At 57.6% G+C, this 81,333-nt stretch carries 82 protein-coding genes, 6 tRNA genes and 3 rRNA genes (1 of these 91 only partly in view); 13 read left to right on the top strand and 78 right to left on the bottom strand.

The window, feature by feature from the left end; genetic code table 11:
* A partial coding sequence (locus tag M8Q45_RS28255; protein ID WP_249877243.1) for an MFS transporter occupies nucleotides 1-848 on the bottom strand: 848 nt, incomplete at its 3' end.
* Nucleotides 849-1,016: 168 nt separating this feature from the next.
* Here M8Q45_RS28255 and uvrA point away from each other — a divergent pair.
* Nucleotides 1,017-3,851, top strand: coding sequence for an excinuclease ABC subunit UvrA (gene uvrA / locus M8Q45_RS28250; RefSeq protein WP_249873127.1), 2,835 nt, complete (start codon nucleotides 1,017-1,019; stop codon nucleotides 3,849-3,851).
* 113 nt (nucleotides 3,852-3,964) lie between these two features.
* Here the strand turns inward: uvrA and bfr are convergent, their stop codons facing one another.
* From bfr to tyrS, 56 genes are all read right to left on the bottom strand, one after another.
* Nucleotides 3,965-4,429 carry a bacterioferritin gene (bfr, locus tag M8Q45_RS28245; protein WP_003186005.1) on the bottom strand — a complete coding sequence of 155 codons (465 nt, stop codon included), beginning with the start codon at nucleotides 4,427-4,429 and terminating at the stop codon, nucleotides 3,965-3,967.
* Between the two features lie 158 nt (nucleotides 4,430-4,587).
* Complete coding sequence (locus M8Q45_RS28240) at nucleotides 4,588-6,036, bottom strand: catalase (RefSeq protein WP_249873126.1); 1,449 nt, start codon at nucleotides 6,034-6,036, stop codon at nucleotides 4,588-4,590.
* A 240-nt stretch (nucleotides 6,037-6,276) separates the two neighbouring features.
* Nucleotides 6,277-6,663: a 50S ribosomal protein L17 gene (gene rplQ, locus M8Q45_RS28235; RefSeq protein ID WP_003176402.1), complete on the bottom strand. Its 387-nt coding sequence runs from the start codon at nucleotides 6,661-6,663 to the stop codon at nucleotides 6,277-6,279.
* Between the two features lie 42 nt (nucleotides 6,664-6,705).
* A complete protein-coding gene (locus M8Q45_RS28230; protein WP_003186012.1) occupies nucleotides 6,706-7,707 on the bottom strand; it encodes a DNA-directed RNA polymerase subunit alpha in 1,002 nt (333 codons plus the stop codon).
* 22 nt (nucleotides 7,708-7,729) lie between these two features.
* Nucleotides 7,730-8,350: a 30S ribosomal protein S4 gene (gene rpsD / locus M8Q45_RS28225; RefSeq protein WP_003176404.1), complete on the bottom strand. Its 621-nt coding sequence runs from the start codon at nucleotides 8,348-8,350 to the stop codon at nucleotides 7,730-7,732.
* Between the two features lie 18 nt (nucleotides 8,351-8,368).
* Entirely contained in the window at nucleotides 8,369-8,758 is a 390-nt protein-coding gene (gene rpsK / locus M8Q45_RS28220) for a 30S ribosomal protein S11 (RefSeq protein ID WP_002555466.1), read from the bottom strand.
* A gap of 30 nt (nucleotides 8,759-8,788) precedes the next feature.
* The gene (gene rpsM / locus M8Q45_RS28215; protein ID WP_003186020.1) at nucleotides 8,789-9,145 is read right to left on the bottom strand and encodes a 30S ribosomal protein S13; all 357 of its coding nucleotides are present in this window, start codon (nucleotides 9,143-9,145) and stop codon (nucleotides 8,789-8,791) included.
* Nucleotides 9,146-9,275: 130 nt separating this feature from the next.
* Nucleotides 9,276-9,392, bottom strand: a complete 117-nt coding sequence (gene rpmJ, locus M8Q45_RS28210; protein ID WP_002555468.1) for a 50S ribosomal protein L36 — start codon at nucleotides 9,390-9,392, stop codon at nucleotides 9,276-9,278.
* A 30-nt stretch (nucleotides 9,393-9,422) separates the two neighbouring features.
* Nucleotides 9,423-10,751: a preprotein translocase subunit SecY gene (gene secY, locus M8Q45_RS28205; protein ID WP_030140491.1), complete on the bottom strand. Its 1,329-nt coding sequence runs from the start codon at nucleotides 10,749-10,751 to the stop codon at nucleotides 9,423-9,425.
* Complete coding sequence (gene rplO / locus M8Q45_RS28200) at nucleotides 10,752-11,189, bottom strand: 50S ribosomal protein L15 (protein ID WP_042729623.1); 438 nt, start codon at nucleotides 11,187-11,189, stop codon at nucleotides 10,752-10,754.
* A gap of 3 nt (nucleotides 11,190-11,192) precedes the next feature.
* Nucleotides 11,193-11,369 carry a 50S ribosomal protein L30 gene (rpmD, locus tag M8Q45_RS28195; protein WP_003186033.1) on the bottom strand — a complete coding sequence of 59 codons (177 nt, stop codon included), beginning with the start codon at nucleotides 11,367-11,369 and terminating at the stop codon, nucleotides 11,193-11,195.
* 2 nt (nucleotides 11,370-11,371) lie between these two features.
* Nucleotides 11,372-11,872, bottom strand: a complete 501-nt coding sequence (rpsE, locus tag M8Q45_RS28190) for a 30S ribosomal protein S5 (RefSeq protein ID WP_003186035.1) — start codon at nucleotides 11,870-11,872, stop codon at nucleotides 11,372-11,374.
* 3 nt (nucleotides 11,873-11,875) lie between these two features.
* Complete coding sequence (gene rplR / locus M8Q45_RS28185; RefSeq protein WP_003186037.1) at nucleotides 11,876-12,226, bottom strand: 50S ribosomal protein L18; 351 nt, start codon at nucleotides 12,224-12,226, stop codon at nucleotides 11,876-11,878.
* A gap of 10 nt (nucleotides 12,227-12,236) precedes the next feature.
* Nucleotides 12,237-12,770 carry a 50S ribosomal protein L6 gene (gene rplF / locus M8Q45_RS28180; protein ID WP_003186039.1) on the bottom strand — a complete coding sequence of 178 codons (534 nt, stop codon included), beginning with the start codon at nucleotides 12,768-12,770 and terminating at the stop codon, nucleotides 12,237-12,239.
* A gap of 12 nt (nucleotides 12,771-12,782) precedes the next feature.
* Complete coding sequence (rpsH, locus tag M8Q45_RS28175; RefSeq protein ID WP_017848802.1) at nucleotides 12,783-13,175, bottom strand: 30S ribosomal protein S8; 393 nt, start codon at nucleotides 13,173-13,175, stop codon at nucleotides 12,783-12,785.
* A gap of 210 nt (nucleotides 13,176-13,385) precedes the next feature.
* A complete protein-coding gene (gene rpsN, locus M8Q45_RS28170) occupies nucleotides 13,386-13,691 on the bottom strand; it encodes a 30S ribosomal protein S14 (RefSeq protein WP_003186042.1) in 306 nt (101 codons plus the stop codon).
* Nucleotides 13,692-13,704: 13 nt separating this feature from the next.
* The gene (rplE, locus tag M8Q45_RS28165; protein WP_030140492.1) at nucleotides 13,705-14,244 is read right to left on the bottom strand and encodes a 50S ribosomal protein L5; all 540 of its coding nucleotides are present in this window, start codon (nucleotides 14,242-14,244) and stop codon (nucleotides 13,705-13,707) included.
* A 20-nt stretch (nucleotides 14,245-14,264) separates the two neighbouring features.
* Nucleotides 14,265-14,579 (bottom strand): 50S ribosomal protein L24, encoded by a 315-nt coding sequence (gene rplX, locus M8Q45_RS28160; protein WP_003186046.1) that lies wholly within the window; start codon nucleotides 14,577-14,579, stop codon nucleotides 14,265-14,267.
* 11 nt (nucleotides 14,580-14,590) lie between these two features.
* A complete protein-coding gene (rplN, locus tag M8Q45_RS28155) occupies nucleotides 14,591-14,959 on the bottom strand; it encodes a 50S ribosomal protein L14 (RefSeq protein ID WP_002555479.1) in 369 nt (122 codons plus the stop codon).
* A 23-nt stretch (nucleotides 14,960-14,982) separates the two neighbouring features.
* Nucleotides 14,983-15,249 (bottom strand): 30S ribosomal protein S17, encoded by a 267-nt coding sequence (gene rpsQ / locus M8Q45_RS28150; RefSeq protein WP_003176419.1) that lies wholly within the window; start codon nucleotides 15,247-15,249, stop codon nucleotides 14,983-14,985.
* 2 nt (nucleotides 15,250-15,251) lie between these two features.
* Nucleotides 15,252-15,443 (bottom strand): 50S ribosomal protein L29, encoded by a 192-nt coding sequence (gene rpmC, locus M8Q45_RS28145; RefSeq protein WP_002555481.1) that lies wholly within the window; start codon nucleotides 15,441-15,443, stop codon nucleotides 15,252-15,254.
* Nucleotides 15,443-15,856: a 50S ribosomal protein L16 gene (gene rplP, locus M8Q45_RS28140; protein WP_003186052.1), complete on the bottom strand. Its 414-nt coding sequence runs from the start codon at nucleotides 15,854-15,856 to the stop codon at nucleotides 15,443-15,445. Before rplP ends, rpmC begins: the two co-directional genes overlap by 1 nt.
* A gap of 12 nt (nucleotides 15,857-15,868) precedes the next feature.
* Nucleotides 15,869-16,555 (bottom strand): 30S ribosomal protein S3, encoded by a 687-nt coding sequence (gene rpsC / locus M8Q45_RS28135; protein ID WP_003176422.1) that lies wholly within the window; start codon nucleotides 16,553-16,555, stop codon nucleotides 15,869-15,871.
* Nucleotides 16,556-16,568: 13 nt separating this feature from the next.
* Complete coding sequence (gene rplV, locus M8Q45_RS28130; protein WP_003103908.1) at nucleotides 16,569-16,901, bottom strand: 50S ribosomal protein L22; 333 nt, start codon at nucleotides 16,899-16,901, stop codon at nucleotides 16,569-16,571.
* Nucleotides 16,902-16,912: 11 nt separating this feature from the next.
* Nucleotides 16,913-17,188 (bottom strand): 30S ribosomal protein S19, encoded by a 276-nt coding sequence (gene rpsS / locus M8Q45_RS28125; protein WP_002555486.1) that lies wholly within the window; start codon nucleotides 17,186-17,188, stop codon nucleotides 16,913-16,915.
* A gap of 16 nt (nucleotides 17,189-17,204) precedes the next feature.
* Nucleotides 17,205-18,029, bottom strand: coding sequence for a 50S ribosomal protein L2 (gene rplB, locus M8Q45_RS28120; RefSeq protein WP_003186055.1), 825 nt, complete (start codon nucleotides 18,027-18,029; stop codon nucleotides 17,205-17,207).
* Nucleotides 18,030-18,043: 14 nt separating this feature from the next.
* On the bottom strand, nucleotides 18,044-18,343 hold the full coding sequence (rplW, locus tag M8Q45_RS28115) for a 50S ribosomal protein L23 (protein ID WP_002555488.1): 300 nt from the start codon (nucleotides 18,341-18,343) through the stop codon (nucleotides 18,044-18,046).
* On the bottom strand, nucleotides 18,340-18,942 hold the full coding sequence (gene rplD, locus M8Q45_RS28110; RefSeq protein ID WP_003186057.1) for a 50S ribosomal protein L4: 603 nt from the start codon (nucleotides 18,940-18,942) through the stop codon (nucleotides 18,340-18,342). The genes rplW and rplD overlap by 4 nt, the downstream gene beginning before the upstream one ends.
* 12 nt (nucleotides 18,943-18,954) lie before the next feature.
* Nucleotides 18,955-19,590 carry a 50S ribosomal protein L3 gene (gene rplC / locus M8Q45_RS28105; protein WP_003186059.1) on the bottom strand — a complete coding sequence of 212 codons (636 nt, stop codon included), beginning with the start codon at nucleotides 19,588-19,590 and terminating at the stop codon, nucleotides 18,955-18,957.
* Nucleotides 19,591-19,670: 80 nt separating this feature from the next.
* Nucleotides 19,671-19,982, bottom strand: coding sequence for a 30S ribosomal protein S10 (rpsJ, locus tag M8Q45_RS28100; protein WP_003186070.1), 312 nt, complete (start codon nucleotides 19,980-19,982; stop codon nucleotides 19,671-19,673).
* A 155-nt stretch (nucleotides 19,983-20,137) separates the two neighbouring features.
* Nucleotides 20,138-21,331, bottom strand: coding sequence for an elongation factor Tu (gene tuf, locus M8Q45_RS28095; protein WP_003186103.1), 1,194 nt, complete (start codon nucleotides 21,329-21,331; stop codon nucleotides 20,138-20,140).
* Between the two features lie 31 nt (nucleotides 21,332-21,362).
* Nucleotides 21,363-23,468, bottom strand: a complete 2,106-nt coding sequence (gene fusA / locus M8Q45_RS28090) for an elongation factor G (RefSeq protein WP_030138516.1) — start codon at nucleotides 23,466-23,468, stop codon at nucleotides 21,363-21,365.
* Between the two features lie 30 nt (nucleotides 23,469-23,498).
* On the bottom strand, nucleotides 23,499-23,969 hold the full coding sequence (rpsG, locus tag M8Q45_RS28085) for a 30S ribosomal protein S7 (RefSeq protein WP_003186074.1): 471 nt from the start codon (nucleotides 23,967-23,969) through the stop codon (nucleotides 23,499-23,501).
* Between the two features lie 102 nt (nucleotides 23,970-24,071).
* Nucleotides 24,072-24,443, bottom strand: a complete 372-nt coding sequence (gene rpsL / locus M8Q45_RS28080; RefSeq protein WP_003186084.1) for a 30S ribosomal protein S12 — start codon at nucleotides 24,441-24,443, stop codon at nucleotides 24,072-24,074.
* A 216-nt stretch (nucleotides 24,444-24,659) separates the two neighbouring features.
* Entirely contained in the window at nucleotides 24,660-28,859 is a 4,200-nt protein-coding gene (gene rpoC, locus M8Q45_RS28075; RefSeq protein WP_217860466.1) for a DNA-directed RNA polymerase subunit beta', read from the bottom strand.
* Between the two features lie 64 nt (nucleotides 28,860-28,923).
* The gene (rpoB, locus tag M8Q45_RS28070) at nucleotides 28,924-32,997 is read right to left on the bottom strand and encodes a DNA-directed RNA polymerase subunit beta (protein ID WP_249877242.1); all 4,074 of its coding nucleotides are present in this window, start codon (nucleotides 32,995-32,997) and stop codon (nucleotides 28,924-28,926) included.
* A 220-nt stretch (nucleotides 32,998-33,217) separates the two neighbouring features.
* Nucleotides 33,218-33,583: a 50S ribosomal protein L7/L12 gene (gene rplL / locus M8Q45_RS28065; protein WP_030138519.1), complete on the bottom strand. Its 366-nt coding sequence runs from the start codon at nucleotides 33,581-33,583 to the stop codon at nucleotides 33,218-33,220.
* A gap of 78 nt (nucleotides 33,584-33,661) precedes the next feature.
* Nucleotides 33,662-34,162, bottom strand: a complete 501-nt coding sequence (gene rplJ, locus M8Q45_RS28060) for a 50S ribosomal protein L10 (protein ID WP_030138520.1) — start codon at nucleotides 34,160-34,162, stop codon at nucleotides 33,662-33,664.
* A gap of 198 nt (nucleotides 34,163-34,360) precedes the next feature.
* Nucleotides 34,361-35,056 (bottom strand): 50S ribosomal protein L1, encoded by a 696-nt coding sequence (rplA, locus tag M8Q45_RS28055; RefSeq protein ID WP_030138521.1) that lies wholly within the window; start codon nucleotides 35,054-35,056, stop codon nucleotides 34,361-34,363.
* Nucleotides 35,056-35,487 carry a 50S ribosomal protein L11 gene (gene rplK / locus M8Q45_RS28050; RefSeq protein ID WP_003176435.1) on the bottom strand — a complete coding sequence of 144 codons (432 nt, stop codon included), beginning with the start codon at nucleotides 35,485-35,487 and terminating at the stop codon, nucleotides 35,056-35,058. The genes rplA and rplK overlap by 1 nt, the downstream gene beginning before the upstream one ends.
* 117 nt (nucleotides 35,488-35,604) lie before the next feature.
* Nucleotides 35,605-36,138 carry a transcription termination/antitermination protein NusG gene (gene nusG / locus M8Q45_RS28045; RefSeq protein WP_010443972.1) on the bottom strand — a complete coding sequence of 178 codons (534 nt, stop codon included), beginning with the start codon at nucleotides 36,136-36,138 and terminating at the stop codon, nucleotides 35,605-35,607.
* Between the two features lie 9 nt (nucleotides 36,139-36,147).
* On the bottom strand, nucleotides 36,148-36,516 hold the full coding sequence (gene secE / locus M8Q45_RS28040; protein ID WP_024776457.1) for a preprotein translocase subunit SecE: 369 nt from the start codon (nucleotides 36,514-36,516) through the stop codon (nucleotides 36,148-36,150).
* Nucleotides 36,517-36,561: 45 nt separating this feature from the next.
* Nucleotides 36,562-36,637: transfer RNA gene (locus M8Q45_RS28035), tRNA-Trp, on the bottom strand.
* A 53-nt stretch (nucleotides 36,638-36,690) separates the two neighbouring features.
* Nucleotides 36,691-37,884, bottom strand: coding sequence for an elongation factor Tu (tuf, locus tag M8Q45_RS28030; RefSeq protein ID WP_003186103.1), 1,194 nt, complete (start codon nucleotides 37,882-37,884; stop codon nucleotides 36,691-36,693).
* A gap of 84 nt (nucleotides 37,885-37,968) precedes the next feature.
* Nucleotides 37,969-38,044 (bottom strand) — tRNA-Thr (locus M8Q45_RS28025).
* Nucleotides 38,045-38,070: 26 nt separating this feature from the next.
* Nucleotides 38,071-38,144 (bottom strand) — tRNA-Gly (locus M8Q45_RS28020).
* 24 nt (nucleotides 38,145-38,168) lie between these two features.
* Nucleotides 38,169-38,253, bottom strand: a tRNA-Tyr gene (locus M8Q45_RS28015).
* Between the two features lie 143 nt (nucleotides 38,254-38,396).
* Entirely contained in the window at nucleotides 38,397-38,852 is a 456-nt protein-coding gene (locus M8Q45_RS28010) for a hypothetical protein (RefSeq protein WP_249877241.1), read from the bottom strand.
* A 7-nt stretch (nucleotides 38,853-38,859) separates the two neighbouring features.
* Nucleotides 38,860-39,609 carry a pantothenate kinase gene (locus M8Q45_RS28005; RefSeq protein WP_249877240.1) on the bottom strand — a complete coding sequence of 250 codons (750 nt, stop codon included), beginning with the start codon at nucleotides 39,607-39,609 and terminating at the stop codon, nucleotides 38,860-38,862.
* On the bottom strand, nucleotides 39,599-40,555 hold the full coding sequence (gene birA, locus M8Q45_RS28000; protein WP_249877239.1) for a bifunctional biotin--[acetyl-CoA-carboxylase] ligase/biotin operon repressor BirA: 957 nt from the start codon (nucleotides 40,553-40,555) through the stop codon (nucleotides 39,599-39,601). The genes M8Q45_RS28005 and birA overlap by 11 nt, the downstream gene beginning before the upstream one ends.
* A 133-nt stretch (nucleotides 40,556-40,688) precedes the next feature.
* A 5S ribosomal RNA gene (rrf, locus tag M8Q45_RS27995) occupies nucleotides 40,689-40,804 on the bottom strand.
* A gap of 149 nt (nucleotides 40,805-40,953) precedes the next feature.
* Nucleotides 40,954-43,845: ribosomal RNA gene (locus M8Q45_RS27990) — 23S ribosomal RNA — on the bottom strand.
* 242 nt (nucleotides 43,846-44,087) lie between these two features.
* Nucleotides 44,088-44,163: transfer RNA gene (locus M8Q45_RS27985), tRNA-Ala, on the bottom strand.
* Nucleotides 44,164-44,173: 10 nt separating this feature from the next.
* Nucleotides 44,174-44,250 (bottom strand) — tRNA-Ile (locus M8Q45_RS27980).
* A 123-nt stretch (nucleotides 44,251-44,373) separates the two neighbouring features.
* A 16S ribosomal RNA gene (locus tag M8Q45_RS27975) occupies nucleotides 44,374-45,910 on the bottom strand.
* The 16S, 23S and 5S rRNA genes sit together here with 2 tRNA genes alongside, the layout of an rRNA operon.
* 562 nt (nucleotides 45,911-46,472) lie before the next feature.
* Nucleotides 46,473-47,672: a tyrosine--tRNA ligase gene (gene tyrS, locus M8Q45_RS27970; RefSeq protein WP_249877238.1), complete on the bottom strand. Its 1,200-nt coding sequence runs from the start codon at nucleotides 47,670-47,672 to the stop codon at nucleotides 46,473-46,475.
* 212 nt (nucleotides 47,673-47,884) lie between these two features.
* On the opposite strand from tyrS, the gene M8Q45_RS27965 reads away from it, so the two are divergent.
* Together M8Q45_RS27965 and M8Q45_RS27960 are read left to right on the top strand one after the other, a co-directional pair.
* Complete coding sequence (locus tag M8Q45_RS27965) at nucleotides 47,885-49,306, top strand: peptidoglycan DD-metalloendopeptidase family protein (RefSeq protein WP_249877404.1); 1,422 nt, start codon at nucleotides 47,885-47,887, stop codon at nucleotides 49,304-49,306.
* A gap of 3 nt (nucleotides 49,307-49,309) precedes the next feature.
* Nucleotides 49,310-50,401: an anhydro-N-acetylmuramic acid kinase gene (locus M8Q45_RS27960; protein WP_249877237.1), complete on the top strand. Its 1,092-nt coding sequence runs from the start codon at nucleotides 49,310-49,312 to the stop codon at nucleotides 50,399-50,401.
* 70 nt (nucleotides 50,402-50,471) lie between these two features.
* Here the strand turns inward: M8Q45_RS27960 and erpA are convergent, their stop codons facing one another.
* Nucleotides 50,472-50,822 (bottom strand): iron-sulfur cluster insertion protein ErpA, encoded by a 351-nt coding sequence (gene erpA, locus M8Q45_RS27955; protein WP_003177727.1) that lies wholly within the window; start codon nucleotides 50,820-50,822, stop codon nucleotides 50,472-50,474.
* A 141-nt stretch (nucleotides 50,823-50,963) separates the two neighbouring features.
* Nucleotides 50,964-51,998, bottom strand: coding sequence for an N-acetyl-gamma-glutamyl-phosphate reductase (gene argC, locus M8Q45_RS27950; protein ID WP_249877236.1), 1,035 nt, complete (start codon nucleotides 51,996-51,998; stop codon nucleotides 50,964-50,966).
* A gap of 133 nt (nucleotides 51,999-52,131) precedes the next feature.
* Here argC and hemJ point away from each other — a divergent pair, with 133 nt between their 5' ends.
* The 6 genes from hemJ to coq7 all read left to right on the top strand — a co-directional run bounded on the left by hemJ (nucleotide 52,132) and on the right by coq7 (nucleotide 56,565).
* Nucleotides 52,132-52,563: a protoporphyrinogen oxidase HemJ gene (gene hemJ, locus M8Q45_RS27945; protein WP_249877235.1), complete on the top strand. Its 432-nt coding sequence runs from the start codon at nucleotides 52,132-52,134 to the stop codon at nucleotides 52,561-52,563.
* Nucleotides 52,564-52,598: 35 nt separating this feature from the next.
* Nucleotides 52,599-53,567, top strand: coding sequence for an NAD(P)H-dependent flavin oxidoreductase (locus tag M8Q45_RS27940; protein WP_249877234.1), 969 nt, complete (start codon nucleotides 52,599-52,601; stop codon nucleotides 53,565-53,567).
* A gap of 44 nt (nucleotides 53,568-53,611) precedes the next feature.
* The gene (locus tag M8Q45_RS27935) at nucleotides 53,612-54,574 is read left to right on the top strand and encodes a DUF805 domain-containing protein (RefSeq protein WP_249877233.1); all 963 of its coding nucleotides are present in this window, start codon (nucleotides 53,612-53,614) and stop codon (nucleotides 54,572-54,574) included.
* A gap of 61 nt (nucleotides 54,575-54,635) precedes the next feature.
* Nucleotides 54,636-55,424 (top strand): SDR family NAD(P)-dependent oxidoreductase, encoded by a 789-nt coding sequence (locus tag M8Q45_RS27930; RefSeq protein WP_249877232.1) that lies wholly within the window; start codon nucleotides 54,636-54,638, stop codon nucleotides 55,422-55,424.
* 81 nt (nucleotides 55,425-55,505) lie between these two features.
* Nucleotides 55,506-55,844 (top strand): histidine triad nucleotide-binding protein, encoded by a 339-nt coding sequence (locus tag M8Q45_RS27925; protein WP_249877231.1) that lies wholly within the window; start codon nucleotides 55,506-55,508, stop codon nucleotides 55,842-55,844.
* Between the two features lie 73 nt (nucleotides 55,845-55,917).
* Nucleotides 55,918-56,565 carry a 2-polyprenyl-3-methyl-6-methoxy-1,4-benzoquinone monooxygenase gene (gene coq7, locus M8Q45_RS27920; protein ID WP_030139203.1) on the top strand — a complete coding sequence of 216 codons (648 nt, stop codon included), beginning with the start codon at nucleotides 55,918-55,920 and terminating at the stop codon, nucleotides 56,563-56,565.
* 80 nt (nucleotides 56,566-56,645) lie between these two features.
* On the opposite strand, the gene speD is transcribed toward coq7, so the two are convergent.
* On the bottom strand, nucleotides 56,646-57,440 hold the full coding sequence (gene speD, locus M8Q45_RS27915; RefSeq protein WP_181287400.1) for an adenosylmethionine decarboxylase: 795 nt from the start codon (nucleotides 57,438-57,440) through the stop codon (nucleotides 56,646-56,648).
* A 238-nt stretch (nucleotides 57,441-57,678) separates the two neighbouring features.
* Entirely contained in the window at nucleotides 57,679-58,101 is a 423-nt protein-coding gene (locus M8Q45_RS27910; RefSeq protein ID WP_008061600.1) for an OsmC family protein, read from the bottom strand.
* 233 nt (nucleotides 58,102-58,334) lie between these two features.
* Here M8Q45_RS27910 and crp point away from each other — a divergent pair, with 233 nt between their 5' ends.
* Nucleotides 58,335-58,979 (top strand): cAMP-activated global transcriptional regulator CRP, encoded by a 645-nt coding sequence (crp, locus tag M8Q45_RS27905; protein WP_249877230.1) that lies wholly within the window; start codon nucleotides 58,335-58,337, stop codon nucleotides 58,977-58,979.
* Here the strand turns inward: crp and M8Q45_RS27900 are convergent.
* From M8Q45_RS27900 to M8Q45_RS27835, 14 genes are all read right to left on the bottom strand, one after another.
* Nucleotides 58,976-59,668, bottom strand: a complete 693-nt coding sequence (locus tag M8Q45_RS27900; RefSeq protein WP_249877229.1) for a lipoate--protein ligase family protein — start codon at nucleotides 59,666-59,668, stop codon at nucleotides 58,976-58,978. The genes crp and M8Q45_RS27900 overlap by 4 nt on opposite strands.
* Before the next feature lie 4 nt (nucleotides 59,669-59,672).
* Nucleotides 59,673-60,509 carry an indole-3-glycerol phosphate synthase TrpC gene (gene trpC / locus M8Q45_RS27895; protein ID WP_249877228.1) on the bottom strand — a complete coding sequence of 279 codons (837 nt, stop codon included), beginning with the start codon at nucleotides 60,507-60,509 and terminating at the stop codon, nucleotides 59,673-59,675.
* Nucleotides 60,506-61,555 carry an anthranilate phosphoribosyltransferase gene (gene trpD / locus M8Q45_RS27890; RefSeq protein WP_249877227.1) on the bottom strand — a complete coding sequence of 350 codons (1,050 nt, stop codon included), beginning with the start codon at nucleotides 61,553-61,555 and terminating at the stop codon, nucleotides 60,506-60,508. The genes trpC and trpD overlap by 4 nt, the downstream gene beginning before the upstream one ends.
* 9 nt (nucleotides 61,556-61,564) lie before the next feature.
* Nucleotides 61,565-62,158, bottom strand: a complete 594-nt coding sequence (locus tag M8Q45_RS27885) for an aminodeoxychorismate/anthranilate synthase component II (RefSeq protein WP_249877226.1) — start codon at nucleotides 62,156-62,158, stop codon at nucleotides 61,565-61,567.
* 84 nt (nucleotides 62,159-62,242) lie between these two features.
* Nucleotides 62,243-63,724, bottom strand: coding sequence for an anthranilate synthase component I (trpE, locus tag M8Q45_RS27880; protein ID WP_249877225.1), 1,482 nt, complete (start codon nucleotides 63,722-63,724; stop codon nucleotides 62,243-62,245).
* A gap of 70 nt (nucleotides 63,725-63,794) precedes the next feature.
* Complete coding sequence (locus tag M8Q45_RS27875) at nucleotides 63,795-64,613, bottom strand: phosphoglycolate phosphatase (protein ID WP_249877224.1); 819 nt, start codon at nucleotides 64,611-64,613, stop codon at nucleotides 63,795-63,797.
* The gene (gene rpe, locus M8Q45_RS27870; protein WP_202334998.1) at nucleotides 64,610-65,284 is read right to left on the bottom strand and encodes a ribulose-phosphate 3-epimerase; all 675 of its coding nucleotides are present in this window, start codon (nucleotides 65,282-65,284) and stop codon (nucleotides 64,610-64,612) included. The genes M8Q45_RS27875 and rpe overlap by 4 nt, the downstream gene beginning before the upstream one ends.
* A gap of 78 nt (nucleotides 65,285-65,362) precedes the next feature.
* A complete protein-coding gene (locus M8Q45_RS27865; protein ID WP_249877223.1) occupies nucleotides 65,363-66,511 on the bottom strand; it encodes an iron-containing alcohol dehydrogenase in 1,149 nt (382 codons plus the stop codon).
* A 205-nt stretch (nucleotides 66,512-66,716) separates the two neighbouring features.
* Nucleotides 66,717-67,541: an ABC transporter permease gene (locus M8Q45_RS27860; RefSeq protein WP_249877222.1), complete on the bottom strand. Its 825-nt coding sequence runs from the start codon at nucleotides 67,539-67,541 to the stop codon at nucleotides 66,717-66,719.
* A 13-nt stretch (nucleotides 67,542-67,554) separates the two neighbouring features.
* Nucleotides 67,555-68,802, bottom strand: a complete 1,248-nt coding sequence (locus M8Q45_RS27855) for an ABC transporter permease (protein ID WP_249877221.1) — start codon at nucleotides 68,800-68,802, stop codon at nucleotides 67,555-67,557.
* A 153-nt stretch (nucleotides 68,803-68,955) separates the two neighbouring features.
* Complete coding sequence (locus M8Q45_RS27850) at nucleotides 68,956-69,999, bottom strand: ABC transporter substrate-binding protein (RefSeq protein WP_249877220.1); 1,044 nt, start codon at nucleotides 69,997-69,999, stop codon at nucleotides 68,956-68,958.
* Between the two features lie 49 nt (nucleotides 70,000-70,048).
* Nucleotides 70,049-71,173 carry an ABC transporter ATP-binding protein gene (locus M8Q45_RS27845; RefSeq protein ID WP_181287203.1) on the bottom strand — a complete coding sequence of 375 codons (1,125 nt, stop codon included), beginning with the start codon at nucleotides 71,171-71,173 and terminating at the stop codon, nucleotides 70,049-70,051.
* Nucleotides 71,174-71,518: 345 nt separating this feature from the next.
* Nucleotides 71,519-72,148, bottom strand: a complete 630-nt coding sequence (locus M8Q45_RS27840) for a response regulator (RefSeq protein ID WP_047702279.1) — start codon at nucleotides 72,146-72,148, stop codon at nucleotides 71,519-71,521.
* 62 nt (nucleotides 72,149-72,210) lie between these two features.
* Nucleotides 72,211-74,607, bottom strand: coding sequence for a PAS domain-containing sensor histidine kinase (locus M8Q45_RS27835; RefSeq protein WP_249877219.1), 2,397 nt, complete (start codon nucleotides 74,605-74,607; stop codon nucleotides 72,211-72,213).
* A gap of 74 nt (nucleotides 74,608-74,681) precedes the next feature.
* Between M8Q45_RS27835 and M8Q45_RS27830 the strand changes: the two genes are divergently transcribed.
* Nucleotides 74,682-75,677 (top strand): alpha/beta hydrolase family protein, encoded by a 996-nt coding sequence (locus tag M8Q45_RS27830; protein ID WP_249877218.1) that lies wholly within the window; start codon nucleotides 74,682-74,684, stop codon nucleotides 75,675-75,677.
* A gap of 231 nt (nucleotides 75,678-75,908) precedes the next feature.
* Here the strand turns inward: M8Q45_RS27830 and M8Q45_RS27825 are convergent, their stop codons facing one another.
* The 3 genes from M8Q45_RS27825 to M8Q45_RS27815 are packed head-to-tail and all read right to left on the bottom strand — an operon-like array spanning nucleotide 75,909 to nucleotide 78,371.
* Nucleotides 75,909-76,676 carry a TerB family tellurite resistance protein gene (locus M8Q45_RS27825; protein ID WP_249877217.1) on the bottom strand — a complete coding sequence of 256 codons (768 nt, stop codon included), beginning with the start codon at nucleotides 76,674-76,676 and terminating at the stop codon, nucleotides 75,909-75,911.
* A gap of 1 nt (nucleotide 76,677) precedes the next feature.
* Nucleotides 76,678-77,349 (bottom strand): N-acetylmuramate alpha-1-phosphate uridylyltransferase MurU, encoded by a 672-nt coding sequence (gene murU / locus M8Q45_RS27820; protein ID WP_249877216.1) that lies wholly within the window; start codon nucleotides 77,347-77,349, stop codon nucleotides 76,678-76,680.
* Entirely contained in the window at nucleotides 77,346-78,371 is a 1,026-nt protein-coding gene (locus M8Q45_RS27815) for an aminoglycoside phosphotransferase family protein (RefSeq protein ID WP_249877215.1), read from the bottom strand. Before M8Q45_RS27815 ends, murU begins: the two co-directional genes overlap by 4 nt.
* Before the next feature lie 130 nt (nucleotides 78,372-78,501).
* Here M8Q45_RS27815 and M8Q45_RS27810 point away from each other — a divergent pair, with 130 nt between their 5' ends.
* Both M8Q45_RS27810 and surA read left to right on the top strand, forming a co-directional pair.
* The gene (locus M8Q45_RS27810) at nucleotides 78,502-81,300 is read left to right on the top strand and encodes an LPS-assembly protein LptD (protein ID WP_249877214.1); all 2,799 of its coding nucleotides are present in this window, start codon (nucleotides 78,502-78,504) and stop codon (nucleotides 81,298-81,300) included.
* A protein-coding gene (gene surA / locus M8Q45_RS27805) for a peptidylprolyl isomerase SurA (RefSeq protein ID WP_249877213.1) crosses the window boundary here: on the top strand, nucleotides 81,281-81,333 show its 5' end (the start). 1,264 nt of this gene lie beyond the right edge of the window; 53 of the gene's 1,317 nt are visible here — the first part of the coding sequence; it begins with the start codon at nucleotides 81,281-81,283; its stop codon lies off the right edge, out of view. Before M8Q45_RS27810 ends, surA begins: the two co-directional genes overlap by 20 nt.

Here is an 81,333-nt window from a genome sequence, read left to right as displayed (position 1 = left end):
CGTTTCATTTTGCGTCGCTTCTCGCCATAGATGATGAACGGGATCATGGCGAAGAACGAAATCAGCAATGCCGTCAGGTAGACCCACCAGTGTTGCTCTTTGGGCAGGCCGGCCTTTTGCACCAGCGCCAGCGGCAGGGCCACGAAACTGGACATCAGCATGGCATGGAGCACGAAGATGCCCAGGTCCAGGCGCAGCAGGTCAGGATGCTTGAGCGTCGGCACCAGCGCCTGGCGGGCGACCCCGGATTCGCGATGCTGCAACGGCCCGGTGGAACGTGGCACGATGAACGCGACGATCAGCACACCCACCAGCGCCATGGCCCCGGTCGCGAGGAACAGGCCCGACAAACCGAAAGCCCGCGTCAACAACGGTCCTACAACCATGGCGACAGCGAACGACAGACCAATCGTCATGCCGATCATCGCCATCGCTTTTGTCCGATGCTGTTCGCGGGTCAGGTCTGACAGTAATGCCATGACGGCAGCAGAAATAGCACCCGCACCCTGTAGGATCCGTCCGGCGATCACGCCCCAGATCGAATCTGCGTTGGCCGCCAGCAGACTGCCGAGGGCGAACACGATAAGCCCCAGGTAAATGACGGGCCGTCGACCGATCCGGTCGGAAATGATCCCGAATGGGATCTGGAAAATCGCCTGGGTCAGGCCGTAGGCGCCGATCGCCAGCCCGATGAGGGCCGGGGTCGCGCCCGCCAGGTCCATGCCATAGGTCGCCAGTACCGGCAACACCATGAACATGCCCAGCATGCGAAAGGCGAACACCAGGGCCAGGCCGCTTGCCGCGCGGGCCTCGCCGCTACTCATGCGTTCGCTGTGGGGATCGTGCATGGAAAAACCTCGTGTGAACCGGCGGGGATTCTACCAGTCCCATCGATTGAGGGGGTATATGGCGACCGTTTGCCGCGCAGTCTTCATGTATGACACTTGATAGTGTGTATCCATCCAGTATTTACCCGTATACTCCTACGTTTTCGACGCCCGCCGAGCGAGGCCACTTTGGACAAGATCCTGATTCGTGGGGCCCGTACCCACAACCTGAAGAACATCGACCTGACCCTGCCACGGGACAAGCTGATCGTCATCACCGGCCTGTCCGGATCCGGCAAATCATCGCTGGCTTTCGACACCCTGTACGCCGAAGGCCAGCGACGCTATGTCGAATCGCTGTCGGCCTACGCCCGGCAGTTCCTGTCGATGATGGAAAAACCCGACGTCGACACCATCGAAGGCCTGTCGCCGGCGATCTCCATCGAACAGAAGTCGACCTCCCACAACCCACGGTCGACAGTCGGCACGATCACCGAAATCTACGACTACCTTCGCCTGCTCTATGCGCGCGTCGGTGTTCCCCGCTGCCCCGATCATGACATTCCACTTGAAGCCCAGACCGTCAGCCAGATGGTCGACCTGGTGCTGGCCCAGCCCGAAGGCAGCAAGCTGATGCTCCTGGCGCCGGTCATCCGCGAGCGCAAGGGCGAGCACTTGATGGTCTTCGAAGAACTGCGCGCCCAGGGCTTCGTTCGCGCGCGGGTCAACGGCAAGCTGTGCGAGCTCGACGAGCTGCCGAAGCTGGATAAACAGAAGAAGCATTCCATCGATGTGGTGGTGGACCGCTTCAAGGTCCGCGCCGATCTCCAGCAACGCCTGGCCGAATCCTTCGAGACCGCGTTGAAGCTGGCCGACGGCATCGCCCTGGTGGCGCCGATGGACGACGAGCCTGGCGAGGAGATAATCTTTTCCGCACGCTTCGCCTGCCCGATCTGCGGCCATGCGATCAGCGAGCTGGAGCCCAAGCTGTTCTCCTTCAACAACCCGGCCGGCGCCTGCCCGACCTGCGACGGCCTGGGGGTCAAGCAGTTCTTCGACACCAAGCGACTGGTCAATGGCGAACTGACCCTGGCCGAAGGCGCGATTCGAGGCTGGGACAGGCGCAACGTCTACTACTTCCAGATGCTTGGGTCGCTGGCAGCCCACTACAAGTTCAGCCTGGACAAGCCATTCAGCGAGCTGCCCGCCGACCAGCAGAAATTCATCCTGCACGGCAGCGGCTCGCAGAATGTCGACTTCAAATACCTGAACGACCGTGGCGATATCGTCAAGCGCTCGCACCCGTTCGAAGGCATCGTGCCGAACCTGGAGCGACGCTACCGCGAGACCGAGTCGGCCAGCGTGCGCGAAGAACTGGCCAAGTTCCTCAGCACTCAGCCCTGCCCTGATTGCCGCGGCACCCGCTTGCGCCGCGAAGCGCGGCATGTGTGGGTCGGTGAGAAGACGCTGCCAGCTGTCACCAACTTGCCGATTGGCGATGCCACCGATTATTTCGGCGGTTTGAAGCTCACCGGTCGTCGTGGCGAAATCGCCGACAAGATCCTCAAGGAAATCCGCGAACGCCTGCAGTTCCTGGTGAACGTCGGCCTTAATTACCTGACCCTCGATCGCAGTGCCGACACCTTGTCCGGCGGCGAAGCCCAGCGTATCCGCCTTGCCAGCCAGATCGGCGCCGGCCTGGTGGGCGTCATGTACATCCTCGACGAACCGTCCATTGGCCTGCACCAGCGGGATAACGACCGCCTGCTCGGGACCTTGAAGCACCTGCGGGATATCGGCAACACCGTCATCGTCGTAGAGCATGACGAAGACGCGATTCGCCTGGCGGATTACGTGGTGGACATCGGCCCAGGCGCGGGCGTCCACGGTGGGCATATTGTCGCCCAGGGCACTGCCGCCGAGGTCATGGCGCATCCCGACTCGCTGACCGGCAAATACCTGTCGGGCCGGGTGAAGATCAAGGTTCCGGCCAAGCGCACGCCACGCAACAAGAAACTGTCGCTGACCCTCAAGGGTGCCCGCGGCAACAACCTGCGCAACGTCGACCTGGAAATCCCGATTGGCCTGCTCACGTGTGTCACCGGCGTGTCAGGTTCCGGCAAGTCGACGCTGATCAACAACACGCTGTTCCCCCTCAGCGCCACTGCCCTGAACGGCGCCACCACTTTGGAAGCCGCCGCTCACGACAGCATCAAGGGCCTGGAGCATCTGGACAAGGTCGTCGACATCGACCAAAGCCCGATCGGTCGTACGCCGCGCTCCAACCCGGCGACCTACACCGGGCTGTTCACCCCGATCCGCGAACTGTTCGCCGGCGTACCGGAGTCCCGCTCACGGGGTTACGGCCCAGGGCGTTTCTCGTTCAACGTCAAGGGTGGGCGCTGCGAGGCCTGCCAGGGCGATGGCCTGATCAAGGTGGAAATGCACTTCCTGCCTGACATCTACGTGCCATGCGATGTGTGCAAGAGCAAGCGTTACAACCGCGAGACCCTGGAGATCAAGTACAAGGGCAAGAACATCCACGAGACCCTGGAGATGACCATCGAAGAGGCCCGGGTGTTCTTCGACGCGGTACCGGCTTTGGCGCGCAAACTCCAGACGTTGATGGATGTAGGGCTGTCGTACATCAAGCTCGGTCAGTCGGCGACCACCTTGTCCGGCGGCGAGGCGCAGCGGGTCAAGCTATCCCGCGAGCTGTCCAAGCGCGATACCGGCAAGACCCTTTATATCCTCGATGAGCCGACCACTGGTCTGCATTTCGCAGATATCCAGCAATTGCTCGACGTACTGCATCGTCTCCGCGATCACGGCAACACCGTGGTGGTCATTGAACACAACCTGGACGTGATCAAGACCGCTGACTGGCTGGTGGACCTGGGCCCGGAAGGCGGTTCCAAGGGCGGCCAGATCATTGCCGTAGGGACGCCGGAGCAGGTGGCGGAGATGAAGCAGTCCCATACTGGGTATTACCTCAAGCCACTGCTGGAGCGTGATCGGGACTGATTCTTCCTGGCACAAAAAAGCCCCTGTCATCTCATCGATGGCAGGGGCTTGATCGTTCCCACGCTTTGCGGGGGAATGCATCTCGGAACGCTCTGCGTTCCCCTCTTCAGCAATCAGAACTGCGATTGCAGGTAATTTTCCAACCCGATCAGCTTGATCAGGCCCAACTGCTTCTCCAGCCAGTAGGTATGATCCTCTTCGGTATCGTTGAGCTGGATACGCAGGATCTCGCGGGTCACGTAGTCGTTGTGCTGCTCGCACAACTCAATGCCTTTGCACAGCGCGGCGCGAACCTTGTATTCCAGGCGAAGGTCGGCGGCGAGCATGTCGGGGACGGTGGTACCGACGTCCAGGTCGTCCGGGCGCATGCGCGGCGTGCCTTCGAGCATCAGGATCCGGCGCATCAACGCATCAGCGTGCTGTGCCTCTTCTTCCATCTCATGGTTGATACGTTCGTAGAGCTCGGTAAACCCCCAATCCTCGTACATCCGCGAATGGATGAAATATTGATCACGGGCTGCCAGCTCGCCGGTCAGCAACGTGTTGAGGTAATCGATTACGTCTGGGTGACCTTGCATCGCCCTACATCTCCACAAGCTTTGAAAGGCTCTAGTTTGAACCAACCTGACTGCAAGGTCACTCGTCTAGCGCAACAAAAGTGAAGAAAATCCAAGAAAAGCAGGCTAAATAACGCAAAAACCGCCCTAATGAGGGCGGTTCTGCTTCTCGTTTAGACTTAGTTAAGCTGTACGCCCAGCGCCTTTGCGATACCTTCTCCGTAAGCAGCGTCTGCCTTGAAGAAATGCTGCAGTTGGCGATCAACCACATCCGCCGAAACGCCGCCCATCGCGCCGGCAATGTTGCTGATCAGCAGCGCTTTCTGCTCGTCGCTCATCAAGCGGAACAGCGCGCCAGCGTGGCTGTAGTAGTCAGTGTCTTCGCGATGATCATAACGATCCGCCGCACCGCTGAGGGCCAATGCCGGCTCCGCATAATGCGGTGCCTGCTTCGGCGCTTCGACATAGCTGTTAGGCTCGTAGTTGGGAGCCGCGCCACCATTGCTGCCGAACGCCATCGCGCCGTCACGTTGGTAGGTATTGACCGGGCTACGCGGCGCATTCACTGGCAATTGCTGGTGATTGGTACCCACGCGGTAGCGGTGTGCATCGGCGTAGGCAAATACGCGGCCCTGCAGCATGCGATCAGGCGAAAGACCCACACCCGGCACCATGTTGCTCGGCCCGAATGCCACTTGTTCCACCTCGGCAAAGTAGTTCAGCGGATTGCGATTGAGTTCAAGTTCACCGACCTCGATCAGCGGGAATTCCTTCTGCGACCAAGTCTTGGTCACATCGAACGGGTTCTCGTAATGAGCCGCAGCCTGAGCTTCGGTCATGATCTGGATGCAGACGCTCCATTTCGGGAATTCACCGCGCTCGATCGCATTGAACAAGTCGCGCTGGGCATAATCCGGGTCGGTACCCGCCAGGCGAGCGGCCTCGGCCGGTGCCAGGTTCTTGATCCCTTGCTTGGTCTTGTAGTGCCATTTCACCCAGTGACGCTCGCCTTGGGCATTGATCAGGCTATAGGTATGGCTGCCGAAGCCATGCATGTGGCGGTAGCCGTCAGGAATGCCGCGGTCAGAGAACAGGATGGTGATCTGGTGCAGCGCCTCGGGAGAATGCGACCAGAAATCCCACATCATCTGCGCGCTTTTGAGATTGCTTTGCGGCAAGCGTTTTTGCGTGTGGATGAAATCTGGAAATTTCAGCGGATCACGAATGAAGAATACAGGCGTGTTGTTGCCAACGATGTCCCAGTTACCTTCTTCCGTGTAGAACTTCAGGGCGAAACCGCGGGGGTCACGCTCAGTGTCAGCGGAGCCGCGCTCACCGCCAACGGTGGAGAAGCGGAGGAAAGTCGGCGTCTGCTTGCCCACGGAATCGAACAGCTTCGCGCTGGTGTATTGGGTGATATCACGAGTTACGGTAAAGGTACCGTATGCACCTGACCCTTTCGCGTGCACGCGGCGCTCGGGAATGTTTTCGCGGTTGAAATGAGCAAGCTTCTCGATCAGGTGGAAATCATCGAGCAGCAGCGGGCCACGTGGGCCGGCGGAGCGAGAGTTCTGGTTATCGGCAACAGGAGCGCCACTGGCGGTCGTAAGCGTTTTGATCTGGCTCATGCTCAATTCTTCCTAGGTCGGTCTTCGGACTGCCGGCTAATCGGCTGGAGAGGAGTATTGATCAACAATGTGACGGCTACAAATTTATTAAATTGTGCGCATCAATAGAAAATCTCTAACAACAACCCCAACGCCAATAGTGACGCCTTGGCCTTATGGAAGCTTGTACGAATAAGCTGTTTTTCTTACGCGCACAAAAAACCGGGCACTAGGCCCGGTTCTTCGTTGCAGACTGTCGTCTTACTCGGCGCTTACAGCTTCGCCGGCAGTAGCACGATCAACCAACTCGACGTACGCCATAGGCGCGTTGTCGCCAGCGCGGAAACCGCACTTGAGGATGCGCAGGTAGCCACCCTCACGGGTAGCGTAACGCTTGCCCAGGTCGTTGAAGAGCTTACCAACGATAGCTTTCGAACGAGTACGGTCGAAAGCCAGGCGGCGGTTAGCCAGGCTGTCTGTCTTGGCCAGAGTGATCAGCGGCTCGGCAACGCGGCGCAGTTCTTTGGCTTTCGGCAGTGTAGTTTTGATCAGCTCGTGCTCGAACAGCGACACCGCCATGTTTTGAAACATGGCCTTGCGGTGCGAGCTGGTGCGGCTCAGGTGACGACCACTTTTACGATGACGCATGGTTCATTCCTTACCAAACACAACGTTCGGTGATTACGACGATCAGGCAGTCGCCTTGTCGTCCTTCTTAAGACTTGCAGGCGGCCAGTTGTCGAGGCGCATGCCGAGGGACAGACCGCGGGAGGCCAGAACGTCCTTGATTTCAGTCAAGGATTTCTTGCCAAGGTTCGGAGTCTTCAACAGCTCTACTTCGGTACGCTGAATCAGGTCGCCGATGTAGTAGATGTTTTCCGCCTTAAGGCAGTTAGCCGAACGTACAGTCAGTTCCAGATCGTCAACCGGGCGAAGCAGGATCGGATCGATCTCGTCTTCCTGCTCGACAACCACTGGCTCACTGTCACCCTTGAGGTCGACGAACGCAGCCAACTGCTGTTGCAGGATGGTTGCTGCACGACGGATAGCCTCTTCAGGATCCAGGGTACCGTTGGTTTCCAGATCAATAACCAGCTTGTCCAGGTTGGTACGCTGTTCGACACGGGCGTTTTCCACCACGTATGCGATACGGCGAACCGGGCTGAACGAAGAGTCAAGCTGCAAGCGACCGATGCTGCGGCTTTCGTCTTCATCGCTCTGACGCGAGTCTGCCGGTTCATAACCACGACCACGAGCTACGGTGAGCTTCATGTTCAGGGCGCCGTTAGACGCCAGGTTAGCGATTACGTGATCGGGGTTAACGATCTCGACATCATGATCCAGCTGAATATCGGCAGCGGTAACCACCCCCGAACCCTTCTTCGACAAGGTCAGCGTAACTTCGTCACGACCGTGCAGCTTGATAGCCAGACCTTTAAGGTTCAACAGGATTTCAATTACGTCTTCCTGTACACCTTCGATGGCGCTGTACTCGTGGAGCACACCGTCAATCTCGGCCTCGACTACTGCACAGCCGGGCATTGAGGACAACAGGATGCGGCGCAGCGCGTTGCCCAGGGTGTGGCCGAAACCACGCTCGAGAGGCTCGAGTGTGATCTTGGCGCGGGTTGGACTGACAACCTGCACATCAATATGGCGGGGTGTCAGGAACTCATTTACCGAAATCTGCATGGATGCACCTATTTTCTAGCCCTTACTTGGAGTAGAGCTCGACAATCAGGCTTTCGTTGATGTCGGCGGACAGATCACTGCGAGCAGGAACGTTCTTGAAAACGCCCGACTTCTTCTCAGTGTCTACTTCTACCCATTCTACGCGGCCACGTTGGGCACACAGATCGAGAGCTTGGACAATGCGAAGTTGGTTCTTTGCTTTCTCGCGAACAGCAACCACGTCACCAGCACGAACCTGGTAGGACGGAACGTTTACGGTCTGGCCGTTAACGCTGATCGACTTGTGCGATACCAGCTGACGGGATTCGGCACGAGTAGAACCGAAACCCATACGGTATACAACGTTGTCCAGGCGGCATTCGAGCAGCTGCAACAGGTTTTCGCCGGTTGCGCCTTTCTTGCCAGCAGCTTCTTTGTAGTAGCCGCTGAATTGACGCTCGAGAACGCCATAGATACGACGGACCTTCTGCTTTTCACGCAGTTGGGTGCCGTAGTCGGACTGGCGACCGCGGCGTTGGCCGTGGATACCAGGTGCTGCTTCAATGTTGCACTTCGATTCGATCGCGCGCACGCCGCTCTTCAGGAAGAGATCGGTGCCTTCGCGACGAGCGAGTTTGCATTTTGGACCAATGTAACGAGCCATTCTTTACAATCTCCTGGATTACACGCGGCGCTTCTTCGGCGGACGGCACCCGTTGTGCGGGATTGGCGTCACGTCGGTGATGCTGGCGATCTTGTAGCCACAGCCGTTCAAAGCGCGGACTGCGGATTCACGACCTGGACCTGGACCTTTGACGTTGACGTCGAGGTTTTTCAGGCCGTATTCCAGCGCAGCTTGACCAGCACGCTCGGCAGCTACTTGAGCAGCGAACGGGGTGGACTTGCGGGAACCGCGGAAACCCGAACCACCGGAGGTAGCCCAGGAAAGAGCGTTACCTTGACGGTCGGTAATGGTCACGATGGTGTTGTTAAAAGAAGCATGGATGTGGGCGATGCCATCAACCACTGTCTTTTTAACTTTTTTACGAGGACGAGCAGCAGGTTTTGCCATGATTAAATTCCTGTCGATTCGCTGGGGCGATTACTTGCGGATCGGCTTACGCGGACCTTTACGGGTACGCGCGTTGGTCTTGGTACGCTGACCGCGTACTGGCAGACCACGACGATGACGCAGACCGCGATAGCAACCGAGGTCCATCAAGCGCTTGATTTTCATGTTGATTTCGCGACGCAGGTCACCTTCAGTGGTGAACTTCGCCACTTCGCCACGCAGCTGTTCAATTTGCTCGTCGCTCAGATCCTTGATCTTTGCCGCTGGGTTAACCCCAGTCACTGCACAAATTTTCTGTGCAGTAGTGCGACCAACACCATAGATGTAGGTCAGCGAGATAACAGTATGCTTGTTATCTGGAATGTTGACGCCTGCAATACGGGCCATTCAGTGGGACTCCAATTGACAGCTACCTACGCCCCGGAAGCCAAGAAATAGGGCGCGAGATAATATCGCTGTAATAACAAATAATCAACCCGGCAGCGCACTAGCTGCCGGGCTTAAAGCACAATCACACTCAGCCTTGGCGCTGTTTGTGACGCGGTTCCGCGCTGCAAATTACCCGAACAACACCTTCGCGGCGAATAATCTTGCAGTTACGGCACAGCTTTTTCACCGATGCACGAACTTTCATCACCAACTCCTCGAACCTTATGGACGCTACTCAGCGCAACATGCCGCTGCCGTAGCCCTTCAGGTTGGCTTTCTTCATCAGGGATTCGTACTGGTGCGAAACGAGGTGCGATTGTACTTGGGACATGAAGTCCATCACAACCACGACCACGATCAGCAACGAGGTCCCGCCAAGGTAGAACGGTACGTTTGCCGCAACCACCAGAAACTGGGGAAGCAGGCAGACGGCCGTCATGTAAAGAGCACCGAACATGGTCAAGCGAGTCAGAACGCCATCAATGTAGCGCGCAGACTGCTCACCAGGACGGATGCCCGGAATAAAGGCACCGGACTTCTTCAGGTTTTCCGCTACGTCTTTCGGATTGAACATCAACGCCGTATAGAAGAAGCAGAAGAAAATAATCCCTGCACTAAACAGCAGAATATTCAACGGCTGACCAGGAGCGATCGACTGCGAGATGTCCTGCAACCAGCCCATACCTTCAGACTGGCCGAACCAGGCACCCAACGAAGCCGGGAACAGCAGGATGCTGCTCGCGAAAATGGCCGGGATAACGCCGGCCATGTTCACCTTCAACGGCAAGTGGCTGGTCTGCGCAGCAAACACCTTGCGGCCCTGCTGACGCTTGGCGTAGTGAACAGCAATACGACGCTGGCCACGCTCAATGAACACCACGAAACCGATAATCGCTACTGCCAGCAAACCGATGGCAACCAAGGCAAAAATGTTGATATCGCCCTGACGCGCAGACTCGAAAGACTGCCCGATTGCTCTCGGAAGACCGGCGACGATACCTGCGAAAATCAACATCGAGATACCGTTGCCAACACCACGCTCAGTAATCTGCTCACCCAGCCACATCATGAACATTGCGCCTGCCACAAAGGTGGTTACCGCAACGAAATGGAAGCTAAAGTCACCAGTGAACGATACGCCCTGCCCTGCCAGGCCAATGGACATGCCAATGGCTTGAACGAGAGCGAGGACGACAGTGCCGTAGCGGGTGTACTGGCTAATCTTGCGACGGCCAGCTTCACCTTCCTTCTTCAACTGCTCCAGCTGCGGGCTGACGGCGGTCATCAACTGCATGATGATCGATGCCGAGATGTACGGCATGATCCCCAGTGCAAAAATGCTCATCCGTTCCAGCGCGCCGCCGGAAAACATGTTGAACAAGCTAAGAATGGTCCCCTCATTCTGTCGAAACAGGTCCGCGAGTCGGTCCGGGTTGATACCTGGAACCGGGATGTGTGCGCCTATTCGGTAGACGATAATCGCCAGGAACAGAAAACGCAGACGAGCCCAGAGTTCAGACATACCGCCTTTGCCGAGCGCAGAGAGAGCACCTTGCTTAGCCATTTATTCCTCGAACTTGCCGCCAGCTGCTTCGATAGCCGCACGCGCACCTTTGGTGGCGCCGATTCCCTTTCCGATGGTGACAGCACGAGCAACTTCGCCCGACAGCATGATTTTCACACGCTGAACGTTCTGGTTGATCACGTTGGCATCCTTCAGGGACTGCACGGTGACGACGTCGCCGTCCACTTTGGCCAGCTCGGACAGACGCACTTCTGCGCGGTCCATGGCTTTCAGGGAAACGAAGCCGAACTTCGGCAGGCGACGATGCAGCGGCTGTTGACCGCCTTCAAAGCCTGGAGCAATAGTGCCACCGGAGCGGGAGGTTTGACCTTTGTGGCCACGGCCACCGGTCTTGCCCAAACCACTACCGATACCACGGCCCGGACGATGCTTTTCGCGACGGGAACCCGGCGCTGGACTCAGATCATTGAGTTTCATCGATTAACCCTCGACACGCAGCATGTAGTAAGCCTTGTTGATCATCCCGCGATTCTCGGGAGTATCCAGGACTTCTACAGTGTGACCGATGCGACGCAGACCCAGACCCTTAACGCACAGTTTGTGGTTAGGGATGCGGCCGGTCATGCTTTTGATCAGCGTAACTTTTACGGTAGCCATGATCAGAAGATCTCCTTGACGCTTTTGCCACGCTTGGCGGCAATGGATTCAGGAGACTGCATTGCTTTCAAACCCTTGAAAGTGGCGTGAACCACGTTTACTGGGTTAGTCGAGCCGTAGCACTTGGCCAGAACGTTCTGAACGCCAGCAACTTCGAGGACAGCACGCATAGCGCCGCCAGCGATGATACCGGTACCTTCAGAAGCAGGCTGCATGTACACCTTGGAAGCGCCATGGGCAGACTTCATTGCGTACTGCAGAGTGGTGCCGTTCAGATCAACCTGGATCATGTTGCGGCGAGCAGCTTCCATTGCCTTCTGGATCGCAGCAGGCACTTCACGCGACTTGCCACGGCCGAAGCCAACACGGCCCTTACCATCACCAACCACGGTCAACGCGGTGAAAGTGAAGATACGGCCGCCTTTAACGGTTTTGGCTACGCGGTTAACTTGAACCAGCTTCTCGATGTAGCCTTCGTCGCGCTTTTGGTCGTTATTTGACATAACTTAGAACTCCAGCCCAGCTTCACGAGCAGCATCAGCCAGCGCCTTGACGCGGCCGTGGTACTTGAAGCCAGAGCGGTCGAAAGCCACCTGCGAGACGCCAGCGGCTTTAGCACGCGTAGCGACCAGCTGGCCAACCTTAGTGGCCGCGTCGATGTTGCCAGTGGCACCATCACGCAGTTCTTTATCCAAAGTCGAGGCACTTGCCAGGACTTTGTTGCCGTCGGCCGAAATGACCTGGGCGTAGATGTGCTGCGACGAGCGGAACACGCAGAGACGCACGACTTCGAGTTCGTGCATTTTCAGGCGTGCTTTGCGAGCGCGACGCAGTCGAGTAACTTTTTTGTCGGTCATTTGCTATGCCCTACTTCTTCTTGGCTTCTTTACGACGGACGACTTCGTCCGCGTAGCGCACACCTTTGCCTTTGTACGGCTCTGGTGGACGGAAGTCGCGGATCTCGGCGGCCACTTGACCTACCAGCTGCTTGTCGATGCCCTTGATCAGGATATCGGTCTGGCTAGGAGTCTCAGCGGTGATGCCTTCCGGCAGTTCATAATCCACTGGGTGCGAGAAGCCAAGAGCCAGGTTCAGCACTGTGCCTTTTGCTTGCGCTTTGTAACCAACACCGACCAGTTGGAGCTTGCGCTCGAAGCCTTGGCTTACGCCTTGGACCATGTTGTTTACCAACGCACGAGTGGTACCAGCCATTGCGCGAGTCTGTTGATCGCCATTGCGAGCAGCGAAACGCAGCTCACCAGCTTCTTCAACGATCTCAACGGACGAATGGATGTTCAGTTGCAGAGTGCCCTTGGCACCCTTCACCGAAAGCTGTTGGCCTGCGAATTTGACTTCGACACCGGCTGGCAGCTTAACGGGGTTCTTAGCGACGCGTGACATGCTTATCCCCCCTTAGAACACAGTGCAAAGAACTTCGCCGCCGACACCGGCAGCGCGCGCAGCACGATCCGTCATCACACCTTTGTTGGTGGAGACGATAGACACGCCCAGGCCGCCACGAACTTTCGGCAGATCCTCAACGGACTTGTACTGACGCAGGCCAGGACGGCTAACGCGCTTCACTTCCTCGATGACCGGACGGCCTTCGAAGTACTTCAGCTCGATGGACAGCAGAGGCTTGATTTCGCTGCTGATCTGATAACCCGCAATGTAACCTTCGTCCTTCAGGACTTTGGCAACAGCTACCTTCAAAGTAGAAGATGGCATGCTTACGACGGACTTTTCAGCCATCTGGGCATTACGGATACGAGTTAGCATGTCCGCTAACGGGTCCTGCATACTCATGGGCTAGACGCTCCTAATACACAAAAAATTAGCCTTTCGGCTAGTACGTGTCGCCGAGCGCATCCGCGCAATAAAAACACGGGCTCAGGCGAGCCGGGTATTCTAGACACACCCCAGAAATGAATCAAGCCCCAAAAGGGGCTTGATTCAAGTTCAAGGCCACCGACGGTCAGGATCTTGCGACCCCGAGCATCATGGCTTTGACAGTGCTTACCAGCTGGCTTTAACCAGACCTGGAACGTCACCACGCATAGCAGCTTGACGCAGCATGTTACGGCCGAGGCCGAACTTGCGGTACACGCCGTGCGGACGACCAGTCAGGCGGCAGCGGTTACGCATGCGCGAAGCGCTCGCGTCACGTGGCTGCTTCTGCAGTGCTACGGTAGCTTCCCAACGCGCTTCTGGACTTGCGTTCAGATCGACGATGATAGCTTTCAGCGCTGCACGCTTGGTGGCGTACTTGGCAACGGTGAGCTGACGCTTCAGCTCACGGTTCTTCATGCTCTTCTTGGCCATTGTCCTACTCCAATCAGTTGCGGAACGGGAATTTGAAAGCACGCAGCAATGCGCGACCTTCTTCATCCGTCCGAGCAGTGGTGGTCAGGGTAATGTCCAGACCGCGGAGAGCATCGATCTTGTCGTAATCGATTTCCGGGAAAATGATCTGCTCTTTTACGCCCATGCTGTAGTTGCCACGACCATCGAAGGACTTGGCATTCAGGCCGCGGAAGTCGCGAACCCGAGGCAGGGAGATCGACAGCAGACGATCCAGGAACTCGTACATACGCTCACGGCGCAGGGTCACTTTGACGCCGATCGGCCAACCTTCACGGACTTTAAAGCCAGCGATGGATTTCCGAGCGTAGGTCACGACGACTTTCTGGCCGGTGATCTTTTCCAGGTCGGCAACTGCGTGCTCGATGACTTTTTTGTCGCCGATCGCTTCGCCCAGACCCATGTTCAGGGTGATTTTGGTAACGCGCGGAACTTCCATCACGTTCGAAAGCTTAAGTTCTTCCTTAAGTTTCGGTGCGATTTCCTTCCGGTAAATCTCTTTTAGTCGTGCCATGGTCTTCTACCTAGCAGTGTTCAAGCATCAACCGCTTTTTGGGTCGACTTGAAGACACGAATTTTCTTACCGTCTTCTACTTTGAAACCAACGCGGTCAGCCTTGTTGGTTTCGCCGTTGAAAATGGCGACGTTGGAAGCGTGCAGTGGCGCTTCTTTCTCGACGATACCGCCCTGTACGCCCGACATCGGGTTAGGCTTGGTATGACGCTTGACCAGGTTCAGACCACCAACAACCAGACGGTTGTCAGCAAGAACCTTCAGCACCTTACCGCGCTTACCCTTGTCTTTGCCGGCGATCACGATGATCTCGTCGTCACGACGAATCTTTTGCATGTCGGATCTCCTTACAGCACTTCTGGGGCGAGCGAGACGATCTTCATGAACTTCTCAGTACGAAGTTCACGGGTCACTGGCCCAAAGATACGGGTGCCGATTGGCTCTTGCTTGTTGTTCAACAGAACAGCAGCGTTGCCATCAAAGCGGATGATGGAGCCGTCAGCACGACGAACACCGTGGCGAGTGCGGACTACAACAGCAGTCATCACTTGACCTTTCTTCACCTTACCGCGAGGAATTGCTTCCTTGACGGTAACTTTGATGATGTCACCGATACCAGCGTAACGACGATGGGAGCCACCCAGCACCTTGATGCACATAACGCGGCGAGCGCCGCTGTTATCGGCCACATCGAGCATGGATTGAGTCTGAATCATATAATTTCTCCGACCCCTAGCCCTTAGACTTCCACAGCGCGTTCGAGAACATCAACCAGCGCCCAAGACTTGGTCTTGGCCAGCGGACGAGTTTCACGAATAGTGACCTTGTCGCCGATGTGGCACTGATTGGTTTCGTCGTGCGCGTGCAGCTTAGTCGAACGCTTAACGTATTTACCGTAGATCGGGTGCTTAACGCGACGCTCGATCAGAACGGTGATGGTTTTGTCCATCTTGTCGCTGACAACACGGCCAGTCAGCGTACGGACAGTTTTTTCGGCTTCAGCCATGATCACTTACCTGCCTGCTGGTTGAGCACAGTTTTCACGCGAGCGATGTCACGCTTAACTTGCGAGAGCAGATGAGACTGCCCCAACTGGCCAGTTGCTTTCTGCATGCGCAGATTGAACTGGTCGCGCAGCAGGCCGAGCAGTTGCTCGTTCAGCTGCTGTGCGGATTTTTCACGAAGTTCATTCGCTTTCATCACATCACCGTCCGTTTAACAAAGGAGGTGGCGAGCGGCAGCTTTGCAGCAGCCAGGGCGAAAGCCTCACGCGCCAGCTCTTCAGAAACACCCTCGATTTCATACAGGACTTTGCCTGGCTGAATCTGGGCAACCCAGTACTCCACGTTACCCTTACCTTTACCCATCCGAACTTCGAGTGGCTTCTTGGTGACAGGCTTGTCCGGGAATACACGGATCCAGATCTTGCCGCCACGTTTTACGTGACGGGTCAGAGCACGACGCGCTGACTCGATCTGACGAGCGGTGAGACGACCACGAGCAACAGACTTCAGCGCGAACTCGCCGAAGCTGACTTTGCTACCGCGCAATGCCAGGCCACGGTTGTGACCGGTCATCTGCTTGCGGAACTTCGTACGCTTTGGTTGCAACATTTGGCGTACCCCTTACTTAGCAGCTTTTTTACGAGGCGCTGGTGCTTGTGGCTTCAGTTCTTCTTGGCGACCACCAATTACTTCGCCTTTGAAGATCCAAACCTTTACACCGATCACACCGTAGGTGGTGTGAGCTTCGTAGTTGGCATAGTCGATGTCGGCACGCAGGGTGTGCAGTGGCACACGACCTTCGCGATACCATTCAGTACGTGCGATTTCAGCACCGCCGAGACGACCGCTCACTTGGATTTTGATGCCTTTGGCACCAATGCGCATTGCGTTCTGTACAGCGCGCTTCATAGCGCGACGGAACATTACACGGCGCTCCAGCTGCTGAGCTACGCTCTGCGCAACCAGCATACCGTCGAGTTCCGGCTTGCGGATCTCTTCGATATTGATGTGCACAGGCACACCCATTTGCTTGGTCAGGTCCTGACGCAGTTTCTCAACATCTTCACCTTTCTTCCCGATAACGATACCTGGGCGAGCGGTGTGGATGGTGATACGTGCAGTCTGAGCCGGACGATGGATATCGATACGGCTGACGGACGCGCTTTTTAGTTTGTCTTGGAGATACTCACGCACCTTCAGATCAGCGAACAAGTAGTCCGCATAAGTCCGACCGTCTGCGTACCAGACGGAGGTGTGCTCCTTGACGATTCCCAGGCGAATGCCAATGGGATGTACTTTCTGACCCATCTCTTCGACTCCGTTACTTGTCAGCAACCTTGACAGTGATATGGCAAGACCGCTTGACGATGCGATCAGCACGGCCTTTGGCACGTGGCATGATGCGCTTCAGCGAACGCCCTTCGTTGACGAAAACGGTGCTGACTTTCAGGTCATCAACGTCTGCGCCTTCGTTATGCTCGGCGTTGGCTACGGCCGACTCCAGCACTTTTTTCATGATCTCGGCGGCTTTCTTACTGCTGAAAGCCAACAGGTTGAGCGCTTCGCCCACCTTCTTCCCGCGGATCTGGTCGGCGACCAAGCGGGCTTTCTGGGCGGAGATTCGAGCGCCCGACAACTTAGCGGCTACTTCCATTTCCTAACCCCTTAACGCTTGGCTTTCTTGTCTGCCACGTGCCCGCGATAAGTGCGGGTACCGGCGAACTCGCCCAGTTTGTGGCCGACCATGTCTTCGTTAACGAGAACTGGGACGTGTTGACGACCGTTGTGTACAGCAATGGTCAGACCGACCATTTGTGGCAGGATCATCGAACGGCGCGACCAGGTCTTAACTGGTTTGCGATCGTTCTTTTCCGCCGCCACTTCGATCTTCTTCAGTAGGTGAAGATCAATAAAAGGACCTTTTTTCAGAGAACGTGGCACTGTCGTATCCCTCTATTTACTTGCGACGACGGACGATCATTTTGTCGGTACGCTTATTACCACGAGTCTTCGCGCCCTTAGTCGGGAAGCCCCATGGCGATACCGGATGACGACCACCAGAGGTACGACCTTCACCACCACCATGTGGGTGGTCAACCGGGTTCATGGCAACACCACGAACGGTTGGGCGAACGCCACGCCAGCGCTTGGCACCAGCTTTACCCAACGAACGCAGGCTGTGCTCGGAGTTCGAGACTTCGCCCAGGGTCGCACGGCATTCAGCCAGTACTTTACGCATCTCACCAGAACGCAGACGCAGGGTCACGTAGACACCTTCACGAGCGATCAGCTGAGCCGAAGCACCAGCGGAACGAGCGATTTGCGCGCCTTTACCTGGCTTCAATTCGATGCCGTGTACGGTGCTACCAACTGGAATGTTGCGCAGTTGCAGAGCGTTGCCCGGCTTGATCGGCGCCAAGGCACCTGCGATCAGCTGGTCGCCAGCGCTCACGCCTTTAGGGGCGATGATGTAGCGACGCTCGCCATCTGCGTACAGCAGCAGAGCGATGTGAGCAGTACGGTTTGGATCGTATTCGATACGCTCGACGGTGGCAGCGATGCCATCCTTGTCGTTGCGACGGAAGTCGACCAGACGGTAATGCTGCTTATGACCACCACCGATGTGACGAGTGGTAATACGGCCATTGTTGTTACGACCACCAGACTTCGATTTTTTCTCGAGCAGCGGTGCGTGAGGAGCGCCTTTATGCAGCTCCTGGTTGACCACCTTGACCACAAAACGGCGGCCAGGGGAAGTCGGTTTGCATTTAACGATTGCCATGATGCACCCCTTCCTTACTCAGCACTGCTGCTGAAATCGAGATCTTGGCCTGGCTGAAGGGAGATAACTGCCTTCTTCCAGTCATTACGCTTGCCCAGACCGCGAGCAGTGCGCTTGCTTTTACCCAGAACGTTCAGGGTAGTCACGCGCTCTACTTTCACGCTGAACAGGCTTTCGACGGCCTTCTTGATTTCCAGCTTGGTTGCGTCGGTAGCAACCTTGAAAACGAACTGGCCTTTCTTGTCTGCCAGAACCGTAGCCTTCTCGGAAACGTGCGGGCCAAGCAGAACTTTAAATACGCGTTCCTGGTTCATCCCAGCAGCTCCTCGAATTTCTTCACGGCCGACACGGTGATCAACACCTTGTCGTATGCGATCAGACTGACCGGATCGGAACCTTGCACGTCACGAACGTCGACGTGTGGCAGGTTGCGAGCAGCCAGGTACAGGTTCTGATCAACAGCGTCAGACACGATCAGGACGTCAGTCAGGCCCATGCCGTTCAGCTTGTTCAGCAGATCTTTGGTTTTCGGTGCTTCAACAGCGAAGTCCTGAACCACGACCAGACGATCAGTACGCACCAGCTCAGCAAGGATGGAACGCATTGCTGCGCGATACATCTTCTTGTTCAGCTTCTGGGAGTGATCCTGAGGACGAGCTGCGAAAGTGGTACCGCCGCCACGCCAGATTGGGCTACGGATAGTACCGGCACGAGCACGGCCAGTACCTTTCTGACGCCATGGGCGCTTACCGCCACCGGAAACGTCGGAACGGGTCTTTTGCTGCTTGCTACCTTGACGGCCGCCGGCCATGTAGGCCACGACTGCTTGGTGAACCAGCGTCTCGTTGAATTCGCCGCCAAATGTCAGTTCGGAAACTTCGATCGCTTGAGCGTCATTTACATTTAATTGCATGTCAGCTTCCCCTTAACCGCGAGCCTTGGCTGCTGGACGTACAACCAAGTTGCCGCCAGTAGCGCCAGGAACAGCGCCCTTGACCAACAACAGATTGCGTTCAGCGTCCACGCGCACTACTTCGAGGGACTGCACGGTCACGCGCTCGGCGCCCATATGACCGGACATTTTCTTGCCCTTGAATACACGACCAGGAGTCTGGCACTGGCCGATAGAGCCTGGAACGCGGTGGGATACGGAGTTACCGTGGGTGTTATCTTGCCCGCGGAAGTTCCAACGCTTGATCGTACCCTGGAAGCCTTTACCCTTGGACTGACCGGTTACATCAACCAGTTGACCAGCGGCGAAGATTTCAGCGTTGATCAGATCGCCGGCCTGGTACTCGCCTTCTTCAAGACGGAATTCCATTACGGTACGACCAGCGGCTACGTTCGCCTTGGCGAAGTGGCCAGCCTGAGCTGCTGTTACACGCGAAGCGCGACGCTCGCCGACAGTGACTTGCACTGCACGATAGCCATCGGTCTCTTCAGTTTTGAACTGGGTGACGCGATTCGGCTCGATCTCAATGACCGTGACCGGAATGGAGACACCTTCTTCGGTGAAAATACGGGTCATACCGCATTTACGACCGACTACACCAATAGTCATGTTGTAAACCTCATGAGTGTACGGGGCTTTCACCCGCTATGGCCGCCCATTTCAGAGCGTTACACGACTAAGACCGAGTCTTAGCCGAGGCTGATCTGCACTTCCACACCGGCCGCAAGATCGAGCTTCATAAGAGCATCAACGGTTTTATCCGTTGGCTGGACGATGTCCAGAACGCGCTTATGAGTACGGATCTCGTACTGGTCACGCGCGTCTTTGTTGACGTGCGGGGAGACCAGAACGGTGAACCGCTCTTTACGGGTAGGCAGTGGAATTGGACCACGCACTTGAGCACCAGTACGTTTCGCGGTTTCCACGATTTCCTGGGTGGATTGGTCGATCAGGCGATGGTCAAAAGCCTTCAACCTGATACGGATTTGCTGATTTTGCATTGGATTTCAGACTCCGGCTGCTATTCCCACCGGGCGCAATACGCCCGTTAAAAGGAGGCGCAATTCTATAGACGCCCCCGATAGGTGTCAACCCAATAAAAAAGCCCCCGCTAAGCGGGGGCTTTCCTGTTCATCGAACCGACTCTGAAAGAGTCTTATTCGATGACTTTGGCTACGACGCCGGCGCCGACGGTACGACCGCCTTCACGGATAGCGAAACGCAGGCCGTCTTCCATCGCAATGGTCTTGATCAGGGTAACAGTCATCTGAATGTTGTCACCTGGCATTACCATTTCAACGCCTTCTGGCAGCTCGCAGTTACCAGTCACGTCAGTTGTACGGAAGTAGAACTGTGGACGGTAGCCTTTGAAGAACGGAGTGTGACGGCCGCCTTCTTCCTTGCTCAGAACGTAGACTTCTGCGGTGAACTTGGTGTGCGGCTTGACGGTGCCTGGCTTGACCAGAACCTGGCCACGCTCAACGTCGTCACGCTTGGTGCCGCGCAGCAGCACGCCGCAGTTCTCGCCAGCACGACCTTCGTCGAGCAGCTTGCGGAACATTTCAACGCCGGTGCAGGTAGTTTTCTGAGTGTCGCGCAGACCGACGATCTCAACTTCTTCCTGGATACGGACGATGCCACGCTCAACACGACCAGTCACAACAGTACCGCGACCGGAGATCGAGAATACGTCTTCGATTGGCATCAGGAACGGCTTGTCGATAGCACGCTCTGGCTCTGGGATGTAGCTGTCCAGAGTTTCCACCAGCTTCTTGACAGCAGTGGTGCCCATTTCGTTGTCGTCTTGGCCGTTCAGAGCCATCAGAGCCGAACCGATGATGATTGGAGTGTCATCACCTGGGAAGTCGTAAGTGCTCAGCAGGTCGCGCACTTCCATCTCAACCAGTTCCAGCAGCTCAGCGTCGTCAACCATGTCAGCCTTGTTCAGGAAGACAACGATGTACGGAACGCCTACCTGACGGGACAGCAGGATGTGCTCACGGGTTTGTGGCATCGGACCATCGGCGGCCGAGCAAACCAGGATCGCGCCGTCCATCTGGGCAGCACCGGTGATCATGTTTTTTACGTAGTCGGCGTGACCTGGGCAGTCAACGTGCGCGTAGTGACGCACGGCCGAATCGTATTCAACGTGAGCGGTGTTGATGGTGATACCGCGAGCTTTTTCTTCCGGGGCGCTGTCGATCTTGTCGAAGTCAACCTTGGCCGAACCGAAAACTTCGGAGCAGACACGGGTCAGAGCAGCGGTCAGGGTAGTCTTACCGTGGTCAACGTGGCCGATGGTGCCAACGTTGACGTGCGGTTTGTTCCGTTCAAATTTTTCTTTAGCCACGACAATTAACTCCTAGCTTAAAGGGGCTGGATCAGCCTTGCTTTTTGGTAACAGTCTCGACGATATGCGACGGAGCTGTATTGTATTTTTTGAATTCCATAGAGTAGCTCGCGCGACCCTGAGACATGGAGCGAACGTCGGTTGCGTAACCGAACATCTCACCCAACGGAACCTCGGCGCGGATAACCTTGCCGGAGACCGTATCTTCCATACCCAGAATCATGCCACGACGACGGTTAAGGTCGCCCATGACATCACCCATGTAGTCTTCAGGCGTAACGACTTCTACCGCCATGATAGGTTCAAGCAACTCACCACCGCCCTTCTGGGCCAGTTGCTTGGTAGCCATGGAAGCAGCCACCTTAAACGCCATCTCGTTGGAGTCGACGTCATGGTAAGAACCGTCGAACACGGTCGCCTTCAGGCCGATCAGCGGATAGCCGGCAACTACGCCGTTCTTCATCTGCTCTTCGATACCCTTCTGGATCGCAGGGATGTATTCCTTCGGAACCACACCACCTACGACTTCGTTCAGGAATTGCAGACCTTCCTGACCTTCGTCAGCAGGAGCAAAACGGATCCAGCAGTGACCGAACTGGCCACGACCGCCGGACTGGCGAACGAACTTGCCTTCGATTTCACAGCTCTTCGTGATGCGCTCACGATAGGAAACCTGAGGCTTGCCGATGTTGGCTTCGACGTTGAACTCACGGCGCATCCGGTCAACCAGGATGTCCAGGTGCAGCTCGCCCATGCCGGAGATGATCGTCTGACCAGTCTCCTCATCAGTCTTGACGCGGAAAGACGGGTCTTCCTGAGCGAGCTTGCCCAGAGCGATACCCATTTTTTCCTGGTCATCCTTGGTCTTAGGCTCAACGGCAACCGAAATAACCGGCTCCGGGAAGTCCATGCGAACCAGGATGATTGGCTTGTCAGCGTTGCACAAGGTTTCACCAGTGGTGACGTCCTTCATGCCGATCAAGGCCGCGATGTCGCCAGCGCGTACTTCCTTGATTTCTTCACGGGCGTTTGCGTGCATCTGCACCATACGACCCACGCGCTCTTTCTTGCCTTTTACCGAGTTGATCACGCCGTCGCCGGAGGCCAACACGCCCGAGTAAACTCGTACAAAGGTCAAGGTACCCACGAATGGGTCGGTAGCGATCTTGAACGCCAAGGCCGCGAACGGCTCGTCATCACTTGCGTGACGCTCCATTTCCTCTTCCTCGTTATCAGGGTTGGAACCCTTGATAGCAGGAATATCGGTTGGAGCAGGCAGGAAGTCGATCACGGCGTCGAGAACCAGGGGAACACCCTTGTTCTTGAAGGAAGAACCGCAAACAGCCAGGACGATTTCGCCAGCGATGGTACGCTGACGCAGAGCGGCCTTGATTTCGTCGTTGGTGAGTTCTTCACCTTCGAGGTACTTGTTCATCAGCTCTTCGCTGGCTTCGGCTGCAGCCTCAACCATGTTGCTGCGCCATTGCTCGGCTTCTTCCAACAGCTCGGCAGGGATTTCCTTGCGAACAGGAACCATGCCCTTGTCGGCATCATTCCAGTACACGGCCTGCATGTTGATCAGGTCGATCTGGCCCTGGAAGTTGTCTTCCGAACCGATAGCGAGCTGGATAGGCACCGGAGTGTGGCCCAGACGCTGCTTGATCTGACCGATCACGCGCAGGAAGTTGGCACCAGCACGGTCCATCTTGTTTACGTAAACAAGACGTGGAACGCCGTATTTGTTGGCCTGACGCCATACGGTTTCCGACTGAGGCTCAACACCCGAAGTACCACAGAACACAACGACCGCGCCGTCGAGTACACGCAGGGAACGCTCAACTTCAATGGTGAAGTCTACGTGGCCCGGGGTATCGATAACGTTGAAGCGATGCTCGTGCGGGTACTGCTTCTCGGAACCTTTCCAGAAGGCGGTGATAGCAGCAGAAGTAATGGTAATACCACGCTCCTGCTCCTGAACCATCCAGTCTGTGGTCGCGGCGCCGTCATGCACCTCGCCCATTTTGTGACTTTTGCCGGTGTAAAAAAGGACGCGCTCGGTGGTGGTGGTTTTACCAGCATCCACGTGAGCAACGATACCGATGTTACGGTAGCGGTTAATCGGTGTAGTACGAGCCATAAAGCCCTCGCAAATTGAGTGACGCTAAAATTAGAAGCGGTAGTGCGAGAAAGCCTTGTTGGCTTCAGCCATACGGTGCACGTCTTCACGCTTCTTAACTGCAGCACCTTTACCTTCAGCAGCGTCCAACAGTTCACCAGCCAAACGCAGGGCCATGGACTTCTCGCCGCGCTTGCGGGCGAAGTCTACCAGCCAGCGCATTGCCAGGGCGTTACGACGGGAAGGACGAACTTCGACCGGAACCTGGTAAGTAGCACCGCCTACACGGCGCGACTTCACTTCGACCAGCGGAGCGATGGCGTCGAGAGCTTTCTCGAAGATTTCCAGGGGATCGCTGTTCTTGCGTTCCTTAACTTTGTCCAGTGCGCCATAAACGATACGTTCGGCAACGGCTTTCTTGCCGCTTTCCATAACGTGGTTCATGAACTTGGCGAGAATCTGGCTTCCGTATTTCGGATCGTCCAGAATCTCACGTTTGGCTGCTACGCGACGTCTTGGCATGATAAGCCCTCAAGCGGTCTTCAGGTTAGCCCGGGACAGCAGATGCGTGCCCGACCTTACTCTTATCGACTCAATAAAAATGAAAAACTGCAAAACGACCGATTACTTCGGACGCTTGGTACCGTACTTCGAACGACCCTGGTTACGACCTTTAACGCCGGAAGTATCCAAAGAACCGCGAACGGTGTGGTAACGAACACCTGGCAAGTCTTTTACACGACCGCCGCGAATCAGTACCACGCTGTGCTCTTGCAGGTTGTGGCCTTCACCACCGATGTACGAGGAAACCTCGAAACCGTTGGTCAGACGCACACGGCATACTTTACGCAGTGCCGAGTTAGGTTTTTTCGGCGTGGTGGTATACACACGGGTGCATACGCCACGACGTTGCGGGCAGTTCTGCAGCGCAGGCACGTCGGATTTCTCGACGATACGCTTACGCGGCTGACGTACCAGCTGGTTGATAGTTGCCATCTACTAGCTCCACTGTTGTCTTGCGACGCTATTGTCTTGCAAGAAAAGCAAAATGGCAGGAACGAATTCCCGCCAAATTTAGGGGATCAAGAGTCTAAAGAGGATCTTGTCCCCAGTCAAGGCAAGGCCCCGACCTCCCCGCCCGCCAGATCTCGACAATTTGTCTCGATCCGCCGAACGGGATGACCAGGGCCAGGCTCTCAATCAACGCCGAACTCAGTTACCGCTCGAGTTCAGTGCTTCGGTCAGTGCAGCTTCCACTTCACTGGCGCTTACGCGCAACGGCTTGTCTGCATCACGGCGACGCTTGCGCTCGCTGTGATAGGCCAAACCGGTACCGGCCGGGATCAGACGACCCACGACCACGTTTTCTTTCAGGCCGCGCAGGTAGTCGCGCTTGCCGGTTACCGCCGCTTCGGTCAGTACGCGGGTGGTTTCCTGGAAGGAAGCCGCCGAGATGAACGATTCGGTGGACAACGACGCCTTGGTGATACCCAGCAGTACGCGAGTGAACTTGGCAAGGAACTTGTCCTCGTTCGCCAGGCGCTCGTTTTCTACCAGTACGTGAGTCAGTTCCATCTGGTCGCCCTTGATGAAGCTGGAGTCACCGGACTCGGAGATCTCAACTTTACGCAGCATCTGACGCAGGATGGTCTCGATGTGCTTGTCGTTGATCTTCACGCCCTGCAGACGATAAACGTCCTGGATCTCGTTCACGATGTACTTGGCCAGCGCACTCACACCCAGCAGACGCAGGATGTCGTGTGGATCGCTCGGACCGTCGGAGATAACTTCGCCGCGGTTTACCTGTTCGCCTTCGAAGACGTTCAGGTGACGCCACTTCGGAATCAGCTCTTCGTACGGATCGCTACCGTCGTTCGGGGTGATAACCAGGCGGCGCTTGCCCTTGGTCTCTTTACCGAACGCGATGGTGCCGCTGACTTCAGCCAGGATCGAGGCTTCTTTCGGACGACGGGCTTCGAACAAGTCGGCAACACGCGGCAAACCACCGGTGATGTCGCGAGTCTTCGAAGTTTCCTGCGGGATACGAGCGATAACATCACCGATCGCGATCCGCGCACCGTCCGCCACACCGACCAAGGCGTTGGCTGGCAGGAAGTACTGAGCGATTACGTCAGTGCCTGGCAGCAACAGATCCTTGCCGTTGTCGTCGACCATCTTCACGGCTGGACGAATGTCCTTGCCCGCAGCTGGACGATCTTTTGCGTCGAGTACTTCGATGTTGGTCATACCGGTCAATTCGTCAGTCTGACGCTTGATCGTGATGCCTTCTTCCATGCCCACGTAGGTCACGGTACCTTTCATCTCGGTAACGATTGGGTGAGTGTGCGGATCCCACTTGGCCACGATGGCGCCAGCGTCGACCTTGTCACCCTCTTTAACCGAAATCACAGCACCGTACGGCAGCTTGTAGCGCTCGCGCTCACGACCGAAGTCGTCGGCGATTGCCAGCTCACCGGAACGGGACACAGCCACCAGATGGCCGTCCACACGCTCAACGTGCTTCAGGTTGTGCAGGCGGACGGTACCGCCATTCTTCACCTGGACGCTGTCGGCCGCGGAGGTCCGGCTTGCCGCACCACCAATGTGGAACGTACGCATGGTCAGCTGGGTACCCGGCTCACCGATGGACTGGGCAGCGATAACGCCGACCGCTTCACCGATGTTCACCTGGTGACCACGTGCCAGGTCGCGACCGTAGCACTTGGCGCAGATGCCGTAGCGGGTTTCGCAGCTGATCGGCGAACGCACGATCACTTCGTCGATGCTGTTGAGCTCGATGAATTCGACCCACTTCTCGTCAACCAGGGTGCCAGCAGGAACGATAACGTCCTCGGTACCCGGCTTGAATACGTCACGGGCAATAACACGACCCAATACGCGCTCACCCAATGGCTCGACAACGTCGCCGCCTTCGATGTGCGGCGTCATGACCAGGCCGTGCTCGGTGCCGCAATCGATCTCGGTCACGACCAAGTCTTGCGCCACGTCTACCAGGCGACGAGTCAGGTAACCGGAGTTAGCTGTCTTCAATGCGGTATCCGCAAGACCTTTACGAGCACCGTGAGTGGAGATGAAGTACTGGAGTACGCTCAAACCTTCACGGAAGTTCGCAGTAATCGGCGTCTCGATGATGGAGCCGTCCGGCTTGGCCATCAGGCCACGCATACCGGCGAGCTGACGGATCTGCGCAGCAGAACCCCGCGCACCCGAGTCGGCCATCATGTACATCGAGTTGAACGATTCCTGGTCAACTTCATTACCGTGGCGGTCGATGACTTTCTCTTTCGAGAGGTTGGCCATCATCGCCTTGGAAACTTCGTCGTTCGCCTTGGACCAGAGGTCGATTACCTTGTTGTACTTCTCGCCCTGGGTTACCAGGCCGGACGCGTACTGGCTTTCGATCTCTTTCACTTCTTCGGTGGCAGCACCGATGATGCGGGCTTTTTCATCTGGGATAACGAAGTCGTTAACACCGATGGAAACGCCGGAGATGGTCGAATAGGCAAAACCGGTGTACATCAACTGGTCAGCGAAGATCACGGTCTCTTTAAGACCAACCACGCGGTAGCACTGGTTGATCAGCTTGGAGATCGCCTTTTTCTTCATCGGCAAGTTGACGACATCGAACGACAAGCCTTTTGGCACAACCTGGAACAACAGCGCACGGCCGACCGTAGTGTCGACAATACGGGTGTTGGTCACGCTGTTGCCATCACGATCGTTTACGGTTTCGTTGATCCGCACCTTGATCTTGGCGTGCAGTGCGGCTTCGCCAGCACGGAACACGCGGTCGACTTCCTGCAGATCCGCGAACACACGACCTTCGCCCTTGGCGTTGATCGCTTCACGCGTCATGTAGTACAGACCCAATACAACGTCCTGGGACGGAACGATGATTGGCTCACCGTTGGCTGGCGACAGGATGTTGTTGGTCGACATCATCAACGCACGCGCTTCGAGCTGGGCTTCCAGCGTCAGCGGTACGTGCACGGCCATTTGGTCGCCGTCGAAGTCGGCGTTGTACGCAGCACAGACCAGAGGGTGCAGCTGGATAGCCTTGCCTTCGATCAGTACCGGTTCAAACGCCTGGATGCCCAGACGGTGAAGGGTCGGTGCACGGTTGAGCAGCACTGGGTGTTCGCGAATCACTTCGGCGAGAACGTCCCAGACCTCTGGCAGCTCGCGCTCGACCATCTTCTTGGCGGCTTTGATGGTGGTCGCGAGACCACGCATTTCCAGCTTGCCGAAAATGAACGGCTTGAACAGTTCGAGGGCCATTTTCTTGGGCAGGCCGCACTGGTGCAGACGCAGGGTCGGGCCTACGGTAATTACCGAACGACCGGAATAGTCAACACGCTTACCGAGCAAGTTCTGACGGAAACGACCTTGCTTACCCTTGATCATGTCAGCCAGGGATTTCAGAGGACGCTTGTTCGAACCGGTGATAGCGCGGCCACGACGACCGTTGTCGAGCAAGGCGTCGACCGCTTCCTGCAACATACGCTTTTCGTTGCGAACGATGATGTCCGGAGCGGACAGGTCGAGCAGGCGCTTCAAGCGGTTGTTACGGTTGATCACTCGACGATACAGATCGTTGAGGTCGGAAGTCGCGAAGCGACCGCCATCGAGCGGAACCAGTGGACGCAGGTCTGGCGGCAGAACCGGCAGAACGGTCAGCACCATCCACTCTGGCAGGTTGCCGGAACCCTGGAAGGCTTCCATCAACTTCAGACGCTTGGACAGCTTCTTGATCTTGGTTTCGGAATTGGTTTGCGGAATTTCTTCGCGCAGACGACCAATCTCGTGTTCCAGGTCGATAGCGTGCAGCAGTTCGCGGACAGCTTCGGCACCCATGCGGGCATCGAAATCGTCGCCGAACTCTTCCAGCGCTTCGAAGTACTGCTCGTCGTTCAGCAGTTGGCCTTTTTCAAGGGTGGTCATGCCTGGATCGATAACGACATAGCTCTCGAAGTAGAGAACGCGTTCGATATCACGCAGGGTCATGTCCATCAGCAGGCCGATACGGGACGGCAGCGATTTCAGGAACCAGATGTGAGCAACTGGCGAAGCCAGTTCGATGTGCGCCATGCGCTCACGACGAACCTTCGCCAGCGCGACTTCAACGCCGCACTTCTCGCAGATCACGCCGCGATGCTTCAAGCGCTTGTACTTACCGCACAGGCACTCGTAATCCTTTACCGGGCCAAAGATCTTGGCGCAGAACAGGCCGTCACGCTCGGGTTTGAACGTACGGTAGTTGATGGTTTCCGGTTTTTTAACTTCACCGAACGACCACGAACGGATCATCTCAGGCGAGGCCAATCCAATACGGATGGCGTCGAACTCTTCGACTTGACCCTGGTTTTTCAGCAAATTCAGTAGGTCTTTCAAGGCCTTTCCTCCTGGCGGAGCAGAGAGCGGGCAACACAGCCCCGCTCTCGATTCGCGTCACGTGTTATTCGGTTTCCAGATCGATATCGATGCCGAGGGAACGAATTTCCTTGATCAACACGTTGAAGGACTCGGGCATGCCCGGCTCCATACGGTGATCGCCGTCCACGATGTTTTTGTACATCTTGGTCCGGCCGTTCACATCGTCCGACTTCACTGTGAGCATTTCTTGCAGAGTGTATGCAGCACCGTATGCTTCCAGTGCCCAGACCTCCATCTCCCCGAAACGCTGACCACCGAACTGCGCCTTACCACCCAGCGGCTGCTGGGTAACCAGGCTGTAAGAACCGGTAGAACGAGCGTGCATCTTGTCATCTACCAAGTGGTTCAGCTTCAGCATGTACATGTAGCCAACGGTAACCGGACGCTCGAACTTGTTGCCGGTACGACCATCGAACAGCTGCATCTGGCCGCTTTCCGGCAGGTCTGCCAGTTTCAGCATGGCCTTGATTTCGCTTTCCTTGGCACCGTCGAACACCGGGGTAGCCATCGGAACGCCGCCGCGCAGGTTCTTCGCCAGATCCAGGATTTCCTGGTCGGAGAAGGTGTCCAGCTCTTCGTTGCGCCCGCCGATCTCGTTGTAGATCTCGTGCAGGAACTTGCGCAGGTCAGCGACTTTGCGCTGCTCTTCGATCATACGGTTGATCTTCTCGCCCAAGCCCTTGGCCGCGAGGCCCAGGTGGGTTTCAAGGATCTGACCAACGTTCATACGCGAAGGTACGCCCAACGGGTTGAGGACCACATCGACCGGGGTGCCATTGGCATCGTGCGGCATGTCTTCAACCGGCATGATCACGGAGACCACACCCTTGTTACCGTGACGACCGGCCATCTTGTCGCCCGGCTGGATGCGGCGACGGATTGCCAGGTAAACCTTGACGATTTTCAGCACGCCTGGAGCCAGGTCGTCGCCTTGCTGCAGCTTGCGCTTCTTGTCTTCGAACTTGTCGTCCAGCAGACGGCGGCGATCCACGATGTAGGCCTGGGCCTTCTCGAGCTGCTCGTTCAGAGCATCTTCAGCCATGCGCAGTTTGAACCACTGGCCGTGCTCAAGACCGTCGAGGACTTCGTCGGTGATCTCCTGACCTTTCTTCAGGCCGGCGCCGCCTTCGGCTTTGTGGCCGACCAGGGCGGAACGCAGACGTTCGAAAGTCGCGCCTTCAACGATACGGAACTCTTCGTTCAGGTCCTTGCGGATCTCGTCGAGCTGAGTCTTCTCGATCGACAGTGCACGAGCATCACGCTCGACGCCGTCACGGGTGAAGACCTGTACGTCGATGACAGTACCCTTGGTGCCAGTAGGCACGCGCAGGGAGGTGTCTTTTACGTCGCTGGCTTTTTCACCGAAGATCGCACGCAGCAGTTTTTCTTCCGGAGTCAGTTGGGTCTCGCCTTTCGGAGTGACCTTGCCGACCAGGATGTCGCCCGCGCCTACTTCAGCACCTACATAAACGATACCGGCTTCGTCCAGCTTGTTCAGTGCAGCTTCACCCACGTTCGGGATGTCCGCAGTGATTTCTTCTGGGCCAAGCTTGGTGTCACGGGCCACGCAGGTCAGTTCCTGGATGTGGATCGTGGTGAAGCGGTCTTCCTGGACCACACGCTCGGACAGGCAGATGGAGTCTTCGAAGTTGAAGCCGTTCCATGCCATGAACGCGATGCGCATGTTCTGGCCCAACGCCAGTTCACCCATGTCGGTGGACGGACCGTCGGCCATGATGTCGCTGCGCTGAACCCGATCACCCTTGCTCACCAGCGGACGCTGGTTGATGCAGGTGTTCTGGTTGGAGCGGGTGTACTTGGTCAGGTTGTAGATGTCGACACCGGCTTCGCCCGGCTCTACTTCGTCATCGGCAACACGAACCACGATACGGCTGGCGTCGACGGAGTCGATCACGCCGCCACGACGAGCCACGACGCAAACGCCGGAGTCGCGGGCAACGTTGCGCTCCATGCCAGTACCAACCAGCGGCTTGTCGGCACGCAGGGTAGGTACAGCCTGACGCTGCATGTTCGAACCCATCAACGCACGGTTGGCGTCGTCGTGCTCGAGGAACGGGATCAGCGACGCTGCAACCGAAACTACCTGCTTCGGCGATACGTCCATCAAGGTGACGTCTTCCGGCGCCTTGACGGTGAACTCGTTCAAGTGACGAACAGCGACCAGCTCGTCGACCAGGACTTTCTTCTCGTTCATCGTGGCCGAAGCCTGGGCGATCACATGATCGGCTTCTTCGATGGCGGACAGGAAAACGATCTCGTCGGTAACCAGGGCGTCTTTCACCACGCGGTACGGGCTCTCGAGGAAGCCGTACTGGTTGGTGCGCGCATAGGCAGCCAGGGAGTTGATCAGACCGATGTTCGGACCTTCCGGCGTTTCGATCGGGCATACACGACCGTAGTGTGTCGGGTGTACGTCACGAACTTCGAAGCCTGCACGCTCACGCGTCAGACCGCCAGGGCCGAGTGCGGAGACACGACGCTTGTGGGTGATCTCGGACAGCGGGTTGTTCTGGTCCATGAACTGGGACAGCTGGCTCGAACCGAAGAACTCTTTCACCGCCGCAGCCACAGGCTTGGCGTTGATCAGGTCTTGCGGCATCAGGCCTTCGCTTTCAGCCATCGACAGGCGTTCCTTGACCGCACGCTCTACGCGCACCAGGCCAACACGGAACTGGTTCTCAGCCATTTCGCCTACGCAGCGAACACGACGGTTACCCAGGTGGTCGATGTCATCGACGATGCCTTTGCCGTTACGGATGTCGACCAGGGTCTTGAGGACCGCAACGATGTCATCCTTGTTCAGTACGCCCGAACCTTCGATCTCGGTACGACCGATACGACGGTTGAACTTCATCCGGCCGACCGCAGACAGGTCATAGCGCTCTGGGCTGAAGAACAGGTTGTTGAACAGGGTCTCGGCAGCATCCTTGGTTGGCGGCTCGCCAGGACGCATCATGCGATAGATCTCGACCAGGGCTTCCAGTTGGTTGCCGGTGGAGTCGATCTTCAGCGTGTCGGAGATGAACGGACCGCAGTCGATGTCGTTGGTGTACAGGGTCTCGATACGAACGACCTGGGCCTTGACGATTTTCGCCAGGATCTCGACGGTCAGCTCGGTGTTGCACTCAGCGATGATTTCGCCGGTGGCAGGATGCACGATGACCTTGGCGGTAGTGCGACCCAGGACGTAGTCGATCGGCACTTGCAGCTCTTTGATCCCGGCCTTTTCCAGCTGGTTGATGTGGCGAGCGGTGATACGACGACCCTGCTCGACAATAACCTTGCCTTTATCATCCTGGATATCGAGGACTGCAATTTCACCGCGCAGGCGCTGAGGCACCAGTTCCAGGCTGAGGTTTTCACCTTGCACGTGGAAGACGTTGGTGGTGTAGAACGCGTCCAGCACTTCTTCGGTGGTATAGCCGAGCGCGCGCAGCAGTACCGATGCAGGCAGCTTGCGACGACGGTCGATACGCACGAATACGCAGTCTTTCGGGTCGAACTCGAAGTCCAACCACGAACCGCGGTAAGGAATGATGCGCGCGGAGTAGAGCAGTTTGCCGGAGCTGTGCGTCTTGCCACGGTCGTGGTCGAAGAACACGCCCGGAGAACGGTGCAGCTGGGAAACGATTACACGCTCGGTACCGTTGATTACGAAGGTACCGTTCTCAGTCATCAGGGGGATTTCACCCATGTAGACTTCTTGCTCTTTGATGTCCTTGATCGCTTTGTTCGACGATTCTTTGTCGAAAATGATCAGACGCACTTTTACCCGCAAAGGTACGGCGTAAGTTACACCGCGCAATACGCATTCTTTGACATCAAATGCCGGTTCGCCCAGGCGATAACCGACGTACTCCAGCGCAGCATTGCCGGAGTAGCTGATGATCGGGAAAACGGATTTGAAGGCCGCATGCAGGCCCACGTCGCGGAACTGATCTTTAGTCGCTCCCGCTTGCAAGAATTCACGATACGAATCCAGCTGGATGGCCAGGAGGTACGGCACATCCATGACGTCCGGCAACTTGCTAAAGTCCTTGCGGATACGTTTTTTCTCAGTATATGAGTAAGCCATCAGCGTTCCCCAGCTTGGTCACCTGCTTGTTTGGCCCCTCCCGACGGGAGCAGCCAGAAAATCGTGCAAACCCCATGGTTTGCGCCACCACATCGGGTGGTTACAGCTCGCGATCAGCACCGACCCAGTCGGCTGCCAATAACGGAAAAAGGCCGGTGGCAAGAGCCACCAGCCATCAGCCTGTCGCTTAACGCTCGGGCTGGAGACGCAAAGTCGATGCTTACTTCAGCTCGACTTTAGCGCCTGCTTCTTCCAGAACTGCTTTGGCTTTGTCAGCTGCGTCTTTGGCAACAGCTTCCAGAACCATGGCAGGAGCGCCGTCAACTACAGCCTTGGCTTCTTTCAGGCCCAGACCGGTCAGTTCACGTACTGCCTTGATCACGTTTACTTTCTTCTCGCCAGCTTCGGTCAGCATGACGTTGAATTCGGTTTGCTCTTCAGCAACGGCAGCAGCAACAGCTGGACCAGCGGAAGCAGCAGCAGCGGTAACACCGAATTTTTCTTCGAAAGCTTTGATCAGCTCAACAACTTCCATTACGGACATGTTGGCAACGGCTTCGAGGATGTCGTTTTGAGAGATAGTCATGAAACTAAATTCCTGAATTGGGGGACGGCCTACGCGACCATCGAAATAAACAAAAAACGCGAAAAGAGGTGTCGAGCCTTAGGCTGCGGCAGCTTCTTTCTGGTCGCGCAGTGCCGCCAGGGTACGAGCCAATTTGCTGGTGGCGCCTTGCATCACGCTCATCAGCTGGGAAATTGCTTCGTCACGGGTCGGCAGAGTCGCCAATACGTCGATCTGGTTAGCTGCGAGGAACTTGCCCTCGAACGCAGCTGCCTTAATCTCGAACTTGTCCTGACCTTTGGCGAATTCCTTGAACAAACGGGCAGCAGCGCCAGGATGTTGGGTGGAGAACGCGATCAAGGTCGGGCCGGTGAACACGTCGTTGAGGACACTGTATTCAGTGTCAGCAACAGCGCGCTTGAGCAAGGTGTTACGTACTACACGTACGTAAACGCCAGCTTCACGAGCCTCTTTACGGAGTCCGGTCATAGCGCCTACTGTTACGCCACGGGCATCAGCCACGACAGCGGACAGAGCAGCTTTGGCAGCCTCGTTGACTTCAGCGACGATGGCCTTCTTGTCTTCGAGTTTAATTGCCACGGGTTTAACTCCTGCTTGTTACCGTTTCATCCGATCGAAACCGAATGTCGTTTTGGTGTCTGATTCGGTAAGGAACCGGGAGCACCATCTGCGTAGGCTTGTGGTTTAAGACTTGCGTCGCCTACGGTCTTGGACAGCCCCCGCCAGGCAGGGACCCCAATATGTCGACTGGCGCAATCGCTTGCGCCAACCTTTGTCTTACGCGTCGAGCGAGCTCTGATCAATGATCAGACCTGGGCCCATAGTGGTGCTCAGGGTAACGCGCTTGACGTAGATACCTTTCGAAGAAGCTGGCTTGATACGCTTCAGATCGGCGATCAGGGCTTCAACGTTTTCCTTCAGCTTGACGGCGTCGAAGCCAATCTTGCCAACGGAAGTGTGGATGATGCCGTTTTTGTCGGTGCGATAACGAACCTGACCAGCCTTGGCGTTCTTAACCGCGGTGGCTACGTCTGGGGTTACGGTGCCGACTTTAGGGTTAGGCATCAGGCCACGTGGACCGAGGATCTGACCCAGCTGGCCTACAACGCGCATGGCATCCGGGGATGCGATCACTACGTCATAGTTCAGGTCGCCGCCTTTCATTTCAGCAGCCAGATCGTCCATGCCTACGCGATCAGCGCCAGCAGCCAGAGCAGCTTCAGCTGCTGGGCCCTGGGTGAACACCGCAACGCGAACGGTCTTGCCAGTGCCGTGTGGCAGCACGGTAGCGCTACGTACGACCTGGTCGGATTTACGTGGGTCAACGCCCAGGTTCACAGCAACGTCGAACGACTCGCTGAACTTGACAGTCGACAGCTCGGCCAGCAGAGCGGCGGCGTCTACAAAGTTGTAGGCCTTGCCTGCTTCGATTTTGCCGGCGATAGCCTTTTGACGCTTGGTCAGCTTAGCCATTACACACCCTCCACGTTAAGGCCCATGCTACGAGCAGAACCGGCGATAGTACGCACGGCTGCATCCATATCAGCTGCAGTCAGATCCGCGTTTTTGGTTTTCGCGATTTCTTCCAGCTGAGCACGGGTAACGGTGCCAACCTTAACGGTGTTTGGACGAGCGGAACCGCTGGTCAAACCTGCAGCCTTCTTCAGCAGAACCGAAGCAGGGGTGCTTTTTGTTTCGAAAGTGAAGCTACGGTCGCTGTATACAGTGATGATCACTGGAGTCGGCAGACCTGGCTCAAGACCCTGAGTACGGGCGTTGAAGGCCTTGCAGAATTCCATGATGTTCACGCCGTGCTGACCCAAAGCAGGACCAACAGGTGGGCTTGGGTTAGCCTGAGCGGCCTTCACTTGCAGCTTGATGTAAGCGGTAATCTTCTTGGCCATGAGGCACTCCAATTACGGGTTCGAACGCCTCGAAAGGCTCCCCGGTTGCTTGCGCGTTTATCCCAGTGACGACAAAACCCCACAGCCTTGGGCTGCGGGGTTGGGATGCCTGTTCGATCAGACCTTTTCGACCTGACTGAACTCCAGCTCTACCGGAGTAGAGCGACCGAAAATGAGCACTGCCACTTGGATCCGGCTCTTTTCGTAGTTAACCTCTTCAACCGTGCCGTTGAAATCAGCGAATGGACCGTCGGTGACACGTACAACCTCACCTGGTTCAAACAATGTTTTCGGCTTCGGCTTGTCGCTACCATCAGCGACGCGACGCAGAATCGCTTCCGCCTCTTTATCGGTGATCGGCGCAGGCTTGTCGGCGGTACCGCCAATGAAACCCATCACACGAGGGGTATCCTTGACCAAGTGCCAAGTCCCTTCGTTCATATCCATCTGTACCAGCACATAGCCTGGAAAGAACTTGCGTTCGCTTTTGCGCTTCTGGCCATTACGCATTTCAACCACTTCTTCAGTGGGAACCAGAATCTCGCCAAAGCCATCTTCCATGCCAGCCAGCTTCACACGCTCTATCAGCGAGCGCATAACATGCTTCTCGTAACCCGAGTAAGCATGCACAACGTACCAACGCTTAGCCACGGGACACCCTTAGCCAACAATCAAGGAAACAAGCCAGCCGAGCAGGGAGTCGAGCCCCCACAACAGCAACGCCATTACCAGAACAACAGCCACAACGATCAACGTGGTCTGCGTGGTTTCTTGGCGAGTCGGCCATACGACTTTACGAATCTCGGTGCGAGCTTCCTTAGCGAGTACAAAGAAAGACTTGCCCTTGGCCGTCTGCAGGCCTACAAAGGCAGCTACAGCAGCAATGGCAAGCAATGCAAGTACGCGGTACAGGATCGGCGAAGCAGAAAAATACTGATTGCCAACAACGCCAACAACCACCAAAGCGACTACCACTAGCCACTTGAGCAGATCGAAGCGAGAGCCTTGAGCTTCAGCTTTAGGAGTCATCTATGAAGATCCTGTGAAAAGAAAGCCAGACACACCGAGTGAATCTGGCAGGTCAGGAGGGAATCGAACCCCCAACCTACGGTTTTGGAGACCGTCGCTCTGCCAATTGAGCTACTGACCTAAAACAAAATCAGGCCGACCATTATGCCGGCCCGAAAAAGACATTACAACTATTTACTCGATGACTTTGGCTACGACGCCGGCGCCGACGGTACGACCGCCTTCACGGATAGCGAAACGCAGGCCGTCTTCCATCGCAATGGTTTTGATCAGGGTAACAGTCATCTGAATGTTGTCACCTGGCATTACCATTTCAACGCCTTCTGGCAGCTCGCAGTTACCAGTCACGTCAGTTGTACGGAAGTAGAACTGTGGACGGTAGCCTTTGAAGAACGGAGTGTGACGACCGCCTTCTTCCTTGCTCAGAACGTAGACTTCTGCGGTGAACTTGGTGTGCGGCTTGACGGTGCCTGGCTTGACCAGAACCTGGCCACGCTCAACGTCGTCACGCTTGGTACCGCGCAGCAGCACGCCGCAGTTCTCGCCAGCACGACCTTCGTCGAGCAGCTTGCGGAACATTTCAACGCCGGTGCAGGTAGTTTTCTGAGTGTCGCGCAGACCGACGATCTCAACTTCTTCCTGGATACGGACGATGCCACGCTCAACACGACCAGTCACAACAGTACCGCGACCGGAGATCGAGAATACGTCTTCGATTGGCATCAGGAACGGCTTGTCGATAGCACGCTCTGGCTCTGGGATGTAGCTGTCCAGAGTTTCCACCAGCTTCTTGACAGCAGTGGTGCCCATTTCGTTGTCGTCTTGGCCGTTCAGAGCCATCAGAGCCGAACCGATGATGATTGGAGTGTCATCACCTGGGAAGTCGTAAGTGCTCAGCAGGTCGCGCACTTCCATCTCAACCAGTTCCAGCAGCTCAGCGTCGTCAACCATGTCAGCCTTGTTCAGGAAGACAACGATGTACGGAACGCCTACCTGACGGGACAGCAGGATGTGCTCACGGGTTTGTGGCATCGGACCATCGGCGGCCGAGCAAACCAGGATCGCGCCGTCCATCTGGGCAGCACCGGTGATCATGTTTTTTACGTAGTCGGCGTGACCTGGGCAGTCAACGTGTGCGTAGTGACGCACGGCCGAATCGTATTCAACGTGAGCGGTGTTGATGGTGATACCGCGAGCTTTTTCTTCCGGGGCGCTGTCGATCTTGTCGAAGTCAACCTTGGCCGAACCGAAAACTTCGGAGCAGACACGGGTCAGAGCAGCGGTCAGCGTGGTTTTACCGTGATCGACGTGACCAATGGTACCAACGTTGACGTGCGGCTTATTACGTTCGAACTTTTCCTTAGCCATCGAAATCACCCCTAGGAGAAGAATTTAGCGAGTCACACAAGCCATTAAAACAAAGGCAGATATTTTCATATCTGCCTTGTCATATGGAGCTCTTGAGCGGATTTGAACCGCTGACCTCACCCTTACCAAGGGTGTGCTCTACCAACTGAGCTACAAGAGCGAAACACATTGCACAACCTGCAAACTTGGAGCGGGTAGCGGGAATCGAACCCGCATCATCAGCTTGGAAGGCTGAGGTTCTACCACTAAACTATACCCGCGGAGCTTGCAGCTCACGCTAAAACTGGTGGAGGGGGAAGGATTCGAACCTTCGAAGTCGTAGACGTCAGATTTACAGTCTGATCCCTTTGGCCGCTCGGGAACCCCTCCTAAGCGAGCCGGCATTCTATATCATGCCAGCCTTCTGTCAAGCATTTTCTCATTAAAAAACCTGAGGTTAGCTGCGTTGACGTCGCTTCGTATCGCTTACCCTTAAAGGTCTTCGCTGCGAAGCGGGCGCCATTCTATGCAAACTACCCTGCGGGTGCAACCCCTTCGCATGGCATTATTTTATGTTTTAACTCATTGAATTCTTTAGAAAGGTTTTGAAGCAGCGTTTCATTTACCTTTCCCGCGCCTTCCTGGGGAACCTGTACCCAGAAGCCACCCCCCTCAGGAACATTCGGCGAGCTCGGCGCCACGGAACGACCCGCAATGCCTGAGGCAGCCAGACGCTGCTCCAGCTGCCTGGCCAGTTCCGGGCGGCCAAAGCCACCCAAGTAGACACAGTTTTTGGGGGGCTCACCTGGCCTGCCCGGATCACGCCTGACAAGCGCATCAGCAGTTTCGCTCAAGAGATGAATATCCTGTTGCGAACCGCGATACAAACTCAACGGCGTGACATCCTTGGCGCGAAGCGGGGCTTCCTGCTGGTGCCAGACGTAATAGAAGACATTTAAAACCAGCAACAGCAGAAACAGCCACCGCATAGAAACCTCAAGACAAAGGACAAGCCATCGCCAAACCGACAAAAACGAGATCTGGAACCACCTTGGCATCGGGAACAACCCCGGATACCAGATTGGCATCCCCCCCCGTGAGAAACACCACGAAATCCTTTCCCCAATATTGCCGCGCCAACTCAAGCTGCGTCAGCACAAACCCTCTGAGCATCAACATGCAACCGCGCTCCACCGCCTCGACAGTCGCGCGACCTGGAGCGAGACTCTCATGGGCCCGCTCGGCTGCTATATCGTCATAGCGGATTTTACGCGTGTGGGTGCGCAATTGATTACGCATCAAAGGCATACCTGGACAAATGAACCCTCCGAGATGCCCGCCATCCGCAGCCACGAAGTCAGCCGTAACAGCGGTACCAAAATCAAGGACCAGGCATGCCCCCGAAGCGAGATGGAACCCACCAAGCAAGGCCAGCCATCGATCGAGCCCCAATCGCTCGTAATCTTCGTAGCCATTCCGCACACCCGCCATTTCCCGGGCGGGCACCGCGCGAACTACCGACACCCCGAACGACTCAACCAGCGAAGCGACCAACGAATCCGTCTCCGCCTGGGTCCTCACACTAACAAGACGACATTTCTTGAGCTGGAACTTTTCGGCATTACTCAGGCTCGCCAGCAGCTCGCTATCGGAGCTGATCACGCCACCCTCGACTGGCGTCACCCCGTCAGGACGAAGAACGCGCCATTTGATGAAGCTGTTGCCGCAGTCGAGCTCAAGAATCATCACGCAACCTCAAACTGAGCTCACCGCCGCTAAAGTTCTTTTCCACGCCATCTACCTTCAAACGCAACGCACCCTGATGATCAATGCCTAGCACAATACCGTCGATCTTATTAATACCGGCAATCAGAGATACAGCCCGCCCCTGCCAAAGATGATACTGCTCCCACTCCGACTGAATCGCAGCAAACCCTGACGCACGATGAAGCTCCAGATATCGCTGCAGATTCGCACCCAATCGTGCCACCAGCTCATTTCGATCGAAACTCCTGCCAGCTTCAAGACACATGGATGTCCATTGCTGGTCGACCTCGTCAGTCGATTGCATGTTCACGTTAATCCCAACCCCCAGGACAACGTGGCAAACGTCTGCAGGATCCCCCACCAATTCGAGCAAGATACCAGCGATTTTTTTCTCACCCACCAGGAGATCGTTGGGCCACTTCAGCCCCACCCCTGCAATACCCATATCACGCAAGACATGCATGACCGCCAGCCCGACGACCAGGCTCAGCCCTTCGAGCTGCCGCATACCACCTTCAATGCGCAACACCAGACTGTGATAGAGATTTTCAGCAAACGGACTGACCCACCTACGACCTCGACGGCCGCGGCCCGCAACCTGTCGCTCAGCCAGGACCAGGAAAGGTGCGGCCCCACCACGCTCGATGAGACGCAGCGCCTCGGCGTTGGTGGAGTCTATAGAATCGAATAAATGAACCGGCCATTCACCGAGGCCTTTTTTGCGGATCTCCGCCACATCCAAAAGCAACAGGGGTTTAGCCAACTGATACCCCTTACCCCGGACCTTATGAACAGACAATCCTAAATCCGCCTCCAAGTGCTGCAACTGCTTCCATACGGCACTGCGACTGATACCCAGTGCAACACCCAGGGCCTGCCCCGAATGAAAGCGGCCATCCTTCAGAAGTTTTAGCAACGTGAGCATGCGGACTGCGCCCTGATAATGAGGCCCGCATGATAGCCATGCGCAAGACGGTTGCATAGAAACACAAAACTACTTTCCTGCGAGCAAAACAAAACCCCTACCTGCATCAGCAGATAGGGGTTTCGGAATTTAATCTTGACGATGACCTACTCTCACATGGGGAAACCCCACACTACCATCGGCGATGCATCGTTTCACTTCTGAGTTCGGGATGGGATCAGGTGGTTCCAATGCTCTATGGTCGTCAAGAAATTCGGTAGCCAGCGCGTGCCTTGCGGTCACGTTCCAGCGAATGGGTATGCGATAGTTTGTGGGTTTTGACTCGAACTTTCGGTTCATCTCGTCTTCACACACCGCAATCTGGCCTCTTTCGAGTCTACAGATTGCTTGGGTGTTATATGGTCAAGCCTCACGGGCAATTAGTACAGGTTAGCTCAACGCCTCACAGCGCTTACACACCCTGCCTATCAACGTCGTAGTCTTCGACGGCCCTTCAGGGGACTCAAGGTCCCAGTGAGATCTCATCTTGAGGCAAGTTTCCCGCTTAGATGCTTTCAGCGGTTATCTTTTCCGAACATAGCTACCCGGCAATGCCACTGGCGTGACAACCGGAACACCAGAGGTTCGTCCACTCCGGTCCTCTCGTACTAGGAGCAGCCCCTCTCAAATCTCAAACGTCCACGGCAGATAGGGACCGAACTGTCTCACGACGTTCTAAACCCAGCTCGCGTACCACTTTAAATGGCGAACAGCCATACCCTTGGGACCGGCTTCAGCCCCAGGATGTGATGAGCCGACATCGAGGTGCCAAACACCGCCGTCGATATGAACTCTTGGGCGGTATCAGCCTGTTATCCCCGGAGTACCTTTTATCCGTTGAGCGATGGCCCTTCCATACAGAACCACCGGATCACTAAGACCTACTTTCGTACCTGCTCGACGTGTCTGTCTCGCAGTCAAGCGCGCTTTTGCCTTTATACTCTACGACCGATTTCCGACCGGTCTGAGCGCACCTTCGTACTCCTCCGTTACTCTTTAGGAGGAGACCGCCCCAGTCAAACTACCCACCATACACTGTCCTCGATCCGGATAACGGACCTGAGTTAGAACCTCAAAGTTGCCAGGGTGGTATTTCAAGGATGGCTCCACGCAGACTGGCGTCCACGCTTCAAAGCCTCCCACCTATCCTACACAAGCAAATTCAAAGTCCAGTGCAAAGCTATAGTAAAGGTTCACGGGGTCTTTCCGTCTAGCCGCGGATACACTGCATCTTCACAGCGATTTCAATTTCACTGAGTCTCGGGTGGAGACAGCGCCGCCATCGTTACGCCATTCGTGCAGGTCGGAACTTACCCGACAAGGAATTTCGCTACCTTAGGACCGTTATAGTTACGGCCGCCGTTTACCGGGGCTTCGATCAAGAGCTTCGCGTTAGCTAACCCCATCAATTAACCTTCCGGCACCGGGCAGGCGTCACACCCTATACGTCCACTTTCGTGTTTGCAGAGTGCTGTGTTTTTAATAAACAGTCGCAGCGGCCTGGTATCTTCGACCGGCGTGGGCTTACGCAGCAAGTGCTTCACCCTCACCGGCGCACCTTCTCCCGAAGTTACGGTGCCATTTTGCCTAGTTCCTTCACCCGAGTTCTCTCAAGCGCCTTGGTATTCTCTACCCAACCACCTGTGTCGGTTTGGGGTACGGTTCCTGGTTACCTGAAGCTTAGAAGCTTTTCTTGGAAGCATGGCATCAACCACTTCGTCACCCAAAGGGTAACTCGTCATCAGCTCTCGGCCTTGAGATCCCGGATTTACCTAAGATCCCAGCCTACCACCTTAAACTTGGACAACCAACGCCAAGCTGGCCTAGCCTTCTCCGTCCCTCCATCGCAATAACCAGAAGTACAGGAATATTAACCTGTTTTCCATCGACTACGCTTTTCAGCCTCGCCTTAGGGACCGACTAACCCTGCGTCGATTAACGTTGCGCAGGAAACCTTGGTCTTTCGGCGTGGGTGTTTTTCACACCCATTGTCGTTACTCATGTCAGCATTCGCACTTCTGATACCTCCAGCAAGCTTCTCAACTCACCTTCACAGGCTTACAGAACGCTCCTCTACCGCATCACTTGCGTGATACCCGTAGCTTCGGTGTATGGTTTGAGCCCCGTTACATCTTCCGCGCAGGCCGACTCGACTAGTGAGCTATTACGCTTTCTTTAAAGGGTGGCTGCTTCTAAGCCAACCTCCTAGCTGTCTAAGCCTTCCCACATCGTTTCCCACTTAACCATAACTTTGGGACCTTAGCTGACGGTCTGGGTTGTTTCCCTTTTCACGACGGACGTTAGCACCCGCCGTGTGTCTCCCATGCTCGGCACTTGTAGGTATTCGGAGTTTGCATCGGTTTGGTAAGTCGGGATGACCCCCTAGCCGAAACAGTGCTCTACCCCCTACAGTGATACATGAGGCGCTACCTAAATAGCTTTCGAGGAGAACCAGCTATCTCCGAGCTTGATTAGCCTTTCACTCCGATCCACAGGTCATCCGCTAACTTTTCAACGGTAGTCGGTTCGGTCCTCCAGTCAGTGTTACCTAACCTTCAACCTGCCCATGGATAGATCGCCCGGTTTCGGGTCTATTCCCAGCGACTAGACGCCCTATTAAGACTCGCTTTCGCTACGCCTCCCCTATTCGGTTAAGCTCGCCACTGAAAATAAGTCGCTGACCCATTATACAAAAGGTACGCAGTCACCCAACAAAGTGGGCTCCCACTGCTTGTACGCATACGGTTTCAGGATCTATTTCACTCCCCTCTCCGGGGTTCTTTTCGCCTTTCCCTCACGGTACTAGTTCACTATCGGTCAGTCAGTAGTATTTAGCCTTGGAGGATGGTCCCCCCATATTCAGACAAAGTTTCTCGTGCTCCGTCCTACTCGATTTCACTTCTAAGATCCTTTCGCGTACAGGGCTATCACCCACTATGGCCGCACTTTCCAGAGCGTTCCGCTAAAATCAAAGAAGCTTAAGGGCTAGTCCCCGTTCGCTCGCCACTACTAAGGGAATCTCGGTTGATTTCTTTTCCTCAGGGTACTTAGATGTTTCAGTTCCCCTGGTTCGCCTCTTGCACCTATGTATTCAGTACAAGATAACCATCTTATGATGGCTGGGTTCCCCCATTCAGACACCTCCGGATCAAAGTCTGTTTGCCGACTCCCCGAAGCTTTTCGCAGGCTACCACGTCTTTCATCGCCTCTGACTGCCAAGGCATCCACCGTATGCGCTTCTTCACTTGACCATATAACCCCAAGCAATCTGGTTATACTGTGAAGACGACATTCGCCGAAAATTCGAATTTCTCAACTAAGAGAACTCACAAATTTTACCTTAGCCTGATCCGTTACCAGTGAAAGTAACGTTCAGTCTATCTTTCTATCACATACCCAAATTTTTAAAGAACGATCTAATCAAAAGACTAGAAATCAACATTCATCATCACCTTGATGGAATGCTCATTTCTAAGCTTTCAGAAGCAGTTTATGGTGGAGCCAAGCGGGATCGAACCGCTGACCTCCTGCGTGCAAGGCAGGCGCTCTCCCAGCTGAGCTATGGCCCCATTACAAAATTGGTGGGTCTGGGCAGATTCGAACTGCCGACCTCACCCTTATCAGGGGTGCGCTCTAACCAACTGAGCTACAGACCCAATTTCGAGCTTGTAACTGTTAGCTGTGAGCTATCAGCTTGGAGCTTAAAGCTGCTTCTATCGTCTTCTTCAATGAATCAAGCAATTCGTGTGGGAGCTCATGGAGCAGCTGCGGTCGTCGATTAAGGAGGTGATCCAGCCGCAGGTTCCCCTACGGCTACCTTGTTACGACTTCACCCCAGTCATGAATCACACCGTGGTAACCGTCCCCCCGAAGGTTAGACTAGCTACTTCTGGTGCAACCCACTCCCATGGTGTGACGGGCGGTGTGTACAAGGCCCGGGAACGTATTCACCGCGACATTCTGATTCGCGATTACTAGCGATTCCGACTTCACGCAGTCGAGTTGCAGACTGCGATCCGGACTACGATCGGTTTTGTGGGATTAGCTCCACCTCGCGGCTTGGCAACCCTCTGTACCGACCATTGTAGCACGTGTGTAGCCCAGGCCGTAAGGGCCATGATGACTTGACGTCATCCCCACCTTCCTCCGGTTTGTCACCGGCAGTCTCCTTAGAGTGCCCACCATAACGTGCTGGTAACTAAGGACAAGGGTTGCGCTCGTTACGGGACTTAACCCAACATCTCACGACACGAGCTGACGACAGCCATGCAGCACCTGTCTCAATGTTCCCGAAGGCACCAATCCATCTCTGGAAAGTTCATTGGATGTCAAGGCCTGGTAAGGTTCTTCGCGTTGCTTCGAATTAAACCACATGCTCCACCGCTTGTGCGGGCCCCCGTCAATTCATTTGAGTTTTAACCTTGCGGCCGTACTCCCCAGGCGGTCAACTTAATGCGTTAGCTGCGCCACTAAGAGCTCAAGGCTCCCAACGGCTAGTTGACATCGTTTACGGCGTGGACTACCAGGGTATCTAATCCTGTTTGCTCCCCACGCTTTCGCACCTCAGTGTCAGTATCAGTCCAGGTGGTCGCCTTCGCCACTGGTGTTCCTTCCTATATCTACGCATTTCACCGCTACACAGGAAATTCCACCACCCTCTACCATACTCTAGCTCGACAGTTTTGAATGCAGTTCCCAGGTTGAGCCCGGGGATTTCACATCCAACTTAACGAACCACCTACGCGCGCTTTACGCCCAGTAATTCCGATTAACGCTTGCACCCTCTGTATTACCGCGGCTGCTGGCACAGAGTTAGCCGGTGCTTATTCTGTCGGTAACGTCAAAACACTAACGTATTAGGTTAATGCCCTTCCTCCCAACTTAAAGTGCTTTACAATCCGAAGACCTTCTTCACACACGCGGCATGGCTGGATCAGGCTTTCGCCCATTGTCCAATATTCCCCACTGCTGCCTCCCGTAGGAGTCTGGACCGTGTCTCAGTTCCAGTGTGACTGATCATCCTCTCAGACCAGTTACGGATCGTCGCCTTGGTGAGCCATTACCTCACCAACTAGCTAATCCGACCTAGGCTCATCTGATAGCGCAAGGCCCGAAGGTCCCCTGCTTTCTCCCGTAGGACGTATGCGGTATTAGCGTCCGTTTCCGAGCGTTATCCCCCACTACCAGGCAGATTCCTAGGCATTACTCACCCGTCCGCCGCTCTCAAGAGGTGCAAGCACCTCTCTACCGCTCGACTTGCATGTGTTAGGCCTGCCGCCAGCGTTCAATCTGAGCCATGATCAAACTCTTCAGTTCAAACATCTTTGGGTTTTGAGAAAACCCTAAACTTGGCTCAGCAATCGTTGGTTACATCTTTGATTTCTCGCGGAGTAACTTGTGATGCTGATAATCTGTTGACTAGCAGTCTGACTCCACAAGCACCCACACGAATTGCTTGATTCAGTTGTTAAAGAGCGGTGGGTTGAGCCTTTCGTCTCAACCGAGGCGCGCATTCTACAGCGCCCCGTGTATCTGTCAAGCGGTTATTTTAAGAAGTTTTCAAAGTTTCGCTTGGAAATCCTTAACAACTTCAACCACTTGCGCTTTCGATCTCTCGTTAGCGGGAGGCGAATTCTACAGCGTTACTCGCTGCTGTCAACACCTCTTTTTCACCGCTTTCGATCGAGAAGATCGAATCGCCGATAGAGCCAAACAACACCGCCCTATCAACTCCTTCAGCGCTTCGATGAACTGAAGCGCCCGACCTATCGAAACCTACTTAACTCATTGAAACTCAAGGAGTTTTCCGTTTCGACTGCGCCGGAAGTGGGGCGAATTATAGACACCTGGAATCTGCCGTCAACCGTTATTTTCAGCTTTACTCAGATTTCAGCGTGACACGTGCGAAAGCTTTCTTGCCGGCCTGGCATATATGAGTGGACCCCAGCTCATATATATAGGTGCGATCTACAACCTCACCATCTATACGCACACCACCCGAACCCAACAGATCTCGCGCCACTGCCGCATTCTTGACCAAGCCTGCCTTATTAAGAACCGCCGCAATCGGCATATTCTCAGCAGCAGTCAGCTCGATCTCTGGCAGATCATCCGGCAGCTCACCGTCCTTCATACGATTACCCGCCGCACGATGAGCATTGGCCGCAGCCTCCTCACCATGGAAACGAGCAACGATTTCCTCAGCCAACTTAATCTTGATGTCCCGTGGATTGGCGCCCGCCTCTACATCGGCGCGGAACGCATTGATCTCATCCATGGACCGGAAACTCAACAGCTCAAAGTAACGCCACATCAGCACATCGGGAATGGAAACCAGCTTGCTGTACATGACGCCCGGCGCTTCCTGGATACCCACGTAGTTGCCCAGCGATTTGGACATTTTCTTCACGCCATCCAGACCTTCAAGCAATGGCATGGTCAGAATGCACTGCGCCTCCTGACCATAACCACGCTGCAGCTCACGCCCCATCAACAGGTTGAACTTCTGGTCGGTACCACCGAGCTCTACGTCGGCACGCAACGCAACCGAGTCATAGCCCTGTACAAGCGGATAGAGGAACTCATGAATGGCAATGGGTTGATTGGTCGTATAGCGCTTGTCGAAATCATCGCGCTCGAGCATGCGAGCCACGGTGTACTGAGACGTCAGGCGAATGAAATCCGCGGGCCCCATCTGATCCATCCAGGTGGAGTTGAACGCCACTTCGGTCTTGGCCGGATCAAGAATCTTGAAAACCTGAGTCTTGTAGGTCTCGGCGTTATCGAGAACCTGTTCGCGGGTCAGGGGTGGGCGCGTAGCACTCTTCCCGCTCGGATCACCGATCATGCCGGTGAAGTCCCCTATAAGGAAGATGACCTGGTGCCCCAGATCCTGGAACTGGCGCAGCTTATTAATAAGCACGGTATGACCCAGGTGCAGATCAGGCGCCGTCGGATCGAAGCCAGCCTTGATACGCAGCGGCTGCCCGCGCTTGAGCTTTTCGATCAGCTCGGACTCGACCAACAGTTCTTCCGCACCACGTTTGATCAGCGCTAGCTGCTCTTCAACCGACTTCATAACAGACCCGTAAGGCTCAGATTCAAAGGGCCCCAACCATACAAGATCGCACACCAAATACAAGGTTTGCCCGGCGCACGGACGCCAATCCACAGAACAGAGCGTTCGCGGGCTTGCTTCGCAGGGGTTTTGGTTATATTTTATACAGTTATTTCATCTTCATCATGTCATTCATCTTTTCCAATTCATTTTTTCAAAAGTCAAAATTACCTATGACCACAGAACCGTCTAAAGCGCCGCCGCTTTACCCGAAGACCCACCTGCTTGCCGCCAGTGGCATCGCAGCCCTCCTAAGCCTGGCGCTGCTGGTGTTTCCCTCCAGCGATGTTGAAGCCAAAAAGACGACTCTGAGTCTTGAACTGGAAAGTCCCGCTGAACAACTGACACAAGAACAAGACGCCGCCGAAGCCGTTCAAGCCACAAACGAGCCGGCCGCTTCTCCATTTGCGCAGATTGAAAATAGCCCGGAAGGCACTGCCACGGCCGCCGCCCACGCAGAAGCGCCCGCAGTAGCAGAAGAAAAGAAAGGGCCTGACCATCGCGAAGTGATTGTCGCCAAAGGCGACACACTTTCCACTCTCTTTGAAAAGGTTGGCCTGCCCTCCACCTCGGTCCATGAGATCCTGGCCAGCGACAAGCAAGCCAAGCAATTCACTCAGCTGCAACGTGGTCAGAAACTGGAGTTCGAACTCAACCCAGAAGGTCAGCTGACCAACCTGCACACCAAGCTGAGCGACCTGGAAAGCATCACCCTGACCAAGAATGACAAGGGTTATGTGTTCAACCGAGTCACGGCAAAGCCCACCGTCCGATCAGCCTACGTTCATGGCGTCATAAACAGCTCATTGTCCCAGTCGGCAGCGCGCGCGGGGCTCTCCCACAGCCTGACCATGGACATGGCCAGCGTGTTTGGCTACGACATCGACTTCGCTCAGGATATTCGCCAGGGCGACGAATTCGACGTCATCTACGAACAGAAAGTGGTCAACGGGAAGAGCGTCGGTAACGGCCCGATTCTTTCCGCGCGTTTTACCAACCGCGGCAAGACCTACACTGCGGTGCGCTACACCAACAAGCAGGGCAACAGCAGCTACTACACCGCCGATGGCAACAGCATGCGCAAGGCATTCATCCGTACACCGGTTGATTTCGCCCGCATCAGTTCGAAGTTCTCCGCCGGTCGCAAGCATCCGATTCTGAACAAGATTCGCGCACACAAAGGCGTCGATTACGCCGCCCCCCGTGGTACACCGATCAAGGCGGCCGGCGACGGCAAGGTCTTGCTGGCCGGACGTCGCGGCGGTTATGGCAACACCGTGATCATCCAGCACGGCAATACCTACCGTACGTTGTATGGCCACATGCAAGGCTTCGCCAAGGGCGTAAAGACGGGTGGCACCGTCAAGCAAGGCCAGGTTATTGGATATATCGGCACCACTGGCCTGTCCACCGGCCCACACTTGCACTATGAATTCCAGGTCAACGGCGTCCACGTCGATCCGCTCGGCCAGAAACTGCCAATGGCCGACCCGATCGCCAAAGCCGAGCGTGCGCGTTTCCTGGCCCAAAGCCAGCCCTTGATGGCTCGCATGGATCAAGAAAAAGCCACCATGCTGGCTTCGAGCAAGCGCTAAGCAATGGCGCTCTATATCGGTGTGATGTCCGGGACCAGCCTCGATGGCTTGGATATCGCACTGGTCGAACTGGCCCCGGCGATCAAATTGATCGCCACCCACTACATTCCCATGCCCGCCACCCTGCGCACCGAACTGCTCGAATTGTGCAGCAGCGGGCCCGATGAGATCGCTCGTTCCGCCATGGCTCAGCAAAGCTGGGTAAAACTGGCCGCGCAGGGCATTCATGCCCTACTCAACGAACAGAAACTCAAACCTCAAGGCATCACGGCCATTGGCAGCCACGGCCAGACCATTCGTCACGAGCCGTCCCGTGGATTTACCGTGCAAATCGGCAATCCGGCACTGTTGAGTGAGTTGACCGGTATCAGCGTGGTCAGTGACTTCCGCAGCCGCGATGTCGCCGCTGGCGGGCAAGGCGCGCCGCTGGTTCCGGCGTTTCACGAAGCTCTGTTCGACGAGCGAGTCGGTCATCGTGCCGTGCTGAATGTCGGCGGCTTCAGTAATCTCAGCCTGATAGAACCTGAAAAGCCGGTCGCCGGTTTCGACTGTGGTCCAGGCAATGTGCTGCTCGATGCATGGATACATCAACAACGAGGCGAACACTTTGACCGCGATGGCCGATGGGCCGCAAGCGGGAAAGTCGAGCCAACATTGCTCAAGACGCTGCTCAGCGATCCCTTCTTTGCCACCAAAGGGCCGAAAAGCACCGGGCGCGAAGTCTTCAACCTGCCCTGGCTCAACCAGCATTTGTCGCACCTGCCAGCCTTCGCTCCGGAGGACGTACAGGCAACATTGCTTGAGCTGACTGCCCTGACGATTATTGAATCACTGCAACATGCCCAATCGAACACTCAAGAGTTGCTGGTATGCGGCGGTGGCGCGCACAACCAGACGCTCATGAAGCGTCTGGCTGACTTGCTGCCGAATGCCAAGGTCAGCAGTACCGCGGTATACGGCGTAGACCCAGACTGGGTTGAAGCCATGGCTTTCGCCTGGCTTGCCCATTGTTGCCTTGAAGGTATTCCAGGCAATCGCCCAAGTGTCACGGGCGCCCGTGGCTTGCGCATACTCGGCGCCATCTATCCGGCCTGAAATCAAAAAAGGCGGACAATAAAAAACCGCAGGGCCGTACGGCGCTGCGGTTTTTTATTTATTGAAACGCTTAGATCGAGAACGAAGAGCCGCACCCGCAAGTAGTGGTCGCATTAGGATTCTTGATCACGAAGCGCGACCCTTCCAGACCTTCCTGATAGTCCACCTCGGCTCCCGCCAGGTACTGGAAGCTCATCGGATCAACCACCAGGCTGACGCCTTCGCGCTCAACGATGGTGTCGTCTTCGGCCACTTCTTCATCGAAAGTGAAGCCATACTGAAAACCGGAACAACCGCCGCCCGTTACGAATACGCGCAGCTTCAAACGATCATTGCCCTCTTCATCGACCAGGCTCTTCACCTTGTGCGCGGCACCGTGGGTGAATTGCAAAGCCGTGGGGGTGAAGGTTTCGACGCTCATGCTGAATATCTCCCGGCGCTTACGCCGCCATAATGCGTGATGGCGGGCATTATCCGCTTCTCCTACAAAATTGGTCAACTATTTGCGGAGCAGCGGCAAGCTACAAGTTCAAAGCTGCAGGCTTGTAGCTTGTGACTGCTGTTAAGGCAACATCCCCGCATGGGACAATCCCAGGCGCTCATCCAGACCGAACAGGATGTTCAGGTTCTGCACTGCTTGGCCGGACGCGCCCTTGACCAGGTTATCGATGACCGACAACACCACCACCAGGTCCCCATCCTGCGGACGATGCACGGCGATCCGGCAAACGTTCGCACCACGTACACTGCGGGTTTCCGGATGGCTACCGGCCGGCATTACGTCGACGAACGGTTCGTTGGCGTAGCGTTTCTCGAACAGCGCCTGCAAATCGACGGAGCGATCGACCACCGTTGCGTAAAGAGTGGAATGGATTCCACGAATCATAGGCGTCAGGTGCGGCACAAACGTCAGGCCGACGTCCTTGCCCGCTGCCCGACGCAGCCCTTGGCGGATTTCCGGCAAGTGGCGATGCCCTTTTACCGCATAGGCCTTCATGCTTTCCGACGTTTCGGAATACAGCGAGCCGACACTGGCGCCTCGACCGGCGCCACTGACACCGGATTTGCAGTCAGCGATCAGGCGCGACGTGTCGGCAAGACCGGCCTCGAGCAACGGCAGGAAGCCCAACTGCGTCGCAGTCGGATAACAACCCGGCACGGCGATCAATCGTGCCTGCCTGATTTTCTCGCGATTGACCTCCGGTAAGCCATAGACCGCTTCGTCCAGAAGCTCCGGTGCCCCGTGGGGCTGGCCGTACCACTTGGCCCATTCATCGGAATCCTGCAGGCGGAAGTCCGCCGACAGATCGATAACCTTGGTCCCGGCCGCCAACAACTCCCCCGCCAAGGCGTGTGCAACGCCATGAGGGGTGGCAAAGAACACCACATCGCAGGCGCCCAGGGTCTTGATGTCCGGAACGCTGAATGCCAGGCCGTCGTAATGGCCTCGCAGGTTCGGATACATATCGGCGACGGCCAGGCCGGCCTCGGATCGGGAGGTGATGACCACCACCTCAGCTTGCGGATGCTGCGCCAACAGACGCAGCAGTTCGACACCGGTGTAACCCGTGCCGCCGACGATACCGACCTTGACCATAAACCTGCCCTCAACGAACCACTGGAAAGCCGTCGATAATAGGGGCCGCAAGGCGTGGCGACAACCGTCAAGGTGACGTGTGGCCGCTCTAACCTCTACTATCGGGCTACCGTGAATCTGGGAATAACTAAAAATGCTCTATCTGTGGCTCAAGGCACTTCACATCGTCAGCATGGTTTGTTGGTTCGCCGGTTTATTCTACCTGCCGCGCCTATTTGTCTATCACGCCCAAAGCGGAGATAACGTCAGCAAGGAGCGCTTCTGTGTAATGGAGCGCAAGTTGTATCGCGGCATCATGGGCCCGGCGATGATTGCCACGCTGGTATTCGGCATCTGGTTGCTCAGCCTCAATGCCGGCGCCTACTTCACCCAAGGTGGCTGGATGCACGCCAAATTGACCCTGGTCGTTCTGCTGATCGGTTATCACCACATGTGCGGCGCCCAAGTAAAACGCTTCGCCCGTGGCGAGAACACCCGCAGCCATGTCTTTTATCGCTGGTTCAACGAGGTGCCAGTTCTGATATTGCTGGCTATTGTAATTCTGGTCGTAGTCCGGCCGTTCTAAAGTCCAGTAGCACTATTCGATCGAGGGTACATCCCATGCCGTTGCCCGCTTTGCTTGAAGAACGCCTGCGGCTGCCTGTCGTTGCCGCGCCAATGTTCCTGATTTCCAATCCCCAGCTCGTGCTTGCCTGCTGTCGCAATGGTGTTGTCGGCAGTTTCCCGGCACTGAACCAACGCGAAAGCAGCGGTTTCAAGGCTTGGCTGGAAGAAATCGAAGCGGGCCTGGCAACAATGGAAAAGCCGGCGCCCTACGCGGTCAATCTGATCGTTCATGCCAGCAACCCGCGGCTCCAGGCTGACCTGGCGATCTGCATCGAGCACAAAGTACCTATCGTCATTACCAGCCTTGGCGCGGTAAAAGAGCTGGTGGATGCGGTGCATGGGTATGGCGGCCTGGTTTTTCACGACGTGACCACTCGCCGTCACGCCGAAAAAGCCGCAGAAGCAGGTGTAGACGGCTTGATTGCCGTCGCGGCCGGCGCTGGAGGGCATGCCGGGACCTGGAGCCCTTTCGCTTTGGTCGCCGAAATTCGGCAGTTCTTTGATAAAACCCTGCTGCTCGCAGGATGTTTGAACCACGGCCATCAGATTTTGGCGGCGCAACTGCTCGGCGCGGATCTGGCCTACTTCGGAACGCGGTTCATTGGCACGACAGAAAGTCACGCGTCCGACGCTTATAAAGAGATGTTGCTCACATCCAGGGCCGCAGACATCGTGCATACTCCCGCAGTATCCGGCGTGCCAGCCAGTTTCATGCGCCAGAGCCTGGAAGATGCCGGCTTCGACCTGCTTGCCCTGCAGAACAAGAGCGCGGCAGATTCCGGATCGAAACTCAAACCGCTGAATGATGAAGCCAAGGCCTGGAAGACCGTATGGTCCGCAGGCCAGGGTGTTGGTGAGATCAATGATTTACCCAGCGTCGATCAATTGATCGCGCGCCTGGATAAAGAATACCGCCAGGCACAAGCCCGGGCGGCACAGCTCGGAGGCCAATGGCCCCGCTGAACCCAAAAAATACAAACCAACTTTGAAAGACAAGGATGCCAGGCATGAGCGAAACCCGCTTCAACATTGTATTCGACGGAGCCCTGTTGCCAGGCGTCGATACCACCACCGCCAAGCTGAACCTCGCGGAGCTGTTCAAGAGTGATGTCAGCGCCATTGAACGATTGTTCAGCGGTCGCAAGGTGTCGCTTAAAAACAACCTGTCCCAGGGCGACGCGCAGAAGTACCTGGAAGCGCTGCATAAAAGCGGCATCGATGCACGAATCGAAGCAGAACCGTCCCTTCAGCTGGACCTCGGCGAGGTGCAGGAATCGCCGCATCAGCCTAGCGGGCGCCACCCGGACACCATCATTGATCCCGTTTCGCCCTACGCGCCTCCCCGCGCCCCGGTAGGCGAAACGCTTGCCGAATACGGCCCGCTCAAGCCTTTCAGTTTCGATGGCCGTATCGGGCGCCTGCGATACCTGGCCTGGACCATGGTTCTGACACTGGCGGTAATGCCCGTGGTCGGGATTGCATTCTGGTTGAGCCTGTCCTGGTTGCTCGTCGCCAGCTCAACGACCGCGATGATCATCGGCGGACTCGTAGCCGTAGCCGTCTTCCTCGCTTTTGCCTACGTGAGCATCCAGTTCAGCGCCCAGCGCCTGCACGATCTCGGCTGGTCCGGATGGCTGTGGTTGCTCAACCTGGTGCCGTTCGTGGGCAGCCTCTTCCCATTCGTCCTCATATTCGCTCCCGGCAATAGTGGCCCGAATCGCTACGGCCCTCCACCTCCGCCCAACAGCACCGCGGTCAAGGTCCTTGCCTGGCTGTGGGTCGTCCTGATCGCCCTGATTTTCATCGGTGCATTGGCTGGCGCGTTCAGCAGCATCGGCGAGGAGTACGGCAGCAGCTCCTTGAGCAGCTATGAAAGCAGCGAATCCATTGACGAATCGGCCGAAGAACCGGCCGCCGAAGCAGCCGAGCCAGCCGCACCTTCTGTAGACTACGAAGAAGAGGAACAATAAGCGCGCTTTGCGCCGGTGACAGCTCAGTCCACCGGCGCCCTGCGCGGCGATGGAGAACTGCATGACCCGTTACGCTCTGATCACTGGTGCTTCCAGTGGTATCGGCCTGGCCATGGCCGAAGCATTGGCCCGGCGTGGGCGCAACCTTATATTGGTGGCTCGACAGCGTGATCGGCTGGAAAGTATTGCAACAGAATTGACCCAACGGTTTGGCGTAGAGGTGCTGTTCCGCGCCTGCGACTTGGGCGAACCCCTTCGACTCTCGGGCTTCCTGCTGGAATTGGAGGAAGGCGAGCGCCAGATCGATCTGCTCGTCAACTGCGCCGGCATCGGCACCAGCGGTCCGTTCCTGGCCCAGGATTGGATGACCGAACAAGACCTGATCGAAGTGAATATCCTGGCCCTCACACGTCTCTGCCATGCAATAGGCAACAGCATGGCGTTGCATGGCGGCGGCCAGATACTCAACGTCGCATCGACTGCGGCCTTCCAACCCGGTCCCTGGATGAGTACGTATCACGCCAGCAAAGCCTACGTGCTGCATTTCTCCGAAGCCCTGCGGGTCGAATTGAAAAAATGTGCAATCCACGTCTCGGTGCTGTGCCCCGGGCCGACGCGCACGGACTTTTTCGCGAAGGCACAACTGGATGAACAGAAACTCAACGGTAAGAAGAAACTGATGAGCCCCGAAGAGGTTGCGCTCTATGCCGTTCGGGCGCTGGACAGGAATCGAGCCATCATCATTCCCGGACGCCGCAATCGCTGGTTCGCCGCGCTGCCGCGATTGGGACCACGCTGGCTGGTCCGGACCGTCAGCGGCATGCTCAACAAGGCCTGCTGTCCGCGCTGATTTCTTCAAGCTGAAAATCCCGGGCTGGCAAACCGGGCCTTAAGTACACTCGACCTCGACTAAACCAATGGAGAGACAGCTGTGGATACCTTGTTTACCAAGATCATCAACCGGGAAATCCCGGCGAAGATCATCTATGAGGATGACCAGGTCCTGGCCTTCCACGATATTGCTCCACAGGCACCGGTTCACTTCCTGGTCATTCCAAAGAAACCGATCCGCACCCTCAATGACCTGGCCGAGGACGACAAGGGACTGGCTGGGCATATCCTGTTCACCGCCCAGCGCCTGGCCCTCGAGCTGGGTTGTGAAGAAGGCTTCCGGGTGGTGATGAACTGCAATGAACTCGGTGGGCAGACCGTCTATCACATTCATATGCATGTGCTCGGACAGCGCCAGATGAATTGGCCGCCGGGCTGATCCATGATCCAACGCAAATCCCCAGCGGCCGATTGAGTTAAACTGGCCGCCGAGATTTTTTCCGGAGGTAAGCATGACTACCCAACGTCACTACTCGCCCATCGATCGCCTGCTGCTGCAGGCCGACACTGCGATGCGTACGCTGTTGCCCTTCAGTGGCCAGCCGTACCGCCCATCGCCGGCCATCGTGCAGCCGGACGTGCAGATGAGCGATGAAGAGACTCGCCATGTGGCCGGACTGATGCGTATCAACCATACCGGTGAAGTCTGCGCCCAGGCGCTCTACCAGGGCCAGGCGCTGACAGCGAAGTTGCCGCAGGTACGCGAAGCGATGGAGCAGGCCGCCGAGGAGGAGATCGATCATCTGGTCTGGTGCGAGCAACGCATTCGCCAGTTGGGCAGCCACACCAGCGTGCTGAATCCGCTGTTTTATGGCATGTCATTCGGGATTGGCGCCGTGGCGGGCCTGATCAGCGACAAGGTCAGCCTTGGTTTCGTCGCAGCTACCGAACATCAGGTGTGCAAACACTTGAACGAGCACCTGCAGCAATTGCCCGTCGAGGATGAAAAGTCCCGGGCGATTCTTGAGCAGATGCGTGAAGATGAAGAGCACCACGCCGAGAGCGCTCTGGAAGCCGGCGGCTTCCGCTTTCCGGCTCCCGTCAAGTTCGGCATGAGCCTGCTGGCCAAAGTCATGACCAAGAGTACTTATCGGATCTGATAGCGAAAGCGGAACGAGGCCTTCCAAAATGAAAAAAGGCGACTGCCCCTGGACAGTCGCCTTTTTTCATAGCCGAAACTTTAGCGCGGCATATTGCGCGCGTAAAAAATTTCCAGCATTTCGTGCTTGACCCGCTCTTCCACCTGCCCACGCTGTTCAGCAGACAGATTGCTCGTGGCATCGCCAAACAGGTAGTTATCCAGCTCAAAGTCCTTGAGCAGCATTTTGGTGTGGAACAGGTTCTCCTGATACACGTTCACGTCCGTCATCTGGTAGGCGTCGCGCGTGTCTTCGGAAAGATAGTTCTGGATCGAATTGATTTCGTGGTCGATGAAATGCTTGTGGCCTTCCACATCCCGGGTAAACCCACGCACGCGATAATCCACGGTCACGATATCGGAATCGAATTGGTGAATCAGGAAGTTGAGGGCCTTGAGCGGTGAAATGACCCCACAGGTCGACACGTCGATGTCCACTCGGAACGTAGCGATGCCATCCACTGGATGGATTTCCGGATAGGTGTGGACCGTGATATGGCTCTTGTCGAGGTGGGCCAGGATAATTTCAGGCAACGGGCCCGGGGACTCTTCGATTTGGCTGTCGGTCGGTGTCACCGGCTCTTCCGAAATCAAGATAGTCACGCTGGCGCCCTGGGGCTCATAGTCCTGACTTGCTATGTTCAGGATGTTGGCACCAATGATATCGACAACTTCCGTGAGAATCTGCGTGAGGCGCTTGGCGTTGTACTCTTTATTGATGTACTCGACGTAGGCCTGCTGGTCTTGCGGGGTTTCCGCATAGCAGATGTCATAGATGTTGAAGCTCAAGGTCTTTGTCAGGTTATTGAACCCATGGAGCTTGAGTTTGCTTTTCACCGTTTGAAAACTCTCTGTGTATTGCGGCCTGGCCGCGTGATCAAGCATGCCCGTCAGATGCGAACGACGCATCTGCGTAGGACGGTTAACACCTCTTCGCGATGGCGATTTTGGTTGTCTGTCCAGGCAAGGGACCGGCCGCAAGCCGATCACTGCCCTGAAAAAAGTGGCGCATTATGCAGACGTCAGCTTCTGATCGCCAGAGCTTGCACCGCTTTTGTGATGGTTGGATGTCGATTCAACCCAATTCGATGATTTCATAATCGTGAGTGATTTCAACACCGGCGGCGCCGAGCATGATCGAGGCCGAACAATATTTCTCGGCCGACAGCTCGATGGCGCGCTTGACCTGGGCCTCTTTCAGCCCCCGGCCCTTCACCACAAAGTGCATGTGGATCTTGGTGAAAACCTTAGGATCCTCGGTCGCGCGCTCGGCTTCCAGGAAGGCTTCGCAACTTTCGACCGCTTGGCGCGACTTCTTGAGGATGCTGACTACATCGAAATTGCTGCAGCCACCAACACCCAGCAGCAACATTTCCATTGGCCGAACACCCAGGTTCCGCCCTCCGGCATCCGGCGGGCCATCCATGACGACCACATGACCGCTGCCCGACTCACCGAGGAACATGGCTTCGCCAGCCCATTGGATGCGTGCCTTCATCGCCAAGACTCCACTGTCATAAAAAGGGGGCGCCAGCTTAGCACAGCCCCCCGCGATGGCGGCTTCCGCCTGAAGGTACCCGGCGCAGATACACGTCAGTAAATTCTCAAATTATTAAGAACGCCTCTGTTAAGCTGGCGCCCAGTCAATGGCGTATGGCCAGCTTTTGCAATGGCTACTCGCCTTCATAAAAAACCAAACCACCAAACCGCGCAGTTTTTCGGGACACAACCATGGTTGCCATTACTCCCACGTCCAAGATCAAAAATCTCGACAAGCTCTTGATGCATTGCCAGCGTCGCCGCTACCCCGCCAAACACAGCATCATTTGCGCGGGGGACCGTTCCGACACGCTGTTCTTCATCATCAAGGGATCAGTCACTATCCTGATCGAGGACGATGAAGGACGGGAGATGATCATCGCCTACCTCAATTCGGGGGACTTCTTCGGCGAGTTGGGTTTGTTCGAACAGGCCGGCAAGGAGCAAGAGCGCAGCGCTTGGGTGCGGGCGAAAGTCGAATGTGAAGTCGCAGAAATCGGCTACAGCAAATTTCGAGAGCTGTCGCAGCAGGATCCGGACATTCTTTTCGTCCTCAGCGGACAAATCGCCCAGCGCCTGCGCAACACCACGCGCAAGGTAGGCGACCTCGCCTTCTTCGACGTAACCGGTCGTGTCGCCCGTTGCCTTTTGGACCTGTGCAAGCAACCCGACGCCATGACCCACCCCGACGGCATGCAGATCAAAGTGACGCGTCAGGAAATCGGCCGCATTGTCGGCTGCTCCCGCGAGATGGTTGGCCGTGTGCTCAAGGACCTGGAAGAACGCAACCTGGTCAGCGTCAAAGGCAAGACGATGGTGGTCTTCGGCACCCGCTAGAGGCTGTCCAGCAGTGCCTGATACAGGGTCTCAAGTCGCTCCAGGGCGTGGGGCGCGGGGAATTTTTCATGAAGGGCAATATGGCTCCCGGCACGCACGCGTTGCTCCAGGCCACAGGCTTCATTGAAACGATTGACCGCCGCGACCATGGCTTCGCGCTCGTCGTCCAGCAGTAGTGCGCCATGCACCAAGCCTACCGGACGCTGCCCTCCCTTGCTCTGTCGCCAACGCTGGGCGGTGCCTACCATCTTCCGACCGTCCAGATTGACATTGAAGCGCCCATCACAAAAAGCGCCCGCCACTTCCCCTAGCGACGCCACCCCGCCCAATTCATCGAGCAACTGGCAGATGGGATCGCACAACCGACGATAGGCGGTTTCGATCCGCCCATGATCACCTTCACTGCGCGGCGGTGCGTAGACCAGCGCGATATTGATCGTCGCGGCTGATTGAGGCACCGGCTCACCGCCGGTTTCGCGCAGGAGCACCGGCCAGCCATGGGCGGCTGATACTTCGCAGGCGATGTCGAATCCCGGCAAGCGACTCAAGCGACGCGGCATGACCAGCGCGCGGTCATTCGGTTGCCAGAACAGCAAGTCGGATTCAGCCTCACCGGCGCAGACGCTCGCCAGTAAATCCTGCTCGGCTTGCAAGCCGTTTTCGACAGTAAAGGAAATGACGGGAGGCATTCGTTCAGTCCAACGTCGAGCCGGTCACCGGAACGCCGCGCTCGGGAAAGAACAACCGTTGCAATTCCATGCCCGGGCTTTCGGCCCGCATGAACGCTTCGCCCACCAGGAACGAATACACGTCACTGACTTCCATCAACTCGACATCGGCCCGGTTGAGGATGCCGCTTTCGGTGATGACCAGCCGATCACGGGGGATTCGCGGCAACAGGTCCAAGGTCGTTTCCAAGCTGACTTCAAAGGTGTGCAGGTTGCGATTGTTCACGCCGACCAGCTTGGTATCCAGGGTCTTGAGGGCCCGCTCCAGCTCTTCGCCGTCGTGGACTTCCACCAACACATCCAAGCCGACGCCCTTTGCCACCGCGGCCAACTCGGCCATCTTCACGTCGTCCAGCGCGGAAACGATCAACAGCACGCAATCGGCGCCCAAGGCCCGGGCCTCGACGATCTGGTACGGGTCGATCATGAAATCCTTGCGGATCACCGGCAGCTTGCATGCCGCCCGCGCCTGCTTGAGATAGTCGTCGGCGCCCTGGAAAAAATCCACATCGGTCAGCACCGAAAGGCAGGTCGCGCCGCCCTTCTCGTAGCTCTTGGCGATGTCGGCCGGAACGAAATGCTCGCGAATCACACCTTTGCTGGGGGAGGCCTTCTTGATTTCGGCAATCACCGCCGGCTGCTTCTTCTTCGCCTGGTCGATCAGCGCCTGGGCAAAGCCGCGAGGCGCATCGGCCGAACGTGCGAGACTTTCCAACTCGGCCAGGCTGACCCGGGCACTGCGCTCGGCGACTTCCTGCTTCTTGCGAGCCAGAATATTTTCCAGAACCGTTGGCACGCTCATCCTTCATTCTCCACTTTGAATACGGCGGTAAACGCGCCCAATTCTTCCAGTTTTTCTCGGGCCAGGCCGGTGTGCAGCGCATCATGGGCAAGCTCGACACCCTGCTTGAGGCTGCTGGCGTGATCGGCGGCGTACAACGCGGCACCCGCGTTGAGCACGATCATCTCGGCTGCCTTCTGGCCATTCTCGGTCTTACGACGCCCCAAGGCATCGCGGATCAGTTCCAGCGACTGGGCCGGGCCATCCACTGCCAGCCCATGGAGGCTCTGGCTCTTCATGCCCAGGTCCTCGGGTTCGACCCAATATTGCGTAATCTGATCATTTTTTAGCTCAGCCACGAAGGTGGGTGCCGCCAGGCTGAACTCATCCAGGCCATCCTTCGAATGGACCACCAGCACGTGCTTGCTGCCCAGACGTTGCAATACCTCGGCCAGAGGCAGGCACAACGCCTCGCTGAACACTCCCACCACCTGATGCTTCACACCGGCCGGATTCGTAAGCGGGCCGAGCATATTGAACAGCGTGCGCAAGCCCAACTCCCGACGGGGCGCGGCGGCATGCTTCATGGCGCTGTGGTGGGTCTGGGCGAACATGAAACCGATGCCCACGCTATCGATGCAGCGAGCCACCTGGACCGGGGTCAGGTTCAGGTAGATACCCGCTGCCTCCAGCAGGTCGGCACTGCCGCTCTTGCCCGAGACCGCACGGTTGCCATGCTTGGCGACAGTGCAACCCGCCGCAGCGACGACAAATGCCGAGGCGGTGGACACGTTGAAGATATTGGCCCCATCACCGCCGGTCCCTACCACGTCCACCACGCCGTCCAGCGTCTTGAGTTCGACCTTGTCCGCCAGTTCCCGCATGGTGGTCACGGCACCGACGATTTCGTCGATGCTCTCGCTCTTCATGCGCATGGCCATCATGAACGCACCAATCTGCGCATCCGTGCATTGGCCAGTCATGATTTCGCGCATCACGTCGCGCATTTCATCGGTGCTCAGGTCGAGCTGGCCGACGATACGGTTCAGGGCTGTCTTGATATCCATGAAAAGTCCTTAGCGCGTGCCGCCGGTTTGTTTGAGGAAGTTGGCGAACAGCTCGTGGCCCTGTTCAGTGAGGATAGACTCAGGGTGGAATTGCACACCTTCGATATTTAACGTCTTGTGTCGCAATCCCATGATCTCGTCGACCGAACCGTCTTCGAGCTGGGTCCAGGCAGTCAACTCCAGGCAGTCGGGCAGGGTAGCGTGCTTGACGACGAGGGAGTGGTAGCGGGTGACGGTAAGCGGGCGATTCAGGCCTTCGAATACGCCCTTGTCTTCATGGAACACCGGGCTGGTCTTGCCATGCATGACTTGTCGGGCGCGCACGACATCGCCACCGAACGCCTGTCCGATCGACTGGTGGCCCAGGCACACGCCGAGGATCGGCAGCTTGCCGGCAAAATACTTGATGGCTTCGATGGAAATGCCCGCTTCGGTCGGCGTACATGGGCCAGGGGAGACCACGATGCGCTCGGGCTTGAGGGCCTCGATTTCGGCAATGGTCAGCTCGTCGTTGCGCACCACCTTGACCTCGGCACCGAGCTCGCCAAGGTACTGCACAACGTTGTAGGTAAAGGAGTCGTAATTATCGATCATCAGCAACATGGCGTAGCAACCTTTTGATTCACTGACTTAAAAACGGCCTTTGGGACGGGAAAACCCTTGGCCACAGGTTGTCGAGGGAGGACTTCAGTCGCCTGAAGTCTGCTCCGCCAACGCCACGGCACGGAACATCGCCCGACGCTTGTTCAGGGTTTCTTCCCACTCCAATGCCGGCACCGAGTCGGCAACGATGCCACCGCCAGCCTGTACGTGCAGTTCGCCGTTCTTGATGACCGCGGTACGAATCGCAATGGCGGTGTCCATGTTGCCGTTCCAGGCGAAGTAACCCACCGCCCCGCCGTACACACCGCGCTTGACCGGTTCCAGTTCGTCGATGATCTCCATCGCCCGGATTTTCGGTGCGCCGGACAACGTGCCGGCCGGCAGGATCGCCCGCAAGGCGTCCATGGCCGTCAACCCGGCTTTCAACTGCCCGGTAACGTTGGACACGATGTGCATCACGTTGGAATAGCGCTCGATGACCATTTTCTCGGTGAGCTTCACCGAACCGATCTCCGAGACACGCCCGGTGTCGTTGCGCCCCAGGTCGATCAGCATCAGGTGCTCGGCGATTTCCTTGTCGTCCGACAGCAGGTCCTCTTCGAGGGCCCGGTCCGCCTCCCCCGTGGCGCCACGGGGGCGAGTACCGGCGATCGGTCGGACGGTGATCAGGTTGTCTTCGACCCGCACCAGCACTTCCGGCGAACTGCCCACGACGTGGAAATCGCCGAAATTGAAGAAGTACATGTAGGGTGTCGGGTTGAAGCAGCGCAACGCCCGGTAGAGATCGATGGGTGCCGCCTTGAAGTCGATGGACATCCGTTGCGACGGCACCACTTGCATGCAGTCACCGGCGAGGATGTATTCCTTGATGGTATCGACGGCCCGTTCGTAGTCATCCTGGGTGAAGCTGGAACGGAACACCGGGTCGGCGGCCGACTGCTTGCTGAAATCCAGGCCTGGGCGCGGCGTGAGCGGTTGACGGAGCTTTTCCAGCAGCGCCTGCAGGCTTTTCTGACCTTGCTCGTAGGCATCTTCCTGGGACGGGTCTGCCAGGACAATCGCATGCATCTTGCCGGCGAGGTTATCGAAGACCACCACAGCGTCGGAGACCATCAGCAAGATGTCCGGCACGCCCAGCGGGTCGGGGTTCGGGCAGGTGCCGAGACGTTTTTCCACGTAGCGCACGCAGTCGTAGCCGAAATATCCGACCAGGCCACCGTTGAAACGGGGCAGGCCCGGGATGGTTGGCACGTTGTAGCGGGCCTTGAAGGATTCGACGAACGCCAGCGGGTCCTCGACGTCGAGGCTTTCGATCTCGACGCCGTCGTGGGTCACGCTGATGCGATGGTCATGCACCCGCAGCACCGTACGGCACGGCAAGCCAATCATGGAGTAACGACCCCATTTCTCGCCGCCCTGCACCGATTCGAGCAGGTAGGAGTTGGGCTGGTCGGCCAGCTTGAGGTAGATCGACAGCGGCGTGTCGAAGTCGGCCAGGGTTTCGCAGGCGAGCGGGATGCGGTTGTAGCCGGCAGCGGCTAGACGCAGGAATTCTTCGCGGATCATGGGGTGCCTCGTGGCAAGAGGAGCTGACAGTCAGGTATGCAAACGCGCCGGATAACCGGCCAGGATCAAGTCAGGCGCGCCAACGCCAGCGGGCCAGGGCCTTCATGACTTTCATCCAGAGTTTGCGAGTGACCACCACGATGGCGTTTCCAGAAGAGGATTGAACAGCGTCGGGCAACGTTATCTCAGCGGCCGGGTCCAGGCAACCGGGAATTAACAGACGCAAGTCATCGATCACCAACGTCGGAAACTCTTCGGCGATCGGCCGGCCATGGTTATAACCGTAGCTCAACGCCACGCACTTGACGCCTGCCGCTTTCGCCGCCAGCACATCGCTGCGCGAATCACCGACGAACAACGACTGTGAGGCCGGGATGTTGGCCATTTTCATCACGAAGAACAGCGCCGCAGGGTCGGGCTTTTTTTGCGGCAACGTATCGCCGCCGATGATCCAGCGGAAATAACGGCCGATTTTCATCTGGTCCAGCAGCGGCGCGACAAAGCGCTCCGGCTTGTTGGTGATCAGCGCCATCTCCACGCCTTGCTTGTGCAGCCATTTGAGCGCGGAACGCACACCGGGGTAGACCACGGTCAGTGCGTGGTTGCCTTCGTAGGCTTCATTGAACAGCTCCATCGCCCGTTCGGCTTCGGCTTCATCGACGCCTAGGGCATCGATGTGGTTGGCCAGGGCCCGGCGCACCAGCATCGGCGCACCGTTGCCCACCCACTGGCGCACCGCGTCGATGCCGGCAGGTGGGCGTCCGAGCTTGAGCAGCATGCTGTCCACGGCGGCCGCGAGATCCGGTACCGAATCGACCAGCGTGCCATCCAGGTCGAACATCACCAGGCGCGGCAGGCTGCCGGGAAACAGCTGCTCGAAGCCGCTCATGGACGCGCCAGGGCCAGTTCGGCGCGCATTTTTGCAATCACCTCTTGGTAGTTCGGCGCATTGAAGATCGCCGAACCGGCGACAAAGGTGTCGGCGCCGGCCGCAGCGATTTCACGGATATTGTTCACGTTCACGCCGCCGTCGATTTCCAGGCGGATGTCACGGCCCGAGGCATCGATCAATGCACGAGCTTCACGCAGCTTGTCGAGGGTGCCCGGGATGAATTTCTGCCCGCCGAAGCCAGGGTTGACGCTCATCAGCAGGACCATGTCGACCTTGTCCATCACGTATTTCAAGACGTCCAGCGGCGTAGCCGGGTTGAATACCAGGCCGGCCTTGCAACCGCCTTCGCGGATCAGTTGCAGGGAGCGATCGACGTGCAGCGTGGCTTCCGGGTGGAAGGTGATGTAGGTCGCGCCCGCCTCGATGAAATCACCGACGATGCGGTCCACCGGGCTGACCATCAGGTGCGCGTCGATCGGCGCGGTGATGCCGTACTTGCGCAGCGCCGCGCAGACCATCGGGCCGATGGTCAGGTTGGGCACGTAGTGGTTGTCCATGACATCGAAGTGAACGATGTCGGCCCCGGCGGCCAGAACGTTGTCCACTTCCTCGCCCAGGCGGGCGAAGTCGGCGGAGAGAATCGACGGAGCAATAGCGAAGGGCTGCATGACGCACCTGTTTTGAGCGAAATCACGATGGCGCGCATTGTATACCTCAAGATTTGGCGCGCCCACCGTGACAGGCGATCAATACGCCGCGCGGTAGATCTTCTCGATATCGGCGGCGCTCAGTTGGCGCGGATTGTTGCGCATCAGGCGCTCGATCCCCGCAGCCTCCACCGCCATGGACGGGATCACGTCCTCGGTCACGCCCAGGCCGCTCAGGCCTTGGGGGATCTGCACGGCGGCGCACAAGGCGACCATCGCATCGACAGCCTCGTCGGCGGCCGCAAGGTCGCTCAGGTGAGCGGTCCTGATGCCCATGGCCTCGGCAATGTCGCGCATGCGCTCGACACACGCCATTTTGTTCCACGCCATCACATAGGGCAGCAGCAACGCATTGGCGACCCCGTGGGATACATGGAAACGCCCGCCCAACGGATAAGCCAGCGCATGCACCGCCCCAACCCCGGCATTGCCGAACGCCATGCCGGCCATCAGGCTGGCGGTGGCCATGTCTTCACGGGCTTGCAGATGGTTAGGGTTGGCGTAGGCCTTGGGCAGGGCCCGGGTGATCAGCTTGATTGCGCCGATGGCCAGTGCATCGGTAATCGGCGAGGCATTGAGCGACAGGTAGGCCTCGATGGCATGCGCCAGCGCATCGACACCACTGGCAGCCGTTACGCTGCGCGGGCATGTGAGCGTCATCTGCGGGCTGACCAGCGCCACGTCCGGCAACAGATAATCGCTGACGATGCCTTTTTTCAGCTGGGCGGCCTTGTCGGAGAGGATCGCCACATTGGTCACTTCCGAACCGGTACCGGCCGTGGTGGGGATGGCGATCATGGGCGGGCCTTTGCGTGGCACCTGATCGACACCGAACATATCTTGCAACTCGCCGTGGTAACCGGCGTAGACACCCACGCACTTGGCGATATCGATGGCGCTGCCGCCGCCCAGGCCGATCAGGCCGTCATGGCCACCGTCGCGGTAGGCTTGCATGCAATCTTCGACGATGGCGATTTCCGGGTCCGGCATGACCCGGTCGAAAATCTCGTAGTCGCGTCCGCCCAGGTGCTGCAGCGCCAGCTCCACCGTGCCGGACTTGACCAGCGCCGCGTCGGTCACGATCAGTGGATTGTCGACGTCCAGGCGCGTCAGCTCGGCAGCCAGCTGCTCGATGGCAGCGGCGCCAGTGATCAGTTTGTGGGCGATCTTGAATGAGGAAAGACTCATGTGCGCGGCCTCTTGTTCGAGTATGGGCTGGCACAAGGATAGCTCGGGATTGAGGGTTGGCTGCGATTCAGCGCTTGAATACACCGCAAACCAAGTGTGGGAGCGAGCCTGCTCGCGAAAGCGGCGTGTCCATCGACATAAATGTCGGATGTGACACCGCATTCGCGAGCAGGCTCGCTCCCACAATGGTTTTTGCAGCGGGCCGTCAGGCTTGGGTGGTGCGCAGCTTCTCGCTACGCCCACGCAACCACTCCAGGGTCAGCAGCAGGATTACCGAGAAGGCAATCAGCAACGTCGCCGCCGCCGCGATGGTGGGGCTGAGGTTTTCGCGGATACCGCTGAACATCTGTCGTGGCAACGTTGCCTGCTCGGGACCGGCCAGGAACAGGGTTACGACCACCTCGTCGAACGACGTCGCGAAGGCGAACAGCGCTCCAGAGATCACGCCCGGGGCGATCAACGGCAGGGTCACCCGACGAAACGCCGTCAATGGCGACGCCCCGAGACTTGCAGCCGCCCGGACGAGGTTGTGGTTGAAACCCTGTAGTGTCGCCGAGACGGTAATGATGACGAACGGTACGCCCAGCACGGCGTGGACGATGATCAAGGAGAAGAAGCTGTTACCCATGCCCAGCGGTGCGAAAAACAGGTAGCTCGCCACGCCGATGATCACCACCGGTACCACCATCGGGGAAATCACCAGGGCCATCACCAGCGCCTTGCCCGGGAAATCGCCGCGAGTCAGGCCAATGGCCGCCAGCGTACCGAAGATCATCGCCAGCAATGTCGCCGCCGGGGCAACGATGATGCTGTTCTTCAAGGCCCGCATCCACTCCGCCGAAGCGAAGAAATCGTGATACCACTGCAACGAAAAGCCCTGCAGCGGGTACACCAGGAAGCTGCCGGAGTTGAACGACAACGGAATGATCACCAGCACCGGCAGGATCAGGAACAACAGGATCAGCCCGCAAAGTATGCGCAAGCTGTAGAACCACACCCGTTCCACGGGGGACATGTAAGGACTCAGCATTTCAGATCTCCCCTTAGCTCAGGCGCAGGCGACTGGCGCCCACCAGCCAGCTGTAAATCAGATAAAGCACGATGGTCGCCAGCAACAGCAGCCCGCCGAGCGCCGTCGCCATGCCCCAGTTGATGCTGGTGTTGGTGTAGAACGCGACGAAATAGCTGACCATCTGGTCGTTCGGGCTGCCCAGCAGCGCCGGGGTGATGTAGTAGCCGATGGCAAGGATGAACACCAACAGGCACCCGGCGCCGACACCGGCATAGGTCTGCGGGAAGTAGACCCGCCAGAAACTGGCGAACGGGTGGCAGCCCAGGGAAATCGCCGCCCGCATGTAGGTGGGCGAGATGCCCTTCATCACGCTGTAGATCGGCAGGATCATGAACGGCAGCAGGATGTGGACCATCGAGATGTAGACGCCGGTGCGGTTGAACACCAGCTCCAGCGGTTTATCGATGACACCCATGGCCATCAACGCGCTGTTGATCAACCCACCGGACTGCAGCAGCACGATCCACGCCGCCACCCGTACCAGGATCGAAGTCCAGAACGGCAGCAGCACCAGGATCATCAGCAGGTTGCTTTGCCGTGAAGGCAGGTTCGCCAGCAGGTAGGCCAGCGGATAGGCCAGGACCAGGCAGATCGCGGTGATCACCAGGCCCATCCAGAAAGTACGGGTGAAGATGTCCAGGTAGATCGCCTGGTCGGGGGTGGCTGGCGCCAGTTCGCCGAGATCGTCGATCCGGTGGTCGACAGCCGCCAACAGATAATACGGCGTGACGTTACTGGTGTTGCGGCGGATCACTTGCCAGTACGCCGGATCGCCCCAGCGCTCGTCGAGGCCTTCCAATGCTTCTTTATAAGAGGCGGGCTCAGTCGCGAACGGCAGCGCCCGGGCCGTTTTCGTCAGCAGGCTGCGATAACCGGCCGATTCCATGTTCAGTCGCTTGGACAAGTCGCCCAGCGTTTGATTTTTGCGGGCTTCAGCCAAGTCCTCGCTGGCAGCCTTGTACACCGGCTCGCCGGGCAAACCACGTCCGTCCCAGGCAGCGACGGCAGCGACGGTGCGCGGCATGGCGCCTACGACTTCCGGGTTGCTGACGCTTTTGAACAGCAGCGCGACGATCGGCACCAGGAACACCAGCAACAGAAACAGCACCAGCGGCGCGATCAGCGCCTGGGCCTTCCAGCGGTTGACCCGCTCGGCGCGCTTGAGCCGCTGCTTGAGTGTGGGGCTGGTGCCCGCGTTCAGTGGAACGGCGATGGCCATGGCGAACTCCGCAAATCTTCTTGATCGTTACAGGGGCGGCGAGCCGCCTCTGTTTATGGTGAAACGCAAATCCTGTAGGAGCTGGCGCAGCCTGCGATCTTTCGAGGTCCTCATGGACACTGAAGATCAAAAGATCGCAGCCTTCGGCAGCGCCTACTTCGCCGCCCAGGAGTTGAAGCGCTGCTCCAGCTGCTCGCCGTTGTCAGCCCAGAAGCTGACGTCGATCTGCACTTGGTTGGCGATGTTTTCCGGGGTGGTCGGCATGTCTTTCAAGACATCCTTGGCGAGCAACGGTACTGCCTGGGTGTTGGCCGGGCCGTAGGCGATGTTTTCCGAGTAGGTCTTCTGCTGCTGCGGAGCCACCGAATAGGCGATGAATTTCTTCGCCGCTTCGGCACGGGTCTTGTCCAGGCCACGCGGGATAGCCCACGCGTCGAAGTCGTAGATACCGCCGTTCCACACCACTTTCAGATTGCTTTCCTTCTGCACCGCGGCGATCCGGCCGTTGTAGGCCGAGCTCATGACCACGTCACCTGAAGCGAGGTATTGCGGCGGTTGCGCACCGGCTTCCCACCACTGGATGTTCGGCTTGAGCTCATCGAGCTTCTTGAAGGCGCGGTCCTGGCCATCCTTGCCGGCCAGCACTTTGTAGACGTCCTTCGGCGCCACGCCGTCGGCCATCAAGGCGAATTCCAGGGTGTATTTGGCACCCTTGCGCAGGCCGCGCTTGCCCGGGAATTGCTTGGTGTCCCAGAAGTCCGCCCAACTGGTCGGTGCAGTCTTCAGCTTGTCGGCGTTATAGGCCAACACGGTCGACCATACGAAGAAACCTACGCCACAAGGCTGGATGGCGCCCTTGACGTAGTCTTCGGCCTTGCCGAACAGCTTCGGATCGAGTTGCTCGAACATGTCTTCGTCACAACCACGGGACAACTCCGGCGACTCGACTTCAACCAGGTCCCAGGAAACGCTCTTGGTGTCGACCATGGCCTTGACCTTGGCCATTTCGCCGTTGTATTCGCCCGCCACGATCTTGCCATTGCCGGCCGCTTCCCACGGTGCGTAGAAGGCTTTGACCTGAGCCGCCTTGTTCGCCCCGCCGAAAGACACCACGGTCAGGTCCGGGCCCGCCGCCATCGCGCTTGCCGCACCCATCATGCCCAGTGTCAGGGCTGTGAACTTCAGGGATCTCAACATTTATTGTTCTCTCCACGTGCAGGGTTGGTGTTGGTACAGCTGGGGGCGATCAGTTCGCCTCTAGAAGGGGATCGAGCGCACGCACATGCTCGACTTGCCAGCCAAGCGGAACCACGTCCCCGACGGCGAGCGCGGGATCGAGCTCGGCAATCGGCTGTTTCACGAAGAAGTCATTCTTGCCGCAGACTTCCAGGCGAACCCGGACGTGGTCGCCCAGATAGATGAATTCCGCCACCCTCCCTGAGAAGCGGTTGACACATTGTTCGCTGGAGCCGTTAAGGCTCACCCGCTCCGGCCGGATAGACAGCGTGACCGGCTCGCCAGGCTTGCCGACATTGACGGCCAGGGCCTCGACTTTCTCGCCGCGTCCCAGCTCCACCAGGCAGCGGTCGCCGGTCTGGCTGTGCAGGCGACCGTTGAGGCGGTTGTTTTCGCCGATGAAGTTGGCGACGAAGGTGTTTTTCGGTTCTTCGTAGAGTGTGCGCGGCGGGGCGATCTGCTGGATCTCGCCCTGGTGGAACACGGCCACGCGGTCGGACATGGTCAGCGCTTCGCCCTGGTCGTGGGTCACGTAGACCACGGTCACACCGAGGCGCTGGTGCAGGTGCTTGATCTCCATCTGCATGTGTTCGCGCAATTGCTTGTCCAGTGCGCCGAGGGGTTCGTCCATCAGGACCAACTGCGGTTCGAACACCAGCGCCCGGGCCAGGGCCACCCGCTGCTGCTGGCCGCCGGACAACTGTGCGGGATAGCGCTGGGCGAAGGTGTCCAACTGCACCATGCTCAGGACACGCTTGACCCGGTCACCGACGTCGCTCTTGTTCAAGCCGCGCACGGTCAAGGGGAAGGCCAGGTTCTCGGCCACGGTCATGTGCGGGAACAGCGCGTAGTTCTGGAACACCATGCCGATGTCGCGCTTGTGCGGTGGCACGTTGTTGATAGAGCGACCGGCCAACTGGATCTCGCCAGCGGTCGGGGTCTCGAAACCGGCGAGCATCATCAGGCTGGTGGTCTTGCCCGAGCCGGAGGGGCCGAGCAGGGTCAGGAATTCGCCTTTGCGAATGTCCAGGTTGAGGTCCTTGACGATCAGGTTCTCGCCGTCGTAGCTCTTTTGCACACCACGAAAGCTGACCAGCACATCGCTGGTCCCCGCGCTTGAATCGACCTGGCTCATACCCGCACCTTTTGTATTGATGACTGCTTGTGAATCAAGCCTAGTGGAGCCTGGGGGCCACGCAAATCGGGGCGCAGGAGAGAATCACCTCAGCCGGATGGAAGAGTCGGGGTAGGGATTGCCCTACACGGATGGCGGGATTGAGTAAATGCAGCGGCGAGTTTCAAGCGGCACGCTGCAAGTAGGGGCGAATGTGGTATTGGGGCGTGTCGCAAATAGGTATGTCAGCGCATTTCCTTGTGGGAGCGAGCTTGCTCGCGATAGCGGTACATCAGCCAATATCAATGCAGCATGGGCCGACGCAATCGCGAGCAAGCTCGCTCCCACAAGGGGACGCGTGGGGGGTTAGAGCAACTTGTGCTCCATCGCGTATTTCACCAATTCGGCCAGCGAGGTGATGTTGAGCTTCTGCATCAGCCGCGCCTTGTGGGTGCTGATGGTCTTGCTGCTCAAGGCCAACTGCTGGGCTATGTCGTTGACATTGGCGCCCTGGGCGAGGCGCTCGAAGACCGAGAATTCGCGCTCCGACAACAGCGAATGCAGCGGTCGGGTGTCGGTCAGGCCGACTTCGAAGACCATGCGGTCGGCCAGGTCCGGGTCGATGTAGCGCCCGCCCGCCGCGACCTTACGAATCGCCATGAGCAGCAAGGCTGGATCGCTGTCCTTGGTGGCATAGCCGGCGGCGCCGACCTTCAGGGCACGAGCGGCCATCTGCGCCTCGTCATGCATCGACAGCACCAGGATCGCCGGTGGATTGTTCAGCGCCCGGATCCGTGGGATTGCCTCCAGGCCGTTGACCCCCGGCATGGAGATATCCAGCAGCACCACTTCGCAGGGCACGTGGCGCAGGGTCTCGAGCAACTGCTCGCCGTTGCTCGCCTCCCCCGCGACCACCAGATCCTTGGCCAGGCCGATCAACTGCTTGATGCCTTCACGGACGATGGTGTGGTCTTCGGCTACCAGTACACGGATCACGTTCTTCTCCAGGTTCAGGATCTTCGCGAGCAGGCTCGCTCCCACAGCTTTTGTCTATCCCATCAAGCCTCATGCAATGGCACGCGCACCGACAAGGTCGTGCCCTCCCCCGGCTCACTGTCGAGGGTCAACTGCCCGCCCATGATCAATACGCGCTCACGCATGCCAACCAGGCCAAAGGACGTTGGCCGTCCCGCATCAGTAATGAATCCTACACCGTCATCGCTGACTGTCAGACACAACTGGTCGTCTTCCCGCACCAGCGTCAACTCTACGGTATGCGCCTGGGCATGGCGCATCACATTGGTCAGCGCCTCCTGGAGTATCCGAAACAGGCCGATGGCCTTGGCGTCGCTCAAGGGCGGCAGGTTGTCAGGTACCTGCACCAGGCAAGGAATCTGCGTACGCGCCTCGAAACGCCGGGCCTGCCATTCGATGGCCGAGGCGATACCGGCGTCCAGGATCGGCGGGCGCAGCGCCGTCGCCACGTCGCGCACCAACTGGAACAGCTGCGCAATCAGGCGCTTCATGCTGTTGAGCCGTTCCTGCAGGCCCGGATCGAGTTGTGCGTAGGCCAATTCACACATGGAAGTTTCAAGCTTCAGTACCGTCAGCATCTGACCCAGTTCGTCGTGCACTTCCCGGGCGATCCGCGCCTTTTCCTCTTCCCGTACGCTTTCCAGGTGCGCCGACAGTTCACGCAATTGCTCCCGGGAACTGGCCAGCTCCAGTTCGATGCGCTTGCTGTCGGTGATGTCCCAGACGATACCGTCCCAGACGTAGGCGCCATCTTCGAGGCGACGGGTGATCGCCTTGATTTCGGCCCAGCGCTCCAGGCCTTCGCGGGTCAGGATGCGTCCCTGCCAAGACCAATCGCTGTCGCTGTCCAGCGCCTGGTCCTGGGAACGGTGATAGCCAGACTTGTCTTCGGGGTGCACCAGACTGCGCAGCCCGGTATCGCTACGGGCCAGGGTTGCCGGGGAATAGCCCACCAGGCTTTCGCTGCCTTCACTGATGTAGGCAAAGTCGATCTGTCCGGTCACCGATGCCCGCTCCAGGCGAAAGACCATTCCCGGAACGTTGGCGGCGATGCCCTGCAGGCGCGCCTCGCTTTCGCGCAAAGCCGCCAGCGCACGTCGACGTTCCGTCACGTCGTTGAGGTAGACCACCAGGTATTCGGCATCACGAAAACGCAGGAAACTCAAGGAAACGTCGGCCGGCAGGATGCTCCCATCCGCCCGCACGCACTCGGTCTCGAAACTCTGCGGCCCCTCCTCACTGGCACGGGCACGCTTCCACAGGTTCAGCCAGCGATCCATGTGCAGGCCCGGCTCGAAATCGATCAGTGGCCGGTCGATGATCGCGCCCGGCGCGTAGCCGAGCATGGTTTCGGCAGCGCGGTTGGCGTAGCGCACATGGCTGTCCCAATTGACCCAGAGGATGCCGACAGTGCTCTGGTCGATGGAAAACTGGGTCAAGCGCAAGGCTTCTTCGCTGGCGGTGCGTTGGGCGATGTCTTCCCGCGCGGCACGCAGGCGACGCTCCACTGAGCGTTGCTGGCGGCGCTGCCAGAATACGATGGCCACGCTGCTGAGCAACATTGCCAGGAGCAACAGCGTCAGGTTCTGCCAGAAGCCCGGGGTCTCGGTCAGGCGTGGATATTTTGGCTTGAGCCAGCGGCTGTGCAGTTGTTCCAGGTCCTTGGCGGGAATGGCCTGCAGGGCACTGTCGATGATATCGGCCAGTTGCGGCCAATCACGGCGCGTGGCGACCCGCAGCAATTGCGGCGAACCGATGTCACCCACCACCGCCAACTCGGCGAATTCGGGTTCGACCATCAGCCGTCCAAGTTGCGCCTCGTCGACCACCGCGTATCGGGCCTGCTGGGTCAGCAACAGCTGCAAGGCTTCACGCTCCAACGGCACCCCCTGCAAGTTGAGCGCCGGATAGTTGCTGCGCAGATAATCGGCGGTGGCGCTGGGCATGCGCACCGCAACCCGGCTCTGGGTGTCGAGTTTCTCCAACTCCACGCCCTCGGCGCCTTTCTGCGCGCCAACGATCAGTTGCGGCACACGCATATAAGGGTCGGAAAATTGCCAGAGCCTGAGCCCCCCCGGGGTCTGGGTCAGGCCCGGCGCGACATCCACTTCGCCATCGCGCACTGCCTCTTCCAGTTGCGCGACGTCTTGAAAGTTGCGCCAGGTCAGTTCGACGCTCAAAGCCTTGCCCAACCACTGCATCAGCTCGACGTTGGTACCGGACAAACGCTGCAAGCGCCGGTCGTATTGCGCGTACGGTGCCTGCAGCACCAGGCCGACCCGTAGCTGCGGATGCTCCGCCAACCACTGGCGCTGGACGCCATTGAGTTGCACGTCATGGGTCTGTGGCGCAGGCGCGGCCCAGGCCATCAAGGGAAGCCATAAACAGCCGATAACCCACAGGCAGCAAAAACGCATCATCGAAGTCTCACGCACTGACAAATACTGACCAACCCATTAGGCTGCCGGAAATACTTCTGGTCATGGAATATCCGATGCCCTCTGTTTATCGCCTGGCGTTGCCAGCATTGTGCCTGTCGCTGATACTGCCGAGTGCATTTTCTGTGCACGCCGGCGAACCAGCCCCCGCCGCTGCGGAACAACCCGCCGAAGAGAAGCCGGCCGAACGTCAACCCTTGCTCGAGCGTAGCCAGGAAGAAGCGGCGGCGCTTGCACGAAAGGTCCCGTCCCAGGAACAACAACAGCTACAAACCGGCAGCGATGCTTTTCTTGCGCTGTGGAAGCCAGCCAACACCAGCGACCCCAAGGGCGCGGTCATCATAATCCCCGGCGCAGGCGAAACAGCTGACTGGCCTCAAGCAATCGGCCCGTTGCGCAAAAAGTTGCCGGATGCCGAATGGGGCAGCCTGAGCATCACGCTGCCAGACCTGCAAAGCGACGTCATCGCGCCCCGCACCGTGGAAACACCGCCCGAAACCAAACCGGCGGACGTAGCGGCCGCAGCGCCGGACGCCACCACCGCCGCCCCCATCGAGCAAGTTGCCGGGGGCGAAGCCGATGCGGCAGATCCCGCCATCGCCGAAACCGGTGAAGAACATGCCAAGGCCGACGCCGAACGGATTTTTGCCCGCATCGATGCGGCGCTGGCCTACGCCGAACAGCAGAGCGCCCGCAGCATCGTGCTGCTGGGCCACGGCACCGGTGCCTATTGGGCGGCGCGCTACCTCAGCGAAAAGCAGCCCGCGCAGATCGAACGCTTCGTGATGGTCGCGGCCCAAACGCCCGTCACCGCCACGCCGGGCCTGGCCGAACTGACGCCCACCCTGAAGCTGGCCACCGCCGACATCTTCTATATGGACAAACCATTGAATCGCAACGCGGCCCTGGAACGCCTGCAAGCGAGCAAGCGATTGAAGGGGTCGAATTTCAGCCAGGTCGCCCTCAAGGCGTTGCCCAACGCAGCGGCGGAGCAGGAACAGTTGTTCCGGCGGGTTCGGGGTTGGTTGAATCCACAAAGCCCGGGGGAGTAAGACTTCCCCCAGTTCTGAACGACAGCTCTTGTGGCGAGGGAGCTTGCTCCCGCTCGGCTGCGGTAGGAGCTGCCGAAGGCACGGGCCGCGTTCGGACGATCTTTTGGTCTTGATCTTTCGCTTAAGGCTCAACGGGTGCTGGAAAGATCGCAGCCTCGCTTCGCTCGGCAGCTCCTACACGCCAGCGGGAGCAAGCTCCCTCGCCACGGGCATGAGCATGAGCGCGGTGAATCAGCGGAAATCCCGCCGTTCGCGAATCAGCCTATAGGCGTTATGCAGCTCCCGGGTCCTGTCGGTCGCTTCACGCACCTGCAAGGGCGTCGCCCCGCTACCGGCGATCTTGTCCGGGTGATGACGGCTGAGCAGCCGACGGTAAGCCCGCTTGATCTGTGACGGCTCACTGGTGGCGGAAACGCCCAGCAGCCGCAACGCCTCCTGGTAAGTCACGCCGCTGCTGGGTCGCGACAGTTTCTGCGGTTCGTAATCGATCGCCAGCGCCTGGACCTGCTGCGGCGTCCAGCCCAGCCACTTGCCCCATTGGGCAAGCAACTCGCGCTCACTCGCACCTGCGCGGCCATCGGCCCACACCATCCGCCAGCAAGCCCGTAGCACGCCTTCAGCCGCATGGGGCTGGAGGGCGAGGCGGCGCAGATAACCGCGCAAGCGATCGTGCTCGGACTTGCCCCGGTTGAACGCCGCGATGGCGCGACGTTGCGCCGGCTCGCTCAAGTCGAGCGCGCGCATCTCTTGGCGAGCCTGCTGGATATGCCCATCGACGACGCGCCCGTCGCTTTTCGCCAGGCGTCCGAGCAACACAAACAACAATTCATCGTTGCGCAACGCCGGACGACCGCCCAGGCGCTCACGCACTTGCGCCCAGCTGTGCAGGTCCAGGCGCCGGTCCAGCGCCTGTCCCAACAATGCGCCGAGCATGGCCCCCGGGATGCTGGATATGGCAAAGCCCGCTCCCGCTCCGATCAGAGTCCCTGGCCACCACATATCAACAGCTCGCTTCTATCAATGTTTCAACCTGCGCCAAGCGTTCATGAGTCCCGACATCTATCCAATGCCCATCCAGGCGTTCGCCGCTGACCTGTTCCAGGGCCATGGCCCGGCGCAGCAGCGGCGCAAGCTTGAACGCGCCGTCAACGCAACCGTCGAACAGCCGCGGGTGCAGGACTGCGATCCCGCTGTAGGTCAGTTTGTCGGCCGTCGGCGCGCCTTCATGAACCTTTCCGTCGGCCAGGGTGAAATCCCCGCCGGGGTGATGCTCGGGATTGTCCACCAACACCAGGTGAGCCACGCCGTCGAGCGGTCGATGCAAGGTGCTGAAATCGAAGTCGGTCCAGATGTCGCCATTGACCACCACGAACGCTTCGTCGCCCAACATCGGCAGCGCGCGGAAGATGCCGCCGCCGGTTTCCAATGGCTCGCCTTCCGCCGAATAGGCAATGCGCACGCCGAACCGCGAGCCGTCTCCCAGGTAGTCCTCTATCTGTTGGCCGAGCCAGGCGTGATTGATCACGACCTCGCTGAAACCGGCGGCAACCAGCGCGCGCAGGTGATATTCGATCAAGGGAACGCCGGCGACGCGGATCAAAGGCTTGGGCGTGGTCAGCGTCAGGGGCCGCATGCGTTCGCCCTTGCCTGCCGCCAGGATCATCGCCTTCATGCGGTCGCTCCGGCCGATTCGCGCAGGCTGCAAAGCAGCTCATCGAGCGGTGCCAATTCAGGACGACGGGCGATGACCGCCTCTATATAAGCGAAGAACCGCGGTACATCACCCAGGTATCTCGGCTTGCCGTCGCGATGGCAGATACGCGCGAAGATGCCGATCACCTTCAGATGGCGCTGGACACCCATCAAATCGCTGGCGCGCAGGAAATCTTCGAAGTCCGGCTGGACCGGGATGCCAAGGGCACCGGCTTCCTGCCAGTAATTTTCCAGCCAACCGCGCACACGCTCCTCGGGCCAACTGAGGAAGGCGTCCTTGAACAGACAGGTCACGTCGTAGGTGACCGGGCCATAGACGGCATCCTGGAAATCCAGCACGCCTGGATTGGGCTCGCTGAGCATCAGGTTGCGCGGCATGTAGTCGCGGTGCACCAATACTTTCGGTTGCGCCAGGGCGCTGTTGATCAACAGGTCGGACGCTTGCTGCCAGAGCTGTTGCTGAGTCGTATCGAACTCGATACCCAGCTCGCGCTTGACGTACCACTCCGGGAACAGCTCCAGTTCGCGACGCAGCAAAGCAACGTCATAGCTGGGCAGCGGCGCCACCATCGGCAGTTGCTGAAACGCCAACAAGGCTTGCAGGGCATCGCGGAACAAATCGTCGGCATTTTCGCCGTCGATCACGTCCAGATACGTCCGGTTGCCCAGATCGTTGAGCAAAAGAAAACCGCGCTCGAGGTCTTCGGCATAAATTTTTGGCACGTTGATGCCGGATTTCGCCAGCAAAAATGCAATATCGACGAAGGGTTTGCAGTTTTCCTGTGGCGGCGGCGCATCCATCACGATCAGGCTGCGGCCCGCGCCTTCCCAACGGAAATACCGCCGGAAACTCGCGTCGCTGCTGGCCGCGGTCAATGTGGCCGGGGGCACGGCGCCCCAACCTTGCCGGGTGAAAAGGATCGGTAGTTGCTCATCGAGCCAAACTTTCAGGTGTTGCAAGCGTACATCTTGGTCAGGCATTGCAAGGGTCTCCGACGGCGCTAGCCGTCAAGCGGGTCATGCTTTATTATCCAGCATCTTTTTCAGACCATCGAGAGGCGTGCGGCCCACACCGCGGGCAGATGGCACGCAGGAAGCCCGGACTAATAAGATGGCATTGAAATCCCCCGCGTTTCGTAAAAAATTTCCGTTGCTGGTCACCGGCAGTCTGCTGGCCCTGCAACCTTTGGCCTCTTCATTCGTCGTCGCGGCGCAGCAGTATGACTGCTCCGTCTCCGCTTCGGGTGCCTGGGACTGTTCACCCAAGACGCCGGCCGCTGCATTGCCGCCGCGCCCCGTGCATGAAGGCAGTGCGGTTGCCGACAGTGGCAGCGCCCCGGCCGAAAGCGGTTCTGGCGAAGAAGCCGGCGAAAAGCCGATGCTGGTCACCGAAGCCAAGGGCCGTGGCCTGAAGTCGCGCAGTGCAGACTACAGTCACCTGGACTGGGTTCCCCGCGAGAACCTCACGCCCGCTCAACTGGCTGAAACCGGTCCCTACTGCGCTGGCGCGTATATCGAACCGACGCGTCCTGGCATGAACGACAAGACGGCCAAAAGCGACGCCCCGACCTTCCTGGGCGCCAAGGCCTCGCGTTACGAGCAGGAGCAGCAGGTAGCGACCCTGGCCGGTGACGTGGTCATGCGCCAGGGCAGCATGCAGGTAGAAGCCGACGAGGCCAGCCTGTACCAGGCCGAGAACCGTGGCGAGTTGAATGGCAACGTACGGGTTCGCGACAACGGTGCGCTGATCGTCGGCGACCACGCCGATGTTCAGCTGGACACCGGCGAAGCCAAGGTCGACAACGCCGAATACGTGATGCACAAGTCGCGCATCCGCGGTAATGCGCTTTATGCCAAGCGCGCCGAGAACGCGATCATCCGTCTCAAGGACGGTACGTACACCACGTGCGAACCGAACAGCAACGCCTGGACACTCAAGGGCAACAACATCACCTTGAACCCGGCCACCGGTTTCGGGACTGCAACCAACGTGACACTGCGGGTCAAGGACATTCCGGTCCTGTACACCCCGTATATCTACTTCCCGATCGACGACCGTCGCCAGTCCGGCTTCCTGCCGCCGACCATTGGCAGCGGCAGCGATACCGGCCTGCTGCTGGTCACCCCGTACTATTTCAACCTGGCGCCAAACTACGACGCCACGTTGTACCCACGCTACATGGGCAAACGCGGCCTGTTGATGGAGGGTGAGTTCCGTTACCTGACCAAGTCCAGCGAAGGCCAGTTCGGCGCGTCGTACCTCAACGATGAGGACGATGAGCGCAGTGGGCAGACTGACTACGACAAGACCCGCTACATGTACAACTGGCAGCACAAGGGCGGCCTCGATTCGCGCGTGCTGACGGAAGTCGACTACACCAAGATCAGCGATCCGTACTACTTCCAGGACCTCCAGACCGACCAGATCGGCGTGGAGTCGCGGGACTATGTGAACCAGCAAGGTGCCGTCAGCTATCGCGGTGACAACTACACCGCGCGGTTGAATGCCCAGGCTTACCAGATGGCGACGATTTCGAAGGTCACGCCTTATAACCGCCTGCCTCAGATCACTTTCAACGGCTCTCTGCCCGAACATCCGTATGGTCTGGATTTCGCGTACAAGACCGAGCTGGTGCGGTTTGATCGCGATTTGCGGACCGGTAACTACACCGACGAAGACGGAAATACTGAGCCGTTCCTCGACAACAACATCCGCGGCTTGGCCAGGGCTAACGGCGATCGCCTGAACCTGGCCCCTGTGATGAGCCTGCCGATGACCGCGAGCTACGGCTATATCAAGCCGTCGCTCAAATACCAGTACACCCAATATGATCTGGACCTGGACAGCAGGGGCAAATCGCAGGTCGCGGCGCAGAACGCCGAAGCCGATCGCCTGCGCGGCACCTACAGCAGTAGCCAGAGCCGTGGCGTTCCGATCGCCAGCATCGATAGCGGCCTGTATTTCGACCGCGATACCCAATGGTTCGGCACCAACTACCGCCAGACCCTGGAGCCCCGCCTGTTCTATCTCTATGTACCAGAGAAGGACCAGAGCGATATCCCGGTGTTCGATACCAGCGAATCGACCTTCAGCTATTCCTCGCTGTTCCGGGATAACCGCTTCACCGGCTCCGACCGTGTCGGCGACGAGAACAAGCTGTCCCTGGGCGTGACCAGCCGCTGGATCGAAGAAAACGGTTTCGAGCGTCAACGCGTCAGCGTTGGCCAGGCCTTGTACTTCAAGGATCGCGAAGTCCAACTGCCAGGCATCGACTTCAAGACTCGCGAAGACGCCAAGTCCGACGTTTCCCCGTACGCCTTGGAATACGAATATCGCTGGAACCGCGATTGGCGCACCACGGCGACCTACAACTGGGACCCGGACACCCACAGCCCTCGCTCGGGCAGCGCGATGTTCCATTACCAGCCGGAAGACAACCCGAACAAGGTCATCAACGCCGGTTACCGTTATCGCAACGACCAGGTCCGCTACGACGAGGCCACTGGCCAATGGCAAGTGGGCGGCGGCGACTACGGCACCCCGGGCCAGCCCGGCTACGTGAAGGACTACTACAAGATCAAGCAGCACGACTTCTCGGTCATCTGGCCGATCGTGCCGCAGTGGAACGCCATCAGCCGCTGGCAGTATGACTACAACCGCAACCGTACCCTGGAAGCCTTTGGTGGTTTCGAATACGACAACTGCTGCTGGAAACTGCGCCTGATCAACCGTTACTGGGTCGACTATGAAGAGTTCAGTCAAGCCGCCCCGGAAAACGAAAAAGGCGACCACGGCGTCTTCCTCCAAATTGTTCTGAAGGGACTCGGCGGCCTCACCGGCGCCAAGGTAGAGAGTTTCCTCGACAAAGGCATTCAAGGTTATCGTGAACGTGAAGACCAAGCTTTCTGATTGTCTGCGCCCGCTGATGCTGGGCGCGCTGTT

The sequence above is a fragment of the Pseudomonas sp. T1.Ur genome (genome assembly GCF_023516725.1).
Lineage (GTDB): Bacteria > Pseudomonadota > Gammaproteobacteria > Pseudomonadales > Pseudomonadaceae > Aquipseudomonas > Aquipseudomonas alvandae.
This window is presented reverse-complemented; position numbering and strand designations above follow the sequence as displayed.

What these genes read in the sequence shown, in the direction of transcription:
- bfr (WP_003186005.1), bottom strand. Translation starts at nt 4,429, where the DNA reads ATGCAAGGTCACCCAGACGTAATCGATTACCTCAACACGTTGCTGACC.
- M8Q45_RS28240 (WP_249873126.1), bottom strand. Translation starts at nt 6,036, where the DNA reads ATGAGCCAGATCAAAACGCTTACGACCGCCAGTGGCGCTCCTGTTGCC.
- rplQ (WP_003176402.1), bottom strand. Translation starts at nt 6,663, where the DNA reads ATGCGTCATCGTAAAAGTGGTCGTCACCTGAGCCGCACCAGCTCGCAC.
- M8Q45_RS28230 (WP_003186012.1), bottom strand. Translation starts at nt 7,707, where the DNA reads ATGCAGATTTCGGTAAATGAGTTCCTGACACCCCGCCATATTGATGTG.
- rpsD (WP_003176404.1), bottom strand. Translation starts at nt 8,350, where the DNA reads ATGGCTCGTTACATTGGTCCAAAATGCAAACTCGCTCGTCGCGAAGGC.
- rpsK (WP_002555466.1), bottom strand. Translation starts at nt 8,758, where the DNA reads ATGGCAAAACCTGCTGCTCGTCCTCGTAAAAAAGTTAAAAAGACAGTG.
- rpsM (WP_003186020.1), bottom strand. Translation starts at nt 9,145, where the DNA reads ATGGCCCGTATTGCAGGCGTCAACATTCCAGATAACAAGCATACTGTT.
- rpmJ (WP_002555468.1), bottom strand. Translation starts at nt 9,392, where the DNA reads ATGAAAGTTCGTGCATCGGTGAAAAAGCTGTGCCGTAACTGCAAGATT.
- secY (WP_030140491.1), bottom strand. Translation starts at nt 10,751, where the DNA reads ATGGCTAAGCAAGGTGCTCTCTCTGCGCTCGGCAAAGGCGGTATGTCT.
- rplO (WP_042729623.1), bottom strand. Translation starts at nt 11,189, where the DNA reads ATGAAACTCAATGATCTGAGTCCAGCGCCGGGTTCCCGTCGCGAAAAG.
- rpmD (WP_003186033.1), bottom strand. Translation starts at nt 11,369, where the DNA reads ATGGCTACCGTAAAAGTTACGCTGATCAAAAGCATGACCGGCCGCATC.
- rpsE (WP_003186035.1), bottom strand. Translation starts at nt 11,872, where the DNA reads ATGTCAAATAACGACCAAAAGCGCGACGAAGGCTACATCGAGAAGCTG.
- rplR (WP_003186037.1), bottom strand. Translation starts at nt 12,226, where the DNA reads ATGACCGACAAAAAAGTTACTCGACTGCGTCGCGCTCGCAAAGCACGC.
- rplF (WP_003186039.1), bottom strand. Translation starts at nt 12,770, where the DNA reads ATGTCACGCGTCGCTAAGAACCCCGTTAAGCTGCCAGCCGGTGTCGAA.
- rpsH (WP_017848802.1), bottom strand. Translation starts at nt 13,175, where the DNA reads ATGAGTATGCAGGACCCGTTAGCGGACATGCTAACTCGTATCCGTAAT.
- rpsN (WP_003186042.1), bottom strand. Translation starts at nt 13,691, where the DNA reads ATGGCCAAGAAGAGCATGAAGAACCGTGAGCTGAAGCGTCAGCTCACC.
- rplE (WP_030140492.1), bottom strand. Translation starts at nt 14,244, where the DNA reads ATGGCACGACTAAAAGAGATTTACCGGAAGGAAATCGCACCGAAACTT.
- rplX (WP_003186046.1), bottom strand. Translation starts at nt 14,579, where the DNA reads ATGCAAAAGATTCGTCGTGACGACGAGATCATCGTGATCGCCGGCAAA.
- rplN (WP_002555479.1), bottom strand. Translation starts at nt 14,959, where the DNA reads ATGATTCAGACTCAATCCATGCTCGATGTGGCCGATAACAGCGGCGCT.
- rpsQ (WP_003176419.1), bottom strand. Translation starts at nt 15,249, where the DNA reads ATGGCTGAAGCCGAAAAAACTGTCCGTACGCTGACTGGCCGTGTTGTC.
- rpmC (WP_002555481.1), bottom strand. Translation starts at nt 15,443, where the DNA reads ATGAAAGCGAATGAACTTCGTGAAAAATCCGCACAGCAGCTGAACGAG.
- rplP (WP_003186052.1), bottom strand. Translation starts at nt 15,856, where the DNA reads ATGTTGCAACCAAAGCGTACGAAGTTCCGCAAGCAGATGACCGGTCAC.
- rpsC (WP_003176422.1), bottom strand. Translation starts at nt 16,555, where the DNA reads ATGGGTCAGAAAGTACATCCCATTGGCATTCGCCTGGGAATCGTCAAG.
- rplV (WP_003103908.1), bottom strand. Translation starts at nt 16,901, where the DNA reads ATGGAAGTAGCCGCTAAGTTGTCGGGCGCTCGAATCTCCGCCCAGAAA.
- rplB (WP_003186055.1), bottom strand. Translation starts at nt 18,029, where the DNA reads ATGGCAATCGTTAAATGCAAACCGACTTCCCCTGGCCGCCGTTTTGTG.
- rplW (WP_002555488.1), bottom strand. Translation starts at nt 18,343, where the DNA reads ATGAACCAGGAACGCGTATTTAAAGTTCTGCTTGGCCCGCACGTTTCC.
- rplD (WP_003186057.1), bottom strand. Translation starts at nt 18,942, where the DNA reads ATGCAATTAAATGTAAATGACGCTCAAGCGATCGAAGTTTCCGAACTG.
- rplC (WP_003186059.1), bottom strand. Translation starts at nt 19,590, where the DNA reads ATGACTATTGGTGTAGTCGGTCGTAAATGCGGTATGACCCGTATTTTC.
- rpsJ (WP_003186070.1), bottom strand. Translation starts at nt 19,982, where the DNA reads ATGCAAAATCAGCAAATCCGTATCAGGTTGAAGGCTTTTGACCATCGC.
- fusA (WP_030138516.1), bottom strand. Translation starts at nt 23,468, where the DNA reads ATGGCTCGTACTACACCGATTAACCGCTACCGTAACATCGGTATCGTT.
- rpsG (WP_003186074.1), bottom strand. Translation starts at nt 23,969, where the DNA reads ATGCCAAGACGTCGCGTAGCAGCCAAACGTGAGATTCTGGACGATCCG.
- rpsL (WP_003186084.1), bottom strand. Translation starts at nt 24,443, where the DNA reads ATGGCAACTATCAACCAGCTGGTACGTCAGCCGCGTAAGCGTATCGTC.
- rpoB (WP_249877242.1), bottom strand. Translation starts at nt 32,997, where the DNA reads ATGGCTTACTCATATACTGAGAAAAAACGTATCCGCAAGGACTTTAGC.
- rplL (WP_030138519.1), bottom strand. Translation starts at nt 33,583, where the DNA reads ATGACTATCTCTCAAAACGACATCCTCGAAGCCGTTGCCAACATGTCC.
- rplA (WP_030138521.1), bottom strand. Translation starts at nt 35,056, where the DNA reads ATGGCTAAGCTGACCAAGCGTCAAAAGGCTATCGCCGGCAAAATCGAA.
- rplK (WP_003176435.1), bottom strand. Translation starts at nt 35,487, where the DNA reads ATGGCCAAGAAGATTACCGCTTACATCAAGCTGCAAGTGAAGGCCGCT.
- secE (WP_024776457.1), bottom strand. Translation starts at nt 36,516, where the DNA reads ATGACTCCTAAAGCTGAAGCTCAAGGCTCTCGCTTCGATCTGCTCAAG.
- tuf (WP_003186103.1), bottom strand. Translation starts at nt 37,884, where the DNA reads ATGGCTAAGGAAAAGTTCGAACGTAATAAGCCGCACGTCAACGTTGGT.
- M8Q45_RS28010 (WP_249877241.1), bottom strand. Translation starts at nt 38,852, where the DNA reads ATGCGGTGGCTGTTTCTGCTGTTGCTGGTTTTAAATGTCTTCTATTAC.
- M8Q45_RS28005 (WP_249877240.1), bottom strand. Translation starts at nt 39,609, where the DNA reads ATGATTCTTGAGCTCGACTGCGGCAACAGCTTCATCAAATGGCGCGTT.
- birA (WP_249877239.1), bottom strand. Translation starts at nt 40,555, where the DNA reads ATGCTCACGTTGCTAAAACTTCTGAAGGATGGCCGCTTTCATTCGGGG.
- tyrS (WP_249877238.1), bottom strand. Translation starts at nt 47,672, where the DNA reads ATGAAGTCGGTTGAAGAGCAGCTAGCGCTGATCAAACGTGGTGCGGAA.
- M8Q45_RS27965 (WP_249877404.1), top strand. Translation starts at nt 47,885, where the DNA reads ATGACCACAGAACCGTCTAAAGCGCCGCCGCTTTACCCGAAGACCCAC.
- M8Q45_RS27960 (WP_249877237.1), top strand. Translation starts at nt 49,310, where the DNA reads ATGGCGCTCTATATCGGTGTGATGTCCGGGACCAGCCTCGATGGCTTG.
- erpA (WP_003177727.1), bottom strand. Translation starts at nt 50,822, where the DNA reads ATGAGCGTCGAAACCTTCACCCCCACGGCTTTGCAATTCACCCACGGT.
- argC (WP_249877236.1), bottom strand. Translation starts at nt 51,998, where the DNA reads ATGGTCAAGGTCGGTATCGTCGGCGGCACGGGTTACACCGGTGTCGAA.
- hemJ (WP_249877235.1), top strand. Translation starts at nt 52,132, where the DNA reads ATGCTCTATCTGTGGCTCAAGGCACTTCACATCGTCAGCATGGTTTGT.
- M8Q45_RS27940 (WP_249877234.1), top strand. Translation starts at nt 52,599, where the DNA reads ATGCCGTTGCCCGCTTTGCTTGAAGAACGCCTGCGGCTGCCTGTCGTT.
- M8Q45_RS27935 (WP_249877233.1), top strand. Translation starts at nt 53,612, where the DNA reads ATGAGCGAAACCCGCTTCAACATTGTATTCGACGGAGCCCTGTTGCCA.
- M8Q45_RS27930 (WP_249877232.1), top strand. Translation starts at nt 54,636, where the DNA reads ATGACCCGTTACGCTCTGATCACTGGTGCTTCCAGTGGTATCGGCCTG.
- coq7 (WP_030139203.1), top strand. Translation starts at nt 55,918, where the DNA reads ATGACTACCCAACGTCACTACTCGCCCATCGATCGCCTGCTGCTGCAG.
- M8Q45_RS27910 (WP_008061600.1), bottom strand. Translation starts at nt 58,101, where the DNA reads ATGAAGGCACGCATCCAATGGGCTGGCGAAGCCATGTTCCTCGGTGAG.
- crp (WP_249877230.1), top strand. Translation starts at nt 58,335, where the DNA reads ATGGTTGCCATTACTCCCACGTCCAAGATCAAAAATCTCGACAAGCTC.
- M8Q45_RS27900 (WP_249877229.1), bottom strand. Translation starts at nt 59,668, where the DNA reads ATGCCTCCCGTCATTTCCTTTACTGTCGAAAACGGCTTGCAAGCCGAG.
- trpC (WP_249877228.1), bottom strand. Translation starts at nt 60,509, where the DNA reads ATGAGCGTGCCAACGGTTCTGGAAAATATTCTGGCTCGCAAGAAGCAG.
- trpD (WP_249877227.1), bottom strand. Translation starts at nt 61,555, where the DNA reads ATGGATATCAAGACAGCCCTGAACCGTATCGTCGGCCAGCTCGACCTG.
- M8Q45_RS27885 (WP_249877226.1), bottom strand. Translation starts at nt 62,158, where the DNA reads ATGTTGCTGATGATCGATAATTACGACTCCTTTACCTACAACGTTGTG.
- trpE (WP_249877225.1), bottom strand. Translation starts at nt 63,724, where the DNA reads ATGATCCGCGAAGAATTCCTGCGTCTAGCCGCTGCCGGCTACAACCGC.
- M8Q45_RS27875 (WP_249877224.1), bottom strand. Translation starts at nt 64,613, where the DNA reads ATGAGCGGCTTCGAGCAGCTGTTTCCCGGCAGCCTGCCGCGCCTGGTG.
- rpe (WP_202334998.1), bottom strand. Translation starts at nt 65,284, where the DNA reads ATGCAGCCCTTCGCTATTGCTCCGTCGATTCTCTCCGCCGACTTCGCC.
- M8Q45_RS27865 (WP_249877223.1), bottom strand. Translation starts at nt 66,511, where the DNA reads ATGAGTCTTTCCTCATTCAAGATCGCCCACAAACTGATCACTGGCGCC.
- M8Q45_RS27860 (WP_249877222.1), bottom strand. Translation starts at nt 67,541, where the DNA reads ATGCTGAGTCCTTACATGTCCCCCGTGGAACGGGTGTGGTTCTACAGC.
- M8Q45_RS27855 (WP_249877221.1), bottom strand. Translation starts at nt 68,802, where the DNA reads ATGGCCATCGCCGTTCCACTGAACGCGGGCACCAGCCCCACACTCAAG.
- M8Q45_RS27850 (WP_249877220.1), bottom strand. Translation starts at nt 69,999, where the DNA reads ATGTTGAGATCCCTGAAGTTCACAGCCCTGACACTGGGCATGATGGGT.
- M8Q45_RS27845 (WP_181287203.1), bottom strand. Translation starts at nt 71,173, where the DNA reads ATGAGCCAGGTCGATTCAAGCGCGGGGACCAGCGATGTGCTGGTCAGC.
- M8Q45_RS27835 (WP_249877219.1), bottom strand. Translation starts at nt 74,607, where the DNA reads ATGATGCGTTTTTGCTGCCTGTGGGTTATCGGCTGTTTATGGCTTCCC.
- M8Q45_RS27830 (WP_249877218.1), top strand. Translation starts at nt 74,682, where the DNA reads ATGCCCTCTGTTTATCGCCTGGCGTTGCCAGCATTGTGCCTGTCGCTG.
- M8Q45_RS27825 (WP_249877217.1), bottom strand. Translation starts at nt 76,676, where the DNA reads ATGTGGTGGCCAGGGACTCTGATCGGAGCGGGAGCGGGCTTTGCCATA.
- murU (WP_249877216.1), bottom strand. Translation starts at nt 77,349, where the DNA reads ATGAAGGCGATGATCCTGGCGGCAGGCAAGGGCGAACGCATGCGGCCC.
- M8Q45_RS27815 (WP_249877215.1), bottom strand. Translation starts at nt 78,371, where the DNA reads ATGCCTGACCAAGATGTACGCTTGCAACACCTGAAAGTTTGGCTCGAT.
- M8Q45_RS27810 (WP_249877214.1), top strand. Translation starts at nt 78,502, where the DNA reads ATGGCATTGAAATCCCCCGCGTTTCGTAAAAAATTTCCGTTGCTGGTC.